Annotated in this window: 81 protein-coding genes, 2 pseudogenes and 3 riboswitches; of the genes and pseudogenes, 27 read left to right on the top strand and 56 right to left on the bottom strand. The window is 36.2% G+C overall.

Going from position 1 to position 82,448, the window contains the following annotated elements; all coding sequences use genetic code 11:
- Positions 1 to 60 precede the first annotated feature (60 nt).
- The 3 genes from BAZO_RS00405 to BAZO_RS00395 all read right to left on the bottom strand — a co-directional run bounded on the left by BAZO_RS00405 (position 61) and on the right by BAZO_RS00395 (position 3,129).
- Entirely contained in the window at positions 61 to 246 is a 186-nt protein-coding gene (locus tag BAZO_RS00405) for a hypothetical protein (RefSeq protein WP_003329243.1), read from the bottom strand.
- 93 nt (positions 247 to 339) lie between these two features.
- Positions 340 to 1,650 carry a globin-coupled sensor protein gene (locus BAZO_RS00400; RefSeq protein WP_003329242.1) on the bottom strand — a complete coding sequence of 437 codons (1,311 nt, stop codon included), beginning with the start codon at positions 1,648 to 1,650 and terminating at the stop codon, positions 340 to 342.
- Positions 1,651 to 1,764: 114 nt separating this feature from the next.
- Positions 1,765 to 3,129, bottom strand: coding sequence for a TrkH family potassium uptake protein (locus tag BAZO_RS00395; protein WP_003329241.1), 1,365 nt, complete (start codon positions 3,127 to 3,129; stop codon positions 1,765 to 1,767).
- Positions 3,130 to 3,291: 162 nt separating this feature from the next.
- Here BAZO_RS00395 and BAZO_RS00390 point away from each other — a divergent pair, with 162 nt between their 5' ends.
- Together BAZO_RS00390 and BAZO_RS22815 are read left to right on the top strand one after the other, a co-directional pair.
- The gene (locus BAZO_RS00390) at positions 3,292 to 3,624 is read left to right on the top strand and encodes a YolD-like family protein (protein ID WP_003329240.1); all 333 of its coding nucleotides are present in this window, start codon (positions 3,292 to 3,294) and stop codon (positions 3,622 to 3,624) included.
- 62 nt (positions 3,625 to 3,686) lie between these two features.
- Positions 3,687 to 3,797 (top strand): DUF6254 family protein, encoded by a 111-nt coding sequence (locus BAZO_RS22815; protein ID WP_233276214.1) that lies wholly within the window; start codon positions 3,687 to 3,689, stop codon positions 3,795 to 3,797.
- 121 nt (positions 3,798 to 3,918) lie between these two features.
- Here the strand turns inward: BAZO_RS22815 and BAZO_RS00385 are convergent, their stop codons facing one another.
- Together BAZO_RS00385 and BAZO_RS00380 are read right to left on the bottom strand one after the other, a co-directional pair.
- Positions 3,919 to 5,070, bottom strand: coding sequence for an aminotransferase A (locus tag BAZO_RS00385; protein WP_003329239.1), 1,152 nt, complete (start codon positions 5,068 to 5,070; stop codon positions 3,919 to 3,921).
- Positions 5,071 to 5,169: 99 nt separating this feature from the next.
- A complete protein-coding gene (locus BAZO_RS00380) occupies positions 5,170 to 6,633 on the bottom strand; it encodes an ATP-binding protein (protein WP_003329237.1) in 1,464 nt (487 codons plus the stop codon).
- A gap of 157 nt (positions 6,634 to 6,790) precedes the next feature.
- Here BAZO_RS00380 and BAZO_RS00375 point away from each other — a divergent pair, with 157 nt between their 5' ends.
- A complete protein-coding gene (locus BAZO_RS00375) occupies positions 6,791 to 7,969 on the top strand; it encodes a M20 metallopeptidase family protein (RefSeq protein ID WP_003329236.1) in 1,179 nt (392 codons plus the stop codon).
- 48 nt (positions 7,970 to 8,017) lie between these two features.
- Here BAZO_RS00375 and BAZO_RS00370 read toward each other — a convergent pair whose 3' ends face one another.
- Positions 8,018 to 8,482, bottom strand: coding sequence for a hypothetical protein (locus BAZO_RS00370; protein WP_003329235.1), 465 nt, complete (start codon positions 8,480 to 8,482; stop codon positions 8,018 to 8,020).
- A gap of 113 nt (positions 8,483 to 8,595) precedes the next feature.
- Positions 8,596 to 9,534: a cell wall hydrolase gene (locus BAZO_RS00365; RefSeq protein ID WP_003329234.1), complete on the bottom strand. Its 939-nt coding sequence runs from the start codon at positions 9,532 to 9,534 to the stop codon at positions 8,596 to 8,598.
- Between the two features lie 163 nt (positions 9,535 to 9,697).
- Here BAZO_RS00365 and BAZO_RS00360 point away from each other — a divergent pair.
- Positions 9,698 to 9,859 (top strand): annotated as a pseudogene (locus BAZO_RS00360) (alpha/beta-type small acid-soluble spore protein); the annotation flags it as partial.
- Positions 9,860 to 9,891: 32 nt separating this feature from the next.
- Here the strand turns inward: BAZO_RS00360 and BAZO_RS00355 are convergent.
- The gene (locus tag BAZO_RS00355) at positions 9,892 to 10,530 is read right to left on the bottom strand and encodes a phosphatase PAP2 family protein (protein ID WP_003329232.1); all 639 of its coding nucleotides are present in this window, start codon (positions 10,528 to 10,530) and stop codon (positions 9,892 to 9,894) included.
- Positions 10,531 to 10,592: 62 nt separating this feature from the next.
- Between BAZO_RS00355 and BAZO_RS00350 the strand changes: the two genes are divergently transcribed.
- The 3 genes from BAZO_RS00350 (at position 10,593) to BAZO_RS00340 (ending at position 14,366) form a co-directional block, all read left to right on the top strand.
- Positions 10,593 to 11,216, top strand: coding sequence for an NUDIX hydrolase (locus BAZO_RS00350; protein ID WP_003329231.1), 624 nt, complete (start codon positions 10,593 to 10,595; stop codon positions 11,214 to 11,216).
- A gap of 81 nt (positions 11,217 to 11,297) precedes the next feature.
- Positions 11,298 to 12,095, top strand: a complete 798-nt coding sequence (locus BAZO_RS00345; RefSeq protein ID WP_003329230.1) for an HAD family hydrolase — start codon at positions 11,298 to 11,300, stop codon at positions 12,093 to 12,095.
- Between the two features lie 123 nt (positions 12,096 to 12,218).
- Positions 12,219 to 14,366, top strand: coding sequence for an ATP-dependent Clp protease ATP-binding subunit (locus BAZO_RS00340; protein WP_003329229.1), 2,148 nt, complete (start codon positions 12,219 to 12,221; stop codon positions 14,364 to 14,366).
- A 38-nt stretch (positions 14,367 to 14,404) separates the two neighbouring features.
- On the opposite strand, the gene BAZO_RS00335 is transcribed toward BAZO_RS00340, so the two are convergent.
- Together BAZO_RS00335 and BAZO_RS00330 are read right to left on the bottom strand one after the other, a co-directional pair.
- Positions 14,405 to 14,704, bottom strand: coding sequence for a hypothetical protein (locus tag BAZO_RS00335; protein WP_003329228.1), 300 nt, complete (start codon positions 14,702 to 14,704; stop codon positions 14,405 to 14,407).
- 126 nt (positions 14,705 to 14,830) lie between these two features.
- A complete protein-coding gene (locus BAZO_RS00330; protein WP_003329227.1) occupies positions 14,831 to 15,037 on the bottom strand; it encodes a hypothetical protein in 207 nt (68 codons plus the stop codon).
- A gap of 314 nt (positions 15,038 to 15,351) precedes the next feature.
- Between BAZO_RS00330 and BAZO_RS22110 the strand changes: the two genes are divergently transcribed.
- Positions 15,352 to 15,525, top strand: a complete 174-nt coding sequence (locus tag BAZO_RS22110; RefSeq protein ID WP_157382021.1) for a hypothetical protein — start codon at positions 15,352 to 15,354, stop codon at positions 15,523 to 15,525.
- Positions 15,526 to 15,678: 153 nt separating this feature from the next.
- Here BAZO_RS22110 and BAZO_RS00325 read toward each other — a convergent pair whose 3' ends face one another.
- Entirely contained in the window at positions 15,679 to 16,686 is a 1,008-nt protein-coding gene (locus tag BAZO_RS00325; protein WP_003329226.1) for a homoserine dehydrogenase, read from the bottom strand.
- A 13-nt stretch (positions 16,687 to 16,699) separates the two neighbouring features.
- Positions 16,700 to 18,499 (bottom strand): PLP-dependent aspartate aminotransferase family protein, encoded by a 1,800-nt coding sequence (locus BAZO_RS00320; protein ID WP_003329225.1) that lies wholly within the window; start codon positions 18,497 to 18,499, stop codon positions 16,700 to 16,702.
- A 99-nt stretch (positions 18,500 to 18,598) separates the two neighbouring features.
- Positions 18,599 to 18,703, bottom strand: a riboswitch (SAM riboswitch).
- A gap of 400 nt (positions 18,704 to 19,103) precedes the next feature.
- On the opposite strand from BAZO_RS00320, the gene BAZO_RS22605 reads away from it, so the two are divergent.
- Positions 19,104 to 19,256 carry a hypothetical protein gene (locus tag BAZO_RS22605; protein WP_169315866.1) on the top strand — a complete coding sequence of 51 codons (153 nt, stop codon included), beginning with the start codon at positions 19,104 to 19,106 and terminating at the stop codon, positions 19,254 to 19,256.
- 28 nt (positions 19,257 to 19,284) lie between these two features.
- Here the strand turns inward: BAZO_RS22605 and BAZO_RS00315 are convergent, their stop codons facing one another.
- On the bottom strand, positions 19,285 to 20,004 hold the full coding sequence (locus BAZO_RS00315) for a toast rack family protein (protein ID WP_003329224.1): 720 nt from the start codon (positions 20,002 to 20,004) through the stop codon (positions 19,285 to 19,287).
- Positions 20,005 to 20,239: 235 nt separating this feature from the next.
- On the opposite strand from BAZO_RS00315, the gene BAZO_RS00310 reads away from it, so the two are divergent.
- The 3 genes from BAZO_RS00310 (at position 20,240) to BAZO_RS00300 (ending at position 26,096) form a co-directional block, all read left to right on the top strand.
- A complete protein-coding gene (locus BAZO_RS00310; protein ID WP_003329222.1) occupies positions 20,240 to 22,153 on the top strand; it encodes a putative bifunctional diguanylate cyclase/phosphodiesterase in 1,914 nt (637 codons plus the stop codon).
- Positions 22,154 to 22,189: 36 nt separating this feature from the next.
- The gene (locus tag BAZO_RS00305) at positions 22,190 to 24,250 is read left to right on the top strand and encodes a methyl-accepting chemotaxis protein (RefSeq protein ID WP_003329221.1); all 2,061 of its coding nucleotides are present in this window, start codon (positions 22,190 to 22,192) and stop codon (positions 24,248 to 24,250) included.
- A gap of 88 nt (positions 24,251 to 24,338) precedes the next feature.
- Positions 24,339 to 26,096: a B12-binding domain-containing radical SAM protein gene (locus tag BAZO_RS00300; RefSeq protein ID WP_003329220.1), complete on the top strand. Its 1,758-nt coding sequence runs from the start codon at positions 24,339 to 24,341 to the stop codon at positions 26,094 to 26,096.
- Between the two features lie 17 nt (positions 26,097 to 26,113).
- On the opposite strand, the gene BAZO_RS00295 is transcribed toward BAZO_RS00300, so the two are convergent.
- Both BAZO_RS00295 and BAZO_RS22600 read right to left on the bottom strand, forming a co-directional pair.
- Positions 26,114 to 26,308: a hypothetical protein gene (locus tag BAZO_RS00295; RefSeq protein ID WP_003329219.1), complete on the bottom strand. Its 195-nt coding sequence runs from the start codon at positions 26,306 to 26,308 to the stop codon at positions 26,114 to 26,116.
- A 16-nt stretch (positions 26,309 to 26,324) separates the two neighbouring features.
- On the bottom strand, positions 26,325 to 26,489 hold the full coding sequence (locus tag BAZO_RS22600; RefSeq protein ID WP_003329218.1) for a hypothetical protein: 165 nt from the start codon (positions 26,487 to 26,489) through the stop codon (positions 26,325 to 26,327).
- 395 nt (positions 26,490 to 26,884) lie between these two features.
- On the opposite strand from BAZO_RS22600, the gene BAZO_RS00285 reads away from it, so the two are divergent.
- Together BAZO_RS00285 and BAZO_RS21395 are read left to right on the top strand one after the other, a co-directional pair.
- Positions 26,885 to 27,238: a DUF3905 domain-containing protein gene (locus tag BAZO_RS00285; RefSeq protein WP_003329217.1), complete on the top strand. Its 354-nt coding sequence runs from the start codon at positions 26,885 to 26,887 to the stop codon at positions 27,236 to 27,238.
- A 152-nt stretch (positions 27,239 to 27,390) separates the two neighbouring features.
- Positions 27,391 to 27,486, top strand: coding sequence for a YjcZ family sporulation protein (locus BAZO_RS21395; protein ID WP_081585610.1), 96 nt, complete (start codon positions 27,391 to 27,393; stop codon positions 27,484 to 27,486).
- Positions 27,487 to 27,642: 156 nt separating this feature from the next.
- Here BAZO_RS21395 and BAZO_RS23325 read toward each other — a convergent pair.
- Positions 27,643 to 27,723: pseudogene (locus BAZO_RS23325) on the bottom strand (YjcZ family sporulation protein); the annotation flags it as partial.
- Positions 27,724 to 28,043: 320 nt separating this feature from the next.
- On the opposite strand from BAZO_RS23325, the gene BAZO_RS00280 reads away from it, so the two are divergent.
- Entirely contained in the window at positions 28,044 to 28,193 is a 150-nt protein-coding gene (locus BAZO_RS00280; protein WP_003329215.1) for a YjcZ family sporulation protein, read from the top strand.
- Positions 28,194 to 28,400: 207 nt separating this feature from the next.
- On the opposite strand, the gene BAZO_RS00275 is transcribed toward BAZO_RS00280, so the two are convergent.
- The 7 genes from BAZO_RS00275 to BAZO_RS00245 form a co-directional block, all read right to left on the bottom strand.
- A complete protein-coding gene (locus tag BAZO_RS00275; protein ID WP_003329214.1) occupies positions 28,401 to 28,622 on the bottom strand; it encodes a hypothetical protein in 222 nt (73 codons plus the stop codon).
- A gap of 94 nt (positions 28,623 to 28,716) precedes the next feature.
- Positions 28,717 to 29,721: an ABC transporter substrate-binding protein gene (locus BAZO_RS00270; protein ID WP_003329213.1), complete on the bottom strand. Its 1,005-nt coding sequence runs from the start codon at positions 29,719 to 29,721 to the stop codon at positions 28,717 to 28,719.
- A complete protein-coding gene (locus tag BAZO_RS00265) occupies positions 29,718 to 30,470 on the bottom strand; it encodes an ABC transporter permease (protein ID WP_003329211.1) in 753 nt (250 codons plus the stop codon). The genes BAZO_RS00270 and BAZO_RS00265 overlap by 4 nt, the downstream gene beginning before the upstream one ends.
- On the bottom strand, positions 30,463 to 31,167 hold the full coding sequence (locus tag BAZO_RS00260; RefSeq protein ID WP_326153885.1) for an ABC transporter ATP-binding protein: 705 nt from the start codon (positions 31,165 to 31,167) through the stop codon (positions 30,463 to 30,465). The genes BAZO_RS00265 and BAZO_RS00260 overlap by 8 nt, the downstream gene beginning before the upstream one ends.
- Before the next feature lie 161 nt (positions 31,168 to 31,328).
- Positions 31,329 to 31,429, bottom strand: a riboswitch (TPP riboswitch).
- Positions 31,430 to 31,503: 74 nt separating this feature from the next.
- Positions 31,504 to 32,721 (bottom strand): transglutaminase domain-containing protein, encoded by a 1,218-nt coding sequence (locus BAZO_RS00255; RefSeq protein WP_003329209.1) that lies wholly within the window; start codon positions 32,719 to 32,721, stop codon positions 31,504 to 31,506.
- A 172-nt stretch (positions 32,722 to 32,893) separates the two neighbouring features.
- Positions 32,894 to 33,280, bottom strand: a complete 387-nt coding sequence (locus BAZO_RS00250; protein ID WP_003329208.1) for a YuzC family spore coat inner layer protein — start codon at positions 33,278 to 33,280, stop codon at positions 32,894 to 32,896.
- Between the two features lie 56 nt (positions 33,281 to 33,336).
- The gene (locus BAZO_RS00245) at positions 33,337 to 33,531 is read right to left on the bottom strand and encodes a hypothetical protein (protein ID WP_235786677.1); all 195 of its coding nucleotides are present in this window, start codon (positions 33,529 to 33,531) and stop codon (positions 33,337 to 33,339) included.
- A 128-nt stretch (positions 33,532 to 33,659) separates the two neighbouring features.
- Here BAZO_RS00245 and BAZO_RS00240 point away from each other — a divergent pair, with 128 nt between their 5' ends.
- On the top strand, positions 33,660 to 33,854 hold the full coding sequence (locus BAZO_RS00240; RefSeq protein WP_003329206.1) for an alpha/beta-type small acid-soluble spore protein: 195 nt from the start codon (positions 33,660 to 33,662) through the stop codon (positions 33,852 to 33,854).
- A 615-nt stretch (positions 33,855 to 34,469) separates the two neighbouring features.
- On the opposite strand, the gene BAZO_RS00235 is transcribed toward BAZO_RS00240, so the two are convergent.
- From BAZO_RS00235 to thiD, 3 genes are all read right to left on the bottom strand, one after another.
- Entirely contained in the window at positions 34,470 to 35,060 is a 591-nt protein-coding gene (locus BAZO_RS00235; protein WP_003329205.1) for a YitT family protein, read from the bottom strand.
- 127 nt (positions 35,061 to 35,187) lie between these two features.
- Positions 35,188 to 35,835 carry a thiamine phosphate synthase gene (gene thiE / locus BAZO_RS00230; protein ID WP_003329204.1) on the bottom strand — a complete coding sequence of 216 codons (648 nt, stop codon included), beginning with the start codon at positions 35,833 to 35,835 and terminating at the stop codon, positions 35,188 to 35,190.
- The gene (thiD, locus tag BAZO_RS00225) at positions 35,832 to 36,641 is read right to left on the bottom strand and encodes a bifunctional hydroxymethylpyrimidine kinase/phosphomethylpyrimidine kinase (RefSeq protein WP_003329203.1); all 810 of its coding nucleotides are present in this window, start codon (positions 36,639 to 36,641) and stop codon (positions 35,832 to 35,834) included. The genes thiE and thiD overlap by 4 nt, the downstream gene beginning before the upstream one ends.
- Positions 36,642 to 36,710: 69 nt before the next feature.
- Positions 36,711 to 36,809, bottom strand: a riboswitch (TPP riboswitch).
- A gap of 149 nt (positions 36,810 to 36,958) precedes the next feature.
- On the opposite strand from thiD, the gene BAZO_RS00220 reads away from it, so the two are divergent.
- The 4 genes from BAZO_RS00220 to BAZO_RS00205 are packed head-to-tail and all read left to right on the top strand — an operon-like array spanning position 36,959 to position 41,153.
- Positions 36,959 to 37,384, top strand: a complete 426-nt coding sequence (locus BAZO_RS00220) for an ATP-binding protein (protein ID WP_003329201.1) — start codon at positions 36,959 to 36,961, stop codon at positions 37,382 to 37,384.
- A 9-nt stretch (positions 37,385 to 37,393) separates the two neighbouring features.
- Complete coding sequence (locus BAZO_RS00215) at positions 37,394 to 38,791, top strand: SpoIIE family protein phosphatase (protein ID WP_003329200.1); 1,398 nt, start codon at positions 37,394 to 37,396, stop codon at positions 38,789 to 38,791.
- 40 nt (positions 38,792 to 38,831) lie between these two features.
- Positions 38,832 to 40,835 carry a methyl-accepting chemotaxis protein gene (locus BAZO_RS00210; RefSeq protein ID WP_003329199.1) on the top strand — a complete coding sequence of 668 codons (2,004 nt, stop codon included), beginning with the start codon at positions 38,832 to 38,834 and terminating at the stop codon, positions 40,833 to 40,835.
- 12 nt (positions 40,836 to 40,847) lie between these two features.
- A complete protein-coding gene (locus tag BAZO_RS00205) occupies positions 40,848 to 41,153 on the top strand; it encodes an STAS domain-containing protein (RefSeq protein ID WP_003329198.1) in 306 nt (101 codons plus the stop codon).
- Between the two features lie 43 nt (positions 41,154 to 41,196).
- Here the strand turns inward: BAZO_RS00205 and BAZO_RS00200 are convergent, their stop codons facing one another.
- Positions 41,197 to 41,637, bottom strand: a complete 441-nt coding sequence (locus BAZO_RS00200) for a helix-turn-helix domain-containing protein (RefSeq protein WP_003329197.1) — start codon at positions 41,635 to 41,637, stop codon at positions 41,197 to 41,199.
- Between the two features lie 169 nt (positions 41,638 to 41,806).
- On the opposite strand from BAZO_RS00200, the gene BAZO_RS00195 reads away from it, so the two are divergent.
- Positions 41,807 to 43,546, top strand: coding sequence for a methyl-accepting chemotaxis protein (locus tag BAZO_RS00195; RefSeq protein ID WP_003329196.1), 1,740 nt, complete (start codon positions 41,807 to 41,809; stop codon positions 43,544 to 43,546).
- A 139-nt stretch (positions 43,547 to 43,685) separates the two neighbouring features.
- Positions 43,686 to 45,947 carry a nitric-oxide reductase large subunit gene (locus tag BAZO_RS00190; RefSeq protein WP_003329195.1) on the top strand — a complete coding sequence of 754 codons (2,262 nt, stop codon included), beginning with the start codon at positions 43,686 to 43,688 and terminating at the stop codon, positions 45,945 to 45,947.
- 34 nt (positions 45,948 to 45,981) lie between these two features.
- On the opposite strand, the gene BAZO_RS00185 is transcribed toward BAZO_RS00190, so the two are convergent.
- Complete coding sequence (locus tag BAZO_RS00185; RefSeq protein ID WP_003329194.1) at positions 45,982 to 49,509, bottom strand: YhaN family protein; 3,528 nt, start codon at positions 49,507 to 49,509, stop codon at positions 45,982 to 45,984.
- Entirely contained in the window at positions 49,510 to 50,781 is a 1,272-nt protein-coding gene (locus tag BAZO_RS00180) for a metallophosphoesterase family protein (RefSeq protein ID WP_003329193.1), read from the bottom strand.
- Between the two features lie 161 nt (positions 50,782 to 50,942).
- Between BAZO_RS00180 and BAZO_RS00175 the strand changes: the two genes are divergently transcribed.
- Positions 50,943 to 51,374, top strand: coding sequence for a universal stress protein (locus BAZO_RS00175; RefSeq protein ID WP_003329192.1), 432 nt, complete (start codon positions 50,943 to 50,945; stop codon positions 51,372 to 51,374).
- Between the two features lie 64 nt (positions 51,375 to 51,438).
- On the opposite strand, the gene BAZO_RS00170 is transcribed toward BAZO_RS00175, so the two are convergent.
- The 20 genes from BAZO_RS00170 to BAZO_RS00075 form a co-directional block, all read right to left on the bottom strand.
- The gene (locus tag BAZO_RS00170; RefSeq protein WP_003329190.1) at positions 51,439 to 52,227 is read right to left on the bottom strand and encodes a M15 family metallopeptidase; all 789 of its coding nucleotides are present in this window, start codon (positions 52,225 to 52,227) and stop codon (positions 51,439 to 51,441) included.
- A gap of 84 nt (positions 52,228 to 52,311) precedes the next feature.
- A complete protein-coding gene (locus BAZO_RS00165; protein ID WP_003329189.1) occupies positions 52,312 to 53,691 on the bottom strand; it encodes a sensor histidine kinase in 1,380 nt (459 codons plus the stop codon).
- Complete coding sequence (locus BAZO_RS00160; protein WP_003329188.1) at positions 53,688 to 54,386, bottom strand: response regulator transcription factor; 699 nt, start codon at positions 54,384 to 54,386, stop codon at positions 53,688 to 53,690. The genes BAZO_RS00165 and BAZO_RS00160 overlap by 4 nt, the downstream gene beginning before the upstream one ends.
- A gap of 124 nt (positions 54,387 to 54,510) precedes the next feature.
- The gene (locus BAZO_RS00155) at positions 54,511 to 55,050 is read right to left on the bottom strand and encodes a hypothetical protein (RefSeq protein WP_003329187.1); all 540 of its coding nucleotides are present in this window, start codon (positions 55,048 to 55,050) and stop codon (positions 54,511 to 54,513) included.
- A gap of 114 nt (positions 55,051 to 55,164) precedes the next feature.
- On the bottom strand, positions 55,165 to 55,818 hold the full coding sequence (locus BAZO_RS00150; protein ID WP_157382019.1) for a hypothetical protein: 654 nt from the start codon (positions 55,816 to 55,818) through the stop codon (positions 55,165 to 55,167).
- Between the two features lie 16 nt (positions 55,819 to 55,834).
- On the bottom strand, positions 55,835 to 56,752 hold the full coding sequence (locus BAZO_RS00145) for an ABC transporter ATP-binding protein (RefSeq protein ID WP_003329185.1): 918 nt from the start codon (positions 56,750 to 56,752) through the stop codon (positions 55,835 to 55,837).
- Positions 56,749 to 57,591, bottom strand: a complete 843-nt coding sequence (locus BAZO_RS00140; protein WP_003329184.1) for an ABC transporter permease — start codon at positions 57,589 to 57,591, stop codon at positions 56,749 to 56,751. The genes BAZO_RS00145 and BAZO_RS00140 overlap by 4 nt, the downstream gene beginning before the upstream one ends.
- Positions 57,566 to 58,051: a nitrous oxide reductase accessory protein NosL gene (locus BAZO_RS00135; protein ID WP_003329183.1), complete on the bottom strand. Its 486-nt coding sequence runs from the start codon at positions 58,049 to 58,051 to the stop codon at positions 57,566 to 57,568. The genes BAZO_RS00140 and BAZO_RS00135 overlap by 26 nt, the downstream gene beginning before the upstream one ends.
- 20 nt (positions 58,052 to 58,071) lie before the next feature.
- Complete coding sequence (gene nosD, locus BAZO_RS00130; RefSeq protein WP_003329182.1) at positions 58,072 to 59,472, bottom strand: nitrous oxide reductase family maturation protein NosD; 1,401 nt, start codon at positions 59,470 to 59,472, stop codon at positions 58,072 to 58,074.
- The gene (locus BAZO_RS00125) at positions 59,451 to 60,035 is read right to left on the bottom strand and encodes a hypothetical protein (RefSeq protein ID WP_003329181.1); all 585 of its coding nucleotides are present in this window, start codon (positions 60,033 to 60,035) and stop codon (positions 59,451 to 59,453) included. Before BAZO_RS00125 ends, nosD begins: the two co-directional genes overlap by 22 nt.
- A 113-nt stretch (positions 60,036 to 60,148) precedes the next feature.
- The gene (gene nosZ / locus BAZO_RS00120) at positions 60,149 to 61,999 is read right to left on the bottom strand and encodes a Sec-dependent nitrous-oxide reductase (protein ID WP_003329179.1); all 1,851 of its coding nucleotides are present in this window, start codon (positions 61,997 to 61,999) and stop codon (positions 60,149 to 60,151) included.
- Positions 62,000 to 62,023: 24 nt separating this feature from the next.
- A complete protein-coding gene (locus BAZO_RS00115) occupies positions 62,024 to 62,485 on the bottom strand; it encodes a hypothetical protein (protein ID WP_003329178.1) in 462 nt (153 codons plus the stop codon).
- 306 nt (positions 62,486 to 62,791) lie between these two features.
- A complete protein-coding gene (locus BAZO_RS00110; protein WP_411844574.1) occupies positions 62,792 to 63,526 on the bottom strand; it encodes a DNA polymerase beta superfamily protein in 735 nt (244 codons plus the stop codon).
- 85 nt (positions 63,527 to 63,611) lie between these two features.
- On the bottom strand, positions 63,612 to 65,651 hold the full coding sequence (locus BAZO_RS00105) for a methyl-accepting chemotaxis protein (RefSeq protein ID WP_003329176.1): 2,040 nt from the start codon (positions 65,649 to 65,651) through the stop codon (positions 63,612 to 63,614).
- Positions 65,652 to 65,844: 193 nt separating this feature from the next.
- Positions 65,845 to 66,783: a hydroxymethylglutaryl-CoA lyase gene (locus tag BAZO_RS00100; RefSeq protein WP_003329175.1), complete on the bottom strand. Its 939-nt coding sequence runs from the start codon at positions 66,781 to 66,783 to the stop codon at positions 65,845 to 65,847.
- A gap of 10 nt (positions 66,784 to 66,793) precedes the next feature.
- A complete protein-coding gene (locus tag BAZO_RS00095; protein WP_003329174.1) occupies positions 66,794 to 68,002 on the bottom strand; it encodes a CaiB/BaiF CoA transferase family protein in 1,209 nt (402 codons plus the stop codon).
- Positions 68,003 to 68,142: 140 nt separating this feature from the next.
- Positions 68,143 to 69,210: an ABC transporter substrate-binding protein gene (locus BAZO_RS00090; RefSeq protein WP_003329173.1), complete on the bottom strand. Its 1,068-nt coding sequence runs from the start codon at positions 69,208 to 69,210 to the stop codon at positions 68,143 to 68,145.
- Positions 69,211 to 69,249: 39 nt separating this feature from the next.
- The gene (locus BAZO_RS00085) at positions 69,250 to 70,095 is read right to left on the bottom strand and encodes an ABC transporter permease (RefSeq protein ID WP_003329172.1); all 846 of its coding nucleotides are present in this window, start codon (positions 70,093 to 70,095) and stop codon (positions 69,250 to 69,252) included.
- Entirely contained in the window at positions 70,092 to 70,874 is a 783-nt protein-coding gene (locus tag BAZO_RS00080; RefSeq protein ID WP_407697182.1) for an ABC transporter ATP-binding protein, read from the bottom strand. The genes BAZO_RS00085 and BAZO_RS00080 overlap by 4 nt, the downstream gene beginning before the upstream one ends.
- Before the next feature lie 100 nt (positions 70,875 to 70,974).
- The gene (locus BAZO_RS00075; RefSeq protein WP_003329170.1) at positions 70,975 to 71,751 is read right to left on the bottom strand and encodes an IclR family transcriptional regulator; all 777 of its coding nucleotides are present in this window, start codon (positions 71,749 to 71,751) and stop codon (positions 70,975 to 70,977) included.
- A gap of 396 nt (positions 71,752 to 72,147) precedes the next feature.
- On the opposite strand from BAZO_RS00075, the gene BAZO_RS00070 reads away from it, so the two are divergent.
- The 3 genes from BAZO_RS00070 to BAZO_RS00060 are packed head-to-tail and all read left to right on the top strand — an operon-like array spanning position 72,148 to position 75,110.
- Positions 72,148 to 73,395 carry a 3-isopropylmalate dehydratase large subunit gene (locus tag BAZO_RS00070; RefSeq protein WP_003329168.1) on the top strand — a complete coding sequence of 416 codons (1,248 nt, stop codon included), beginning with the start codon at positions 72,148 to 72,150 and terminating at the stop codon, positions 73,393 to 73,395.
- Positions 73,395 to 73,892, top strand: a complete 498-nt coding sequence (locus tag BAZO_RS00065; RefSeq protein WP_003329167.1) for a 3-isopropylmalate dehydratase small subunit — start codon at positions 73,395 to 73,397, stop codon at positions 73,890 to 73,892. Before BAZO_RS00070 ends, BAZO_RS00065 begins: the two co-directional genes overlap by 1 nt.
- Positions 73,893 to 73,922: 30 nt before the next feature.
- Positions 73,923 to 75,110, top strand: coding sequence for an MFS transporter (locus tag BAZO_RS00060; protein ID WP_003329166.1), 1,188 nt, complete (start codon positions 73,923 to 73,925; stop codon positions 75,108 to 75,110).
- Between the two features lie 174 nt (positions 75,111 to 75,284).
- On the opposite strand, the gene BAZO_RS00055 is transcribed toward BAZO_RS00060, so the two are convergent.
- The 7 genes from BAZO_RS00055 to hpaD all read right to left on the bottom strand — a co-directional run bounded on the left by BAZO_RS00055 (position 75,285) and on the right by hpaD (position 81,630).
- A complete protein-coding gene (locus tag BAZO_RS00055) occupies positions 75,285 to 75,974 on the bottom strand; it encodes a GntR family transcriptional regulator (RefSeq protein WP_003329165.1) in 690 nt (229 codons plus the stop codon).
- Positions 75,975 to 76,052: 78 nt separating this feature from the next.
- Complete coding sequence (locus BAZO_RS00050) at positions 76,053 to 76,436, bottom strand: 5-carboxymethyl-2-hydroxymuconate Delta-isomerase (RefSeq protein WP_003329164.1); 384 nt, start codon at positions 76,434 to 76,436, stop codon at positions 76,053 to 76,055.
- Positions 76,437 to 76,568: 132 nt separating this feature from the next.
- Complete coding sequence (locus BAZO_RS00045) at positions 76,569 to 77,309, bottom strand: fumarylacetoacetate hydrolase family protein (protein WP_003329163.1); 741 nt, start codon at positions 77,307 to 77,309, stop codon at positions 76,569 to 76,571.
- Positions 77,306 to 78,100, bottom strand: coding sequence for a fumarylacetoacetate hydrolase family protein (locus tag BAZO_RS00040; protein WP_003329162.1), 795 nt, complete (start codon positions 78,098 to 78,100; stop codon positions 77,306 to 77,308). The genes BAZO_RS00045 and BAZO_RS00040 overlap by 4 nt, the downstream gene beginning before the upstream one ends.
- A gap of 29 nt (positions 78,101 to 78,129) precedes the next feature.
- Positions 78,130 to 79,557 carry an aldehyde dehydrogenase family protein gene (locus BAZO_RS00035; RefSeq protein WP_003329161.1) on the bottom strand — a complete coding sequence of 476 codons (1,428 nt, stop codon included), beginning with the start codon at positions 79,555 to 79,557 and terminating at the stop codon, positions 78,130 to 78,132.
- Between the two features lie 123 nt (positions 79,558 to 79,680).
- On the bottom strand, positions 79,681 to 80,514 hold the full coding sequence (locus BAZO_RS00030; protein ID WP_003329160.1) for a MerR family transcriptional regulator: 834 nt from the start codon (positions 80,512 to 80,514) through the stop codon (positions 79,681 to 79,683).
- A gap of 117 nt (positions 80,515 to 80,631) precedes the next feature.
- On the bottom strand, positions 80,632 to 81,630 hold the full coding sequence (gene hpaD / locus BAZO_RS00025) for a 3,4-dihydroxyphenylacetate 2,3-dioxygenase (RefSeq protein ID WP_003329159.1): 999 nt from the start codon (positions 81,628 to 81,630) through the stop codon (positions 80,632 to 80,634).
- A 288-nt stretch (positions 81,631 to 81,918) separates the two neighbouring features.
- Between hpaD and BAZO_RS00020 the strand changes: the two genes are divergently transcribed.
- The gene (locus tag BAZO_RS00020; protein ID WP_003329157.1) at positions 81,919 to 82,383 is read left to right on the top strand and encodes a flavin reductase family protein; all 465 of its coding nucleotides are present in this window, start codon (positions 81,919 to 81,921) and stop codon (positions 82,381 to 82,383) included.
- Positions 82,384 to 82,448: the final 65 nt, after the last annotated feature.

The raw sequence follows: 82,448 nt of genomic DNA, 5'->3' as shown, positions 1-82,448 counted from the left end.
CTGCCCGTCGCACAAAAAGGCTGCCGATATGACTGGCAGCCATCACTTAAATTTAAATTATTAATCTCTTATCGGCAGCTTCTCATTTTTAGGAGAAGGAAATAAAGGCCGGTCACCGTGACCTTTATAGTCGCGTAAATATTCCTTTAGCGCCTTTTTCACATTTTTTCCTAAAGGAAGCTTTTTATGATCGGATTGTTCGTCTTGCTTATCAAATTCGTCATTTTCAACTACAACTTTAAGCATCTTGACAAACCTCCTTTAAATAGATTGGAGTTTCCCCTAATTAAATTATAATAGATTTAGGCAAATACAGAAATAGGCAATTGCTCACTTATCCTAAATATATCTTACTGTCTCATCCAAATGTTCAGCTGAAGCAGCTACTTTCTCAGTTGCGGTCCCAATCTGCTCGATCACCTTTACTAATCCATCTACTTTATCCTCTACACTTTGAATTTCTTGTATTGATTCATTAATGGACTTCGAAATATTTTCAAACGCTTCGCTCGTAAAATTGGACTCGTTCTCTCCCTGGACAACCATTGCTTGCACTTCATTAATCGAATTCACTACTTCTAGTGTATATTCATTAGATTTACCAATTAATGTACTTATTTCAGAAACTGATTTTTTTGTCTCATCCGCGAGCTTCCGTACCTCATCCGCTACAACAGCAAATCCTTTTCCATATTCCCCTGCCCTTGCCGCTTCAATCGCTGAATTTAATGCCAGCAAATTGGTTTGTTCAGCTATATCCTGAACAATGGAAACAACCTTTTTAATTTGTTCACTGGAATCATTAAGCTGTAAGATGATCGACTTCATATGGGCTGTACTTTCTGTAATCGATTGGATTTGATTTTTAAGGGCAAGCATTCTGGTTTGTCCTTCCCTTGCTGCTTCCCTCGTCATTTTTGACTTGTTTGTACTGTTCACTACATTAAAGTTAACTTCCTGACTGCTGGCGATTAATTGTTGAACTGAGGCGCTTGTTTCTTCCGAAAGTGCGGCAACTTCCTCACTGACATACCTGACTCTATTCTTTAAATCACATTTAACCTCTTCATATTGCTTTTCTTTTTCTAGCATATTTTCCTTGTGATATTCATCAAGAACAAGCTGTATTTCAAAGTTTAGGAGAATTGTAAAGGCATTGATAAATTCGCGGATGGAATGGCGTCCGCCAATATTCTCGAATATTAAGTTCATTACTGAGATTTGAATATTTTGCAAGGCTGCCATATACCACTTTGATTCAAGCTCAATATCATAATGAACTTTTGCAACCCTTTTTCGACTTTCAATAAAAGAATCATCTATTCTACCGCTAAACATTTGGATCAAATACTTCTCGAGAGTATTTTTCAAATGCTCAATCGTCGAATATTTCTCGATGATTTGTTTTAAATCCTCCACCGTTAATATTGAGGCATAAAATGAGTCTATAATTACATCAATATTTTTTTTAATTAATGGCTGAAGGGCTTTGATTAATTTCAAATGATTGACATCTAAATGGATCAAGTCCATTTGCTTTTTAATTTCTATATCTGAAATATTGATTAAAACTTCCATATCCTTAGCTTTACTTAACCATTCCCCATCCACGATGACATCATCATTAGAAAACCGTTTAAAGAAGCTCATTAAATCATCCTCCTCTACGAACACTAAAGTTAATTATATCAAATATTTTTTACCTAATTAGCAAAATTTTGTTAACAAATTGAAAGCAGGGCTAAAATTCCAGCCCTGCTTTCATTACCCAATAATAATCTTTTCTTTCGGAAAATGGTATTTCTCTTCCTTTTCTTGACCACGAATTAAAAATAGGAATGAAAAGATGCCGATTCTTCCAATGAACATTAAAGCAATAATTACTAATTTTCCAAGGATGCTAAGGTCAGGTGTGATCCCCATTGATAAACCGCATGTCCCAAAAGCCGATGCCACTTCAAATATGATTGGTAAAATCGGAAATGATTCAAGATAGGATAATATCGTAACAGCTGTTCCACAAAGAATAAGCGCTGTAGATATCACAACAAAAGCCTTTGTAATATCCAACGGATCAATTTCTCTATTAAATACTTTTATTGTGTTTCTTCCCTTTGCGTAAAAGATGATACTTAAACACATAATTGCAAATGTTGTCGTGCGAATTCCTCCGCCAACACTTGAAGGAGATGCACCAATAAACATCAATATTGCCATTATTAATACTGTCGGTTCTCTAAATTGTGTTATATCCAATGTTGCCAAGCCCGCACTTCGGGTTGTCACAGATTGGAACAATGAATAAAAGAGGGCCTCATGCCAACTTTTCCCTACGTAAAAATGGTTCCATTCAAGCATCAAGAATACTAAAGTACCAAAAACAACTAAAGCAAAAAAGGTAGTGGCTGTGATCTTTGTAAATAATGAAAAATGAAAAGGATATTTCCCTTTATGGGTTAAATAGTGCTTTACTTCGATTAATACAGGAAAACCAATCGCACCCAACATAATGAGAAGCATCGTAATGAATTGAACAAAATAATCATGGGCAAATGGCGTAAATGATGCTCCCGTGATATCGAAACCAGCGTTTGTTGTTGCACTTATTGATACAAATAGGCCATTTAAAAAGGCCTCCCGCCATGTTGAAAAGTATTTTAAAAAATATGTACCTAAAATTACCGCACCTGCTGCCTCAATCATTAGAATTAAATATAGTATTTGTTTAGCCAAATAGACAAGCCCAGAAAATGTTGATTGATTATGGTCAATTTTAATTAAAAGTCGTTCCTTAAAACCAATTTTCTTTCCGATAATAAGCCAAATAAATGTTCCTAAAGTCATGATGCCGATACCGCCAAACTGCATGACAAACATTAAAAGAAAATACCCGGTGACACTGAACGTATCAACGATCGGCACAACCGTTAATCCTGTTACACTAATAGCACTTACGGCAGTAAATAACGCATCAATAAACCTTAAGGTAACTCCTGGCTTGTGAGCAACCGGGAGGGATAATAATAACGTTGAAAAAAGAATCGAACTTAAATAATATAGAACAATTAACTGAACTGATGTCAGCTTCAATAAATTTTTCTTGCGTTTTTTTTCTAACAATATTGACATAAGTTTCTCCTTATTAATGATCAAAACCATAGTCCTTAGTTTACAATGTCCGCTGAAAATGTCAATGTGACTTTGCTCAAAACAAGAACATACGCTCTTTTACAGGAACAAACTTTCGTATATAATAGAACTAAATCAAAAAAACGAAAGGTGGAAGTCCATTTGATAAAAGATCGTGGCACGATTAAATGGGCAGCAATGATGCTCCCTGAGCATGTTCATGAATTAAGAGAGCTGTGGGAAAAAGATAAAGAAGTGGCCGAGCGGACAATTGATGAACAGAAAATAGAATTAATCGATTATGCGATTAAAAGTGCACTGACTTCCCACATGGAGGTGAAAATTACCTTTTATGAAGGCAGAACCTACATAGAAAAGCTTGGGCATATAAGAGAAATAGATCCGTATACAAGTATACTCAGCCTGCTTACTCCTCAAGGTCAGAAGTTAAAAATACAGATCAATCGTATTGTAGATGTAGAACCGACTGAATAGAATAAATCCCCTCCATGCCACAAATACTAAAAGATGACTTTATGGTAAGGAGATGAATTAGATTGACTCAATCAAAAGGACAAAAAGAGCGTCAATTTAGAAAACGAAAAAACGCACAAAATTCCCATGGAAAAATTAAATCGTTTAAAGAATTAGCAACGGAAAAAGAATAGGTAGAAAAGCGGAAGCACCCGTTTAGCGAAGTCCACTAGTCGCTGGGTGCTGGAGCTAGACATTTAGGAAAGCCACCGCATGTTGATGTGGTGGCTTTCTTGGATTTAAACTTATATATTATTAATTATTAACAAATTGTTCAATTCGATTTAAGGCCTCTTCAAGCGTTTCCATTGAATAAGCGAATGACAGCCTTACATAGCCTTCACCATATTTTGAAAATGCACTGCCGGGAACAACAGCAACACCGGCTTCCTTGACTAATTTAGTTGCAAATTCCAAGGAAGACATATTGAAGCGACTAATGGAAGGAAACATATAAAAAGCACCAGTTGGTTCATTAACATCAAATCCTAAAAACCTTAACCTTTTTAAACCATAGTGCATACGCTTCATGTATTCGTGCTTCATTGTCAAGGCACTATTAATACCCTTTGTTAGTGCTTCGAGTGCTGCATATTGCGAAATACTAGAGGCGCAAGCAACACTATATTGGTGAACCTTCAACATGTACTTAGCAATAAAAGCAGGAGCGCACACAAAACCGATCCGCCAACCGGTCATTGAATGAGATTTTGAAATTCCATTCACAACGATTGTCTTTTCTTTCATTTCAGGAAAGCTGGCAATCGACTGATGACTCCCTTTAAATACTAATTCACTATAGACTTCATCAGATAATACAAAAACTTCTTCATCCTTTAGAACATCAACAATCTCTTTTAAATCCTGTTTAGTGAGCGTACATCCTGTCGGATTAGATGGATATGGCAGGATAATGCATCGAGTTTTCTCGGTTAAATGGTCTTTGATTTGTTCAGCCGTCAATTTGAAGCCTGTTTCCCTTGTATCAACGAATACAGGAACCCCTCCAGCCAATTTTATTAATGCTTCATAGCTTGGATAGGCAGGGCCTGGTAAAATGACCTCCGAGCCACTTTCAATGATTGTCCGAATCGCAATATCGATAGCTTGGCTCGCACCCGCTGTTACAATAATTTCATCCTCAGGGTTATAGTTTAGACCATATTTACTTTTTATAAAATGAGCTACAGCCTCCCGCAAACTAAGTAAGCCCGCATTATGAGTATAAGTGGTCAAATCTTCGTCAATCGCCAGTTTTGCTGCTTCCTTTACCCCTTCCGGTGTGGAAAAATCAGGTTGGCCAATTGTCAATGAAATAACGTCTTCATATTCGGAAACCATATTAAAAAATTGTCGTATTCCAGAAAATTGAATATCCTTTACATTCGGATTAATTAAATGCTCCACCTTTATCATCCATTTCCATATAAGATATCCTAATCAAAAGCAGAAATTTATTTTTTATTATAAACCACAAAAAAACAATCTTCTACAAAAAACACTTTTTTACTCTATAAACGGCAGTTTAACATATACACTGGTCCCTTTACCAATTTCACTGTCAAAAAGAAGCTCACCTTCATGGTCTTCCAACAGTTTTCTAGTAATCATTAATCCGAGACCTGTTCCCTTTTCTTTTGTTGAATAAAAAGGTTCGCCAAGTTTTTTTAGACGCTCCTGTGTTATTCCCGGTCCATCATCTATTACAGCCACTGTAAGCATTGATTTTTCTCTATTTACTTCCCCGATAATCTTAATTTTTCCCTTGGCTTGTATAGCCTCCATTGCGTTTTTAATAATATTAACGAAGACCTGCTTCAAATGATTGGCATTACCTTTTACTTTTAATAAAGAAAGGTCATTAAGCTCAACTATGATTTCTATCCCCTTAAGATTGGCCTCCCCTTGCATTAGACCAATGACCTGCTCTAATATCGGTCTGAATGGCTGAACCTCAAATTTTATCTCTTGCTGTGGTTTCGCAAGGAATAGAAACTCGTTTATAATTGATTCGATTCGATCCAATTCATCCAGCATAATTGATGTATAAGTAGGGGGAACAGTCCCTTCTGACTGAATAATTTGTAAAAAGCCCTTAATAGACGTTAAAGGATTACGAATTTCATGGGCAATACCTGCAGCAAGCTGACCTACTGTTGATAATTTTTCTGACCGTGTAAGTAGTTCTTCCCTTTCAATAATCTTTGTAATATCCTCTGTAATCCCTACAATTACCTCTAAAGTGCCATCTTTAAAAACAGGTAAGCCCTTTAATCGCATCCATTGCATCGGTTGATTCGGCTGCTGATAGCGAAACTCAACAATGGATTCTCTCTCCCGCATTTCTTCACAAGCTTCCTTTACCTTATGAAGATCATCTCGATTAACCCGTTTCCAAACTTCATCTAATTTTTCTTCAAACTCCTCACTAAGAAATCCCAGAACATGTTTTGTTGCCGGGCTGACATAATACCATTCCTCCATATCAGGTGAAGCAATCCAAAAAATTTCACCAATATTATTGGCAAGCATATGAAAACGTTCTTCACTTTCAATTAAGGCCTCTATCATTCGAACCTGTTCTGTTACATCCTGGGCAAAAATAGAAAGCCCTTCTTTAGTTGGGTAGGCACTAAACTGCAAATATTTATTGAAGTTCGGTGTATACTCTTGAAACCTTACAACCCTTAACTCTTTCATAGCTTGATGAATATTATTGTAAATTCCTGGATGTGAATCGATAGGAAAAACCGACCAGAGGCTTTCACCAAGAAGCTCCTGCCGTTGTTTTTTAAAAATACTTTCGAGCGAATTATTAATAAAAGTGAAGCACCATTCACGATTAATCGCACAGAAACCATCAGAAATACTTTCTAATAGCTCATAATGCCGTTTATTTGAAGTCCGCAAAACTTCATTTAGCGTTTCCAGCTGTTTTTGTAAATCGGAAAAGTTTTCAGTTTGTTTCATTTTAAAGTCTCCAAAAGAAATATTTATAGTCCCTTTAATACATTCTACAAGTTAATAACACATTCCTGTCTTTACTTTTTCACTTCTTTGTTATAATGAAATTATCTCAAAATTCACCCATATAATGTAGTAGAAAACTTTGCAAGGGGGCGCTGAAATGGAAGCGTTATATGATAAATTAGATTCATTATTTTCGGAAATGGTAGAAATTCGCAGATACCTACATCAGAATCCTGAGTTATCATTTGAGGAAGTCGAAACACCTAAATATATTGCTGAGTATCATAGGAAACTCGGTCATGAAGTTCGAACAGAAGTTGGCAAACGCGGCGTAGTTGCCTACCTTGAAGGTGGAAAACCTGGCCCAACAGTAGCGCTTCGTGCTGATTTTGATGCTTTGCCTATTCAAGAAGAAAATGAAGTTCCTTACAAATCAAAATACGATGGAAAAATGCATGCATGCGGGCATGATGGGCATACAGCAACATTATTAGTATTGGCAAAAGCGTTAAATACTATGAAAGAGGAACTAAACGGGAATATCGTGTTTATTCATCAGCACGCTGAAGAACTTGCTCCCGGCGGGGCGATTGCGATGATAGAAGACGGCTGCTTAGAAGGTGTAGATGTGATCTTCGGTACACATTTATGGTCTACCATTCCTTTGGAGGATATTACATATTGCCCAGGACCATTCATGGCTGCAGCCGATCGATTTGAAATTAAAATTCAAGGCAAAGGTGGACATGGCGCCCTTCCCCATCTGTCTAAAGATTCAATTGTCATTGGTTCACAATTAGTATTGAATCTTCAACAAATTGTCAGTCGTAGAGTAGATCCTTTAGAACCTGCCGTACTCAGCATCGGTTCCTTTGCGGCCCAAAACGCTAACAATATTATTGCAGATACGGCACGGATCTCAGGTACGGTTAGAACTTTAAGTGAACAAACACGTATCGTTATCGAAAAAGAAATTGAACGCATCCTAAAGGGTGTTGCTCTAAGTGCTGATGTTACTTATTCATACAGTTATAAAAAAGGCTATCCACCTGTTGTAAACCATGAACAGGAAACAGAATTTTTGGCTCGTGTCGCAAAAACGGTTCCCGGTGTTAAAAATGTGCGCCAAATAGCTCCATTAATGATCGGTGAAGATTTTGCCTACTATATGCAGCACGTAAAAGGAGCATTTTTCCTTACAGGTGCCATGAATCCGGAATGGGAAACTGTGTATCCACATCACCATCCTAGATTCAATATAGACGAGCGTGCCATGCTCATAGCTGCGAAAACATTAGGAAGTGCAACATTAGTTTATTGCAATGAGAATAGGTAAGAAAGAATGTAAAAAGACTGAGGTAAAAAACCTCAGTCTTTTATTTACCTATCGAGTTCTCATATTACCGCCGACGCCGTTTCCGTTGCCGTTTATACCGCGATTATTGTTAAACACACCATCATTATCATCATTTCGACCCTTAATTAATGGGTTGCGATCCTCATTTGGTTCTTCACCAGGGTCTGGCTCGGCGTTATCGTAATCGACGTCAACAAGATCCGGATCACCATTCCGGTAATTATTATTATACGTGCCAAAGCCATTATTACCATTTCGATTATTATCGAAGATACCGTTATTATTATTTCGATAATCATAACGGACATCATCAGGAGCCAGCCTGTCGTTCCAATTATAACGAACGTTTTCTGTATTAACACCACGATTTTTATAATTTACACCTGTAGTACCATTGCCATTATTGTCGTTATTATTGTCATTAGCACCACAACCTGCTAAAAGCCCAACAGAAAGTAAAGAAGATGTAACGAAAATCAATGATTTTTTCATGCTTGTCCCTCCATAAAAATTGTTTTTCGTACAACTTTAATATGCCCACAATTTTAGGAGTCATGAAAAGTCAAGATTAAAATCCTCCCTCCAGAAATGGAGGATTTTGCATATTACATTGTAAAGCGATGATTCCCAATATCTAATACAACTTCTCTAGCTAATAAAAACTGATTTGTCGTATTTGCTTTGTTAAAAAAATAAACTGCATTTTTAACTGGTTTTTCTCCCTGGAGAGCTTTTTTAGCGGCCTCAATTGAGCTTTGGCTCGGCTTTACAGAATTAATTCTCCCAGTCGACACCGGTGTAAACTGTCCCGGTTCATTAATAATGGCTTCAATCGTGTCAGGAAAGCGACTATCGTTGATACGGTTGACGATTACATTTCCAACTGCAACTTGGCCGATAAAAGGTTCATCCCCTGCTTCTGCTTCAATTAATGTTGCAAGTAAAAGTAGATCATCCTGATTCTCATTCTTCATGACCGATGGAATGACAACTTTCAACTTTGTTTTCGGAGAGACAGTACTTGATTGTAGGCTATTTCTAACCTTAATTAGTTGTTCAGTTGTATTAAATTTCGCACTGATTGAAGATAAACTGTCCCCTTCTTGCACTTCATAAAGTGGCACTTGATTTAATTGAACAGTATTATCCATCCATTTAACTTTCAAGTGTAACAGTTCCGATACATGGCGAATTGGTAGATACATTCTGTCATTCCGCATTAAAGGGGAAACATCCATTATGTATTTAGAACCATTAATTTGTACTCCTCTAGAACCTGCAAAAAATAGGATTTGATCATTTATTGGCGATTTAATCAGAACTTTTCGTTCTGCACCATTCCATTCAACAGCCGCTCCTAGTTGTTCGCTAATAAATCTAATTGGAACAAACAGGCGCCCACTTTCAACAAAAAGCGGCTCTTGAAAAGACACTTTGTGATCATTAACAAAGATTTGACAACTAGGACTAGAATGAGCGTGTGCGAAGGTTGGCAATAAGATCAGCAGCCCAAATAAAATGAGCAATGGTCTTAATACTTTCATATTCTCACCTCTTTTTCTAATACTTTAGAGTTTAGCATTGGATGGTATAACACTTCATTAGTAGGTCACTGGATAATTTTCCTTTTTTAGGAAGGAACAAAACTAAATTTCGGGGGAAAAATAGGATAAAAGGAGGAGTCTTATGCCAAACCAAAATAAAGGCAAATATGAAATAGCAAATGAGCTCGGGATCCCTTTAAATAAGGGATATAACGGCAATATAACAGCAAGTCATGCTGGTAAAATAGGCGGAGCAATTGGTGGAAATATGGTAAAGGAAATGGTAAGAATGGCTGAACAGCAACTCGCAAATAACAAGCATTGATTTTTGTCAAAAAAGTGTCTGACATCATGATGTCAGACACTTTTTTCACTTATTTTTATTCGATAAGATAGAATGATACATAAAGTCAACCACAATCCCCCGCTTAAGAATCCCGCAATAACATCACTTGGATAGTGAACTCCTAAATAAATTCGACTTAAACCAATACATAAAATCATAATACCCAAGAGCCATGGTATGAATAAGGCTTTGTTCGTTTTATTTTTTAGTTCTTGGTAAAGTAAAAAAGATATAAAGCCATAAAAGCCAATCGAAATCATAGCATGTCCACTTGGAAAGCTATATCCGGTAACTTCTACTAAACGTTCACTCGTTGGGCGCGGACGTTCAATAACAGCTTTTAAAAAGTGATTTAAAAACCTTACTCCAAATAAATTAATAACTAGTAAAACAGGAAAAATGAGTTTTCTTCGTAAAAACCAAAAAACAATCGCAACCAAAAATAATATCGGAAATTCCACTTTATAAGAACCAATTGTTGTTAAGACAATCATAATTACTGTCAAATCATCAGATCTAAATTGTTGAATGAATGTACTAATTACCTGATCGAATCGTTCAAGTCCCTCCGAACCAATCCTTAAACTAATCCCTAAATACGTAATTATGATAAATAATATAAGAAGAAATGTTTTTTTGTATATAGACACGTTATTCATCCTTATGTGCTAGAATTATAGTAAAACTAAAAAAAAGAGGAGGGAGATCCCATATGAAGGACGATTTAATGGCACGTATTCAAAAAGTAACCAATAATCGGCCGCATGTTTTAGGTCATAAACACTTCCAAAGTTATTCTGTTTTATTACCTTTAATTAAAATCAATGATGATATTCATATTATTTTTGAAAAACGTGCCGAACATTTAAGACGCCAACCCGGTGAAATTTGTTTCCCAGGCGGCCGCATTGAAAAAGGACAAGAAGACAGTCAAACCGCAGCTCTTCGTGAAGCTACAGAAGAATTGCGAATTACTGAAGAAGATATCAATCTCGTTGGGCCACTTGACTTTTTCGTTTCATCCTCTGACTCCATCATCTATCCTTTTGTCGGATGGATTGAAAAAGAATTTGCGGAGATTTCTCCCAATCCTGATGAAGTAAGTGAAATCTTCACTGTTCCTGTTTCTTTTCTTTTAAATACAGAACCTAAAATTTATCAAATTCATTATAGAATTGAGCCAGAAGATAATTTCCCTTATCATCTTATCCCAGATGGAAAAGATTATAATTGGCGACCAAGAAACATGAAAGAATATTTTTATTGCTACGAAGACAAAGTCATCTGGGGGATGACGGCAAGAATGCTGAATGAATTTCTTGAAAATATCAATTAACTTTATTTATATTTTCTTATATACAAAATAGTTTTTCAATTGTAGTCTTTATATATATAAAAGGAAGAGGAGTAAATAATAATGGTTAAAGCAATATTTTTCGATCTAGATGATACTTTACTATGGGATCAAAAAAGCGTAAAAGAAGCGTTTGTTGCAACATGTCAAAAAGCAAAAGAAAAATATAATGTTGACCCCGAAAAACTTGAGGAAGCTGTCCGCAAAGAAGCAAGAGAACTATACAGCTCCTATGAGACCTACTCATTTACACAGATGATTGGAATCAATCCATTTGAAGGTCTATGGGGAAATTTTTCAGATGATCAAGAAGACTTTATGAAAATGAGCAAAATTGTACCAACCTACCGTAAAGAAGCATGGACACGAGGTTTAGCTGCTTTAGGCATTAAAGATCCTGATTTCGGGTATGAGTTGGGTGAGCTATTCCCCGCTATACGCCGGGAGAAACCATTTGTGTACGATGAATCATTTCAAGTACTTGATCAATTAAAGGGTAATTATAAATTATTATTATTAACAAATGGCTCACCCGATTTACAAAATACAAAATTAACGATTACACCAGAAATTGCTCCGTACTTTGATCAAATCGTTATTTCCGGCGATTTTGGACGAGGCAAACCTGACCCATCCATTTTTGAACATGCCTTAAAACTTATGGAAATAAACAAAGAAGACGCTATTATGGTTGGCGATAATTTAATGACTGATATTCTTGGGGCAACACGGGCCGGCATTAAATCAGTATGGATTAATCGTCATAATAAAGAAAGACTTCCTGACGTTACCCCTACTTATGAAATTAAACATCTTGAAGAGCTCTTTCCAATTTTAGATGAACTTAAGTCAGCAGAATAATCTGCTGACTTTATTTTTTTATTTTTTTCTTGACCTTTTTTGACCTTTTTGATTTAATTATAGTCAAGAAAGATCAAAGTCAATTAAGGTCAAACATTACCAATTACTCAAGGAGGAACTTTTATGTATTGTCAAATTTGTCATACAAACGAAGCTACAGTGCATTTAAATATCCAATTAAACCAACAAAAGAAACAATTACATCTATGTTCTGAATGCTATAACAAAGAAAAAGCAAATTTTAAAATTCCAAGTAGCTTTAGCCCATTCGGAGGACCAACACCATTCCAGAATGTATTTAATGGAATGAATTTTGGACAACAAGACCAAGATCTTTACACAAACCTTCATGGGCAACAAATGACTGGCCAAGCTAGTCGCGGCAACGGATTTCTTGATCAATTCGGTCGAAACCTAACAAATGCCGCAAAGGCCGGCATTATAGACCCTGTCATTGGCAGAGATAAAGAAGTAAATCGTGTGATTGAAATCTTAAATCGACGTAATAAAAATAATCCAGTTTTAATTGGTGAACCTGGTGTTGGTAAAACAGCGATCGCCGAAGGCTTAGCCTTAAAAATTGCTGAAGGAAATGTGCCGGCTAAGCTTTTAAATAAAGAATTATACTTGCTAGATGTGGCCGGTCTAGTTGCCAATACCGGAATTCGCGGCCAATTTGAAGAACGAATGAAACAATTGATTTCTGAGCTTCAAAAACGAAAAAACATCATTTTATTTATTGATGAAATCCATTTATTAGTAGGAGCTGGCTCTGCTGAAGGATCTATGGATGCTGGTAATATCTTAAAGCCTGCCTTAGCTCGAGGTGAATTGCAGCTTATTGGGGCAACAACCTTAAAAGAATACCGTCATATTGAAAAAGATGCAGCCCTTGAACGTCGGTTCCAACCCGTTATCGTAAATGAACCAACAGTAGAACAAGCAATTGAAATTTTAAAAGGAATTCAGGCAAAATATGAAAGCTTCCATGATGTAAAATATATGGACGAAGCGATTGAAGCCTGTGTCACTCTTTCACATCGCTATATTCAAGATCGCTTCCTTCCAGATAAAGCGATCGACTTATTAGATGAAACTGGTTCAAAAGTTAATTTGCAGCATGCAGGCCAAGATACAACAGAACTTAATGAACGCCTCGCTAAAATAGCAAAGGAGAAGGATAAAGCAGCAAGCGAAGAAAATTATGAATTAGCAGCAAAATTACGTCACGAGGAAATCAAGCTTGAAAAGCAGCTAGAAGCTGGAAACAATACTAAACAAGCAATCGTTGGAGTAAGTGAAATTCAAAAAATAATTGAAGAAAAAACTGGGATCCCGGTTGGAAAACTTCAACAGGATGAACAAGTAAAAATGAAAAAACTCGCTGCCAATCTTTCAGCGAAAATTATCGGCCAAGAAGAAGCCGTTCAAAAAGTTTCAAAAGCAATTAAGCGTAGCCGTGCAGGGTTAAAGGATAAAAATCGTCCAATTGGGTCCTTCCTATTTGTTGGACCAACGGGTGTTGGTAAGACTGAATTAACGAAGCGACTTGCGGAAGAGTTATTTGGAACAAAGGACAGTCTAGTCCGTCTAGATATGAGTGAATATATGGAGAAGCATTCAGTCTCGAAAATTATCGGTGCACCTCCAGGATATATTGGACATGATGAAGCAGGACAATTAACCGAGAAAGTGCGCAGAAATCCTTATTGCATCATTCTTTTAGATGAAATTGAAAAAGCGCACCTCGACGTACAGCATATGTTCCTGCAAATCTTAGAGGATGGCCGCCTAACAGACAGCCAAGGCAGAACAGTTAGCTTTAAGGATACCGTTATTATTATGACAAGTAATGCCGGAGTCGGTGCTAAGAAAGTAACAGTAGGCTTTGATAAGCAACAATCCGAGGATTCAACTGAAGGCACTATTTTAGATTCACTTGGCGCTTTCTTCAAGCCGGAATTTTTAAACCGTTTTGATAGCATCATTGAATTTAAGAGCTTGAAAAAAGAGCATATTTTACAAATCGTTGATATTATGTTGGATGATTTAAAAGCTCTATTAAACGAACAAAACATTTCAATTGATGTTTCAACTGAAGCAAAAGAAAAATTAGCTGAGCTCGGTTACCATCCTGCCTTTGGTGCACGTCCATTACGCCGTATTATCCAAGAGCAGCTTGAAGATCAAATATCAGATTTACTGTTAGACAATGGGAACATCACTGAAATAAAAGTTGCCATTGAAGACAACAAAATCATTGTGAAATAAAAAAAGCAGTGGCCGGGGTTCCTCCGGCCATTACTGATTCATGCGATCACACTTGAATTGAGAATTTCTTTTAATACATGATTAATTTTGCTCCTATGTTTCCATATGAAGACAAGCAAACCATCGATATCATCCATCATCGTTTCACCATCATCACAATAGTTTTCACCCTTACCGTGAATGGACCATCTTTCGTCTTTTTTCATTAATGTATATTGTCCACCGCGTTCCTTGTCTTTAAATACAAAATAATGCTTTTCATTTTCATAGTCATATGAAGCAATGTCTGTAAATTTCTCAAGAAATTGCATTGCATCTAACTTTTTCCTAATAATCAACTACATCACACCTTTCATCAATATACACCCTAGAAAAAAAGCTGCTATATTATTAGTTCGACATAGAAACTAAATTCCTTGTAAAAATCTAAAAAAGTTTTCAAGAAAACAAAAAGACTACTAACATTAAATTAGTAGCCCTACCATTTCTTCTTCATTTACTTTGCACTCAAGACACATATTGTTGATAACCGAAATCGTGTTATATTGGTTTTTCACCCAGATTTTATCTCTTTCAACCTTGACTACTTCTCCAGCTATCACCTGACCATAACGAGAAAAATACAAATCATTCGTTATTACTTCTTGGCCAACTGTAAATAACTCATTCATGAATATGAACTCCTTTAACTTACCATTCTTTTATTATTTAATTTTATTATACCCTAAAATGGTTGAAAATAGTCGAAAAATGTTTTTCAAAACTTTGACGATTTTTAATGCGCTTACATTTAATATCTTACAAAATCCTGTAGAATAAGAAAATTTCATTTATGAAAATGTTTACATTTGAGCATACAATTATTTTTCGAAAGTTTCTTGTAAAATATTTCACAACAAATTTTTTTCTATTGAATTGTAGTAATATTTTCTATAAAATAGGACATAGGGGATATTTATTATCTGGTACTAACAGGAGGTATAAAATGAATAATAACGATACATTTAAAGTAGTTAAACTTCTACAGGACTTGTCAAATTCTTTGAGGGGAAACACTAATATTTATGATACACAGTATGTTGATAATGTGAAAAGCCGGTTACCTCAAATTGAAAATGCTTTTTTTGAACTAAAAAAATACTTCGATCAACAAAACTAATTTTTTTTAACCTCTTTTTAACCTACCATTTCTTCACAATGAAATTGAGCGGTTGGTCAGTTTTAAAATCCATCCATTATAATTTTCCCAATAAAAAAGAGCAAGACCTGCAGATAAAATTCTACAAAATCTCACTCTAATAAAAAATTCTACTTAAACAATACTTGTTTGTGAAACAGCACTTGTATGCCATTCATTAACATCTGTACGGCAGGCATGAATTAAATCTTCAACGATTGCACTGGCAGTAGGATACATCCCCGCCCCTGGTCCGCTTAAACTAATATTACCTACAATATTCGCATGAATAGATACCGCGTTTTCAACTCCCTCTACATTATAAAAAGGATGTGAAGGTTGAACAATAGTCGGTTTTAGGATAGCCTCTATTCCTTGCTCTGTTTTTGTTATGGAGGCAATATGTTTTATTCTCAAATTAGTAGTATCATGATGTTTTATTTGATCGGGTGTAATCCCGGTAATTCCTTTGCGGAAAACAGCTTTCCAATCTGGCTGCTGACCAAAACATACTTGGCTTAATATCATCATTTTATAAAAAGCGTCATACCCCTCGACATCATTCGTAGGATCAGCTTCCGCATATCCCAATTCCTGTGCCAAGGATAGGGCTTCTTCAAACGATAAACCCTCTTCTCTCATCTTTGTTAAGATAAAATTAGTTGTGCCGTTCAAAATGCCCTCAATTTTTTGAACTTGATTAATATTTAATAGCTTATTTAATGTTTGGATAATCGGAATTCCACCGGCAACAGTCGCCTCAAAGCCGACTGTTGTTCCATAGGTTTTAGCTAATTCGATAATTTCTTGTCCATGGTGGGCAAACATTTCTTTATTGGCAGTTATTACATGGCATCTTCTCTGTATCGCCCTTGTAATATGCGAAAAGCTTGGTTCCACTCCAACAGTTGCTTCTATAACAACATCAAGTTTAGGCAACTGAATAATATCCTCGAAATGATCTGTTAATAAGATGCCTTCCTTTGGGGGGATATGTTTGTCGATATCTTTAACTAATATAGCAACAACTTTAACGTTTTGTCCTAATAGCGTTAAAAACCGCTCCTGATTTGAGTTGATAATTTCATAGACACCTTTTCCAACTGTACCATACCCTAGCAGGGCAATATTAATCGTTGACATTTTCCCACATCCTTTAAAGCTCACAGGCAAATGTTACGATACTTCCTCTAAGGCGTTGTGCTTCTTTATAAGTACAGCGATTATGGATAACCTCTAATCCGCCCTCTGTCGCAATTTCAACAGCTTTTGGCGAAATAACACCTTCCTGTAGCCAGAAAATTTTTGGATTGATTTCAAGTGCTTCTTTAGCCACTTCTATAGCGGCTTCCGGGCTTCTAAATACTTGAACTACATCAACTTTAAATGGAATTGATTTTAAATCAGGGTAAACCTTTTCGCCTAGAATCTCTGTTTCTTTTGGATTTACCGGTACAATTTGATATCCTAAGCGCTGCATTTTTCTTGTTAAACGGTAGCTTGGGCGACCAGGCTTGCCACTTAAGCCCACAACTGCTAATCTTTTCGGACGTTGGACAACCTTCCCATCAATCTCCTCCTGAACAAATGGTGATTGTAGTAACCAACGAATGACACCTTCATCGTTTACAGCAACCTCACCTTTTCCATTGCCATTAAGTGATATGCCTGTTGCTTCAAAAAATGCGCGATCAAGATCAGCTGTTAAATCTCTAAGCGATTCAATCCCAACCGATAAACGAATAAGATCTTCTGTAACACCCGTTTGTATAAGCTCTTCAGCGGAAAGCTGCTGATGTGTTGTTGATGCAGGATGAATGATAAGCGATTTTGCATCTCCGACATTGGCTACATGCGACCATAGCGAAATATTATCAATAACCTTTTTACCAGCGTCACGTCCACCTTTTATTCCGAAGTTTACCATTGAACCGAAACCGTTTTGCAAGTATTTCTTGGCTAATTCATGTGCAGGATGTTCCGGAAGTCCAGGGTAAGAAACCCATTCAACTGCTGGATGATTCTTAAGGTATTCCGCAAGCTCAGCCGCATTTTTTGTATGCTTTTCCATTCTTAAATGCAGTGTTTCAAGTCCAATAATTAATTGAAAAGCATTTTGGGGACTTAAACATGAACCGAAGTCACGAAGCAATTGGACTCTAAGCTTCGTACTATAAGCTAATGTTCCAAATTCATTCGCATATATGATCCCATTGTAGCTTGGGTCCGGTTCAGTAAATCCAGGGAATTTCGGACTATTCCAGTTAAAGCGCCCACCATCAACGACAATGCCGCCAATAGAAGTGCCATGACCTCCGATCCACTTCGTTACCGAATGGACGACTATGTCGGCCCCCCATTTAATTGGCTTACAAAGGTATGGTGTTGCAAAAGTGCTGTCAACAATTAACGGAATACCCGCTTCATGAGCAATATCTGCAACAGCTTCCACGTCAAGGACATGAAGACTTGGATTTCCAATTATTTCACCATAAACGGCTTTCGTTCTTTCTGTTATTGCATGACGGAAATTTTCAGGATCTGTTGGATCAACAAACACGACTTTAATTCCGTATTTAGGCAATGTATTAGCAAATAAATTATATGTTCCACCATATAAATTGGTAGCTGCAACAATTTCATCTCCTGCATGAGCAATATTCATAACAGCTAAGGCAATCGCTGACATTCCGGACGATGTTGCGACAGCAGCTACCCCATCTTCCAATAATGCGATCCTTTTTTCTAAGACATCAACTGTTGGGTTCCCGAGTCTAGTGTAAATATTCCCAGCCTCATCCAATGAAAATAAGCTTTGTGCATGATCTGTATTATGGAAAACGTATGAAGTAGTTTGATAGATAGGAACTGCACGAGAGCCTGTTGTTGGATCTGGTGATTGTCCCCCGTGTAATAATACTGTTTCTAAATCATAAGTGCTAAATTTTTCTGCCATTTCCAATTCCCCCTAATCACATTCGAAAACTCAACATAAAAATAAATAAAGTTAAAAAACCCTTCTTCCAATAAGGAAGAAGGGTTCATTCGCCACTCAACCTTATCTTTCAGGTAAAAACCTGCAGGATTTAGCACCTTTCAAGCATGCTTGATGGTTGCTGGACTTCAAAGGGCCTGTTCCCTCCGTCACTCTCGATAAGTATGTTTCTATTTAATTAGTAATTAGGATTATATATAAATAAATCTGAATAGTCAATAATAAAAAATAAAAAGGGCTGCCCAAATTAGTGCAACCCCTTTTCATAAGTAAAAAAATGCGTTAATTAGTTCTTTTGTGAAGCATTTACATCCGCAAGGCTGAACAAAATAAAGGTAATTCCAACCACTACAAAAGTAATATTCATTACAACTGACCATTCTGCCATTTAACACACCCCCATTTAAATCTACATCACCTAAGTTAATTTTATCAGTTCGATCTACTTTCAAAGCGATTACTTTTTGACAATTTTTCAACATTATTAAAATTTTCCACAAATAAGTATAGAAAGTAGAGATCGATTTAAACTAAGGAAGAAAAATTATGAATGGAGATGATTCATTTGACAAAACGTTCAAAGAAAAATGACGCAGATCAGAAAAACAAACAAGGACAATTCCAGAAACAACATGATACTGAATTTGGAAATGAATTTGGTAGTACCCAAGCTAACAAATATAATGAAGGCGGTGCACAATCCGGTACAAAAGAATAAATGAATGGGGCCATTAAGCCCTATTCATTTATTCTCCCACTTTAATTTTCAGGTCACCGACACCCATTTTTATTTTTATATTTGTTTTTATTTTTGCTTTTTCATAACTATCGTTAACATACTGATCATTATCCACAGATTTAAGACCTTCTGTTTCCACTTTTCCAATCCCGTTTTCGATTAATACTTTTACTCCTACATTTTTGGGAACAATGATTTCAGTATTACCGACCCCTGACTCAATACTGGCCTCAAAATCCTTTTTATAATCGCCAGCAAAATTAATCGTAGTTTGTCCAACACCAGTATAAATTTCAGCGTTTTGTAGTTGTACTGCGCTTAAATCTAGTAGATTCTCTCCTGCTCCTGTTTTTACATATAGGATAATAGGTAAATTATTATTTAGTACGACATTGCCTTTGTATTCAAGCCCTTCTAAATTTCCCATTGGTTTATTCATATTGCTTTGAATAATAGACAGCTGTCCTTCCCCTTCTGCTATTTTGTAGTCGATAACCGGTTTAAGCTCTTCCACATTATATGAAAAGTCGACTTCAGCTGCTTTAGCAGTGTTGCCGCTTAGCGTAAGGTCGCCTGCACCAAGTCGAATCGAAACATCCAACGCTTTTTCATTTTGAATATTTATACTAGATTTTTCAGATTGAAGATTTCCAATCTGAGCACCGCTACATGAAACTAATAGCAGTATCGACAGAATTGTTACCATCACGAAGAAAGCTCTCTTCATTATATAATTTCCTCCTACCATTCTTTTCTAGTTATTATGTACTTCCCTTATTATAGCAAATAGCATGAATTAGAAGTCATGACATATATTCAACAAATATTCATGAAGATTCATGAAACTTTTAAAAAATCTTGTAAAAATTTACTGTAATATATTATATAATGTGACTAATGTCATAGTGTAATTGTTATAAAGACGTAAGCCTTGTCGATCATCTATGAAAGGTTGTGGTGGAATGCCAAAGACAAGGGATAAAACTTATTTAAGAGATGGTTTAAAATTTGCTATTGTTTTCACAACTACCTATATTGTTATCGGAATAGTTGGAATCTCTATCGCAAATATATTTGTTCCGACACATAAAGAATGGGTTTTCCTGCTAATTACTACGGCCATCATGTTTTATATATCTTTACGATTTATATACCGAGACCGTGAACAAATTAGAACATTGGTAGACCAACAATTAGAGCTTACCATATATAAATCAATATTTGATCAAATGCATGAAGGCCTTGTCATTACTAACGATAAAGAAGAGATCATTACTATTAATCCTTCTTTTACAGAAATGACAGGCTACAAGGAAAATGAAGTGATAGGCAAAACTCCGTCTATTTTAAGTTCTGGATTGCATTCTCGCGAATTTTATTCAAATTTAAAAAAAGAATTAAAGAAAAACGGACGGTGGCATGGAGAAATAATAAACCAAAGAAAAAATGGACAAATTTTCCCTGAACAACTCAGTATATCTGAGATCAGCAATATGAATGGATCGGTAACTAATTATATTGGTGTTTTTACAGATATCTCATCCCAACGACAAGCAGAGGGAAAAATAGAATTTCTTACCCATTATGATTCTTATACAAGACTTCCGAAATTCAGCTTATTTATGAAGCATCTTAGTAATTTCCTGAATGACCAGGAAACAAACAAACAGAAATTTTCTTTATTTATAGTTGATACGGCAAAATTAAAAACCCTTAATGCAATGTATGGGCATAAAGTCGGTGATGAATTATTGCAGACTTTAGCTATCCGAATCCAAACAAGGTACAAGGGTCTATTCATCGGGAGAATAAATTCTAAAGAATTTGCTATCATTAACCCGAATTTATATGAGGCTGAGGCAGTCCAAAAAGAAGCTGAAAACCTTCTGCAAGAAATTGAACAGCCTTTCTATTTTGATGGAGATGAGTATTTCCTATCAGCAACAATCGGCATTGGCATTTATCCGGATCACGGAATGACTGCGGACGAGTTATACAAAAATGCTACTCTTGCAAAAACAGCAGCTAAAGAGGTTGGCTACCAATTCCAGCTTTTTGGGGATGAGCTTCTTGCGAAAGTAAGGAGAAAGGTCTTACTTGAAAAACATTTAATAAAAGCCATTGAGATGAATGAATTACAACTATATTACCAACCCCAAATAAATATTAAAACCCGGAATCTTATCGGACTTGAAGCATTAATTCGTTGGAATCACTCTACACTTGGAATGATCTCCCCTTCTGAATTTATACCTTTAGCTGAGGAAACGGGGTTAATATTAGATATTGGGGAGTGGGTCCTCGAAACCGTTTGTTTACAAATACAGAAATGGCGCTTGGCGGGTATCAAAATTCCAAAGATTGCTGTAAATTTGTCTCCTATACAATTGATGAATGCCAATTTGTTAAAGATGACAAAACATATAATCGATAAAACAAACATAGACCCAACTCTAATAGGGCTTGAAATCACTGAAAATATTAGTCTATTTCAAAAGGAATCTGTGATCCATATTATTACTAGTCTTAAAAAACAAGGTTTTAAAATCTTAATAGATGATTTCGGAAAAGGTCACTCAAATTTAAGCTACATTCAGCAACTACCAATTGATTCAATAAAAATTGATCGTTCTTTTATCTCTGATATTCCACAGAATAAAAATAATATTGCTTTAACGAAGGCCATGATCGCGATGGCTCATGAATTACAATTAACCGTTGTGGCCGAAGGTGTTGAAACGAAAGAACAACTGGAATTTTTGGATAATCACAACTGCGATTATGCACAAGGATTTTATTTAAGTAGGGCTTTACCGAGCGAAGAAATAGTAAAATTGCTATTAACGGTTAACGATGAATATCAACTCGCTTTATAGGTTAGAGATAATTTACGGTATAACGGAGGAATTACGATGAAGTTAAAAGCAAAATTAATTACCGGCGTTGCAGGCTTATCATCTATTATTATATTAATTTGTTCATTATTTACTTACATTTCAATAAAAAACTTTTCCAATAATGTAGATAATTTAACAAATGGCCTGTCAGAAGTCGTTGAAAGAGATGTTAGCGGATTTTCAGGCCATTATGCGGGTACCCTCACCTATCTTGAAGGAAAAAATGTGGTTGAAAAATTAGATAATATAATCCAGTCGATTGAATATCCTTTAAACGCCAGCAAAAGCATTACCAACCCTGCTATCCTAAAGCAGCTGTTTCAAGGATTTGTAAACAAAAATGAGTATATTTCATCCATGTATATAGCGTCCAATAACGGAATCCTTGCGACTTATTCAAAAGATAAAATGGAACCAAAACAAATTAGCGAAGAGTGGTACCAAAAAGCAAAAGCATTAAAGAATGATCAAATCTACATCTCAAATATGCAAAAAGGTAAAAGCGGCAAATCATTCATTACAATCAGCACACCTATATACACTAACAATCAATTTTCTGGCGTAATATCTGCTGACCTAAATGCCACTCTTTTAAGTGAATATATTTCACAAATTAAAGTCGGTGAAACTGGTTTTATAGCTTTAATAGGTGCTGATCGCTCTATTATCGGACATAAAGACCTGGAGCTTGTTAAGGAGGCTAAGAAGGTAAACGACTTACCGTTTTTCAAAGAAATTAGTGATGGAAGAATTTTATTAGACATTAATCAAGTAACCTATCTTCCTCTTGTCCATGAAAAAACAGGTTGGACCGTTTTATCTGTAATCCCACAGGAAGAGGTATCATCGTTTACAAAAACAATTGGTACAAATATGAGCAATAAAATAACAGAAGCCAATACAATGACTGAGAGTAGCCTATCAAAATTAGTATCCATCCAGGTGATTGTTATCATTCTGTTAATCGCTATTTCCATTGTCATAAGCTGGCTCATCGCCAGATATTTTGTTCAACCGATTAATAGCGTATCTTCTTTAATGGAGGCTGTTAGTAATGGTGACCTTTCAAGTAAGTTACAAGTGAAGTCAAAGGACGAAATCGGCATGCTGCTCCATTCGGTAAATAGAACGATAGACAGTTTACGAGACATGGTTAAAAAAATTAACAACCTCGCCCATGAAGTCGATCAAAGCTCAAACATATTGAATGAACAAGCCGAAGTTTCAAGCTCAGTTGCTAAAATTATAAATGACGCTATGGGTGAAGTTTCTTTAGGTGCTGATAAGCTGAGCACAGATATGTTCAGTGTTGCTAACAATGTTGAGCACAATGCCAATTCAATGCAGTCTATGTCAGAAAATATTTCAACTATTGCCGGACAAGCCCGAAAAACAAAAGAAGTTTCTTCAGAAGGTAAAATGGCAATGGAAAAAATGAAATCAAATATGGACATTATTGTTAAACAATCAGTTGAGTCGAGTAATATAATGAAAACACTCGATATGAGATTACAACAAATTAGCGATATTACAAAATTAATCCATGATATTTCTGAACAGACAAATTTACTTTCCTTAAATGCATCAATTGAGGCGGCAAGAGCAGGTGAACAAGGCAAAGGCTTTGCTGTAGTGGCCCAGGAGGTAAAAAAATTAGCGGAGCAATCAAGCAAATCCGTTGAAAAAGTGTCGACTTTAATTTCTGAAATTCAAAGTGATTCTACAAAGGCCTTGATCAATATTGACCAAAGTAAAAAATCAGTTGAAGAAGGTTCCGAAGTAGTGAATGATAGTGAAAGGAATTTCCATCAGATTGTAACCTATATTGATGACCTATCAAATAATATTGAAAATATCGCACAAACAGCCGATGAAATTTCAAAGCGCAGTAATGATATATTTATTTCGATTGAACGGGTAACCAATGTAAGTCAAACAACAACAGCCGGCGTTGAAGAGGTAACAGGCACAACGGATGAACAAATGGATTCAGTTCAAAAAGTAAAGGAAATTTCCTCAAGACTGCATGATTTAACTCAAGAATTAAAACACTCTGTTGGACGATTTAGATTATAATAGCGAACCGGATCTTTCCGGTTCGTTTTGATTTAAATTTGGTAAATTGTGATAGAATAGTAAGATTAGGGAATAAAGGAGTAAATTTATGAATATTATTTGTTCTACATTAAATGCAAAGTTTATCCATACAAGCCTTGCTTTACGATATTTAAAGGCTTATGCAGAACCTGAATTTCATATTCAACTAGCAGAATACACGATTAATGACCCGGTCATGAATATTGTATCTGACTTATACTCAAAAGGCCCAGATGTAATAGGATTTAGCTGTTACATTTGGAACATTGAAGAAACGATAAAAGTAATTAAAATGCTAAAAAAAATTCAACCGAAGCTCATCATCGTTTTAGGTGGCCCGGAGGTAACCTATGATACGTTTGAATGGATGGAGAAGATTAACGAAGTAGATTTTATTGCGATCGGTGAAGGCGAAAGTACGTTTAAGTCATTGCTTACTGAAATGTCTTCAACGCAGGACTATCGCAATGTTGCCGGTATTGCTTACCGAAGAAATGAAGAAGTGGTTATTAACCCACAGCGTGAAAAACTTGATTTAGCAACAATCCCTTCTCCTTATCGATTTCCGGAGGATTTTCCAAATTTATCAAAGCGCGTTGTGTACATAGAGACAAGTCGTGGCTGCCCTTTTACATGTCAATTTTGTCTTTCATCAATCGAAGTTGGGGTTCGCTATTTCAATCGTGATAAAATAAAAGAAGATATTTTATTTTTAATGGAGCATGGCGCCAAAACATTGAAATTTGTAGACAGAACCTTTAATATTAGCCGCAGCTATGCAATGGAAATGTTTCAATTTTTAATTGATCACCACTATCCTGGTACTGTCTTTCAATTTGAAATAACAGCTGACATTATGCGGCCAGAAGTCCTTCAATTTTTAAATGATCATGCCCCGGAAGGATTATTTCGATTTGAAATAGGGATTCAATCCACCAACGATTATACAAATGCGCTAGTCAAAAGAAAGCAAAACTTTGAAAAACTAACAAGGACTGTGCAAATGGTCAAGGAAGGCGGTAAAATTGCCCAGCATTTAGATTTAATTGCCGGTTTACCTGAAGAGGACTATGATTCATTCAGAAAGACGTTTAATGATGTTTTTGCATTCGAACCGGAGGAATTACAGCTTGGTTTTCTGAAAATGCTGCGGGGAACAGGTCTTAGAAGAGAGGCTGAAAAGTACGGATATATATATGAAGACCATTCCCCATATGAGATTTTAGGGAATAATGTTTTACCGTTTAACGATATCTTAAGAATAAAACAAGTAGAAGATGTACTTGAAAAATATTGGAATGCTCATCGCATGGATACTACTTTACTATATTTGGTATGGAATGTTTTTGATTCACCATTCGATTTCTTTCAGGAGTTTGGTGCCTATTGGGACAAGAAAGGCTGGAGTCGGATTGGGCATCAACTTGAAGATTTATTTGAAAGATTGTTTATGTTTTTAAGTACGAAGGAGCAATTGCCTTTAATTGTGATTGAAGCAATGATGAAATATGATTATTTAATCAGCAAATCTCATAAGCCACGTAAGCCATGGTGGCAAGATAAATTTGATAAGGATTTACGTTCTGAGTATTTAAAAACACTTAGTGAAACTCCTTCCATATTAGGTGAGGAATTTGTGCAGCTTTCATTATCTGAAAAGGATTTACACAAGCATACGATTATGGAAGTCATCCCATTTGATATCGGTCATTATCTTCAAACCGGGTCTATCAATAATGAATCAACATTAATGCTAATTTTTTATAATCCTACCCTAAAAAAGAGCGCCCTTTTTACAGCGTCATTAAAAAACATTGAAGGCTGATACAATCAGCCTTTTTACTATTCTGAATTTCGGCGTGCTCCTTCCGATTTTTCCTTTTCTGCTTGCGCATATTTTTTAGCAGCCGCAATTTCAAATTGTTTACTGGCATTTACATCACTGAATTCCAGACCAAACTCTTCTTTGCTATTCCCTCTCGGAGTTTGTTGGCTTTTTACTTCTGGGTTATTATGCCTTGGATTTTTTTTACCCATTTAATGATTCCTCCCTTTATCGTTTTCCTTCATCTTCAATTCTGTTAGAAATCCTAGCATTTTCAGCTGTTTTAAAGGCTTTCAGATCAGTAAATTCATTATCAAATTCTACCTGTGGCATACTTTCAACAGGTGTCTTGTTATTCGTTTTCGCTGCATCGTGCTTCACTTTTCGTTTCATAATAAATTCCTCCATTTTCTGAAATGACGTTACTATATATAGAATGCTGCAAATTTAAGTTACTCATTCACCAAATCATCATAAATTGCATACAATACTCTATCTTAAAAAGTGGAGTTGATGCCAAATGGCCTTATTTTTATATCTTTTTATGGGGCTTATTATAAGCTTGATTCTTTGCCTGACCCCGAATACAGGAATGAAAACATTTGGACAATTTACTATTCTCATCTTCAGTTGGCTTCCACTATTTTTGCTCGGACTTGTATTAATATCAATTTATGACCGAAACAGGATTTCGATTTAAACTACCTTTCCTTGTGGAAGGTAGTTTTTGTATATCGACAACTTGTCCAAGACATACTAACAACAATAGTGCTAAAGAGGTGATACATATGAGTAAAAATGAGAAAAAAGAAAATTTAAAATCTCCATTAATTGATGGAACAATGCCGCATCAAATTTCATCCCCTAATTTTAAAGATAGCGGGATTAAAATTGAACCACCTTTTGTGAATGAACAGGGGGTTGTTATAGGTGATAGCTTTTACGATTCTCCAAACTCACCATTAAATCAATGGACGAAAGAAACAGACCCTTCTGTTATGGCCGGGGACGAATGGGTTCATCCGACGAATGATATTGGTTGGAATACAGATGAAAATATTGATCTTGTTGAAAAGCAAAAACCACCACAAGCCGCCCCATTTATGCATCCAACCAAAGATGTAAGTAAAGGTACTGATTAAAATAGGGTAATCAACAAAAACCGGGATCCCCGGTTTTTTTATTATTTGCTACAAACAAATTTGCCCTTTTTTATTTGTGGAGGACATGCAACTATACATAAAAAGATGAACAGACATAATTTATGAGTAAACACAACAAGGGGGTGATCATTATGAGCGGCGGGCACGGCGGATATGGCAATAACTTTGCGTTAATTGTCGTCCTATTTATCTTGTTGATAATTGTAGGCACCAGTTTCGTCTACTAGGTTTTAACTTTTTCCACTATTATCTTCTACCTCCTTTTTTTATATAGCCCGCTTGGACGCTAAAGCGGGTTCTTTTATTTTCATCAATAAAAAAAGGTAGCCCCACTCATTAAGAGAATAGGACTACTGTTTAATTGTGAGCGAATCAAATGGGTATTAGCATCTCCAGGCGGCACCTACTATAATTAAAAGAATAAATAAAACTACAATTAAAGCGAAGGCGTTTGCACCATAACCGAATCCACCACATCCACAACCGCAAGCACCATACCCATATCCAAATCCATATGCCATATTTATTCTCCTCCTTTAAATTACTGTAACTAACACACTATTAACCTATGACAAATGTTCATAAATGTTATAGGCATATCCCCTATTATCTAAAAAATAGAGACAAAAATAATAAACGCCTATTTTATCAGAAACAGGGCAAATAACTATACGGATTAATTTTGTTTTCCATATGTTATTAATGTACAGATTGCTCAAAGGGCACTCTGTAGAGCAACACTCATTCTTTGATGGTTTACATTCTCAGAAAGGAGTTGAATTATATGTTCGGATACGGTGGATTTGGTGGCGGATGCTGCGGATACGGAGGCTTTGGTTATGGCGGCTGCGGCTTCGGCTACGGACGTGGCTTTGCGTTAATCGTTGTACTATTCATCCTTTTAATTATCGTTGGTGCTTCTTGGGGATATTAATTAGAAAAGCGAAAGCGACCGTTTAGCGACGTATAAACTGGATCGCATCGACTGAGATAAAGGATATCCGGCGATGAGCGAAGCGATTCCTCTGTTGTTGACTTATCGTAGGGAGATGAGTGAAATTTACGAGTCGCTGGTCGCTGGAGCTAGACAATAAAAAGCAAAACCCTTGCAAGGGTTTTGCTTTTTAGTTTGGGAGAGTAATTAAAGATTGTTTTTTATTTCATTCACCATTTTAATAAACTCCTCCGGATCATAGAAATCCTTTATCGTCCAGTTTTCTTCGATCCATTCGACTAATTGCTGTGGGGTGTTAAAAAACTCACCGCTTCGGTCTGCTTTCCTAAGCATATAACGGCCGTTATCATGATCAAAAGTAACCTCACAAGGTTCAGCACTGCCTTTACAACTTAAAACAAATTCCATTTTAACACCCTCTCGCAAATGTATTCGGGATATTACCCTAAAATTATTATATTTTATCTTTTTTTCGAGCACAACATATTTTCTGATTTTTCTGTTATTTTGTAAGTGTCGTAAACATTTCTTCTATATTTGGATCTGATTTCACCAAGCCAGATTCTTTAAGCCAATCCGTTACTTCTTCCCATGATTGGGCTGTTTGGCTGCCAAAAGGTTCCTGATCGGACTCCATCATTGACATTAATATGCTTAAGCTTTCTTTCTCTACCTCAGCTACTAACGGAAAGTTTGCCTCATCTTGATTTGTTAATAAAATTTGTAAGGCTTCCTCAGGATTTGCTTTCGTAAACTCATATCCCTTAACAGCGGCCCTCCAAAATGCTTCTATTTCTTGTTTATGATTCTCTAAAGTTTCATCACTTGTTACTAAGACAACTTCACTATAAGCGGGTACACCATATTCAACAGGATTAAAATTTCGAGTTTCATACCCTTTTTGCTTTAGGACGGGAACCTCATGATTAATAAAAGCACCGATAACTGCATCAACTTTCTCTGCTGCAATGGATGCTCCTAAGTCAAAACCAACATCGACCAATTCGACTTGACTGGGATCACCTCCGTCATTTTCGACCATTGTTTTTAACAATGATTCATTTAAAGCAATTCCCGGATAACCAACTGTTTTCCCTTCTAAATCCTTTGGAGACTTTATCCGGCTATTTTCCATAAAAACGATATGATTTAATGGTGCCCGAACGATCGATGCAACAGATTTAACCGGAATATTTTCATTGGCACGTGCAATAATGACATCTGGCTGATAATATAAGCCTAAAGTAACCTTTCCTGCAGCGGCTAAATTAAGTGGATCCGTTGGATTAGCCGGAAATTGAATTTCAAGATTAACTCCTTCTTCAGCAAAATACCCTTTCTCCTTTGCTACATAAAGAAATGTATGTAATGCGTTTGGATACCAATCCAACATGATGCCCACATCTTTTAATTGAGTTGACGTCTCTTTACTACTATTACCTGAACCGCAAGCTGCAACAGAAAATAGCAATACGGCTAAAAAAATTACAGACAACCATTTTTTCACTTTATTTTCCTCCACTTAAAAGATATTTTTTCTAAATATGTTACTAATAAAAATAAAAGAATACCGATAAAAGACAATAAAATGATTGGTGCAAATACACCTGCGCCATCAAATTGAGTCATCATCCTGCGACTAAAATACCCCAAACCAGCTTTTGCCCCTAACCATTCTCCTATTGCGGCCCCGATTACACTTAAGGTAACAGCCACCTTTAATCCCGAATAAAAGAACGGCAAGGCGGTTGGAATACTTAATTTAAAAAAGATTTCTTTTTTCGACGCACCCATTGTCAAAAATAATTCTTCAAGCTCGCTTTTAATTGACCGTAAGCCATCAAATGTACTCACTGTAATCGGGAAAAATGTAATCAAAACGGTGACTACAACCTTACCCCAGATTGAATAACCAAACCAAAGAACGAAAATCGGTGCCAACGCAATAATAGGAACTGTTTGTGATGCTATCAACAGAGGATAAAAAGCTTTTTCCACCGACTTATTCATATTCATCCAAACCGCTAATCCAACACCAATAATGATTGAAGTCAACAATCCTACGATAATAATCAACATCGTTGCTGGTAAATGATTTAAAAACAGAACACCTTTTAAGTCCCACAGCTTAAGCAATATTTGTGTTGGAGAAGGTAATATATACTTCTTGTTAACAATCGCGGCTCCTATTTCCCAGAAAATAAAAACACATAAAATAATCGTTATAGAAGAAAAATAATATTTAAATTTATCCATTGTACACCTTCATTCGAAGCCGGTCTATTAATTGTTCCTTTATGTTTACAATTTCTTGCCCGGCAAGATCTCTTATTTTTCTGGGCCTTGATAATGGAACTATAACTTCCGTAAATTCCTCTATCGGAGTTCTATTGATTAGAAAAATTCGATCGGACAAGAAAAGAGCTTCATCTACATCATGTGTAATAAATAAAATGGTCTTTTGCATTTTTTCCCATTGCTCTAAAAGCCACTCTTGCATCGTTAATCTTGTAATGGCATCTAGCGCACTAAATGGTTCGTCCAATAATAAAATGTTAGATCCAGTAATAATTGTTCTAAGGAACGAGACGCGCTGCTTCATTCCACCAGACAATTGTGCTGGATAGGAGTGTTCAAACCCCTTCAAACCAAATTCCTGTAGTAGGTCATACACTTCCACCTTTGGGACTATTTGTTTCGATGCCTCCATTTCCAACGGTAAAGTTACATTTTCCAAGACAGTTCGCCAAGGTAAAAGCAAGTCTTGTTGGGGCATATAACCCACACTGCCTAAACGTTGGCTGGAGGCTGAACCATCGATTATTACGTTCCCAGAGGTGGGATTTTCTAGACCTGTAATCAGCCGAAATAGTGTCGTTTTACCAGAGCCGCTTGGCCCAATAATACTTACAAATTCACCTTCTTTTACGGTGAAATTTAATTTTTCTACAATGACAGGCTCCTTTCCACTATATGTAAAATCAACATCTGTAAATTGCAGCGTAGTATGCCCTTTTATTAGAAATCCCTCCTTTTTCCAAATAAAAAAACCACCTCTATTAAATAGAAGTGGTTGTATTCAACATGAATGATGCCAATAATAAAAATAATTACAGACACCAAGCACCACTTCCCTACGCTAGAATTATCTAGATCAGGTTTAAGGGTTAAGACAATCGTCTTTCTCAGCCTTTTCAGCACCCCTAGTAGTAACGCTAGAATATTAAATTTTCATCTATATTAGGTTTAACACATTATTATAATCGTTGCAATCATTTTTCATTAATTCTTAATCTTTCGGCGGATCATTTTGGTATACAATATCCGAAATCATAACCAGTTGGTCAAAAGATGTCGTCCCCCTTATATAAGGAAGAGTGACAAAACTCCATGATTTTACCTTATGTTTAACAGCATTATCATAAATGATTTGTCTAAGGTTTGTGCTTAAATCACCTTTGTTATCAATATAGCGAAGGTTAAATTCATTGTTATAGCTTGCAAATTGATTGCCAATCATATCGCTCAATTCAATTAAACGACTTGCAGTATTTTCCGGAAGCAAGTAGTGTAAACCTATTGTTACCATTAATTCTTGATAACGCTCCGCTTCATTTGTTGAAGAAAGCTTTGATTGTAGAAGGTCTAAATAAGCTGTAGTTGCAGCAGGGTATGGCTTTTCTTCACCATTTATTCCTCCCTGTTTCCAACTATGATTTTTTGAAATTTCTTTATCCGTTAGTAAGTAATAATCATAAAAAATCCGTCCTGCTTCATCGGGAACAGGATCATCCCATGTTACATCAAGATGATACCATTTATCGTCCAGCTTCACTAAATTCCACGCATGGTTTTGGGTTTTATATGCTTGGCTACTGGCAGTACCACTAATTAAACGAACGTCAAAACCTAATTTCTTCAACATTTTATAGGCGAGCATAGCATAACCATTACATGCTGTTATTCCTTTTGTTAAAGCCGTATAGGGAGAATTGCTAATCAAGGTAGTATCATACCCTAGATTCAACACAAGATAATCATGGACAGCTTTTACTTTTTCATGGTTATTCATTTCAGGCTTTATGATCTTAGACAAAATGGCATTTACTTGTTGATCAACATACTTCATTTCAGCTGCTGTTTCATAATATGTGAATTTAAGGGTTATCGTAATATCGGTTCCATATGCTTTATAGGACATATTTACACTGCGAAAAGAATAGTTCAAATATTCATCATTTTCAATTGCCTTATCAATATATCCACTTATCACATCTAACAGTTTATTTGTAGATCCTTTATATTGGATCACAATCGTATTTTGCCGTTTTCCCATTGCTTCCTGAATAATCTTTTCAATATCCTTTAATAAACTGGCTTTATATGTATTAGTAGACGCATTAGCATACAATACAGCAGAAGAACCTGCATGGATTGTTGTCGTACTTGACAGTATTAAGCCAAAAATGATAAGTGGAATCAGAAGCCACATCTTTAAAAATCTCATAATACTCTTAATCTCCCTTTCTACCTTTCATACATTAACTTTACTAGATTTTAACCTTTTTACCAAGTATATATATGATAACTGCATGGAAATATTTCGAAAATTATTTGGAACGTAAAAAAACACGATAAGCGGAAATTGCATACCGTGTTTCCTTCTTTTATTGACATATTTATCTCCAGCGAATTGCCATATCCAACTTGCAGCATTCACTCCCTTTTACATGTGCCCAAAACTTCAAATGAATTCCATCAGGATTGTAGGATACTTCGAAATCAGATTTAACTCCCAGTGATTTAATGAGATGATCCACTTCCTTTTGATTTGAAACTTGTGCAGCTCCCATGACCTGTGCTGCAAATGTCTTAGAATCCGCCAAATGATTTAAAACATTACTGGCATCCTTAAGCAGTTGTCTATAGGCTCCTAACGACTCACTAAAAATCGTAACATCAACATTATTTTGTCGGTTTGGATATTGGTCATTAGGGTATTGCCAATAGTTGTATGTTCCATAGGGTGTATGATAATAGGCCGGATTTCGTTGAAAATAATTCAACTTGCCCCCCCCTTAAACTTCTACTGAATAAATTTACACTTTATTTATATATGCCTTTACTCATTAACATGTGTATAAACAACCCCTCCTCCTTTTTTGGCCTCACCGCGAATTTGCTCCTTATCCTTTTGCTTTATTAAAACCTCACGGAATTCCATAAACTCTTCTTTTGTTACTTCATACTGCTTTATTTCACCATTTCTTAATTTCTCAATGATCTCTTCAATTTCCTCTTTATTCAATGCAACCACTCCCATTTTGTAATACTCATATTTTACGCTCTAAAAATTTTTTGGACAAATTCTTTAGTAATGGATAGCTTTTCTTGTCATAAATGGCGTATTTTTTTTACAAACTATATTATAAGGAGGTGTCATCTATGGCAAACCGCAATTCATTAGTAGTACCAGGCGTACAACAAATGTTGGATCAATATAAAGAAGAAATTGCCCAAGAATTCGGAGTAAAGCTTTCTGCTGATTCGGTTTCTCGTGCTAACGGATCCGTTGGCGGAGAAATTACAAAACGTTTAGTTAAGCAGGCACAAGCTGAATTATCCGGTAATCAATATTAACTTTTGACAACTCTATAATATGGCTAAAGGACCATTACATTTTCCGTAATGGTCCTTATGATCAGATTAAGAGAACAACATGCCAACCCCAGCTGCCATGAATAACCCGGCTACAATGGCGGCAGCCATAATTAATACCTCTACAAATGTCAATTTTTCCTTTTTCAAATTCATCTCCTCCTATTGAAATAGTGAAATAAAATATAAAAAGGGGCCTGTACTTTGACAGACCCCTCCCCTAAATTGCAGACAAAAAGGAGCCTTGTCGAACCAACGGCATAATACACCCTTGGTGACAGACTCCTCCTAATCACGCAAAATATTAATTTAGCTAAATTATAACATAGCTGCAATATGTAATCAATATAGAACTACCTAGATACGAATAACAAAAAAATGTAAAATAATTATAATTTTTTGTTGATTTTATTAGTTATTCATATTATACTTATATAAACAGTTGATAGTAGCAAATTCTCACTATCAGCCCCCTGTCCCCACCCCCTTAGGAGCTTATCTACCCCGATAAGCTCCTATTTTTATTTAATAGGTAGATTATTTCGATGTTAAAAAGTGAATGATCGAAAAAGACAGTTAGCGATAATCGCCAACTGCCTAATAATGAATTATTTTCAATGTCAATAAGCTGGTTGAAATACCGACAACAAAAATTGTTATTAATGATAGCAATAGTGTTTCCGGTGATATTAAGAAGCCGCCAATAATTACAACAAGTGCATCGATGAGCAATATGATTACCCCTACATTCATCCTGAACATATCTGAAAGAAACTGCGCCAACAAGTCAGTACCGCCCGTACTCGTCTCAAATTTAAGCATCGTACCAATTCCAATACCAACAAGCAGACCACCTAGAATAGAGCTTATTAATGGGGATTGAAGAATTTCCGATAATTGAACATGCCTTAACGGTGAAAGGACATCTATAAAAAATGAGGAAACTAAAAACCCATGAATACTATTATAAAAATAAGATCGATAACGAAACCAAGCTAATATAAAAATCGGAATACTGCAAAAAATAATCGTAAGTCCCGTTTCAAATCCCCACAAATAATTTACAATTAATCCAATACCAATCATTCCTCCATCCAATAATTCATTTGGGAAAAGGAATAAATTAACTCCGATGGCAACAGATATACTCCCAGCGATAATTGCACTTGCTTTTTTAACAAAAGACATTCTGCATCTCCTTCATGTAACGGACATGCTACATGTATATGCCTTTTGATTCGGAAATAGGTGTAAAAAAGACTGTCTTCCAATGCCTAGTGACATAAATAAGACAGCCAATTCCATTATAATTTTTTTATTTCATTTCTTCTAGTAGGTCCTTCACAGCTTCCCTTGGATTCTCACTATTGCTAATAGCTGAAATAACTGCAACTCCATCCGCCCCCGCCTCGATGACCGATTTGATTAACCCTTTTTGAATGCCGCCAATTCCTACGATTGGAACAGTAAGGTTATTTTCTCTTAATTCAACGATAACTTCAGGTCCCTTCACTTCACGAATATCCTTTTTTGTGGTCGTTTCGTACATCGGTCCAACCCCCAAATAATTCGCCCCTTGTGCTAGTGCTTGATTAGCCTCATTCAGGTTATGGACGGAAATACCGAGTAGTTTGTCACCAATCATTTTTCTCACTTTTAGCGGGTCTTCATCTTCTTGACCAATGTGAATGCCATCTGCATCAATTTCAAGTGCCAATTCAAGATCATCATTGACGATAAAAGGAATTCCATTTTGTTTACAAATAGCCTGTAATTTTTTTGCCAACTTTATTTTTTCAGAGCCCTTTTTGGCATGGGTCCCCTTTTCTCTGAATTGAAAAAAAGTAATACCTCCTTCAATCGCTTCCTGTAGTACAATTTCAGGATCCTTCAAACAATTATTGCTCCCCATCACAAAATAAAGCTGAAGCTTTTTTCTTAGCTCTTCTTCGGAATATCTCATTTACATAATGCTCCCCTTTTATTATAGGCCCAATGATTCGTTGGACCGTGGCCTGTGCCGATTCGCAAATCATCTTCAATGGCAGCTTGAATAAAGTGTTTAGCAACTGATATCGAATCCACGATGTTTTTCCCTTTCGCTAATTCAGCCGTAATCGCTGCAGAAAACGTACATCCCGTTCCATGAGTATTCTTTGTAGCAATTCTCTTGCTTTCAAATTGGAAAAAGCGGTTTCCATCATATAAGAGATCAATCATTTGATCGGTTTCTTCGTGTCCGCCTTTAATCATTACATTTTTTGCACCTAGATTATAAATAAGTTTGGCAGCTTCTTTTCGTTCACTAAGATTTGTAATTTTAATGCCAGATATCACCTCTGCTTCAGGGATATTAGGAGTTATAACTGTTGCTATTGGCAATAAATAATCTTTTAGGGCTTCGATTGCTTCCGCTTGTAATAATGGTGATCCTCCTTTTGCAATCATCACCGGGTCTATTACAAGATTAGACCATTGATATTGCGTGATTTTTTCCGCGACAACCTTAATAATTTCACTGTTAAAAAGCATGCCTGTCTTTACTGCATCTGGTGTTAAGTCTGTACCGATTGAATCAATTTGCTTTGCAATACCTTCAACACTTAGCGGATATACCCCTTGTACACCAGTTGTATTTTGTGCTGTAATTGCCGTAATAGCCGTCATTCCATATACACCAAGTTCTTGAAACGTTTTTACATCTGCCTGGATTCCCGCTCCCCCACCGGAATCTGAGCCAGCAATAGTAAGTGCCTTGAAAACTTTCATTAGATACTCACTCCATTTCTTTTTATACAACACAAAAAGCCAACCAAAATAGGTTGGCCTTCTGTTTTAAAACAGAATTAGTCGCATTCCCTACGTTGGTACTAACCAAATCAGGTTCAAGGGTTAGACAATCGTCCTCTCAGCCATACGGCACCCCTAGCTAATCTTTCAGTATTTATATGAATCTTAATTTAGTATATCAATACTTTTTATCTTTGTTAAGTTACTAATTACACAAAAGTTTCATAATTAAGAAAACATTAACCAAGGTTTATAAATTATAATTAATTTAAACTTTTCATACAGGAGATTAATGAATGAAAACATTTACACTTACTTTTAATGATTTTACTTGCTATAGGTACCTCCGCAATGGGATCAGCGATTTTATTAAAGACATGGTCGCGGATGATTCTACTCTTGTTGAGGTCGTCCTAAATGAAGCGGTTAATAATGCTATTAAGCATGGAAGAAATAAAAAAGTGCTGGTACGGGTTAAAATTCAAAAAAATGGATTCCTAGTTATTAGGGTAAAAGATAGAGGCAAAGGCTTTGCAGTAGATGAAACTATTCAAAAGGTAAATGAAACTAATATGATGAAAGATATAAATTATACAACTTTAAAAGAATCAGGCAGAGGCTTATTTATTATGCAGCAGGTAATGGATAAAGTCATTTATAATAAGAAGGGAAATGATGTGTTGCTGGTGAAAAATATACAACGCAGAAAACAAATTCAATAGGTGATAAAAATGCGGATTCAGGATTTGAGTTTGAAAGTAAAGCTTGGTTCAATTTTTACAATTGCTTTACTTTTAAACTTTTTTGGATTTTATGTAATGATTAATTTTCTGGATGAACATAAACATGATAGTCATCTAATTAATCTAGCGGGTTCCCAAAGAATGTTAACGATGCAAATGGTTAACGAGGCTTACCATGTGGCAGAAAGCAATCCCATCTATTACACTCAACTTCGTGTAACAGCCAAAAAGTTTGAGAAAAATCAAGAGGTTCTTATTTTCGGTAATAATAGCTCCGGCATCCATGGAATAAAGGCGCCAAATATTACAGCCCACCTTGTAGAGGTATTACATGAATGGCAGCCTTTTTCACAGAAATTGGACAGGCTTATTAAGTCAAATGATCCATCTGAAAAGAGACAAATAGCGGCTGAAATACAACAAGATAGCTTCTTGTTACTAAGAAAAGTTAATAATGTAACGAATCAAATTGAGCAAAATTCAGAGCACAAGGTAGAAATTATTAAAAATATCCAGATTTCAATTATGCTTGTAAATGTATTCATTTTCCTTTTCGCCACATGGGCAAGCATCCATCATATTATTCATCCAATTACGGATGTCATTCAGCTAATGAAAAGAGTTGCAGACGGAGATATCAATGTTAAAAAGCTAACCATTGAACGCAGTGATGAAGTTGGGCATCTTGCCCAATCATTCAATCAGATGGTTTCCAACTTGAAGCATCTCGTTTTAACCGGTAAAGTCCAGGTCGATTTTCTGCCACCTGAGCTGAACAACGAAAACTTTGAAATCAAAAGTATATATAAACCATCTGAATATGTTAGCGGCGATTTTTATCATTATATTTGGGATAAGGAAAGAAATACATTGTATGGGTACTTGATCGATATTATGGGACATGGTTTGGATACAGCTCTTCACACTTCGCATATTCACGTTTTATTTGAACAAGCTGCTCATAAACATGATTTATCACTAGCAGAAAAAGTTAAGTGGGTCAATCATGAATCTATTAAATTTTTAACAAATGAGACGTTTGCAACAGGTATCTGCTTTGAATTTAACTTTCTAACATCTTCATTAAAGTATGTTTCTTGTGGGATTAATCACTTTATTGCAATGACAAAGGAGCAAAAAGGAATGATTACTGTCGAAGGGGCTTTTTTAGGAATAATGGAAGCAATGCCCTTCGAAGAATATGAAATGCCGTTTAAGTCAGGTGATTATTTCAACTTCTTAACGGATGGCTTACTCGACCACTTACATGTAGATCAATATAAATTTCCAAGTAGCTTTCAAGCATCATATGAAATGCTAGTAGCCTTAAGTAATAGTACTATTATCACAGATGATGCATCTGGACTATGTATAAATATTAAATAACATGATAATATATTCCTATTAAAACCGATGGAGTGATTGAATGAAAATGAGTCTGAAAGTTAAATTATTAGGCAGCTTCGTTGTGCTAATAACCTTGCCGATTATTGCTTTAGCCGTTTTATCGTACAATATGACAGCCGATTCAATGCAAGAAACGATTGAAAAGGAATTAGTTGAAACAACTAGATTAACAGCAGAATCAATTAATCAAACCGTACAATCCACCACATCACTCATACAGCTGCAAAGTAAAACTGAACTTATACGTAAAATGACGAGGGAAAGTGATTCGGAGAATAAAAACATTGTACTAAACATGCTTCAAAATTTTGTAAGTGATAATAAAGATTTAATCGAAATGATCCTAATTACGGATGAAAACGGCATCGCTTATATGAACAGTTCCAGCACCAATGAGGTGACAGACTTATCAGATAGACAATATGTGAAGGATGCACTAAATGGGAAATATTCTATTAGTGATGTTATAACTTCAAAAGTTACGAAAGAACCTGTTATAGCGATTGCCTTCCCATTGTTAACAGATAATCAGAAAGTTAACGGCCTTCTAATTGGTACGGTCAAATTCGATAAAATTACTGAAAAAGCCGAACAAATCAAAATTGGTAAATCTGGATATGCCTATATGGTAGATAAAGATGGACTTTTAGTTTCCCACCCGGTAAAAGACAAGGTTTTAAAAGAAAATGTACTGAACACAGGTTCTACTGAACTAAAGGAATATGTAAGAAAAATGAATGCAGGAGAAACTGGGAGCGGCTATTATACATACGAAGGAATTTATAAATTTGTTACCTTCCAACCTGCCGCTAAGTGGAGCATTGCTGTAACAGCAAATTATGATGATTATATGGCCCCCGCTTATAAAATAAGAAAAAGTAGTATAATTATTTCAACGGTGGCCATCATTCTTGCGATTCTTGCTGCTTACTTTATTTCAGCTAGAATTGTTAATTCGATTAGGAAGCTTCAAACGGCTATGGAGTTGGGCGGCAGTGGAGACTTAACAATCCAAACATCAATCCAATCTAAGGACGAACTGGAGGATCTTAGTAATTCCTTTAATACAATGATTGATAATCAAGTGAAAATCATTAAACAAGTTTATGCTGCGTCAGATGAATTAGCTGCAGCATCGGAAGAAATGGCTGCATCAACTGAACAAGTATCGACTTCCTCAACTGAAGTTGCCGAAAGTACACATCGACTTGCAATCGAAGCTGAAAATGGAAATTTTGCGATCATTGATACTTCAAAAGCATTGTTGGAATTATCATCATTAATTCAAATTGCCAAAAATAAAGCGACATCCGCTGACCAAAGCTCGCAATTTACTTTAAGAACGGCAAATGATGGTAAAGAAACCGTCTTAGATGTTATTACAAGAATGGAACATATTAAAGCAAAAATGGAAGAAACAAAGACTCATATTTCATCTTTAGAACAATATTCAAAGGAAATAACGTCCATTACCGATACAATTACAAATTTAGCAGAACAAACAAATCTATTAGCATTAAATGCCGCCATTGAAGCGGCCCGTGCCGGTGAAGCTGGAAAAGGGTTTGCGGTTGTAGCTAACGAAGTCCGTAAATTGGCAGAGCAATCTAACAGTGGGGCTACAGAGGTGGCGAATCTAATTAGAAAAGTAACAGAAACAACCGCAAATACAGTTATTGCAACCGATCAAAGCAGTAAACAGGTTGAAGAAGGAGTTGAGGCGGTTACAAAGGCTGGAGATGCTCTAGAAAAAATAGTAGAGGCGGTCTTGAAAACAGTCACTGATGTTAACGGAATTGTATCTGTTACCGATAATGAGGTTGCTACTTCTGAGAAAATCGTAGAACTTATCAATTCATTGGCAACCTTTATCGAGACCACGGCTGCAAGTGCTGAAGAGGTTTCTGCTTCGACTGAAGAAACTTCAGCAGCAATGGAAACTATTGCATCAAGTACTGAACAAATAAATGCAATGGCACTGCAACTTAAAACTTCAATCGAGAAATTCAAGCTTACTGATTAAAGGAGTGGTAATATGTCTTTTCAAATAAATGCCAAAGCTGATGAAGTGTTCGTGACCTTAGAAAAAGAAGTATATGTTGAACAAGCCTCTAATTTTAGAGAAGCGCTTATGCCCTATCTTAATAATGGATATAAAAACTTCACCTTAGATGTCAGTTCCTTAACCTACATTGACAGCTCTGGTTTAGGTGTTTTAATCGGCATTCAAAAGCGAGCAATGTCGAATGGTGGAAAGGTTGTTATTAAAGGACTAAATGGACAAGTAAAGGAATTATTTGAACTTACAAGATTAACAAAAATATTTGAGATTGTGGATTAAAAAAGTGAGCCGCCTATCCCCTCTAACCTGGATTGGCGGCTCTTTAATTTCCTTTACTATATAATTCGATTGTACAAATTTCCCATTCCGGATTAGTCTCACTTAAAATTTGTCTTACCTCATACTTTGTTTTTGCTTTTACTTTTAATAAATCTATTGAAGCCCCTTTTTTAACCCAAACATTATATTGGTTACTAGTTTTATTTGTGGTAACTTGAGGATTTTGAGGTTTAGCCTCTTTTTCTTTTCGTTCAATTTTAATGTCTAAATCTAACGCATCTAATACTTTATACAACGTATCAAGCCTTGGACGATTTGTTACACTCGTTAACCGTGATATCGCTGGAGAACATAAACCAGTCACTTCCTCTATATCTTTAAGTGATAAATTAAGCTCTTTTCTCCTCGCCTCTATCATGTTAGCAATCTTTGAATAGCGATTAATATAGTCATGATTGCTTTCGATCTTCGTTTTTGATGTCATGCTCTCCCCCCCAGTCGCATTCTTGTATCTAAAATATAATTATACAACTAATTTGTTGAAGTTTGTAAAAAAAACAAGAAATTGGATAGCTAATTCCTCAAGTTTACTTTATATTTTAAATAAATCTACTTTTAAAATTATTAAGTTTAGTTGCATAGGAGGAAATTGTATGGTTAAAATGTCTGTTAGAAAAAAACTTATAACAGTTACCTTGTTGTTATTAGCAATACCAAGTCTTGTAATAGGACTCATTGGCTTTAGTACAGCAAAGTCAAGCCTTGAAGACCAAGGGAAAATCGGATTAAAGAACAACGTCAATATGGCGTTGGAAATGATCAAATCTCTTAATGAAGAAATAGAAAACGGACATCTAACCCTTGAGGAAGCCCAAGAACGATTTAGAGTTGCAATTCTAGGAGAAAAGCAGGCAGATGGCACACGTCCAATCAACAAGAATATAGACATGGGGGAATATGGATATTTTGTTGTATATGATAGAGCTGGCAAGAATCTTGCGCATCCAACTAAGGAAGGCGTGAACATGATCGATGTGAAAGATGAAAATGGCGTACTATTTGTTCAAGAACAAATTTCTAGAGCGGAAAACGGTGGTGGCTTCACAACTTATAAGTTCGCTTTGCCAGATAATCCGAATCAAATTGAATCCAAAATTACGTACACAGCGAAAGCTCCCGAATGGGGCTGGTATATTTCAGCAGGTACATACATGATTGATTTTAATAGTGGTGCAAATAAGATTTTAAGCACTTTATTCATCTCGTTAGGAATTGCACTTGTACTTGGGGCTATAATCATTTATTACTTTGCAAACTCTTTCTCAAAACCCATTATTGAAATTGCCAAAAATGCTGAAAAAATAGCGGGAAAGGATCTATCAATTGCAATTTTAAATGTAAAAAATAAAGATGAAATTGGTGAACTTGCAAAAAGCTTTAACTACATGGTTACAAGCTTAAGAGCGATGATTCAAAATATTGATGAAGCCTCTCAGCAGGTTGCTTCAACTTCTGAAGAACTAATGGCAAGTAGTGAACAAACGAGTCAAGCGACGGAACTTATTACTCAATCCATCCAACAAATTGCGGTTGGTTCAGACTCTAGTTTAAAAGGAACAAGCGAGGCAAATGAGGTTGTCTCTGAAATTTCTAAAGGAATGGACCAAATTGCTCAAAATATCCAAGAAGTTTCCGATACATCTTTACAAACCTCACAAGCTGCAAAAACAGGCAACGAAACGATAAAAGACTCGATTGAACAGATGAGTCTAGTACATCAATCAACTGAAGAGATGAGCAAAGTCATAACATCACTTGGTGTTAAGTCACAAGAAATAAGTCAAGTAATTTCACTCATTACAAATATCGCAGAGCAAACAAACTTACTTGCACTGAACGCTGCGATTGAGGCTGCTAGAGCAGGTGAACATGGAAAAGGCTTTGCCGTTGTAGCAGATGAAGTTCGAAAATTGGCTGAACAGTCTGGCCACGCTACAAAGGACGTTAGTCAATTAATTTCTGAAATTCAAAAAGAAGTGGATCAAACCGTTCGTGCAATGGAAATGGGACAAAACCGCGTAAAAGAAGGCATTGTTTCTGTTAACAACGCGGGTGAGGCATTTAAGCAAATTACAAATCATGTAGACCATGTGTCTGCACAGATTCAGGATGTTTCGGCCGCTGTTGAGGAAATTAATGCGAGCACAGACCAATTAGTGCAAGTAATCAATGAAGCCCAAAAAATCGCCGAACAACAGTCAAGTTATTCGCAAAATGTGGCTGCATCTGCTGAGGAACAAAATGCATCCATGGAAGAAATCGCTGCAGCTTCCGGAATGCTGGCTGATATGGCTGAGAAATTACAACACACTGTTTCGTCTTTTAAATTATAAAATTGCATATGCGTTTTTTGTAAGGAACAGGACTGCACCTGTTCCTTTTTATTTTTTCAAAGAACTACAAATAGAATTAGAAAGTAATGACTAATATTGTGAACTATTGGGGAATTTACCATTAAAGGAGGGTTAATTAATGAACTATAAAAAATTATGGGTCTGGCTTAGCCTGGTCATTATTATTTCTTTTGGTATTTTAGGATATTATGGTGGTCGTATCTATCAGGTCATGCCACCGATTCCTGAAAGAGTTGTAACAGAGGATGGCATTGAATTATTTACCGGTCAAGATATTAAGGACGGACAGAATGTTTGGCAGTCGATTGGCGGTCAGGAACTCGGTAGCATTTGGGGCCACGGAGCCTATGTTGCACCTGACTGGAATGCTGATTGGCTGCATCGCGAAGCATTATTTATTTTGGATAAATGGGGGCACGCAGAGTACGGAAACTATTTCATAGATTTAAATGAGGAACAACAAGCACAACTGCGAGCACGTTTAACAAAAGAAATGCGAACGAACACTTATGATGAAGCAACAAAGGAATTGGTTATTTCTAATGACCGCATGGAGGCTTTTCAATATTTAAGCAGCTATTATAGCGGCTTATTCATGGATAATCCTGAGCTTAGTGAATTAAGAGATCAATATGCTATACCAAAGAATACAATTAAAAGTCAAGAGCGTATGGATTTAATGAATACCTTTTTCTTCTGGAGTACGTGGGCCACCGTTACTAATCGACCTGGGGATAATGTTTCATATACAAACAATTGGCCAAGTGAAGTTTTAGTTGAAAATCGGCCAACAAGTGAACTAATTATCTGGTCTATCATTAGTTTTGTTATGCTATTAGCGGGAGTTGGTGCACTTGCGTGGTATTTTGCGGTGCAACGTCATAAGGAGCCACATCTACCGGAAGTGTATCCTGAGAAGGACCCATTATTAGGGTTAGCTCCAACTCCTTCGATGAAGGCTACATTGAAGTATTTTTGGATCGTAACTGCATTGATCGTCGTTCAAGTTGGCCTGGGTGCAGTAACTGCCCACTATGCAGTAGAAGGTTCCGGTTTTTATGGAATCCCAATCCAAGAATGGATTCCGTATTCTGTAACACGAACTTGGCATACTCAATTAGGTATATTGTGGATTGCAACTGCATGGCTTGCAACCGGTCTTTATATGGCCCCTGCCGTTTCTGGTTATGAGCCGAAGTGGCAACGCGGATTAGTTAATTTCCTGTTTATCTGCTTGCTCATTATCGTTGTAGGTTCAATGGCTGGACAATGGATGGGTGTATTCCAAAAGTTCGATTTCCAAGCAAATTTCTGGTTTGGACATCAAGGTTTTGAATATGTTGATTTAGGACGTTTTTGGCAAATTTTTTTAACTGTTGGTTTGTTTTTATGGTTATTTTTAATGGGGAGAGCTCTTTTACCGGCCTTTAAGAAATCATCTGAAGACCGTCACTTATTGGCAATGTTTTTACTCGCTGCTACTGCTATTCCTTTATTTTATATTCCCGGTTTATTGTGGGGACAACAATCACATCTTGCGATGGCAGAGTATTGGCGCTGGTGGATTGTCCACTTATGGGTTGAAGGATTTTTTGAAGTGTTCGCTACAGTCGTTATGGCTTTCCTTTTTACAAGAATGGGGCTTTTGCGTACAGGAACAGCGACAGCTTCTGTATTATTCTCGACGATCATTTTCTTGTTCGGTGGCATCATCGGAACATTCCACCATTTATATTTCAGCGGAACACCGATGGGCGTTCTTGCCTACGGAGCGGTGTTTAGTGCTTTAGAGGTTGTTCCACTAGTATTAATCGGATTTGAAGCCTATGAAAACTTAACATTAAGCCGTACAAGGGAATGGGTTAAGGAATACAAATATGCGATCTATTGTTTCGTTTCTGTTGCTTTTTGGAATCTTGTTGGAGCAGGACTGTTTGGATTCTTTATTAACCCGCCGATTTCACTATATTACATGCAAGGGTTAAATACAACACCGCTCCATGGACATACAGCCCTTTTTGGAGTATATGGGATGCTCGGGATTGGATTGATGCTCTTCTGTTTAAAAGGACTTACAAGGCAAAAACATTGGAAAACAAAGCTTTTAAGCTTTTCGTTTTGGGCTATTAATATTGGACTTTTGTTAATGGCACTATTAAGTTTATTGCCGGTTGGTTTATTACAAACATGGGCCAGCTTTGAGCATGGCATGTGGTATGCACGCTCAGCAGAATTTTTACAAAAGGACATTGTTCAAACCTTTGTATGGCTTCGACTAATTGGAGATACCATTTTTGCAATTGGCATATTAGCTTTAGGCTGGTTTATTATTGGCTTAAAGACTGGACGGTCACTTCTTGACAAAAATGCAATATCTTAAATTTTGGAATAAGGGGCTGACATACCTTCAGCCCCTAAATGTTTACAGCTTCCTTACTGTTCAATTCTGTTAACTGAAATTGATCTTGAGTTGCAAGCTCCTTCATAATCTCGACAAGTCGGGAATGGTGTGTAAAGAAGATAATTTGGGTCTCTTTTGACAGTTCTAGTAAAATTTTAAGTGTTTCTTTTGAACGAACATCATCAAAATGAACAAGAATATCATCCACTATAAATGGAATCGGCTCATTTTCGTTCCCATATTTTTCTATACTAGCTATTCTGAGCGATAAATAAAGCTGATCAATTGTCCCATCACTCATACCGTCAATGGATATCTTTTCACCATTGTCGCGAACACCCATTAATACCCTTTGATCCTTTTCATTATAATCTACGATCAATTGCGAAAAAGATTGTAATGTTAACCTTTCAAAAAGCTCGCTTGCACGTTTTAAAATTGGATCCTGATTTTGGTTCCGATAATATTCAATCCCTTTTTGAAGAAGGGTTGAGGCAAGCTTTATTTGAATATATTGGTCTGTTAGGTCCGCTAATTTCGCATGCATGCTTTCCTTTTTTTGTTCAGCCAATACAGAGGAGGTATTGTTCCCTTGGATTTTTTCCTCGAATTCCTTTTTAATAACACCATGGGATTGCTCCAACTCTGAGCGAACAGGTTCAATTTCACTAAGTTTTCTATTGATTTCTTCTAACTCAACATCGATACTGTCCCGATCAAATTGATCAACCTCTTTAGTAATTTCATGAAGAGAAAGCCCACCGCCGATATCTATTAGCTCTTCTTCTAAAGTACGGATTCTATTTTCGTAGTCTTTCTTTCCTATAAACTTTACTTCAACTTTTTCTAATTCCTCAATACTGCTGCATTTTGCTTGCATCATGAGATCATTTAAATAATTTTCAGCTGCATCAATCTCAAGGACAGCTTCTCTAATTGCTCTTTCAAGTCTCTTTATATGATTGCTTAATTCTTTCGACCTTACTTTATCCTCTTTCGCCTGCCCTAGTTTCGCGTTCAATTCGCTTACCACGATATCTACGGCTTTTTCATCATAGGAAAGTGAAGTGGATTTTAAGAGATTGTGCACTCTTTCTTCATAATGGGCAATTTGCTCTAGAATCGAATTATGTTTTTTCTCAACTCCATTTAATTCATCGTATGCCTTTGTACATTCCTCGTACATATGGACAATTTTTTCGGCAACTACTACTGAAGTCGTATCGGTTATATTAGTACCGTTAATCGCTTCCAACCATTGGTCTTTCCAATTCTCCAATTTTTGATAAAGCTCTTTATTCCTAAAGGAAAGATTATTAATTCTATGCTTTATGCCTGAGATACTATCATCAAGTCTTGTGCGCTTATTCCAATCTTCATTCACTTTTCTCTGTTGTTTTTCTGCCATTTGCAATAACTCTGCCAGTGTTTTTTGCTGATCAACATCGACAAGTGAAGCAAGCACTGTTATTAACGATTGCTTATATTGGGCTATCTTGTTTTCTAATTCGCGAATAGCTTTTTGTTCTTTCTCATAATCATGGAACATGCCTTTGATTTGTCCATACTTTACTACCCATTCCCTCATTTCCTCTGGCGATAATGGCTTAATGGATGTTGATTCCCAAAGCTTGTCCCAAGATTTTTGCCAGTCTGCTAATTCCTTTATTAGTTCATCCTTCTTCTGTTCAAGTTCAATAATTTTGTCTTTACACCTTTTGATATCATCCAGGTGCTTTTTCTTTGCCCCTACCTTTTCGGCTTCACTTCTCATTTTGTCTGCAACAGCATCTGCATCAGTTACCAAGTTTTCATAAACTGATTCGATCTTTTTCCCGTTCGTAAACTCGTTAAAAGCTTGTTCATCCAAGTCTCCTCGTTCAAGCTTGGTTCGAATGAACTTCCAGCCTTGATCACGATGAGAACGAATCGATAATAATTTATCCTCGGACGGTATTTCCGTTAATGCTTCCAAATGGTGGATTTGTTCTTCATAATTTGAAATTGACTCAGTTTGAATTATGAATTGTTCATTTGTTTTTTCTAGGTTTTTTAGAATCTCGGTATACTCTTGCTCATACTTCTTAATTGTTTCGGCAAGTACAGGAACTGATATCTCTACTAATTCTTTATATGTTCCACTCCATAACGGCAGTTGTTTAACCATTTCCTCAAGAAGTTGCTCTGTTTGATTGTTATCGATGATACATAATTTTAGCGATTCTTCTATATCACCGGCCCGTTTTACAATGTCGATGACATTTTCCAACTCTTCAATGTTTGGGGGCACAGGAAAAGAAAAGTATTCCTCTTCCTTCGCTTTTAAGTCACTTTCAATTTCCCGTCGCTCTTTTTCATTCGTTTCAAGAGCCTGGTCAAGCAATGGTTTGTCTTTACACAGCTCACGAATTTTTTCCTTTTTCGCTAACCGTAGACGGTATTTTTCGATATGATCAAGCCGGGCATGAACAGAATCTATTTCTTTCATGAAGCTAATGACTCTTGCCTCAAGCAATTTTCTTTCCGCTTCCAACATTGGAGCTTGTTTTACATTATTTTGATAGCTTTGCAGTTCCCGATAAAGAGCATCAATTAACGCAGCCTGTTCTAATAGACCTTCAGGGATCGTAATTTCTTGAAGCTCCTTTTTTGTTTCTTCCCATTCATCTTCAGCTTTCATTTTTTCTTTCCCAGCACTCTCTAATCTTTGTACCATTTCCTTTCGAAGCTCTTCAATATTATCGGGCAACGCCGGTACTTCACCAAGTTCCAACAACTTATTTCTTAGTTCCCTTAATTTTGCTATTTTAGGTAATGTCAACTTCATTCGTTGAAGCTTTTCCCGTTCACTCGATAATATTTTTACTTCTCTTATGAGGCTCTCAATTTCTTTCTTACCATTATTATATTTTCTTTCAAGTTCTTTCCAGTCTTGGACCTTTAATTGATATTGGGCTATTTCTTTTCTAAGTTCTTTTTCTTCCTTTAATAGTTTATTTAACTCCGGTGTCGACCCTCTCTTTTTGTATAGGTCAGCGGACTTTTTCTCCAGGTCTTCAAAAACTTTTCTTAGCACACTTATTCCTGATGCGGCTGAAAACAAGCTTTCTCCTAAATTTCCTCCGCTTTCTAGCAGGCTTTCCCCACCTTCACGAAGAGTTTCATGATTAAGGGCAAACATATTTGTAAAATGGTTGTCTGAAATTCCATGCAAAAATCCATCAATCACCGACTCATTAAGCACGTTTCCATTTGTGTCAATGATTGTGTTCTTTTTACCTTTTCGGCGAATATATCGAACAGTTTCACCCTCTGTATTTTGAAGTTCTCCTTCAATCCTTAGTTTCGTATTCCCATGTAAAAATGCGTCTAAAGTTTGCTGTGGAAAGCCGAATAGGAAGTGATTAATGGAACGTAATGCCGTACTTTTCCCTGCTTCATTTAACCCGTAGATAAGATGGAAATTTTTCGATGGATCAAAATGAATTTCATAATCAGTAAAGTGACCGAAGGCCCGCAAATTTAAATAATTAAATCGCATTTACACTTCCACCCCTGTCTTTGTTAAATAATAAAGAATTAAATCTTCAACATCCGCCAATTTTTTCTTTATTAAATCGGGATTGGTAAAGTCAAATCCATCTTCACCATTTTTGAGTTCATAAGGCAAGGATTGCTGCACGTCTTCAAATTCAGCTAACAATTCTTTTATCATTTCATCATTATTTTCAATATCATTAATGAAATCTAATATAACGGCAATTGGTGTATGCTGGGCCTTTAGTGCATGAACATCAATTAAATGAGAGGTTTCAATTTTAACCTTTTCAACCCAAACATCTCCTATACCAACTTCTAAGGCTATCGAGCGGATATTATTCGTCAAATGCTCTTTAGCAACAATTAACTCCTGATGAGCCTTTGTTGGACCAATAATCCGGAACCGAACAGCCAAGAACCGCCCTTCTGCATCTTGAACCTTTTTTTCTAATTCCTCATGGATTCTTTCCATTATTTCCTCAAAATTTTCAAGACCGCTTACATCAATTTCACAAAGTTCCCAGCGTAGTACATCCAGTGACAAATGCGTATAAGACTCAATTTCACCATTTTCCACCCTCACAAGTGTGCATCCTTTGTCACCTGTTTCTTTTATATGTCTTCCTTGAATATTCCCTGAAAAAAGAATAACAGGTTTATTTTTATGAAGGACTTCACGTAGATGGATATGACCCAACGCCCAATAATCGTACCCTTTTTCCTTCATATCATCGATTGAACATGGCGCATAGTTTTCATGATCTTCCCGCCCTGTCGCACTTGTATGAAGAACACCAATATTAACACAGCCTTCAATTCTATTAGGGTAATTTTTTACTAGATTCTCTTCTATTGATCGATGAGCGAAGCCTTGTCCGTGTATAGCAACACCGAGTTCGTCAAGGATAATAGTTTCCGGCTCCTTTGTTGAAAATTCGAAGACATTATCGGGAAGCTTCAATTCCTTCGTTATTAAACTGGCAGCATCATGGTTGCCACGGATAAGGAATACTTTAATATCAGCTTTTTGCAAACGGACCATTTGACTGGCAAAAAACAAACCTGTGTTGTAATCTTTCCAGTCACCATCATATAAATCGCCAGCAATGATGATGAATGAAACCTGTCTCTCAATCGCTGTGTCTACTAAATTCCTGAACGCATCTCTAGTTGCACTACGGATTCTATCAACCGGTGCTCCTTCATATTGCTCAAGTCCTGATAATGGACTGTCAAGATGTATATCTGCAGCATGAATAAATGAAAATGACAAGACTTCATCGCCTCCAACTTTTTCCTATTTCCCTATCGTTACACCTATTATAGCAAACAAACGTTCCTAATAACAAGCTTTAAAAATTCACACAACTTTAAAAAGTCTATCACTATTTAAATGGTAGAATAGTATTATAAATAGTAGAGGAGAGATTTCTAATGTTCTCAAAAGTACTTGTGGCTTATGATGGATCAGATTTAGCAAAAAAGGCTCTACAAATGGCAATGAAACTTTCTCAAGAGAATCCTGATTTGGGTGTCGAAATCGTACATGTTTACCAAATTCCCACAGTTGCAATTGGAGAGGGGGTTTATACCCCTTCCGCCCAGGCTGCTATGAACTACCTTGAAAATGCTCAAAAAGTCTTAGCTGAAGCCGAAGAATTAGTAGCAGGTACAATTAAGAATTTCAATGTAACATTAAAAGAAGGAAATATTGCGAGAAATTTATTGGATCATGCCAATGAGACAGGATGTGATTTTATATTGATAGGCAGTCGCGGACTTAGCGGCATAAAGGAATATTTTCTTGGCAGTGTCAGCCACAATGTTGTTCAAAAATCTAATGTACCAGTTTTAATCGTTAAATAATATTAAAGAAGGAAAACCTCCTTGGCGGATTTATGCAGCCTAGGAGGTTTTGATATTATGATTGTTATCGTTGTGCTAGATATTCTTCAAAAGTATATCCATTTTCATAAATTACTGTTGCCACATCCTTGCCAACATAACGAATATGCCAAGGCTCGTAAATATAGCCAGTTATGTCTTCTTTCTCTTTTGGATAGCGAATAATAAAACCATACTTATGAGCGTTGTTCTTTAACCAAATTCCTTCTTTTGTTTCACCAAACTCTTCTATTAAATCATATCCAACATACTTGGATGTTACATCCATGGCTAGTCCTGTTTGATGTTCACTTTGTCCAGCCTCGGCACTCACTCTTCTGGCTTCCTTTTCCCCTTTTTTGGCAACATTTGAAGCAAAAATTGCTTCCTGTCTTGAATAGGAACGATATCCAGAAGCACCTAATAATTCAATTTGCTCCTCTTTTGCCGCAGCAAATAGTTCTTCTAGGGCTTCTGCAGCAGCTTTGCGGACATAGCGTTTAGGGATGTCCTCTTCAAAAGAAAAAGGAATATTTGGTGCAACTAAATCGCTAGGTTCATAATCTTCAGGTAGTGTATTTTTCTTATTTACTAAAACTAATAGATCATCTGGGTTTGAAACCACTTTGATAACTTCATCTTTCTTTTCAATACTGTCTGTATTTTCTTGAGGTGTTTCTTTTTTTATTGGCTGCTCTGTTACTTCAGAGTCGATTAATTTTTCCTCAATTGGAACAGCGGCATCTACACTTTGCGCACTACTATTAATGATTTCAGCATTGCTACAACCAGTTAGTACCAGCCCTATCGTTAATGCGATAAATGGCTTTTTCATTATTTATAACTCCTTTTAATCTATTTTTCAAATTCTATTATATTATAATTCTCATGTCAACGAATGACAATTTTCTACTATTTTTTATAAAAAACTTGGTAATCTGATAGAAAAGCTAGTTCCCTTGCCAATTTCACTAGTAACTGAAATCGTTCCCTCATGTGCTTCCACAAATCCTTTTGCAATGGATAGACCCAAACCAGTCCCACCTTGATCCCGGTTTCTTGACGAGTCAGTTCGGGAAAAGCGGTCAAAAATTGTTGGTAAGATTTTCGGATCAATACCTGAACCTGTATCGGAAATCGTAATTACCACTTCACCTGTGTTTTTATCGTAATCCGAAAGAATCGTTATTTCACCGTTTCGTGGTGTATGTCTAAGCGCATTATCCAATATATTAACAATGACCTGCGTCATCCTGTCCTCATCTAATGGAAGTATAATTTCTTTAATCAGTAAACGTTTTTTAAGTGTGATATTTTTGTCATCAGTTAAAGCAAGGAAGTTTGAAATAACTTTATCAAGGAATTGATTCACATTTAAAGGCGCTTTGTTTAGCGGAAGTTTCCCCGCTTCTGCTAAAGACAACTGTTGAAGATTGTTAACTAAACGGGAAAGCCGGTAAACTTCATCAACAAGAAGCATAATTTCTTTTTCGTTCGCTTCAATCACACCCTCCTGGATAGATTCGAGTTTTCCACGAATAATCGCCAGTGGTGTTCGAAGTTCATGGGCCACATCTGCCATCAGATTTTGTCTAAGCCTTTCATTTTGCGCCAACTGTTCTGTCATATGATTGAAAGCTTGTACAAGATGATAGAATTCATCCTTTTTATTAACCTCAACGCGAAATGAGGTATCACCGGATGATACCTTCTCGATTCCTTTGAGTAATTTAGCGATCGGCTTTGTCAAACCTTTAGCAATGATAAAACCTACTGCAACAGCAATCAGGCTGCCAATCATTGTACCTAGTAAAATAGTAGAATTAGTTGAATGGATAAATTGCTTCACTAGATTTTGCTGGATTAAATCTTCTTCACGGATTATGATGAGCTCACCGACTTTTTTATTATTAAAAAGTAAGTCACGATGAATCCCTGGAACCTCCAAAGCCGGTTTTCCATTATATAATTGTTTAGAGTCAGCAATAATAACGCCTTTGGTGTTAGCTATTAATACTTGCAGATTGAGGAGCATCGGTGTTCCCACCATCCCCCCATGCCTTCTCCCCATCATCATTTGATTGGACTCTAGCACTTGTTCTACATTTTGAAAGCTATGATTTAATTCGTAATAGCTTTCGAAATATATCTCCAATCGATCAACTATTCCCATTTCTTGATTTACTAGAAATTGCTGAAATTCCGTTTTGATTTGATTTTGAAAATAAAAATACTGAAATAATCCCATCAATAATACAATTGTCGTTACCGCAAAAATTAATTTTGAGAGAAGCTTCATAGTTCTCCACCAAACCGATAGCCAATCCCATACATCGTATGGATATATGTGGGATTATGCGGGTCATTTTCCACCTTTCTTCTTAAATTGCTTACATGTGTATCAATAGAACGCTCATAATTGGCATAGGTTTCACCAAAGGCAGCATTCATTAATTGCAGGCGACTATAAACTCGTCCAGGTTTTTGCGCCAACGTGGCCAAAATTTTGAATTCCGTCGGGGTTAAATTTATTCTTTTTCCACTGACAAAAACTTCGTATGTGGATAGATTAATCATGATCTCTCCATGCTCAAGGATTTCATCTTCATCTACATCTGAATCTTCATTTGTAGCTCTTCGTAAAACCGCCTTGATCCTTGCAGAAAGTTCCCGCAAACTAAATGGCTTTGTAATATAATCATCTGCTCCCATTTCTAAACCTACAATTTTATCAATCTCATCGGTCTTTGCGGTCAGCATAATGACAGGTAACTTCTTTTGAATTGAGCGGATTTCTTTAAGTGCTTCATAGCCATCCATTTCAGGCATCATGATGTCCAACAGTACGATATCAATTTGGTCATTTTTTATTGCTTGAACGGCACTGTTGCCATTTACCGCCTCTACAGTTTCATAGCCCTCATTTTGTAAATAAGATGATATCATTTCCCGAAGATTGTGTTCATCATCAACAACTAGTACTCTTTTAACCAATCAAACCACCTCTTTCATCTTAATTATAATGAATTTTCCCTTGGTAGATTGTGGACATTAGGGGAACATTAACAAAAGCCAAAGGCAATTTTTGCCCTTGGCTCATCTTTTAAATCCTATTATTTTACCACCACATTGGACCGGCACCCATTCGTCCTCGTCCCATTCCTGGATTTGCACCCGGCATCATGAAACATCCTCCACCTCTATGGTAGCCGGCACCTCCTGGGCCAACTCCTTCAGCATCAATCATATTCTCAACCATGGCCTTCATATTTTCCAGCATTAAATCTTTTTGCTCGTTAGTAATTGTTTTCGCCTTTACCATATCATCGAGCACGGTTTCCCTTTCAGCGATAACTGCTTTTACAACTTCAGCAGCACTAATATCCTTCTCATTCATTAGCTCTGCAATAGACTTTCCGTCCAAGCAGGCTTTATAAAGCTCATCACTAGTCATTCCCAGCTTTTCAGCAATGATTTCATGCATAGACCCTTGGAAATAAGAGCCCATGAACATTCCCATCCTTCCGTACATCGAAACATTGTTATTTGGTTGAACTTTTGCCGGAGCGTTCGCAGCTTCCCCCAGTGTCGGATTAGTCATCCCAAATGCCAATGTACCCACCATCACTGCGCCTAAAAACACCTTAAATCCTTTCATCGCACATTCCACCTTTCTATAATTCTATTATTCTTTCTCTACCTTAATTATAGAAAATCATTTTATAGGTAACGTCAGGAAATTATTAAGGAATTGTTAAGATTTCAAGCTGTTTTAATGGTAAAAAATAGTTGTATCAATCATACCTACGGCTTCGACCAACAAATCATCAAATTCTTTTTTTGCATTGTATTTTAATGTTGCATCATCCTTTTGATCATTATATTTTTCTTTCTCTTCCTCTACTAATTTTTGTTTGACCTTTTCGGAATTTATTATAGTAAAGTAGCGTTGTTTCTCGTAATTCCAGAATTTCTCTTCGCCAAAGGAAGCAATCATTTCCTTGAAAGTTGCTGATGAGGATAATTCCTGCTTGATGGCTTTCATTCTTTGTTGCACTTCCTCCTCTGTAGCAGAGACCCCTTTTAAATCTGCTAAATAATCAACCGCTCTTAATTCTACAATCTGTGAAATCAGGGTTTGTTCTGGTGGACATGTATCATCATTTGGCTTATTTGCTAGTGCATTCTGTAGTTGAGCACGAAAACACTCATAATCCATTTCTTCCTGCGCTATTTTCTTTCCGCCGACGCTCGCATAAATCTGACCACTTTCATTTTGATTCTCATTTTGTTTTGCTGTTGTCACACTCGTTTTTTCACTCATACTCTTGTTTTGTTCAGCTGTTGCCGTTGATCCACTCTGATTATTACAGCCAGCCACAACGACTAAAAATATTAACAAAATAATGTATTTTAATATTTTCATTATTTTCACCTTCAATTTATGCATTCATTGCGTATCTCTTAGTTAAAATTTCGTGATAAATATCCTCTAATGTAACCTCTTTTATTTCAATATCCTTTATATTTTCGAACGATTGTAAAGCTTTCAAGGCTTCCAATTTTTCATCATAAGTACATGACAAAATATAGGAATCCTTTTGCACTTCAATTGGATAACTCAATTTATTTGTTAGTTCTGCCACATCTTGTATCCCCTTAAATGAAACCTTTATTTTCACTTCATCTTTAGCATTTCTTTTTAAATCTTGAATATTGCCAAGTGCAACTAGTTCGCCGTCACTCATAATTCCGACCCGGTCAGCCAAATCCTCTACTTCACTTAAAATATGGGATGCGAAAACAATTGTTGTTCCTTCCTCATTTAAATGTTTGATAACTTTTTTGAATTGAATAGCCCAAAATGGATCCAACCCTGATGTTGGTTCATCTAAAATTAACAAAGGTGATTTCGGTAAAAGGGCGATGGCAAATCCAATCCTCTGCGTCATTCCCTTTGAAAAATCGCCTACTTTCTGATTTTTATAATCACTTAAACCGACAATTTCCAGCACCTCATCCTCATTTTTCTCCGGAATGTTCTGAAGCTCCGCAAAAAAATGAAGCGTTTCTTTTGCTGTCAGATGTGGGTACAAGGCCATAATTTCCGGCAAATAGGAAAATTGTTGTTTTGCATTTTTTTGAAATGGGGCTACATCAATTCCATTTATGCTAATTTGACCCGAGCTTTTTTGGATTAAACCCGTCAGCATTTTAATCAGTGTACTTTTACCTGCACCGTTATGACCTAATAAAGCAAAAATTTCACCCTGATTTATACTTAAGCTTATATTTTTTACTACTTCCTTTTTTCCATATATTTTTTTTACATTAGTAATACAAACGATAGGGTCTGTCATTTCAACACGCTCCTTTTAAAGAAAAACACTGTTAATAGAAGCGGAATGATGATCCATGCGAATATTCCACCCGTAAGCAGTATTTCACTTGAAACATTGGTAATCATCCGTGTTAACTCCACTAAACTTGGTCCAAAGATCGTTTCTCCTCCTAAATTTACAATTGCCAACGTTCTCACCGAATCAGTTGGATTGAATAGAATCGAGATTAGCAGAAACATCGCCATAGAAGTACCTTCAAACAGATTAGCGGCTGCCATGACGAGTAAATCGTAAATAAGGATAAGGAAAAACCAAATAATGGTACTTACAATAATGGCTGTTATTCTTTTCTTTGCAAGTACAGAAATTAGCATCGATATGCTTAAAAACGATAATACAAGGAGAATCGATAACATGACGAAAATTAAATATGACTTTGCATCTGCAATCGATACTTTAAAAGCAACAACCATCCCCATCAGACCAAAGCCAACAGTAATGGTGAGAATTAAAGCGGTGGCCATTCCACAATATTTCCCAACTATAAATTCAACAGCACTAATTGGTTTCGATAGCATTAAGTTCATCGTTCCGTGTTCCCGCTCCCCACTTATAGACGTACTACCCAATAAAAGCGTAATCATCGGAATTAGAAAGAGAATTAAGTTGAGTAAACTGGCCGTTGTCTTATTAAAGCTTTCAAACCCTAGTCCGGTACTTTTTATAATCCCCATGTAAATGATAGAAAAAGAAAGCACCATAAAAATAACTAAAAATGTATAAAACCAGCGATTACGAATGGAATCCAGCAATTCCTTTTCAATGAGCACTTTAATTGTGTGTATGTTCATTCTCATTATGACTGCTCCGCTCTTTTATTTTCTCTTTCACTTGATTCCACAACATCTTTTCACCACTGGATTCCGCTAAAAATTTCTCTGCATTTGTATGACTTGAAAAAGCAAGGAAACCATAATTCATGGGCGTCTCGACTTCGTCTGTAAAGACAAACGCTGCATCCTCAACTTGCACCCATTCTCTGCTATAAAAATCTCTGACATATGGTTGTCCAACTGGCAGGTTATCATTTATATACATGGTCATACAGCCAATATCATCGAATTTAGAAATTTGTCCGCTAGGCGTGACAATTTGGGTACTAAACTGGTTATCTTGCACCATCATTGTACAAGCCTCACAAATATCTACCTCCTCATCAATGGCCTCGGGCATAATGGTTCCTACCTGTCCGCAAGAAGCAAGCAGCAAAACGAGTAGAAAAAGAGAAAAGAAATTTCTTAAAATGTGTTTACCCATGCGATTCACCCCATTCAAAATCATCTGCCAAAACGAGTAGATAGGCGTACTAATAAACGAATGCTGAGAAGAACAACTACAAGTGAAACTAAAAAGGTAATCATTCCAGCTTTTTTACTTGTTTCAGTTTCCATACCTTCTAAAAATGCTCTAGAGTTTAGATCCTCTAAAAGTGGAAAAGGATCAACAACTTCAGCCCGTTCAATGACCGGAAACATTTTATCCACCGTCTGCAGCATTTTAGCAGTTGGACTTTCAACAAACAAACGAAAATGAGGGTATTTATACATAAAAAACTCAAAAGCCGATCCTGAATGATGCGCGTTGTCGCCAATTCCATCTTTTTCAATATCAATTCCTGAATAATCGCTCCAATAGTTTCCTCTATTTCCGTAATACCATTGATCATTTATTGTTATTTCATTAACCAACACCTGCTGAAGATTATCAATAAAGCTATTTTCATAGATAACATCATCCCAGTTACTACCGAGAACCTCCATTCCGATATCATTCTGAATGATGGTATTTTTCCTGAAGATGTTACCTCTCGATAAATCCGAATTAATGCCAATCGAATTATTAAAAAACAAATTATTTTCAACGATGCTATCTTCTACTGTTTGAAAAAACATCCCAAATGCCCTGTAGCCCCGATTGTTTTCAAAAATATTTTGTTCCATGTTAATCCTTTTCGAAAACATGATAGCGGCACCGGAAACATTGTTACTAAAATAATTGTTTTTAAAGCTATTGTCATTGGACCACATATAGTGCAACCCATAACGGATACCACTTATTTTATTATTAGTAACAATGGTCTTGTCTGAATGGTCAAAATACATACCATCCCGGACATCTGTAATTACATTTCCATCAATTGTATTATTTTTTGAATTAAAAAAATGAAATCCATTCCCACGTTCCGAAAACTTCTTATCTTTCAAACCATGTATTTCATTGTCTTTTATTAAATTACCTTCCGAACTATCAATATAAATGCCGAATAATACATCTTCAAATACATTATTCATGATTTTTGCATCATTCTTTTGATCAATTAATATTCCCGCATCATTATCAAGGAAATTATCACCGCTACCCTTAATTGTAAAACCGTTGATGACAACATTTGGACTTTTAATCGTAATGACATGTTTTTGCTTGTCGCCTTCAATAATGGCTTTATGTTTTTCAATAGATTCCAATGTTATAGATTTAATAATTTCTAGCTTTTCCTTATAGTTACCAGGGTAGACTTTAATGATGTCGCCATTTTTAGCCTGTTCTACTGCATCAGAAATAGTTTCGCACGATTTATCTTTTCCAACCTCAAGTTCTGCTGCATAGCTTTGTCCATCCATGAGGCAAAAAATTAGGATTGAAAAAAATACAGAAATCAGGCTGACTTTTTTGCCCATAATTTTTCACCCCATGTGCCGAGGAATACACCAATGGCGCTCAACACAAGGAAGTAAAAGCCACTTCGAAATGAACTATAAGTTGTAAAGTTAGCAAGTGTATTATCCCCAACAACAGGTGGTACAAATGGGTCTACTTTAATTGGTGCATCTGGAGATAAATTTGTTCCAAATGTATTAAGCCAATGATACATATCATACATACCTAGTGCGCCGCCGACTACGAATAAAAGACAAACAAGATAGGCTAGTTTTTTATATCCAAAAATGGCTGTTAAGGCTGTTAATATCACAATTCCCCAAATGATAAAAGGAATATATTGAAGTTCAGGAAATCCTTCTTCACTGATTTCTTCCATGCCAATATAGTGATTTAAGTTATTCAGAATATCAATTTCACCAGATAGTTTCGATGGATGGACAATAATTGCGAGACCTTCTGGATATTGTGGTGCTTCTAAATCTAAGCCCCACCATGGCAATAAGGAGGAAATGCCCAAAAGAACAGCTCCTGTAATAATCAATACTCGGCTTATGATGGATAATTTTTTTGAAGTTTTCATTTTGACTCCTCCAGTTATCAGTAAAAGGGAGGATGTCTCCTCCCTAAAATATTGTCTAGCTCCAGCGCCCAGCGACTCGTATACTTCGCTTAACTAGCTTTAAGCTTTTCTTACTATTCTTTTGGTTTAACTAACATATAACCTTGCATTTCTTGGTGAAGCGCTGAACAGAAGTTTGTACAGTAGAATGGGAATACCCCTGGCTTGTCTGCTTTAAACTTAATTGTATTTGTTTGACCTGGTTGAACCTCAAAGTTAATGTCATATAAGTTAATACCAAATCCATGCGTGATGTCTTGGTCAAGGTCGATATTAGTTAAATGAATTGTAACTTCATCGCCCTCATTCACTTTAATTTCATCAGGATAAAAACGTGAGCGCACGGCAATTCCATAAACAGTCACTTTATTTCCATTTCTCTCAATTCTTGCATCTTCCTCAGACCAAATAGCATCAGGATTGTTTTCATCTTTTTCATAAATCTTCACCGGATTAATTTTGTCTGCCTTAATAATTTGGGCGTAGTGTGGCTCCGGATCAATTGGTGCTTCATTGATAATTTCCATTTTGTCACCCTCAATATCGATTAATTGCATATTTTCAGGATGTGATGGTCCAACTGGCAAGTGGCGGTCCTTAGCTAACTTATTCAATGCCACAAAGTATTTTCCATCCGGGCTTACCGTATCCCCTTCAGCAGCAGAGCCATGTCCAGGGCTGTAATGAACGGTTACCTTATCAAGAACCTTCCATTCTCCAATTTTCCATTTTGCAACGGTACTTTCAACGAAGTTTGTTGTGTAGGCATAGCCATCTGTTCCAAATTGTGTATGCAATGGTCCGAGTCCTGCTTCAACTTCTGCTGCCATGACAGAATTATAATTGACAACAGGAATACCTCTTACCTCGTCAGTAAAATCTTTATTTTCAACGGCTTGCTTAAACTTTTCAAAATCATACGCTGTTACAATTGGTGACAGTTTTCCATTTCCAACAAAGTATTTTCCATCAGGCGTAACGTCTACACCGTGCGGGCTTTTTGCAGCGGCTACTGCATAAACGATTCCTGGGGCTTTCTCAGGATCAATGACTTTTTGGCCGTTTACTTCTTCGAACTTGCCATCCTTAACTGCCTGCTCAGCAGCTTTCCAATTGATTGCAAGAATATAGTCTGTTTCATTTTTCGAAGCATTTACTTCTAGTAAATGGGTCGCCTCTTCTGTATTATATGTTGTTAAAAATGCCCATCCGTCTGAAGGACCTTTACCTGCATCAGATAGGTCAAAGTTCCATGGTGGCAGCTTTAATTGCCAAGCAGGTGTCATATGACCTGTTTTTTGATCAACACTAATTGCCTGTAGTGCACCATTATAGGACTCCTTATACTGTTCAAGCTCTTTATAAGAACCATCCATTGGGACAGAGAATCTCGTACCCATCATAAAATATTCAGTATTCGGTGTTACGAATACGGCGGAGTGTGGACCCATGATATTCGGAATTGGTCCAATAATTTGTTCTGTATGGAACGTTTTTAAGTTAATCATCGCTGCACGATTGTTTGCATTATCATTTATAAAAACAAATCTGCCATCATAATCACCATTTGTCTCACTTAATGACGGATGGTGGGCATCACCCCATGTAAAGCCACCCATCAACTCTTTCGTACGTTCATCATATCCATACCCTGTAGCTGAGTCTGGGGAAAATACTGGAATTGTACGAATTCTTCGTAATGATGGCACCCCGATAACAAACATTTGTCCAGAGTGACCGCCTGATGAAAACATATAGTATTCATCGTGCTGCCCTGGCGGCACAAATGCTTTATTTTGGGCAGATGCAATTTGCGAACTGCTCATTGTTGGGGCAGGGCCATCAGGTTGGATCACAATATTTCCGGCAACCATACCTGCAATAATCCCGATAACCATAGGGACATACCATTTACCAAATTTCATTACCTATACTCCTCCTCCGTAGTTTTATTGCTCACTGTATTCTTTTACAATACTAATAACCTTCTCTTTTTCCTCATCTGTTAGCGGTGTAGTTCCAAAAACCGCTGACATCGTTCCTTCCGGTTCTTCTAAAAATTCCTCTAATGATTTACCAAATCGATTCTTTACATCACCATAAGCAATCGCTAAATCTGGCGCTGTTCCATTTCCTTTAGCACCGATCGGGCTTACAGCATGGCAGGCAATACATCCTTTTTGTACCAGGATATTATCAGTGTGCTCTGCTAGATTAGGTTGTGCCGTTTCTGTAGTTTGTTCAGCTGTTTTATCTGTCACATCAGCTGCTTCCGAAGAATTTGTACTTTCTGTCTGTGGCGGTGGTTCAGTTGTTGCTACTTGCTTGTCATTATTAAATAATAAAGAAACCATAAATCCTACTACAATTCCAACCACTAAAAAGAGTATCCACCGAAAAACCTTATTCATAAATCTCCCCTCCCTCTCTCTTTAATTTCTTTGAGAAAACATTAAAGTAAAAATTCGCAAACCTTGCACATTATCTGCACAATTTCTGCATATTTCAACGATACCAATGGACGTATCCCGCAACCGTGATACAAATCACGAAATACTGTGTCGAATTTGTACAGTTTTTGTCAGAATTGTGTTAAAATTTCAATTAATTTATGTTGGAATTGTGTTGAAATTGTGATGAAATGGTGTTGTCGTACCTATTTGTGCTGAGTTTTTGGAAGATGGAGATGGTTCTATTCGGGGTGGGGGCATAGCCAATCAGCCCCCATTAAACGATTCAATCAATACGGTCTTCACACTTACTTTAATCAATTGCTCAAACTTTTCTTTTAGTGTCACATTAACCTCGACCGATTTATATACATCTTCAAGCGCTCTAATCACTTGTTCCTTTTTACGAATCATCTCTTTAAGTTGATCAAAGCCGTATTCGCCTAAACGGATATTTAATAGTAACTCCCGCACAGGGTCTTTTGCGTCATACTGCATCGCTTGTTTGAATGAGCTAAATGAGAATTTTTGATACCGGTCTAAAAAATCAAGTATTCTATAAGAACTCATCGCATGTTTATAAGTTTTACCAGGAAGCTCCTTTCCTTTATCCCGATTAAATTCTTTCATTTTCTGCATATACATACCAAGGCAAGCATCATAAAGGTAAGGTAAATTCATTTTTGCAAGTTCATCTCGTAACACAATAATTTTGGAATATAGCTCCTGATCGTAGACTTCATATTCTTCTGAAAAAAGAACTTCCATGAAATTTACATTTGATTTATATAGTAAATTCGGCAGTTTTCGGATATCGTGGTATTCAATATCTTCATCATCACTAACAAAGGCTTTCGAATATTGGCCGCCTTCGTAAAGATCATCAAAATTAGGATAGAAAAATATTTTATAATCCTTATCTGAAAATTCATTATTCAAATTATAATTATGGCTACCTACCAGCGCTTTGAAACAGAGTTTTCTTTTTGACAAAAATATCACTCCCACATCATAAGCTTTACATTTATTCCATTATTTTGTCCAAAAAAAATAGAGAGTCATTTTAGACTCCCCACCCATACCTAATTTAATCTCTAATTTCCTTCTCCTCTATTTCGATCGAACTTTCTTCTGAATTATCATCTAAATTTTCATCTTTCACAAAACTGCTATTCTCTAATTGGAACTTATTAACTTCCTCAAATAAAATTTTAGATAGTTTTAACAGATCAGCAGCAGATCGGTTAACCTCTTCGATTGCTTGAATTTGATTTTCGCTGCTTGCCGATACTTCTTCACTAAATGCTGCTGATTCTTGGGAAACAGCGCTTATTTCTTGCATAGCCGAGAACAAATCTTGCGAAGTTTTATTTACCGTTTCCAAGGCTCGACGGATTTCCACTGTACTTCCATCAATGACAGCAACTTGATTTACAATGTCGTCAAAAGAGTTAAGTGTATGAAGAACCGAATCTTTTTGCTTTGCATTATAGATTTCCAGCTTTTCAGCTTCCCTCGTTGAAATGGCAATTTTTTCGTTAATGGTGGCAATGACTTCTTGAATATTATTTGTTTCTTGTTTTGTTTTCTCAGCCAGTTTGCCTACTTCATTAGCAACAACTGAAAATCCTCTCCCAGCATCCCCAGCCCGAGCAGCCTCTATTGCAGCGTTTAGGGCAAGCAACCCTGAGTTTTCTGAAATCTCTCTTATTGTCTCTAGAATTTTTGAAATTTGGTACGACTGATCTGCAACCTCCTGAACACTATTAATTAGGGTTTGGGCAAGATCAGTATATTCTTTCGAAGTATGGTCGAGCTCATTTACAACTTTAATCCCAATTTGACCTTTTTCACTTGTTGTTTTTGCTTGGTGAGTAATTTGTTCAGCATGATCATTAACATTATTTATTTGGGTTAAAATTTCCTCTATTAATCTTGAGCCTAAATCTATATCATTCGATTGCTTTTGGGCCCCAGAAGCTATTTGTTCAATGGCTTCATTTACCTCATAAGTCTGTGTGGCAGTTTGATCAGATAAGGTAGACAATGCATTTGAAGAAGAAGATAGCTGTTCAGCTGCCTGTTTCACTTTTTGTAAAGATGTTTGAACATTATCCGCCATCTGATTGAATGCGTTTGCTACTTTTCCTATTTCATCCTTAGATGTTGCAACAACACGATGGGTTAAGTCACCCTTCCCGATAATTTCAGCCCCACTGTGAAGATCCATGACCGATTTTGAAATCGATTTAAAGATTAGATAACCTAATAAAAGAAGGATAAACAGCACGCCAGCACTTATACTAATCATAATAATGATTAGCAAATTCATTTGCTTTTCTTTGTATTGAAGAATCTCATTATTCTCTTCAGCCAACACTTCGTTTACTGATTGAACTTCTTTATTCAAATCAGATATTATTGTTTGAAATGTATTCGATGAAGAGATTTGGCTTATGATTAGTCGTTGAACCTCCATAAATGCATAAAGGTAGTTATCAAGTAGCTGTTTATCACTACTTGAGTAATTTGCATTTGTTGCGATGTGATTAGTAAGCTCCTGTGAAAGTTTAGAATATTCATTTACAGGTATGTGATCAGCGATAAAATCTTTTTCAATCATTCGGAGCGCTTGATATAACTGAACTGCTTTTGAATCGCCTTTTGCCTTGATCGCCGACTCTAATTTACCGGCGGCCTCATTTAGTTTTCCTTTCATACCAGAAGTCGGATTATAGCCTAATTCTTGTTGCCTATTGACTAGCTCCCGGAAACGACTATCATACATCGTGGAAAATTGAAGCAGCATACGAGTACTATCCTTAATCTTCTCTTCATCACTCAATTGACCAAGTGTTTCAACTGTTGATTTAAGCTGTGTAATCTCCTGTTCCACGAGTTTTACATTTTCTTCATCAAATGATTGTAAAAATTCCGTTTCATTAACCCGCGCTTGGTTAGCGTGAATTATAATATCCTTTCCCAACCCTACTGCCTGAATAACGCGTTCAATTTTTTCATCCATAACACCCAGCCTATTAAACGCATAAAAGACGGCACCTAGTAATAACGCTAATCCGATAACTGCAGTGATAATAATTCCTAATATTTTTTTTTGTATAGTCATACACTCTACCTCATAAAATATTTTTTCTTTATTTTAAAGCTCTTCCAATTTACTTAATATTATAAATTTTATAATAGATATGTCGTTAATTCAATTTTTTTCTATATTTTTATAATTTTTTATTTGTGAAAGTAATTAGAAGGCTTCACTCCCATAAGAAAAGGATAGCTGGCATTAACCAACTATCCTTTTCTTAACCAATTTTTTCTTGACATTTCGGTGCTAAATGTAGATCTGAACATTTCCCTGCTTTCAATATAAAGCTATTTGAGTATACCGGAAATCTTTCTTGGAGTGCTTTACCAATTAATATTACCTTGTCTAAATCAATTCCAGTTTGGACCCCCATTTCCTCAAATCCATGAATAATGTCTTCAGATGCAATGTTTCCACTTGCATTTGGGGCATAAGGGCAACCGCCAAGCCCTGCAACTGAACTATCAAAATCCGTTATTCCTTCTTCAAAACCTGCCACAGCATTTGCAAAAGCCATGCCGCGAGTATTATGGAGGTGCATCGAGAATTTTAGTTCAGGATATAGATCCCTAATTTGGCCGACAATTCTTTTTACTTTTACCGGATTTGCCATACCAGTTGTATCAGCTAGAGAGATATCGTAAATTCCTAGATCAATATATCTCTTACAAATCTCTGAAATTCTTTCAATTGGAACATCACCTTCGTACGGACAGCCAAATATAACCGAAATAGACCCAGAAACGATGATTGATGAATGCTGTGCACGGGTGACTAGCGGTTCAAATTCTTTCATAGCATCGAAAGTTTTTCTATTTGCATTACTGAGACTGTGTGAATCAGTAGCGGATAACATTAACTTCACCTTATCCACCCCGGCCTCTATTGCTCTTTCTAAACCTTTTAGGTTCGGAACCAAAGCTCGTAACTTAACATCCTTTCTACGATTGATTCCATTTAACACTTCTGAAGCATCCTTTAACTGAGGGATAGCTTTAGGATGAACAAAAGATGTAACCTCAATTTGACTATAACCACAATTCATCAATTGATTAATAATTTCTATTTTATCCTCTGTTGATATGATTTCAGGCAAACTTTGAAAACCATCCCGTGGACAAACTTCAGTTATTATTATTTCTTTAGGAATGTTCATAGATTCCTCCTTAAATAATCTTGGATTCTTTTAATTTAGCAATCTCTTCTTCGCTATAATTTAGTAACTCACACAAAATTTCATTGTTATGCTCACCCAAATCCGGTCCTACATTACGAACCGCTCCTGGCGTTTCAGAGAATTTCGGTACAATTCCCGGCATTTTTACCTTCCCCAGGCGTGGATGATCTACTTCTATGATATTTTCTCTTTGTTTATAATGTTCATCTTCAAATATATCCTTAATGCTGTAAATTGGGCTAATAGGAACACCATGTTCATCTAAATACTTTTGCAAATCATCACGATTAAAAGTTTTTACCCAATCCGCTACAATTCCATTTGTTAAATCAAAATTTTGTAATCGTACTGAGTTAGTATAAAATCTTTCATCCTCCAACATATCAGCTCTATTCATCGCATGTGCAAGTCTTTCAAATGTTCGGTCAGAGCTAGTCACAAGTACTATCCAGTATCCATCTTTAGTCTGGAAAGTACCAGCAGGACTGGAATGTCCACTTAACCCCGGTGAACGTTCTTTAATTGTTCCGTTTTGGTCATATTCCGCAACCAAGAACTCCATCAATCTGAAAACTGATTCATAAAGGCCTATATCAATGTACTGCCCTGTTCCTTCCTCATTTGTATCACGATAATATAATGCTGTAACAGTTGCAAAAGCTACATAAATCCCTGTAATATAATCCGTTAATGAAAAAGAAGGACTAATTGGAGGTCGGTCTTCGTATCCGTGCAAATACGTAAATCCACTATATGCTGTTGCAGGTGTACCAAATCCAGCCTTTGGGGCATTAGGACCGGTTTGCCCATATCCCGTAACACGGGTCATAATAAGATTTGGATTTTCTTTTTTTAATTGTTCGTAGCCAATACCCCATTTTTCCAACGTTCCTGGTCTGAAATTTTCAATTACTACATCTGAAGCTCTAGCTAATTTACGAAGTATTTCTTTTCCTTCTTTTGTATGCAAATCTAGAGTTAATGATTTTTTATTTCTGGCAAGACCCGGCCATCTTAACGGTTCATCACCATGAAATGGACCCATACCTCTTAAAGAATCACCCTTACCAGGCATTTCGACTTTGATCACTTCTGCACCAAAATCCCCCAATAAGGTAGCTCCAAAAGGTGCTGCAATCATTGTAGATAAGTCAAGAATCCTTACTCCAGATAAGGGACCAAAGTTTGTTTTCTTCATAATAGTAGTTCCCTCCATTATAGGATAAGAAAACACTCACAAGTTCCTGGCACAATGTTTGGGGATCAAAACATAAGAGGAGAATCTGTAAGTGTTTTCTAGTTTAATAGCTTACTTTACATTTATTAGCAAATTAAGATCTATTGCTGTACCTTTTCAGCAAAACTGTTGTTTACGACTTGATCATATGGCACATCAATACCCTCGAAGGAAATATTCATATCATATCCTTCTTTTGTAACAATTGGGCTAGTTGCAAATGCAGGATAATTATTTTCAAAAGCTATATCAAACACATTTGCCTCAATGTCTTCAAAAGACTTTTTCAAAATTTCCTTTGATCCAGCTTTATCAGTTTTAATAAAATTTTCTGCCTTGGCTATAGCGCGTGTCATCTTTTCAAATAGTTCAGGATTAGACTCCATTTTATCTTTTTTTGCTACTAATCCTGTATATAGGAATCCGTCTAATTCCTTAATATCGCCTTTAGATAAATTAATTAGCATAAAACCATCATTCATTACGCCCATATCAGCAGTTGGTGAAGAAAATGCAAAAGCATCAATTTGTTTTTGTTTAAAAGAAGGTATTACTGCTTCACTCTTACCAAGTGGAACTAATTGTACATCTTTATCCGGATTAATATTTTCCATTGAAAGTAGGTAACGGACTAATTTGTCACTTGAACTTCCAGGCGATGTTATTGCTATTTTTAGTCCCTTTAATGCATTAATTTTTTCAGAGATTGAAGAATTTTCAGTAATACCTTTTTCTTCAGCAATCTCTTTACGAATTACAACGTTCGAAGCATACTGGTTCATTAATGTAGCAAAAATTTGAACATCTTGTCCCTTTTCAGCGGCATCCATTACATTCCCTAATGTAGTACCCCCGATTTCAACACTACCACCGATAACAGCCGCCATTACCTTAGAGCCTCCACCGGCTATGATTACTTCTACATCAAGGCCCTCATCAGCGAAGAAACCTTTCTGCTCCGCAACATAGATTGGTGCAAATAAAAACCCGTGAGTAGTTTGAGCTATCGTGACTTTTTGTTTTTCTGCTGATGGTGCTGCTTGTTCTTGATCCCCTTCTTTTGCTGGCTCTGTACTACTTTGGTTAGTTTGTCCCCCGCCGCCACAAGCAGTAATGAATAACAGCATTAACCCAATTACTAAACTTAAAACAACATTTTTCTTACGCATAAACTCTTCTCCTCCTCTTTTATATAAAAAAATTTTTTATTAATTATTTGTTATTTTCCAACGTAGAAAATGTTTCTCAGCAGCACCTATTATAAAGTTAACTGTTACTCCCATTACCATAAGAATTAATACTGCGGCAAATGTTCCAGCAGTATCAAACTGCCCCGCAGAGTAGCTGATAAGGTATCCAACTCCACGGTTTGATGCTGTGATTTCTCCCACTACTGCGCCAATTAATGCATATGGTACTGACATCTTAAAACCTACAAAAACCCAATTAAGAGCAGATGGGATAGTCACCTTCATCAAAATTTGTCTCTCTGTTGCACCCATTAAACGAATGCTATCTATTAAATCACTATCAACGTTTTTTACTCCTGCATAAGTATTAAAGAATACTAGATAAAAAACAATGACTGCAGCAAACACTATTTTCATTTCAATTCCAATACCAAACCAAAGAATAAATAGTGGCGCTAATGCAACTTTCGGTAAACTATAAAGCGCCATAATGAAAGGGTCTAAAAGTTTCGCCCCAAACTCCCAGCGTCCTAAAATAAAACCTAAAATCGCTCCTGCGGATGCTCCAATGATAAAACCTATTACCATTTCCTGCGTTGTAATTCCTATGTGGAAAAATAACTCCCCTGCTAGTACCCAAGTATATAGTGTTTGGAATATATCACTAGGTTCGCTGATCCAAAATTTATCTACTATTGAACCAGAAACTAATTCCCAGATTACTAGAATTGTTACAAGCAAAGCTAAGCGCATACCCGCAAGTTTTAATTTTTCCTTTGTCCGGTTCATTTTCACATCATCGTCCAAGTTAATATGTTCTTTTGATAAATTTGACTCTTTTGTGTTAGCTACTGTTGCACTCATCCAACATTCCCCTCCTCAATAAATTCTTCTTTTAAAGCCTCCCAAAGTTTTGCATGAACATTTGCAAACTCATCTGTGAAGCGGACATTAAAAGTATCCCGTGGTCGAGGTATATTAACATCTTGAATTAACTTAATAGTTCCAGGTCTTTTACTAAAAACTGCTACCCGGTCACCAAGTGTTATCGCTTCTTCTAAATCATGTGTAACAAATATGATTGTTTTTTTGGTTTCTTTCCAAATCTGGAGTAATTTATCTTGGAGTATTAATCTTAATTGTGCATCAAGTGCTCCAAAAGGTTCATCCATCAATAATGTCTCAGGATGATAAGCAAGTATTTTCGCAAGACTTACTCTTTTGCGCATACCACCTGATAGTTCTTGAGGATAATGCTTTTCGAACCCTTTCAAACCAACCATTTCAATATATTTAGCGCTTTCTATTTCACGTTCTTTCGCACTAACACCTTTGATCTCGAGACCGATTTCTACATTTTGCTTGACTGTACGCCAAGGCAATAAGTTATCTTTCTGTGTCATATAGCCCACATTCGTATTTGTTTTTTCAACCAACTTGCCTCGATAGTAAATTTCACCACCATTAGATTTCATCAACCCAGCACACATGTTTAAAACTGTAGATTTTCCACATCCACTGGGGCCGATAACGGTAATGAATTCTCCTTCTTGAATATCCAAATTAATATTTTGAGCCGCCCAAAATGATTTTCCCTCTCTAGTAAACCGTTTTGAAACATTATTAAATTGAATCAAGTCCATTCCTCCCTACATCCTTTTTGTTTTTATTCACTATTGTCATCATGCTAATAATTGTAATCGTTTGCATTTAACCATCCACTACCCTTTAAAAGGCAATGGATCAAGTAGAAATAGGAGCTTTCTTAATCGGCTTTGTATATCCTAGATCACTTGAAATTCTGGAACTTGCTTCAAGAACTTCACTTATAAAATTTTGAACCTTCTCTTCAGTAAATCTCACAAGAGGACCAGAAATTGTAACACCTGCAATTACATTTCCCGTATAATCCCTGATTGGTGCTGATACAGAAGCTGTCCCCTCTAATCGTTCACTAAAGCTGGCTGCATACCCTTTTTCCCTTATTTCAAAAAGCTCCAGCTTTAATTTGTTCATCTCTTCTACTGTCATATTTTCTCTTTCTTCATTTAATATCTCTATTACTTTATCATTATCACAAAAAGCTAGTAGAAGCTTCCCAGATGCACCTTTTGACAAGGGAAGGAGTCTACCTATTTCTGAAACTTTCCTCAATGCTTGGTTACCATCAATGCGTTCAATACATACTCTGTGATTTCCTTGAACAATGTTTATATTTACAGTTTCTTTCGTTTTATCTGAAAGCTCTTTCATAATTGGCTTTGCAATATCGATTAATTCTAATGAACTTTGAACAACATTTCCAAGATCTAATAATCTAAGACCGAGTTTATATTCATATGTAGAATGAATTTTTTCAACCATTCCCTTTGATTCTAAAGAAGCTAGCAATCGAAAAATTGTAGATTTTGTTAACCCCGTCTTCTGACTGATTTCAGGTACTGTTAGAACTGGTTCATTTACTGTAAAGCAGGTTAAAATATCGATTGCCCTTTCAACTGAACGAACAGTTTCACTCATATATATCCCTCCTCTATTATAAAATTTAGTTTATGGTATTTTTCTAAAGAAATCCACATAGTGGAATAGAAATTTAATAATTTATTTATTTGTTTCGCTTGGTGGATTTATAATCCGTCTGGCGATTTGTTGTTTTCATGTTAAAACAATCCAACAAGGTTGTCAACAAAAAATTCTAAAAATTTAAATAGGTTATGTCAATATTTTATAAGATTTTTCATAAAACGCGACCTAAAACAGCGCTTATCCTTATCTATTTGCTTTAAACATGAATTTTTCATTTAAATTCATGTTCTAAATTTTCTAAATAATCATTGACAGGTTTCTTTTTTGTACCGTAGAATGAATTTAAAATCCACCATACGGATTACAGTTTTTATTTAAGGAGGTTTTAATATGGGTCAAACAATGATCGAAAAGATTATTTCTTCTCACGCGGGTAAAGATATATCTCAAAATCAAATCGCTATCGTTGATGTTGATATGGTTATGGCATCAGACACCACAGCACCCTTAACAATAAAAAGTTTTAAAGAAATGGGGGGAATTAATGTTTGGGATTGTTCGAAAGTAGTATTTGTGATCGATCACGCGGCACCTGCTCCTAATGAACGTATTGCGAATCTTCATTCATTAATGAGAGACTTTGCAAAAAAACAAAGTATTATTCTTTATGATGCTGGTGATGGCATTTGTCACCAATTGATGGTTGAAAATCAACATGTTAAGCCTGGACAATTGGTACTTGGGGCTGATTCACATACATGTACGTATGGGGCATTAGGAGCTTTTGCAACCGGTGTAGGATCTACTGATTTAGCAGCCGTACTATTAACAGGGAAAACTTGGATTAAGGTTCCCGAAACAATAAAGATACAATTAAATGGAACGTTACAACCTGGTGTCTCTGCCAAAGATTTAATTTTATTTATAGTAGGCCATTTAGGAATCGATGGTGCTACATATAAAGCTATCGAATTTACAGGTGAAGCAATTAAGGAATTAAGTTTGGACAGTCGTTTAACAATAGCTAATATGGCAATCGAAATGGGGGCAAAAGCAGGTTTTGTAGATACAAATGGTCTAAAACTACCTTATGATTTTGAAAATATTAAGGCCGATGATGATGCAATCTACGATTCTGTGCATGTATTTGATGTTTCTCAACTAGAACCTCAAGTAGCTATCCCTCATTCACCTGATAATGTAAAACCAATTACTGAAGTAGAAGGAGTTGCCATCAATCAAGCTTTTTTAGGAAGTTGTACAAATGGTAGATTAGAAGACTTACATGAAGCCGCTAAAATATTAAAGGGTAAAAAGATTCATCCTAATGTACGTATGATCATTGCTGCGGCTTCAATGGATGTCCATATTAAGGCTGTTCAAGACGGAACAGCCGAAACATTAATGCGTTCAGGAGCGACCTTCCTTCCATCCGGCTGTGGCCCTTGCGTAGGAACACACCTCGGTGTGCCTGGTAATGAAGAAGGCATTATTTCTTCAACTAACCGAAATTTCAGAGGACGAATGGGAAATCGAAATTCAAATGTATACCTAGCTTCCCCAGCAACGGTTGCTGCGTCGGCACTATATGGAAAAATAACAAATCCAAAATTACTATTGGAGGGGGCTATAAAATAATGATTTTTACTGGAACATCACATGTTTATGGAAACGATATTGATACTGACAGAATAATACCAGGAAAATATACCAAAACATTAAATATGCAAGAATTAGCGGATCATGTTTTTGAAGATTTAGACCCTGATTTTCGTTCAAAACTCGTACCTGGCGATATTTTAGTTGCAGGAACTAACTTTGGATGCGGTTCATCAAGAGAACAGGCACCTTTAGCATTAAAGAATGCAGGTGTATCAGTTGTTATAGCACGGTCATTTGCCCGAATTTTTTTTCGTAATGCTATCAATATCGGTTTACCGATTCTAGAAATTAAGGATCACACTATTAATGATAAAGATAAGTTGGAAGTTAATTTAAGCACTGGTGAAGTGAAGAACCTAACTACTGAAGAAACACATAAAGGAACTGAAATGCCATCAGTTATGATTGATATTATTAATGATGGCGGGCTAGTACAGTATTTTAAGAAGAGAGGAACATATCAATTATCTTAAAAAATACCTTTTGTAAAAAGTGGTGTTAAGATGAAAGTCTTTAAAGTAGTTTGTATCTGTACTATTTATGTTTTGATGATTATGGGGACACGTCCAACTGTCTCCTTATTTGCTCATGAGTTAGGAGCATCGATTAATCATATTGGTTTAATTACTAGTCTATTTTCTATAATTCCTTTACTTTTTGCGATTCCACTTGGTAAAAAAATCGATCATCTAAACTCTAAGATTACTTTATTATTGGGTGGATATTTAGGAGTTTTGGGTATAGTATTACCTGGTTTCTTTCCGAACTTTTTGGGTTTATACTTATCACAGCTTATTGCTGGGTCAGCACAGACCGTTTTAATTTTATCTGCACAGGACTATATTGGAAGAATTTCAACGAAGAAAAATAGAAATCAGTATGTATCATGGTTTAGTTTTGGAGTAGCGGTAGGAACATTGGCCGGGCCTCTTTTTAGCGGAATTATCGCCGATCTTTTTAGTTTCCAGATAACCTTTTTAATTTTAGCGGGTATTGGATTCATCAGTTGTATAATTATACATCTTGTCCCTAATGAATATCCTATTAAAAGTAAAAAAAGCCCTATCCCTACATCAAAAACTAAATCAACTTTTGTTGATTTACTAAAGATACCAAGTTTAAGATTAGCATTATTATTTAGTGCCCTGATTTTGTTTGCAAAAGACATTTATTTAACTTTCTTCCCACTACTTGGTTTACAATTCGGTTATAGCAATTCTACCATCGGGTTATTATTGGCGATAAACGGAATTGCCAGTGTAATTATTAGGTTTTATCTAGCTCCAATTACAAATCGATTCGGTACGTTTAATGTTTTTATCGGCTCCATGATCATTAGTTGTGTAGCGTATATTGCACTACCATTCTTTCCGCAAATTGTTATTGCCTGTATAATAGCCTTTATACTTGGAATTGGATTAGGCATTGGACAACCATTATCCATTTCTTTAACGATTGATAATGCAATAAATGGCCGTGTGGCTGAAGCTTTAGGTATTCGCCTTACTGTAAATCGTTTGACTCAAGTTATTACACCAGCCATATTTGGCATACTGGCTAATCTCATTGGACTGATTTATATTTTTTTAGTAAGCTCTACAGTTATTGCACTTGGTACTGGCATAGCAGGTCATAATAAGAATAATCGAAAGACAGACGTTATGGAAGATAGCCGGGTTAAATCTATTTAAAATAAAAATACATTCTTTTCATACAAAAGACAGGCGCAAATTTGGCCTGTCTTATAGTTTTAATCCTAGAGCAGTTGTACTATTTTCATTTACTTAAACACAGATCTCTTACTTTCGATAAAAAAATAAAGTTCAAATAAATTTTATTTGAACTTAGATAATTTAAATAATATCCTATTTAATAGCTTTTCGATTTTGAAAAGCTATTAATGTATTTATTCTGTGATTACGAACAACTTCTTCAATCTCATGTAATGGTGCATTATCTTTAATAAGGTTCAAAATAGTATCATGTTCTTCAATAGATTGGCGTGCCCGCTGTGGAACAATTGTAAAAATCGAGCGGCGCAAACGGTCGAGCCGTTGTTGAGCTTGTCCAATCTGATCAATCAAAAAGGTATTTCCACACTTTTCAAAGATAATCGCATGAAACTTCCGATTATAATGACTGATCGTTTCAAACTCAAAATTATTCAGTGCCTCAGCCATTAGTTTATTAAGCTGTTGTAGTTCCTCTAGATTTTGGACAGTTATATGTCTAGCACTTAAAGACGTCGCATATCCTTCTAAAATGGCAATAACGGAAAGCACTTCAACATATTCTGTTTCATTGATTACGCTTACGATGGCTCCACTATATGGTTTATATTGGATTAAACCATCGGACTCCAGGTTGCGAATGGCTTCCCGAATTGGAATTGTACTAGTTCCAAGCTCTTTAGCCAATTGGTCGATGACAATTCGTTGACCAGGAACATAGACGCCGTCCAGAATCTTTGATCGTAAAAACTCGTACGCATATTGTGTTTTACTCATGGCAGGATTGGGATTTAGGTTTTGGTTTGTGTTTTGATTATTTTCCATGGCTTTACCATATAACAAATCGTATATGATATCAAGTGTTTTTTTATCCTTTTTTAAATTTTTTACTCTACATTTCTACTACTTAAAACGCTTATGAATATTATTATGTTTATATGTGCCTGATTCGCTAAACTCCACTAGTTCCATCGATAGGGCCAAATATCGTTTCGAAAAAAGTTCAGTAAAATGACCCTTTATCACCTCAAAAAGTTCATCACATATTGCTTTTTTGTCTTCCTCACTGCGGCCTGCTCCAATTTTAAGCATTACATGAACAAATGCATCATCTTCCTTGCCGTCGGCAACACGATAATCTTGGAGTTCAATCGCTCTTGAACGTAATCCCCCAATCGGAAATAAAGGGCTTTTTGAAATAATAACTTCATGAATTCTTTCTAGTAAAACAGGAATATTAGCATCAGCTTTAATATTATTTGTATATTCGATGATTATATGAGGCATATTGTTCTCTCCTTTTATCTATTTATGTACTATTTCACCTTACTAAACAAGCGGTAATTTCCAGCCTATCCCTGGAAAATTACCGCTGTAAATAAAATTTGGCGCTTTATAATCCAGCTCCAGCGCTTTTTGTTACCTACCAACAATTGTATTGACTAGTCGGCCGATATTATCGATTTCAGTAACGACTTCATCTCCGACTTCAACGTTTACTACACCTACAGGAGTTCCAGTTAAAATTATGTCACCTTTGTCTAGAGTCATAAAGCTGCTTAAATACTCAATTAGGGTTGGAATACTAAAGATCATATCTTTTGTATTTCCTTCTTGCGTTATTTTACCGTTTACATATGTTCTAAAAGATAAATTCATCGGATCTACAATATCTTTGGCATCAACAAGCCAAGGTCCAAGCGGTGTGCATGTATCTCGATTTTTCACTCGTAGATTAGGACGGTAATAGTTTTCTAAATAATCACGTATAGCATAATCATTGGCAACAGTATAACCAGCCACATAATTATAGGCATCTTCTTGTTTTACATTCCTAGCTTGTTTTCCAATGACAACAGCTAATTCACATTCATAATGCATATTAGCTACTTCAGAAGGACGGAATGTTTGTCCTAAATGTCCAATAAAAGTATTAGGACCTTTTAAAAATACAAGCGGCTCTGTAGGAGCTTTAAAAGCCAATTCTGCAGCATGATCCGCGTAGTTTAAACCTAAAGCGAATACTGTACGCGGTTCTACAGGAGGGAGCCATACTACTTCTTGCTCCTCAACAATGCGGCCATCATCAAGTTTCAAACGGCCTTCTATTTCAACAGCTTCATGGATTGCACCAGAAAAAGCTACACGTGCTTTTTTCATCTTTTTGCACCCCCAACTTGTAGTTCATTTTCGTGAACAATCGTATTTTCCAATATACCTACCCCGGAAATTTCGATTCGTACATGATCTCCAGCCTTCGCTAATGGCGCATTCTCAGGAACACCAACCAATAGCATGTCACCTTCATTCAGTGTCATATAATCTGTCACATCTGCCATTAATTGAGAAACAGAGCGGATTAAGTTAGCTGTAGTATTTTCTTGACGTAATTCATTATTTATGAATACACGTACAGTTAATGCATCCGGATTTTCTACCGCCTTTCGGTCAATTACCCAAGGGCCTACCGGGCAGAACCCATCACGGCACTTTTGACTAATAGCTGGACGATATACGCTCGCATGTGGGACACTTACATCATTTACTACTGTGTATCCGGCAATATAATCAAGGGCTTCAGCTTTCGCAACTCTTGTTGCTTTCCTTCCTATTACTAATCCAAGGGCTGCACCAACCTCTAATTGGTCTATACCAGCAGGCATTGGAATGGATGCGCCATACCCGATTACAGTATTAACCGGTTTAATATAAAGAATTGGTGCCTTTGGCGGGGCTTTATATGGGTCTTCATTTACAGCCTCTCCCAACGCTTCCATCGCACCTTTATAATTTAACAACGTACCATAAATCGTACCCGATACCGGTGCATCCAAGTTCAACTCTTGTAAACTTACATTTTTTCCTTTTACTTCAATTATTTGATTCTTATAATCTATGTTCACTGTTTCTTCTTGTAAAATCCCACTGAATTTCACTTTTCCAGTACTCAATACGTTCACCTCTTTTTATTCATCAGCTATTAATTTCTATTAAATACGACTAATTTCATTTCAGTCATTTCTTCAACCGCATATTTAATTCCCTCACGTCCTACTCCACTTTCCTTAACGCCACCATATGGCATGTTATCAACACGGAAGGTAGGGATGTCATTGATCATAACCCCTCCAACATGGAGCTTCTCAGCAGCATCAAGTGCAGTGTGAACGTTATCGGTATAAATACCTGCTTGTAGACCGTAGCGTGAATCATTTACAAGTTCAATTGCTTCAGCTACTGAGCTTACTTTATTGATATTAACGATTGGAGCAAACACTTCTTGGCATGAAACCTTTAGTGATTTATCGGCATGTAATACGACAGTTGGAAGAAGTACATTCCCTTCTGCAATACCACCTGTCGCGATTTCTGCACCGTTCTGTTTTGCTTCTTCAATCCACTCTAATGTACGTCCTACATCACCCTTAGAAATTAAGGCAGATACATCTGTTTGCGGATCAAGCGGATCTCCTACTTTTAAGTTCTTAGTTGCTGCAACAAATTTTTCTACAAATGCATCATACACATTCTCATGTACGTAGATTCGTTGTAACGAGATACATACTTGGCCTTGGTTTGAAAAAGCACCTACTACAGTTCTATTAATAACTTTATCTAGATCAACACCATTATCAATAATCAAGGCAGCGTTAGAGCCAAGTTCAAGAGTTACACGCTTTAAGCCTGCTTTATTACGAATGCCGATTCCAACAGCAGGGCTTCCAGTAAAGGTAATGACTTTTACACGATCATCTGTTACTAATTTATCTCCTACCACACGACCGCTTCCGGTTACAACGTTCAATGCTCCCGCAGGTAATCCAGCTTCTTCAAGCAACTCCGCTAAAAAGTAGGAAGAAAGCGGTGTTTGTGAAGCCGGTTTTAAAACAATTGGATTTCCAGTCGCAATCGCAGGACCAACTTTATGTGCAACTAAGTTCATAGGGAAATTAAAAGGAGTAATCGCTCCAACTACGCCTAATGGTTCACGGACAGTGTAGGCAATACGATTTTCTCCACCAGGTGCAGCGTCCAATGGAATCGTCTCGCCATGTATTCTCTTTGCTTCTTCAGCAGCAAATTTATAGGTAGCGATTGTACGACTTACTTCTTGTTTTGCTGTTGTAATCGGTTTCGCTGCTTCAAGAGCAATAATCTTCGCAGCTTCATCAGCACGCTCTTCGAACAGGCTAACTAATTTTTCTAAAATAGCTGCACGCTTATGAGCAGGCATTTTTGCCATTATTTCTCTAGCATTATAAGCTGCTTCAATCGCATCATTTACTTCTTTTTCAGTTGCGGAAGGAATTTCTGCCAAAACTTCCTCAGAGTATGGAGATGTCAAAGTAGTGTAGGAACTTGCTTCAATCCATTCGCCGTTAATAAACAACTTTTTCTTAAGGACCATTTTTTACCTCTCCTTTTAAATTATTGTAAAAAAATTGATATCGTTTATCTAAATCATATAGTAAATCATATACCAAATCGTATATGATTTCAAGTAATATTATTATAGATTAGTATAAGAATCTTACTCCCCAAGACTTACCTGTACTTGAATTTCGGTAAGAAAGGCTTCCTCATCATTAGAAAGGAATTGGTCAATAATCGCCCGCTCGATAAACTCTCCTTTGATCTCATAATTGTTTTCTTTAATGAAATTCAAGAGAACTTTATAATAGGAAGAAGCTTCACTCCGAACTCCTCGATAAAAAATTGAAACGTAATGGCCCTCAGGAAAAACATTACTCATTTTTTGTAACAGATCCTGCTCTTCTACATCTTCTAATAAAAGAAATATGGAGTTGTATTCTTTAAAATCATAATGTTTAACTTGAGAGATCGTCCGTGTAAAACCAACCTTCCCTAGAAAAATAGGGGAAAGTACTCCAAATTCGTTTTTCAATTTTCTGAGAGCCAACTCCAGTTCATGGATGCTGCCAATTTTCTCTTGTAATTGAACGACGGTTCTCTCAGGGATTTTTAGTACTGTTGGTGCACCTATATTTGTTACTTTTAGACTTGCATCTATTTCTTTGATTCTTCCTTCAAGTCGCTTTTTGATTCGAGTTAATTCATTTATTTTAGTTTCAACAGTTTCATGATGTTTTTTTAATGACTCTTGAAGTTCAATAATATTCCGGCTTTGGAGCTGCTGTTTAATCTCTTTCAAAGGAACTCCTAATGTTTTTAAATAATGTATAATATCAAGTTGTTTAAATTGTTCGGAGGAATAGTAGCGATAGCCAGTTTCTTCATTTATATAGATAGGTTTAAATAAGTCAATTTCGTCGTAATATCTTAATGTTTTTACAGGTATATTATGTAGTTTTGATAATTGCCCAATTGAAAACTTATTCCTCATTTACAACACCTACTATTTAAGTAGTAACCAAGCGGTTCTGTTATTATTGTAATACATTTCGAGCATTTCTATGATATTAAAAAACTCCCACCCGATTGGATAGGAGTTCATTTGGAATTAATTTTGATTTTCTGCTTTTTCTAATCTTTTCACAGTTTCAACAGGAAGCAATTGGCCAGTTAAAATATCTTCAACTTGAACTGCCTCATTTCTCCAGCTTTCTGGCGGCAAAGCACCCCAGAATGTGGCACGTTGTGGATCATCAAGATGCCACTTTATTGGTTCAAAGTCAGGGTCGTTTGTGAAATAGTCACCCGTATATAATTCAATTCTGTTTCCATCATGGTCACGTACATACACGAAGAATGCATTAGAAGTCCCGTGACGACCAGGAGAGCGCTCAATATGTGCATAATAACCTAATGATGCGAGATGGTCACAAGCATCTAATATTGATTTTGCATCATCCATCCAGAAACCAGTATGGTGATATCTTGGACCTTTTTCACTAATTAATGCTAAATCGTGAACACTTGGTTTACGGTGCATCCACGCAGCCCAAATATGCTCATCTTCTTCGTAACCGTTTACAGTAAACTCCGAAGTTCTAAAACCTAAATGTTTGCTGTACCAATCATACAGTTCATCAATATTTGTAATTAAACAATTCGCATGGTCGATCCGCTTTATTTTAGAATTACCTTGTAAGTGGTATTTTTGCAGCATTCTTTCTGCTTTATCCATTTCAAAGAAGAACTCAACCGGCATGCCACCTGGATCTTGGATTCTTAATGCGCGTCCTTGACCTTTCTCTTCGCCTGCACCAATCCAGATTTTTTTCATACCTAACTCCGTAAACAATTCATCTAGTACATCTAAATCCTCGTCACTACCTACACGATAAGCAATATGCTTCAAGCTTGCTTGGTTTCCTTTAGTAAGAACTAAACAATGATGGTTCGCATCTTCAATAGCCCTTAAATAAATATGTTCAGCATCCGACTCCGTTTCAATAAAACCTAATCCTTTACAATAAAATTCACGTGCACGATCCAAATCTGTTACTGTAAGTTCTGCGTGATGAAAACGAACGATATCAACTGTTTTCTTTGCCATTTACTTATCTCCCCTTTTTCTTTTCCTAAATTTAATAACTTAATAAAGTTTAAAATTAATTAATTTATTTATGTCTTTACTATAAAGTATCCGGTTACTGGAGAGTCAATGGTTTTTTAAAGTTTTTTCAGAACTTTCAGCCTCTTTGTGTAATCGCATTCAATTCATGTTGATATCGTATATGATTTCATATATAATTTTTAGTAACTCCTATATATTTGTAATAAAAGCGTACTAGATTGAAGTATGATGTATAGAACAAAAATAAATATATACGGAGGTACTAAAATGGATGATCGTCTGTTTAGAAATGCAATGGGCAAATTTGCAACAGGTGTTACAGTTATCACAACAGAAGCTGATGATGTAGTACATGGTATGACAGCTAACGCATTTATGTCCGTATCATTGGATCCGAAATTAGTTGTGATTTCAATTAGCCATAAAGCTAGGATGTTGGAAAAAATAACAACCTCCAAGCGGTTTGTCGTTAATATTTTATCTGATGAGCAAAAAGACTTATCGATGCATTTTGCCGGTCAAGTTAGAGAAGATCTTATAGTAAACTTTGAAACTATTAACAACATGCCCACAATTAAAGATTCATTAGCAAATATTGTTTGTAATGTAAAAACTTCATATATTGAGGGTGACCATACATTATTTATTGGTGAAGTTACGGATCTTGTAATAAATGATGGTGAGCCTCTAACGTATTTCGAAGGAAAATATGGAAAAGTTGTAAACGGTTAAGTTTATTCAGCAAAAATCGGCTGAATAAACTTAACGCCTCCGGCAGATGCCTCAGATTTTTAAAG

Source organism: Schinkia azotoformans LMG 9581 (genome assembly GCF_000307855.1).
In the GTDB taxonomy this organism is placed as follows: Bacteria; Bacillota; Bacilli; order Bacillales; family Bacillaceae_J; genus Schinkia; species Schinkia azotoformans.
This window is presented reverse-complemented; position numbering and strand designations above follow the sequence as displayed.

Bases quoted from the DNA above. Each gene is read 5' to 3' on its own strand.
- BAZO_RS00395 (WP_003329241.1), bottom strand. From the start codon at position 3,129: ATGTCAATATTGTTAGAAAAAAAACGCAAGAAAAATTTATTGAAGCTG.
- BAZO_RS00325 (WP_003329226.1), bottom strand. From the start codon at position 16,686: ATGTCAACGATTAATATTGCCCTGCTAGGGTATGGTACAGTTGGAAAA.
- BAZO_RS00305 (WP_003329221.1), top strand. From the start codon at position 22,190: ATGAAGTTAAAAGCAAAATTAATTACCGGCGTTGCAGGCTTATCATCT.
- thiD (WP_003329203.1), bottom strand. From the start codon at position 36,641: ATGAAAGTTTTCAAGGCACTTACTATTGCTGGCTCAGATTCCGGTGGG.
- nosD (WP_003329182.1), bottom strand. From the start codon at position 59,472: ATGGGCAAAAAAGTCAGCCTGATTTCTGTATTTTTTTCAATCCTAATT.
- BAZO_RS00200 (WP_003329197.1), bottom strand. From the start codon at position 41,637: ATGACATCAAAAACGAAGATCGAAAGCAATCATGACTATATTAATCGC.
- BAZO_RS00210 (WP_003329199.1), top strand. From the start codon at position 38,832: ATGAAAATGAGTCTGAAAGTTAAATTATTAGGCAGCTTCGTTGTGCTA.
- BAZO_RS00095 (WP_003329174.1), bottom strand. From the start codon at position 68,002: ATGAAGAAAACAAACTTTGGTCCCTTATCTGGAGTAAGGATTCTTGAC.
- BAZO_RS00310 (WP_003329222.1), top strand. From the start codon at position 20,240: ATGCCAAAGACAAGGGATAAAACTTATTTAAGAGATGGTTTAAAATTT.
- BAZO_RS00070 (WP_003329168.1), top strand. From the start codon at position 72,148: ATGGGTCAAACAATGATCGAAAAGATTATTTCTTCTCACGCGGGTAAA.
- BAZO_RS00155 (WP_003329187.1), bottom strand. From the start codon at position 55,050: ATGAAAGGATTTAAGGTGTTTTTAGGCGCAGTGATGGTGGGTACATTG.
- nosZ (WP_003329179.1), bottom strand. From the start codon at position 61,999: ATGAAATTTGGTAAATGGTATGTCCCTATGGTTATCGGGATTATTGCA.
- BAZO_RS00055 (WP_003329165.1), bottom strand. From the start codon at position 75,974: ATGGAAAATAATCAAAACACAAACCAAAACCTAAATCCCAATCCTGCC.
- BAZO_RS00320 (WP_003329225.1), bottom strand. From the start codon at position 18,499: ATGGCAGAAAAATTTAGCACTTATGATTTAGAAACAGTATTATTACAC.
- BAZO_RS22110 (WP_157382021.1), top strand. From the start codon at position 15,352: ATGAATAATAACGATACATTTAAAGTAGTTAAACTTCTACAGGACTTG.
- BAZO_RS00185 (WP_003329194.1), bottom strand. From the start codon at position 49,509: ATGCGATTTAATTATTTAAATTTGCGGGCCTTCGGTCACTTTACTGAT.
- BAZO_RS00020 (WP_003329157.1), top strand. From the start codon at position 81,919: ATGGATGATCGTCTGTTTAGAAATGCAATGGGCAAATTTGCAACAGGT.
- BAZO_RS00345 (WP_003329230.1), top strand. From the start codon at position 11,298: ATGGTTAAAGCAATATTTTTCGATCTAGATGATACTTTACTATGGGAT.
- BAZO_RS00205 (WP_003329198.1), top strand. From the start codon at position 40,848: ATGTCTTTTCAAATAAATGCCAAAGCTGATGAAGTGTTCGTGACCTTA.
- BAZO_RS00135 (WP_003329183.1), bottom strand. From the start codon at position 58,051: ATGGGTAAACACATTTTAAGAAATTTCTTTTCTCTTTTTCTACTCGTT.
- BAZO_RS00085 (WP_003329172.1), bottom strand. From the start codon at position 70,095: ATGAGTGCAACAGTAGCTAACACAAAAGAGTCAAATTTATCAAAAGAA.
- BAZO_RS00150 (WP_157382019.1), bottom strand. From the start codon at position 55,818: ATGAAAATATTAAAATACATTATTTTGTTAATATTTTTAGTCGTTGTG.
- BAZO_RS00080 (WP_407697182.1), bottom strand. From the start codon at position 70,874: ATGGACTTGATTCAATTTAATAATGTTTCAAAACGGTTTACTAGAGAG.
- BAZO_RS00380 (WP_003329237.1), bottom strand. From the start codon at position 6,633: ATGAAACAAACTGAAAACTTTTCCGATTTACAAAAACAGCTGGAAACG.
- BAZO_RS00405 (WP_003329243.1), bottom strand. From the start codon at position 246: ATGCTTAAAGTTGTAGTTGAAAATGACGAATTTGATAAGCAAGACGAA.
- BAZO_RS00375 (WP_003329236.1), top strand. From the start codon at position 6,791: ATGGAAGCGTTATATGATAAATTAGATTCATTATTTTCGGAAATGGTA.
- BAZO_RS00215 (WP_003329200.1), top strand. From the start codon at position 37,394: ATGCGGATTCAGGATTTGAGTTTGAAAGTAAAGCTTGGTTCAATTTTT.
- BAZO_RS00125 (WP_003329181.1), bottom strand. From the start codon at position 60,035: ATGAAAACTTCAAAAAAATTATCCATCATAAGCCGAGTATTGATTATT.
- BAZO_RS00275 (WP_003329214.1), bottom strand. From the start codon at position 28,622: ATGGAATTTGTTTTAAGTTGTAAAGGCAGTGCTGAACCTTGTGAGGTT.
- BAZO_RS21395 (WP_081585610.1), top strand. From the start codon at position 27,391: ATGAGCGGCGGGCACGGCGGATATGGCAATAACTTTGCGTTAATTGTC.
- thiE (WP_003329204.1), bottom strand. From the start codon at position 35,835: ATGAGATATTCCGAAGAAGAGCTAAGAAAAAAGCTTCAGCTTTATTTT.
- BAZO_RS00075 (WP_003329170.1), bottom strand. From the start codon at position 71,751: ATGAGTGAAACTGTTCGTTCAGTTGAAAGGGCAATCGATATTTTAACC.
- BAZO_RS00220 (WP_003329201.1), top strand. From the start codon at position 36,959: ATGAAAACATTTACACTTACTTTTAATGATTTTACTTGCTATAGGTAC.
- BAZO_RS00300 (WP_003329220.1), top strand. From the start codon at position 24,339: ATGAATATTATTTGTTCTACATTAAATGCAAAGTTTATCCATACAAGC.
- BAZO_RS00350 (WP_003329231.1), top strand. From the start codon at position 10,593: ATGAAGGACGATTTAATGGCACGTATTCAAAAAGTAACCAATAATCGG.
- BAZO_RS22600 (WP_003329218.1), bottom strand. From the start codon at position 26,489: ATGAAACGAAAAGTGAAGCACGATGCAGCGAAAACGAATAACAAGACA.
- BAZO_RS00170 (WP_003329190.1), bottom strand. From the start codon at position 52,227: ATGAAAAAGCCATTTATCGCATTAACGATAGGGCTGGTACTAACTGGT.
- BAZO_RS00045 (WP_003329163.1), bottom strand. From the start codon at position 77,309: ATGAAAAAAGCACGTGTAGCTTTTTCTGGTGCAATCCATGAAGCTGTT.
- BAZO_RS00165 (WP_003329189.1), bottom strand. From the start codon at position 53,691: ATGAAGCTTCTCTCAAAATTAATTTTTGCGGTAACGACAATTGTATTA.
- BAZO_RS00400 (WP_003329242.1), bottom strand. From the start codon at position 1,650: ATGAGCTTCTTTAAACGGTTTTCTAATGATGATGTCATCGTGGATGGG.
- BAZO_RS00035 (WP_003329161.1), bottom strand. From the start codon at position 79,557: ATGGTCCTTAAGAAAAAGTTGTTTATTAACGGCGAATGGATTGAAGCA.
- BAZO_RS00235 (WP_003329205.1), bottom strand. From the start codon at position 35,060: ATGTCTTTTGTTAAAAAAGCAAGTGCAATTATCGCTGGGAGTATATCT.
- BAZO_RS00105 (WP_003329176.1), bottom strand. From the start codon at position 65,651: ATGACTATACAAAAAAAAATATTAGGAATTATTATCACTGCAGTTATC.
- BAZO_RS00365 (WP_003329234.1), bottom strand. From the start codon at position 9,534: ATGAAAGTATTAAGACCATTGCTCATTTTATTTGGGCTGCTGATCTTA.
- BAZO_RS00240 (WP_003329206.1), top strand. From the start codon at position 33,660: ATGGCAAACCGCAATTCATTAGTAGTACCAGGCGTACAACAAATGTTG.
- BAZO_RS00060 (WP_003329166.1), top strand. From the start codon at position 73,923: ATGAAAGTCTTTAAAGTAGTTTGTATCTGTACTATTTATGTTTTGATG.
- BAZO_RS00195 (WP_003329196.1), top strand. From the start codon at position 41,807: ATGGTTAAAATGTCTGTTAGAAAAAAACTTATAACAGTTACCTTGTTG.
- BAZO_RS00315 (WP_003329224.1), bottom strand. From the start codon at position 20,004: ATGAAGAGAGCTTTCTTCGTGATGGTAACAATTCTGTCGATACTGCTA.
- BAZO_RS00115 (WP_003329178.1), bottom strand. From the start codon at position 62,485: ATGAATAAGGTTTTTCGGTGGATACTCTTTTTAGTGGTTGGAATTGTA.
- BAZO_RS00100 (WP_003329175.1), bottom strand. From the start codon at position 66,783: ATGAACATTCCTAAAGAAATAATAATAACTGAAGTTTGTCCACGGGAT.
- BAZO_RS00255 (WP_003329209.1), bottom strand. From the start codon at position 32,721: ATGAGATTTTTAAAGATGTGGCTTCTGATTCCACTTATCATTTTTGGC.
- BAZO_RS00090 (WP_003329173.1), bottom strand. From the start codon at position 69,210: ATGCGTAAGAAAAATGTTGTTTTAAGTTTAGTAATTGGGTTAATGCTG.
- BAZO_RS00295 (WP_003329219.1), bottom strand. From the start codon at position 26,308: ATGGGTAAAAAAAATCCAAGGCATAATAACCCAGAAGTAAAAAGCCAA.
- BAZO_RS00265 (WP_003329211.1), bottom strand. From the start codon at position 30,470: ATGGATAAATTTAAATATTATTTTTCTTCTATAACGATTATTTTATGT.
- BAZO_RS00330 (WP_003329227.1), bottom strand. From the start codon at position 15,037: ATGAATGAGTTATTTACAGTTGGCCAAGAAGTAATAACGAATGATTTG.
- BAZO_RS00285 (WP_003329217.1), top strand. From the start codon at position 26,885: ATGAGTAAAAATGAGAAAAAAGAAAATTTAAAATCTCCATTAATTGAT.
- BAZO_RS00065 (WP_003329167.1), top strand. From the start codon at position 73,395: ATGATTTTTACTGGAACATCACATGTTTATGGAAACGATATTGATACT.
- BAZO_RS00140 (WP_003329184.1), bottom strand. From the start codon at position 57,591: ATGAGAATGAACATACACACAATTAAAGTGCTCATTGAAAAGGAATTG.
- BAZO_RS00190 (WP_003329195.1), top strand. From the start codon at position 43,686: ATGAACTATAAAAAATTATGGGTCTGGCTTAGCCTGGTCATTATTATT.
- BAZO_RS00340 (WP_003329229.1), top strand. From the start codon at position 12,219: ATGTATTGTCAAATTTGTCATACAAACGAAGCTACAGTGCATTTAAAT.
- BAZO_RS00050 (WP_003329164.1), bottom strand. From the start codon at position 76,436: ATGCCTCATATAATCATCGAATATACAAATAATATTAAAGCTGATGCT.
- hpaD (WP_003329159.1), bottom strand. From the start codon at position 81,630: ATGGCAAAGAAAACAGTTGATATCGTTCGTTTTCATCACGCAGAACTT.
- BAZO_RS00280 (WP_003329215.1), top strand. From the start codon at position 28,044: ATGTTCGGATACGGTGGATTTGGTGGCGGATGCTGCGGATACGGAGGC.
- BAZO_RS00370 (WP_003329235.1), bottom strand. From the start codon at position 8,482: ATGAAAAAATCATTGATTTTCGTTACATCTTCTTTACTTTCTGTTGGG.
- BAZO_RS00030 (WP_003329160.1), bottom strand. From the start codon at position 80,514: ATGAGGAATAAGTTTTCAATTGGGCAATTATCAAAACTACATAATATA.
- BAZO_RS00145 (WP_003329185.1), bottom strand. From the start codon at position 56,752: ATGACAGACCCTATCGTTTGTATTACTAATGTAAAAAAAATATATGGA.
- BAZO_RS00175 (WP_003329192.1), top strand. From the start codon at position 50,943: ATGTTCTCAAAAGTACTTGTGGCTTATGATGGATCAGATTTAGCAAAA.